The organism is Pseudomonas sp. MAG002Y (genome assembly GCF_019400845.1).
GTDB classification, from domain to species: domain Bacteria; phylum Pseudomonadota; class Gammaproteobacteria; order Pseudomonadales; family Pseudomonadaceae; genus Chryseomonas; species Chryseomonas luteola.
Map to the genome: position 1 here is coordinate 343,601 of NZ_WOEJ01000001.1, position 115,343 is coordinate 458,943.

96 protein-coding genes and 1 riboswitch (2 of these 97 running past the window's edge) are annotated in these 115,343 nt (G+C 57.0%); of the genes, 40 read left to right on the top strand and 56 right to left on the bottom strand.

The features are described 5' to 3' along the window. Positions 1-863, bottom strand: partial view of an ATP-dependent helicase HrpB gene (hrpB, locus tag GM154_RS01595; protein ID WP_219650735.1) — the beginning only. It extends 1,648 nt beyond the left edge of the window; 863 of the gene's 2,511 nt are visible here — the first part of the coding sequence; the start codon lies at positions 861-863; its stop codon lies off the left edge, out of view. 117 nt (positions 864-980) lie between these two features. Here hrpB and GM154_RS01600 point away from each other — a divergent pair, with 117 nt between their 5' ends. Both GM154_RS01600 and GM154_RS01605 read left to right on the top strand, forming a co-directional pair. Further along, positions 981-1,400 (top strand): polyribonucleotide nucleotidyltransferase, encoded by a 420-nt coding sequence (locus GM154_RS01600; RefSeq protein WP_074822957.1) that lies wholly within the window; start codon positions 981-983, stop codon positions 1,398-1,400. A gap of 6 nt (positions 1,401-1,406) precedes the next feature. Next, positions 1,407-2,318, top strand: coding sequence for a cation diffusion facilitator family transporter (locus GM154_RS01605; RefSeq protein WP_125887201.1), 912 nt, complete (start codon positions 1,407-1,409; stop codon positions 2,316-2,318). Positions 2,319-2,366: 48 nt separating this feature from the next. Here GM154_RS01605 and GM154_RS01610 read toward each other — a convergent pair whose 3' ends face one another. Then, a complete protein-coding gene (locus GM154_RS01610; protein ID WP_219650736.1) occupies positions 2,367-3,470 on the bottom strand; it encodes a DUF6515 family protein in 1,104 nt (367 codons plus the stop codon). Between the two features lie 448 nt (positions 3,471-3,918). On the opposite strand from GM154_RS01610, the gene GM154_RS01615 reads away from it, so the two are divergent. From GM154_RS01615 to GM154_RS01635, 5 genes are all read left to right on the top strand, one after another. Then, the gene (locus GM154_RS01615; RefSeq protein ID WP_010797133.1) at positions 3,919-4,398 is read left to right on the top strand and encodes an Lrp/AsnC family transcriptional regulator; all 480 of its coding nucleotides are present in this window, start codon (positions 3,919-3,921) and stop codon (positions 4,396-4,398) included. Positions 4,399-4,655: 257 nt separating this feature from the next. Then, complete coding sequence (locus tag GM154_RS01620; RefSeq protein WP_219650942.1) at positions 4,656-5,111, top strand: (2Fe-2S)-binding protein; 456 nt, start codon at positions 4,656-4,658, stop codon at positions 5,109-5,111. A gap of 14 nt (positions 5,112-5,125) precedes the next feature. Next, a complete protein-coding gene (locus tag GM154_RS01625; protein WP_074822969.1) occupies positions 5,126-7,327 on the top strand; it encodes a xanthine dehydrogenase family protein molybdopterin-binding subunit in 2,202 nt (733 codons plus the stop codon). A 9-nt stretch (positions 7,328-7,336) separates the two neighbouring features. Beyond that, positions 7,337-8,599: a c-type cytochrome gene (locus GM154_RS01630; protein WP_374940293.1), complete on the top strand. Its 1,263-nt coding sequence runs from the start codon at positions 7,337-7,339 to the stop codon at positions 8,597-8,599. A 168-nt stretch (positions 8,600-8,767) separates the two neighbouring features. Continuing rightward, positions 8,768-9,160 (top strand): globin, encoded by a 393-nt coding sequence (locus GM154_RS01635; protein ID WP_125887203.1) that lies wholly within the window; start codon positions 8,768-8,770, stop codon positions 9,158-9,160. A gap of 26 nt (positions 9,161-9,186) precedes the next feature. Here GM154_RS01635 and GM154_RS01640 read toward each other — a convergent pair whose 3' ends face one another. Then, on the bottom strand, positions 9,187-9,798 hold the full coding sequence (locus GM154_RS01640; protein WP_219650737.1) for a pseudouridine synthase: 612 nt from the start codon (positions 9,796-9,798) through the stop codon (positions 9,187-9,189). Between the two features lie 120 nt (positions 9,799-9,918). Here GM154_RS01640 and GM154_RS01645 point away from each other — a divergent pair, with 120 nt between their 5' ends. The 4 genes from GM154_RS01645 (at position 9,919) to nhaD (ending at position 15,625) form a co-directional block, all read left to right on the top strand. Beyond that, a complete protein-coding gene (locus GM154_RS01645; RefSeq protein WP_125887205.1) occupies positions 9,919-10,968 on the top strand; it encodes an MBL fold metallo-hydrolase in 1,050 nt (349 codons plus the stop codon). 140 nt (positions 10,969-11,108) lie between these two features. Next, a complete protein-coding gene (locus tag GM154_RS01650; RefSeq protein WP_219650738.1) occupies positions 11,109-12,203 on the top strand; it encodes a glycerol dehydrogenase in 1,095 nt (364 codons plus the stop codon). Between the two features lie 28 nt (positions 12,204-12,231). Beyond that, complete coding sequence (locus GM154_RS01655; protein ID WP_374940294.1) at positions 12,232-14,121, top strand: ABC transporter ATP-binding protein; 1,890 nt, start codon at positions 12,232-12,234, stop codon at positions 14,119-14,121. Positions 14,122-14,257: 136 nt separating this feature from the next. Then, on the top strand, positions 14,258-15,625 hold the full coding sequence (gene nhaD / locus GM154_RS01660) for a sodium:proton antiporter NhaD (RefSeq protein WP_197872193.1): 1,368 nt from the start codon (positions 14,258-14,260) through the stop codon (positions 15,623-15,625). A 41-nt stretch (positions 15,626-15,666) separates the two neighbouring features. On the opposite strand, the gene amn is transcribed toward nhaD, so the two are convergent. From amn to GM154_RS01680, 4 genes are all read right to left on the bottom strand, one after another. Continuing rightward, positions 15,667-17,142: an AMP nucleosidase gene (gene amn / locus GM154_RS01665; RefSeq protein ID WP_010797123.1), complete on the bottom strand. Its 1,476-nt coding sequence runs from the start codon at positions 17,140-17,142 to the stop codon at positions 15,667-15,669. 86 nt (positions 17,143-17,228) lie between these two features. Continuing rightward, a complete protein-coding gene (locus GM154_RS01670; RefSeq protein ID WP_219650740.1) occupies positions 17,229-19,007 on the bottom strand; it encodes an ABC transporter ATP-binding protein in 1,779 nt (592 codons plus the stop codon). Beyond that, positions 19,000-20,733 carry an ABC transporter ATP-binding protein gene (locus tag GM154_RS01675; protein ID WP_219650743.1) on the bottom strand — a complete coding sequence of 578 codons (1,734 nt, stop codon included), beginning with the start codon at positions 20,731-20,733 and terminating at the stop codon, positions 19,000-19,002. The genes GM154_RS01670 and GM154_RS01675 overlap by 8 nt, the downstream gene beginning before the upstream one ends. A 43-nt stretch (positions 20,734-20,776) precedes the next feature. Next, positions 20,777-23,176, bottom strand: coding sequence for a hybrid sensor histidine kinase/response regulator (locus GM154_RS01680; RefSeq protein WP_219650945.1), 2,400 nt, complete (start codon positions 23,174-23,176; stop codon positions 20,777-20,779). 173 nt (positions 23,177-23,349) lie between these two features. On the opposite strand from GM154_RS01680, the gene GM154_RS01685 reads away from it, so the two are divergent. The 4 genes from GM154_RS01685 to GM154_RS01700 all read left to right on the top strand — a co-directional run bounded on the left by GM154_RS01685 (position 23,350) and on the right by GM154_RS01700 (position 26,843). Next, complete coding sequence (locus GM154_RS01685; RefSeq protein ID WP_219650745.1) at positions 23,350-24,147, top strand: hydroxymethylpyrimidine/phosphomethylpyrimidine kinase; 798 nt, start codon at positions 23,350-23,352, stop codon at positions 24,145-24,147. Beyond that, positions 24,144-24,779, top strand: coding sequence for a thiamine phosphate synthase (thiE, locus tag GM154_RS01690; RefSeq protein WP_010797118.1), 636 nt, complete (start codon positions 24,144-24,146; stop codon positions 24,777-24,779). Before GM154_RS01685 ends, thiE begins: the two co-directional genes overlap by 4 nt. A 10-nt stretch (positions 24,780-24,789) precedes the next feature. Next, on the top strand, positions 24,790-26,076 hold the full coding sequence (gene hemL / locus GM154_RS01695; protein WP_219650747.1) for a glutamate-1-semialdehyde 2,1-aminomutase: 1,287 nt from the start codon (positions 24,790-24,792) through the stop codon (positions 26,074-26,076). Positions 26,077-26,300: 224 nt separating this feature from the next. Further along, a complete protein-coding gene (locus GM154_RS01700) occupies positions 26,301-26,843 on the top strand; it encodes a tetratricopeptide repeat protein (RefSeq protein ID WP_010797116.1) in 543 nt (180 codons plus the stop codon). Between the two features lie 48 nt (positions 26,844-26,891). On the opposite strand, the gene GM154_RS01705 is transcribed toward GM154_RS01700, so the two are convergent. After that, on the bottom strand, positions 26,892-27,212 hold the full coding sequence (locus tag GM154_RS01705) for a DUF1820 family protein (RefSeq protein WP_010797115.1): 321 nt from the start codon (positions 27,210-27,212) through the stop codon (positions 26,892-26,894). Between the two features lie 124 nt (positions 27,213-27,336). Between GM154_RS01705 and miaB the strand changes: the two genes are divergently transcribed. From miaB to lnt, 5 genes are all read left to right on the top strand, one after another. Then, a complete protein-coding gene (miaB, locus tag GM154_RS01710; RefSeq protein ID WP_074822997.1) occupies positions 27,337-28,710 on the top strand; it encodes a tRNA (N6-isopentenyl adenosine(37)-C2)-methylthiotransferase MiaB in 1,374 nt (457 codons plus the stop codon). 88 nt (positions 28,711-28,798) lie between these two features. Next, positions 28,799-29,806: a PhoH family protein gene (locus GM154_RS01715; protein ID WP_125887212.1), complete on the top strand. Its 1,008-nt coding sequence runs from the start codon at positions 28,799-28,801 to the stop codon at positions 29,804-29,806. Further along, the gene (gene ybeY, locus GM154_RS01720; RefSeq protein ID WP_019364056.1) at positions 29,796-30,260 is read left to right on the top strand and encodes an rRNA maturation RNase YbeY; all 465 of its coding nucleotides are present in this window, start codon (positions 29,796-29,798) and stop codon (positions 30,258-30,260) included. The genes GM154_RS01715 and ybeY overlap by 11 nt, the downstream gene beginning before the upstream one ends. 1 nt (position 30,261) lies before the next feature. Then, on the top strand, positions 30,262-31,101 hold the full coding sequence (locus tag GM154_RS01725; protein ID WP_019364055.1) for an HlyC/CorC family transporter: 840 nt from the start codon (positions 30,262-30,264) through the stop codon (positions 31,099-31,101). Positions 31,102-31,230: 129 nt separating this feature from the next. Next, positions 31,231-32,760 (top strand): apolipoprotein N-acyltransferase, encoded by a 1,530-nt coding sequence (gene lnt / locus GM154_RS01730; RefSeq protein WP_219650749.1) that lies wholly within the window; start codon positions 31,231-31,233, stop codon positions 32,758-32,760. Between the two features lie 42 nt (positions 32,761-32,802). Here lnt and GM154_RS01735 read toward each other — a convergent pair whose 3' ends face one another. Together GM154_RS01735 and GM154_RS01740 are read right to left on the bottom strand one after the other, a co-directional pair. Beyond that, complete coding sequence (locus GM154_RS01735) at positions 32,803-33,564, bottom strand: YdcF family protein (protein WP_219650750.1); 762 nt, start codon at positions 33,562-33,564, stop codon at positions 32,803-32,805. A gap of 106 nt (positions 33,565-33,670) precedes the next feature. Then, entirely contained in the window at positions 33,671-34,036 is a 366-nt protein-coding gene (locus GM154_RS01740) for a hypothetical protein (RefSeq protein WP_019364052.1), read from the bottom strand. A gap of 193 nt (positions 34,037-34,229) precedes the next feature. Here GM154_RS01740 and leuS point away from each other — a divergent pair, with 193 nt between their 5' ends. From leuS to GM154_RS01765, 5 genes are all read left to right on the top strand, one after another. After that, a complete protein-coding gene (gene leuS, locus GM154_RS01745) occupies positions 34,230-36,836 on the top strand; it encodes a leucine--tRNA ligase (RefSeq protein WP_219650751.1) in 2,607 nt (868 codons plus the stop codon). A gap of 23 nt (positions 36,837-36,859) precedes the next feature. After that, entirely contained in the window at positions 36,860-37,468 is a 609-nt protein-coding gene (lptE, locus tag GM154_RS01750; RefSeq protein WP_219650752.1) for an LPS assembly lipoprotein LptE, read from the top strand. A 36-nt stretch (positions 37,469-37,504) separates the two neighbouring features. Further along, positions 37,505-38,563: a DNA polymerase III subunit delta gene (gene holA / locus GM154_RS01755; RefSeq protein WP_074823486.1), complete on the top strand. Its 1,059-nt coding sequence runs from the start codon at positions 37,505-37,507 to the stop codon at positions 38,561-38,563. 50 nt (positions 38,564-38,613) lie between these two features. Beyond that, positions 38,614-38,772: an alternative ribosome rescue factor ArfA gene (gene arfA, locus GM154_RS01760; RefSeq protein WP_074823016.1), complete on the top strand. Its 159-nt coding sequence runs from the start codon at positions 38,614-38,616 to the stop codon at positions 38,770-38,772. An 88-nt stretch (positions 38,773-38,860) separates the two neighbouring features. Then, positions 38,861-40,180, top strand: a complete 1,320-nt coding sequence (locus GM154_RS01765; RefSeq protein WP_019364048.1) for a lytic murein transglycosylase — start codon at positions 38,861-38,863, stop codon at positions 40,178-40,180. Between the two features lie 47 nt (positions 40,181-40,227). On the opposite strand, the gene lipA is transcribed toward GM154_RS01765, so the two are convergent. From lipA to GM154_RS01825, 12 genes are all read right to left on the bottom strand, one after another. Further along, entirely contained in the window at positions 40,228-41,160 is a 933-nt protein-coding gene (lipA, locus tag GM154_RS01770) for a lipoyl synthase (protein ID WP_085985617.1), read from the bottom strand. Between the two features lie 73 nt (positions 41,161-41,233). Beyond that, positions 41,234-41,875, bottom strand: a complete 642-nt coding sequence (lipB, locus tag GM154_RS01775; RefSeq protein ID WP_010797101.1) for a lipoyl(octanoyl) transferase LipB — start codon at positions 41,873-41,875, stop codon at positions 41,234-41,236. Next, positions 41,875-42,153, bottom strand: a complete 279-nt coding sequence (locus GM154_RS01780) for a DUF493 domain-containing protein (RefSeq protein ID WP_010797100.1) — start codon at positions 42,151-42,153, stop codon at positions 41,875-41,877. Before GM154_RS01780 ends, lipB begins: the two co-directional genes overlap by 1 nt. A gap of 59 nt (positions 42,154-42,212) precedes the next feature. Next, on the bottom strand, positions 42,213-43,373 hold the full coding sequence (locus GM154_RS01785; protein ID WP_010797099.1) for a D-alanyl-D-alanine carboxypeptidase family protein: 1,161 nt from the start codon (positions 43,371-43,373) through the stop codon (positions 42,213-42,215). 70 nt (positions 43,374-43,443) lie between these two features. Continuing rightward, positions 43,444-44,445 carry a septal ring lytic transglycosylase RlpA family protein gene (locus GM154_RS01790; RefSeq protein ID WP_010797098.1) on the bottom strand — a complete coding sequence of 334 codons (1,002 nt, stop codon included), beginning with the start codon at positions 44,443-44,445 and terminating at the stop codon, positions 43,444-43,446. Continuing rightward, entirely contained in the window at positions 44,442-45,461 is a 1,020-nt protein-coding gene (gene mltB / locus GM154_RS01795; protein WP_374940295.1) for a lytic murein transglycosylase B, read from the bottom strand. Before mltB ends, GM154_RS01790 begins: the two co-directional genes overlap by 4 nt. Before the next feature lie 17 nt (positions 45,462-45,478). Continuing rightward, on the bottom strand, positions 45,479-46,582 hold the full coding sequence (gene rodA, locus GM154_RS01800; RefSeq protein WP_162493721.1) for a rod shape-determining protein RodA: 1,104 nt from the start codon (positions 46,580-46,582) through the stop codon (positions 45,479-45,481). Positions 46,583-46,620: 38 nt separating this feature from the next. Continuing rightward, positions 46,621-48,510 (bottom strand): penicillin-binding protein 2, encoded by a 1,890-nt coding sequence (mrdA, locus tag GM154_RS01805; protein ID WP_122043425.1) that lies wholly within the window; start codon positions 48,508-48,510, stop codon positions 46,621-46,623. Between the two features lie 18 nt (positions 48,511-48,528). Beyond that, positions 48,529-48,996, bottom strand: a complete 468-nt coding sequence (rlmH, locus tag GM154_RS01810; protein ID WP_010797094.1) for a 23S rRNA (pseudouridine(1915)-N(3))-methyltransferase RlmH — start codon at positions 48,994-48,996, stop codon at positions 48,529-48,531. An 8-nt stretch (positions 48,997-49,004) separates the two neighbouring features. After that, positions 49,005-49,355, bottom strand: coding sequence for a ribosome silencing factor (gene rsfS, locus GM154_RS01815; RefSeq protein WP_010797093.1), 351 nt, complete (start codon positions 49,353-49,355; stop codon positions 49,005-49,007). A 21-nt stretch (positions 49,356-49,376) separates the two neighbouring features. Continuing rightward, entirely contained in the window at positions 49,377-50,021 is a 645-nt protein-coding gene (gene nadD / locus GM154_RS01820; protein ID WP_010797092.1) for a nicotinate-nucleotide adenylyltransferase, read from the bottom strand. Beyond that, positions 50,021-51,280, bottom strand: coding sequence for a glutamate-5-semialdehyde dehydrogenase (locus GM154_RS01825; protein WP_122043427.1), 1,260 nt, complete (start codon positions 51,278-51,280; stop codon positions 50,021-50,023). The genes nadD and GM154_RS01825 overlap by 1 nt, the downstream gene beginning before the upstream one ends. A 241-nt stretch (positions 51,281-51,521) precedes the next feature. On the opposite strand from GM154_RS01825, the gene GM154_RS01830 reads away from it, so the two are divergent. Further along, complete coding sequence (locus tag GM154_RS01830; RefSeq protein WP_010797090.1) at positions 51,522-52,844, top strand: bifunctional DedA family/phosphatase PAP2 family protein; 1,323 nt, start codon at positions 51,522-51,524, stop codon at positions 52,842-52,844. Positions 52,845-52,853: 9 nt separating this feature from the next. On the opposite strand, the gene GM154_RS01835 is transcribed toward GM154_RS01830, so the two are convergent. The 10 genes from GM154_RS01835 to GM154_RS01880 all read right to left on the bottom strand — a co-directional run bounded on the left by GM154_RS01835 (position 52,854) and on the right by GM154_RS01880 (position 62,840). Continuing rightward, complete coding sequence (locus tag GM154_RS01835) at positions 52,854-53,432, bottom strand: LON peptidase substrate-binding domain-containing protein (protein WP_010797089.1); 579 nt, start codon at positions 53,430-53,432, stop codon at positions 52,854-52,856. Between the two features lie 84 nt (positions 53,433-53,516). Then, positions 53,517-54,224, bottom strand: a complete 708-nt coding sequence (locus GM154_RS01840; protein WP_219650753.1) for a membrane integrity-associated transporter subunit PqiC — start codon at positions 54,222-54,224, stop codon at positions 53,517-53,519. A 104-nt stretch (positions 54,225-54,328) separates the two neighbouring features. Next, complete coding sequence (gene parC / locus GM154_RS01845; protein ID WP_219650754.1) at positions 54,329-56,581, bottom strand: DNA topoisomerase IV subunit A; 2,253 nt, start codon at positions 56,579-56,581, stop codon at positions 54,329-54,331. 5 nt (positions 56,582-56,586) lie between these two features. Continuing rightward, positions 56,587-57,114, bottom strand: a complete 528-nt coding sequence (locus GM154_RS01850; RefSeq protein WP_037030000.1) for a TIGR02281 family clan AA aspartic protease — start codon at positions 57,112-57,114, stop codon at positions 56,587-56,589. Further along, a complete protein-coding gene (locus GM154_RS01855) occupies positions 57,111-58,100 on the bottom strand; it encodes an esterase-like activity of phytase family protein (protein WP_219650755.1) in 990 nt (329 codons plus the stop codon). Before GM154_RS01855 ends, GM154_RS01850 begins: the two co-directional genes overlap by 4 nt. Beyond that, entirely contained in the window at positions 58,097-59,995 is a 1,899-nt protein-coding gene (gene parE / locus GM154_RS01860) for a DNA topoisomerase IV subunit B (RefSeq protein WP_010797084.1), read from the bottom strand. The genes GM154_RS01855 and parE overlap by 4 nt, the downstream gene beginning before the upstream one ends. Positions 59,996-60,000: 5 nt before the next feature. Further along, positions 60,001-60,609, bottom strand: coding sequence for a YqiA/YcfP family alpha/beta fold hydrolase (locus GM154_RS01865; RefSeq protein ID WP_074823047.1), 609 nt, complete (start codon positions 60,607-60,609; stop codon positions 60,001-60,003). Positions 60,610-60,677: 68 nt separating this feature from the next. Beyond that, entirely contained in the window at positions 60,678-61,493 is an 816-nt protein-coding gene (cpdA, locus tag GM154_RS01870; protein ID WP_125887227.1) for a 3',5'-cyclic-AMP phosphodiesterase, read from the bottom strand. A gap of 280 nt (positions 61,494-61,773) precedes the next feature. Then, on the bottom strand, positions 61,774-62,229 hold the full coding sequence (locus GM154_RS01875) for a DUF1249 domain-containing protein (protein WP_010797081.1): 456 nt from the start codon (positions 62,227-62,229) through the stop codon (positions 61,774-61,776). Further along, complete coding sequence (locus GM154_RS01880) at positions 62,220-62,840, bottom strand: NUDIX domain-containing protein (protein ID WP_010797080.1); 621 nt, start codon at positions 62,838-62,840, stop codon at positions 62,220-62,222. Before GM154_RS01880 ends, GM154_RS01875 begins: the two co-directional genes overlap by 10 nt. Positions 62,841-63,035: 195 nt before the next feature. Here GM154_RS01880 and GM154_RS01885 point away from each other — a divergent pair, with 195 nt between their 5' ends. Continuing rightward, positions 63,036-63,785, top strand: coding sequence for an RsiV family protein (locus tag GM154_RS01885; protein WP_122043436.1), 750 nt, complete (start codon positions 63,036-63,038; stop codon positions 63,783-63,785). A gap of 41 nt (positions 63,786-63,826) precedes the next feature. Here the strand turns inward: GM154_RS01885 and cytX are convergent, their stop codons facing one another. Beyond that, a complete protein-coding gene (gene cytX / locus GM154_RS01890; protein WP_219650947.1) occupies positions 63,827-65,101 on the bottom strand; it encodes a putative hydroxymethylpyrimidine transporter CytX in 1,275 nt (424 codons plus the stop codon). Positions 65,102-65,214: 113 nt separating this feature from the next. Further along, the gene (thiC, locus tag GM154_RS01895) at positions 65,215-67,092 is read right to left on the bottom strand and encodes a phosphomethylpyrimidine synthase ThiC (RefSeq protein WP_219650756.1); all 1,878 of its coding nucleotides are present in this window, start codon (positions 67,090-67,092) and stop codon (positions 65,215-65,217) included. Positions 67,093-67,175: 83 nt separating this feature from the next. Continuing rightward, positions 67,176-67,303, bottom strand: a riboswitch (TPP riboswitch). A 116-nt stretch (positions 67,304-67,419) separates the two neighbouring features. Here thiC and GM154_RS01900 point away from each other — a divergent pair. After that, a complete protein-coding gene (locus tag GM154_RS01900; protein ID WP_219650757.1) occupies positions 67,420-68,880 on the top strand; it encodes a TolC family outer membrane protein in 1,461 nt (486 codons plus the stop codon). Here GM154_RS01900 and waaA read toward each other — a convergent pair. Both waaA and GM154_RS01910 read right to left on the bottom strand, forming a co-directional pair. Further along, a complete protein-coding gene (gene waaA, locus GM154_RS01905) occupies positions 68,869-70,146 on the bottom strand; it encodes a lipid IV(A) 3-deoxy-D-manno-octulosonic acid transferase (RefSeq protein WP_219650758.1) in 1,278 nt (425 codons plus the stop codon). The genes GM154_RS01900 and waaA overlap by 12 nt on opposite strands. A gap of 69 nt (positions 70,147-70,215) precedes the next feature. Next, positions 70,216-71,109, bottom strand: a complete 894-nt coding sequence (locus GM154_RS01910) for a LysR family transcriptional regulator (protein WP_219650760.1) — start codon at positions 71,107-71,109, stop codon at positions 70,216-70,218. A gap of 84 nt (positions 71,110-71,193) precedes the next feature. Between GM154_RS01910 and GM154_RS01915 the strand changes: the two genes are divergently transcribed. From GM154_RS01915 to GM154_RS01930, 4 genes are all read left to right on the top strand, one after another. Beyond that, a complete protein-coding gene (locus GM154_RS01915; RefSeq protein ID WP_219650762.1) occupies positions 71,194-71,526 on the top strand; it encodes a multidrug efflux SMR transporter in 333 nt (110 codons plus the stop codon). Positions 71,527-71,592: 66 nt separating this feature from the next. Continuing rightward, positions 71,593-72,768 (top strand): FAD-binding oxidoreductase, encoded by a 1,176-nt coding sequence (locus tag GM154_RS01920; RefSeq protein ID WP_219650763.1) that lies wholly within the window; start codon positions 71,593-71,595, stop codon positions 72,766-72,768. Then, positions 72,765-73,574: an aldo/keto reductase gene (locus GM154_RS01925; RefSeq protein ID WP_219650764.1), complete on the top strand. Its 810-nt coding sequence runs from the start codon at positions 72,765-72,767 to the stop codon at positions 73,572-73,574. The genes GM154_RS01920 and GM154_RS01925 overlap by 4 nt, the downstream gene beginning before the upstream one ends. Before the next feature lie 41 nt (positions 73,575-73,615). Beyond that, entirely contained in the window at positions 73,616-74,509 is an 894-nt protein-coding gene (locus GM154_RS01930) for a metal ABC transporter ATPase (protein ID WP_219650765.1), read from the top strand. 15 nt (positions 74,510-74,524) lie between these two features. On the opposite strand, the gene hldE is transcribed toward GM154_RS01930, so the two are convergent. The 4 genes from hldE to msbA are packed head-to-tail and all read right to left on the bottom strand — an operon-like array spanning position 74,525 to position 80,175. Further along, entirely contained in the window at positions 74,525-75,952 is a 1,428-nt protein-coding gene (gene hldE / locus GM154_RS01935) for a bifunctional D-glycero-beta-D-manno-heptose-7-phosphate kinase/D-glycero-beta-D-manno-heptose 1-phosphate adenylyltransferase HldE (protein ID WP_219650766.1), read from the bottom strand. Between the two features lie 49 nt (positions 75,953-76,001). Then, entirely contained in the window at positions 76,002-77,450 is a 1,449-nt protein-coding gene (locus GM154_RS01940) for a PIG-L deacetylase family protein (RefSeq protein ID WP_219650767.1), read from the bottom strand. Further along, positions 77,450-78,349: a GNAT family N-acetyltransferase gene (locus GM154_RS01945; protein WP_219650768.1), complete on the bottom strand. Its 900-nt coding sequence runs from the start codon at positions 78,347-78,349 to the stop codon at positions 77,450-77,452. The genes GM154_RS01940 and GM154_RS01945 overlap by 1 nt, the downstream gene beginning before the upstream one ends. Next, complete coding sequence (gene msbA, locus GM154_RS01950) at positions 78,346-80,175, bottom strand: lipid A export permease/ATP-binding protein MsbA (RefSeq protein WP_037029990.1); 1,830 nt, start codon at positions 80,173-80,175, stop codon at positions 78,346-78,348. Before msbA ends, GM154_RS01945 begins: the two co-directional genes overlap by 4 nt. A 246-nt stretch (positions 80,176-80,421) precedes the next feature. Between msbA and GM154_RS01955 the strand changes: the two genes are divergently transcribed. Beyond that, positions 80,422-81,081, top strand: coding sequence for a lipopolysaccharide kinase InaA family protein (locus tag GM154_RS01955; RefSeq protein ID WP_197872167.1), 660 nt, complete (start codon positions 80,422-80,424; stop codon positions 81,079-81,081). Continuing rightward, positions 81,078-82,289, top strand: coding sequence for an O-antigen ligase family protein (locus tag GM154_RS01960; protein ID WP_308460585.1), 1,212 nt, complete (start codon positions 81,078-81,080; stop codon positions 82,287-82,289). The genes GM154_RS01955 and GM154_RS01960 overlap by 4 nt, the downstream gene beginning before the upstream one ends. On the opposite strand, the gene GM154_RS01965 is transcribed toward GM154_RS01960, so the two are convergent. The 14 genes from GM154_RS01965 to glnE form a co-directional block, all read right to left on the bottom strand. Further along, positions 82,286-83,185, bottom strand: coding sequence for a glycosyltransferase (locus GM154_RS01965; RefSeq protein ID WP_219650769.1), 900 nt, complete (start codon positions 83,183-83,185; stop codon positions 82,286-82,288). The genes GM154_RS01960 and GM154_RS01965 overlap by 4 nt on opposite strands. A gap of 68 nt (positions 83,186-83,253) precedes the next feature. Next, complete coding sequence (locus GM154_RS01970; protein ID WP_219650770.1) at positions 83,254-84,333, bottom strand: hypothetical protein; 1,080 nt, start codon at positions 84,331-84,333, stop codon at positions 83,254-83,256. 48 nt (positions 84,334-84,381) lie between these two features. Beyond that, on the bottom strand, positions 84,382-85,338 hold the full coding sequence (locus GM154_RS01975; protein WP_219650771.1) for a glycosyltransferase: 957 nt from the start codon (positions 85,336-85,338) through the stop codon (positions 84,382-84,384). A 45-nt stretch (positions 85,339-85,383) separates the two neighbouring features. Beyond that, entirely contained in the window at positions 85,384-86,535 is a 1,152-nt protein-coding gene (locus GM154_RS01980) for a glycosyltransferase (protein ID WP_219650773.1), read from the bottom strand. Next, entirely contained in the window at positions 86,519-88,276 is a 1,758-nt protein-coding gene (locus GM154_RS01985; RefSeq protein ID WP_219650949.1) for a carbamoyltransferase, read from the bottom strand. The genes GM154_RS01980 and GM154_RS01985 overlap by 17 nt, the downstream gene beginning before the upstream one ends. A gap of 4 nt (positions 88,277-88,280) precedes the next feature. Then, complete coding sequence (locus tag GM154_RS01990; protein WP_219650774.1) at positions 88,281-89,732, bottom strand: lipopolysaccharide kinase InaA family protein; 1,452 nt, start codon at positions 89,730-89,732, stop codon at positions 88,281-88,283. After that, complete coding sequence (locus tag GM154_RS01995) at positions 89,729-90,484, bottom strand: lipopolysaccharide kinase InaA family protein (protein WP_010797057.1); 756 nt, start codon at positions 90,482-90,484, stop codon at positions 89,729-89,731. Before GM154_RS01995 ends, GM154_RS01990 begins: the two co-directional genes overlap by 4 nt. After that, positions 90,481-91,212, bottom strand: a complete 732-nt coding sequence (locus tag GM154_RS02000) for a lipopolysaccharide kinase InaA family protein (RefSeq protein ID WP_219650776.1) — start codon at positions 91,210-91,212, stop codon at positions 90,481-90,483. Before GM154_RS02000 ends, GM154_RS01995 begins: the two co-directional genes overlap by 4 nt. After that, on the bottom strand, positions 91,212-92,018 hold the full coding sequence (gene rfaP / locus GM154_RS02005; RefSeq protein WP_219650778.1) for a lipopolysaccharide core heptose(I) kinase RfaP: 807 nt from the start codon (positions 92,016-92,018) through the stop codon (positions 91,212-91,214). The genes GM154_RS02000 and rfaP overlap by 1 nt, the downstream gene beginning before the upstream one ends. After that, positions 92,015-93,136, bottom strand: coding sequence for a glycosyltransferase family 4 protein (locus GM154_RS02010; protein ID WP_219650779.1), 1,122 nt, complete (start codon positions 93,134-93,136; stop codon positions 92,015-92,017). Before GM154_RS02010 ends, rfaP begins: the two co-directional genes overlap by 4 nt. A 73-nt stretch (positions 93,137-93,209) precedes the next feature. After that, complete coding sequence (gene waaC, locus GM154_RS02015; RefSeq protein ID WP_219650780.1) at positions 93,210-94,277, bottom strand: lipopolysaccharide heptosyltransferase I; 1,068 nt, start codon at positions 94,275-94,277, stop codon at positions 93,210-93,212. Further along, positions 94,278-95,312, bottom strand: a complete 1,035-nt coding sequence (waaF, locus tag GM154_RS02020) for a lipopolysaccharide heptosyltransferase II (RefSeq protein WP_219650782.1) — start codon at positions 95,310-95,312, stop codon at positions 94,278-94,280. A 59-nt stretch (positions 95,313-95,371) separates the two neighbouring features. After that, positions 95,372-96,295: a branched-chain amino acid transaminase gene (locus GM154_RS02025; protein ID WP_010797051.1), complete on the bottom strand. Its 924-nt coding sequence runs from the start codon at positions 96,293-96,295 to the stop codon at positions 95,372-95,374. Between the two features lie 13 nt (positions 96,296-96,308). Further along, positions 96,309-99,278 carry a bifunctional [glutamate--ammonia ligase]-adenylyl-L-tyrosine phosphorylase/[glutamate--ammonia-ligase] adenylyltransferase gene (glnE, locus tag GM154_RS02030; RefSeq protein ID WP_219650783.1) on the bottom strand — a complete coding sequence of 990 codons (2,970 nt, stop codon included), beginning with the start codon at positions 99,276-99,278 and terminating at the stop codon, positions 96,309-96,311. Positions 99,279-99,510: 232 nt separating this feature from the next. On the opposite strand from glnE, the gene aceE reads away from it, so the two are divergent. From aceE to GM154_RS02045, 3 genes are all read left to right on the top strand, one after another. Continuing rightward, positions 99,511-102,156 (top strand): pyruvate dehydrogenase (acetyl-transferring), homodimeric type, encoded by a 2,646-nt coding sequence (gene aceE / locus GM154_RS02035; protein WP_122043458.1) that lies wholly within the window; start codon positions 99,511-99,513, stop codon positions 102,154-102,156. Between the two features lie 27 nt (positions 102,157-102,183). Then, positions 102,184-104,178: a dihydrolipoyllysine-residue acetyltransferase gene (gene aceF / locus GM154_RS02040; RefSeq protein WP_219650784.1), complete on the top strand. Its 1,995-nt coding sequence runs from the start codon at positions 102,184-102,186 to the stop codon at positions 104,176-104,178. Between the two features lie 349 nt (positions 104,179-104,527). After that, a complete protein-coding gene (locus GM154_RS02045) occupies positions 104,528-107,215 on the top strand; it encodes a bifunctional diguanylate cyclase/phosphodiesterase (RefSeq protein WP_150348038.1) in 2,688 nt (895 codons plus the stop codon). A 56-nt stretch (positions 107,216-107,271) separates the two neighbouring features. Here the strand turns inward: GM154_RS02045 and GM154_RS02050 are convergent, their stop codons facing one another. Continuing rightward, positions 107,272-108,117, bottom strand: coding sequence for a 23S rRNA (adenine(2030)-N(6))-methyltransferase RlmJ (locus GM154_RS02050; RefSeq protein WP_219650785.1), 846 nt, complete (start codon positions 108,115-108,117; stop codon positions 107,272-107,274). Between the two features lie 154 nt (positions 108,118-108,271). On the opposite strand from GM154_RS02050, the gene GM154_RS02055 reads away from it, so the two are divergent. The 3 genes from GM154_RS02055 to selO all read left to right on the top strand — a co-directional run bounded on the left by GM154_RS02055 (position 108,272) and on the right by selO (position 114,940). Then, positions 108,272-110,008 (top strand): potassium/proton antiporter, encoded by a 1,737-nt coding sequence (locus GM154_RS02055; RefSeq protein ID WP_010797045.1) that lies wholly within the window; start codon positions 108,272-108,274, stop codon positions 110,006-110,008. Between the two features lie 93 nt (positions 110,009-110,101). Beyond that, entirely contained in the window at positions 110,102-113,425 is a 3,324-nt protein-coding gene (gene mscK / locus GM154_RS02060) for a mechanosensitive channel MscK (RefSeq protein WP_219650786.1), read from the top strand. 54 nt (positions 113,426-113,479) lie between these two features. Further along, the gene (selO, locus tag GM154_RS02065) at positions 113,480-114,940 is read left to right on the top strand and encodes a protein adenylyltransferase SelO (protein ID WP_219650787.1); all 1,461 of its coding nucleotides are present in this window, start codon (positions 113,480-113,482) and stop codon (positions 114,938-114,940) included. On the opposite strand, the gene GM154_RS02070 is transcribed toward selO, so the two are convergent. Then, positions 114,924-115,343, bottom strand: the 3' portion of a protein-coding gene (locus GM154_RS02070) for a LysR family transcriptional regulator (RefSeq protein ID WP_010797042.1). Its footprint extends 486 nt past the window's final position; only the last 420 of its 906 coding nucleotides appear in the window; its start codon lies beyond the right edge, outside the window; its stop codon occupies positions 114,924-114,926. The two genes, selO and GM154_RS02070, sit on opposite strands and share 17 nt — an antisense overlap.

Genomic DNA, 115,343 nt, shown 5'->3' on the forward strand with positions numbered 1-115,343 from the left:
CCTTCGATGGTAAGACTGGTTTCGGCGATATTGGTCGCCAGCACAATCTTGCGAATACCGGCCGGTGCCGGCTCAATCGCTGCTCTCTGGGCAGCCAGATCAAGCTCACCGTAGAGCGGCGCGATCCGGATATCCACCCTGCCAGCCAGCGCATCATCCAGCAACTCATGAACCCGCCGGATTTCAGCCTGCCCCGGCAAAAAGACGAGCAGGCTTCCGTCCTGCTCATCCAGTGCCTGCTGGATGGTTTGAACAACCCTGGGCTCCAGGCGCTCGTCCGTCGAAGTGGGCCGCCCCCATTTGATCTCCACCGGAAACATGCGCCCCTCGCTGCGCACCACCGGAGCCCCTTGCAGCAAGGCCGAAAGCCGCTCACCCTCAAGGGTTGCGGACATGACCAGGACCTTGAGCGGAGTATCACGCAAGAGCTCACGCCCATTCAGAGTGAGTGCCAGCGCCAAATCGGCGTCCAGGCTTCGCTCGTGAAATTCGTCGAAAATGACCAGGCCAACGCCTTCGAGGGCAGGATCATCCTGCAGGCGACGCGCAAGAATACCTTCCGTAACGACCTCGATCCGTGTCCTGGGCCCTACCTTGCTCTCCAGGCGAATGCGGTATCCCACCGTCTCGCCCACCGGTTCGCCATACTCGGCTGCCAGCCGCTCCGCCGCTGCCCGAGCGGCCAAGCGCCGTGGTTCCAGCATGAGAATCCGCTGACCCGCTAGCCAGGGCTCATCCAGCAGCGCCAGCGGTACACGTGTGGTCTTGCCTGCACCTGGAGGTGCCTCCAGCACAGCTTCGTCGCGCTCGACCAGGGCGGCGCGCAGGGTAGGCAATACGGTATCGATGGGTAATGGCGTCATTCTGCTGTGCACGTGGTCATATATACGGTGGCTGCTGATTATAACGACTCCAGCGGCCCGCTTCCGGCCTCTCGCAACGCCGGTTATAGTGCGGTTTCCTGACCTATGGAGGTGTTTATGCCAATGCGCACTCGCCTGATCTGTGGCGCCCTTGCTGCAGCAGTGCTGACCCAGATTTCGGCCTGCGGTACGCTGTTTTATCCTGAGCGTCGCGGCCAAATTACTGGCCAGATCGACCCAGGCATTGCCATCCTGGATGCGGTAGGCCTGCTGTTTTACATCATTCCCGGCCTGATTGCGTTCGGTGTTGATTTTACGTCTGGAGCCATCTACCTGCCCAACGACCAGCACGCCTCGGTCGACCCGGAAAAGCTAAAAGACGCTATCGACGCGGATGGCAAGGTGGACAAGGCGCGCCTCAAGGCCATTATCGAACAGGAAACCGGCCGCTCCCTGCCACTGACCGATCCACGCCTGATTCAGCACAGCGGCAGCCCTGAGCAACTGGCCGCCTTTGGGTTGCGCCCTGCGGCATAACACCTGATGAAGAGCCGTACCGAACACGCCAGGCTGTTGCGCCTGGCCACCACCGCCTCACTCGCGGTGGCTGGCCTGCTCATTACCGTGAAGGCCATCGCCTGGTGGTTCAGCGGGTCGGTCAGTCTGCTGGCCGGGCTGACCGACTCCGTACTCGATGGCGCGGCCTCCCTGTTCAACCTGCTGGCGGTGCGCTATTCCTTAAAGCCTGCCGATGACGACCACCGTTATGGTCATGGCAAGGCGGAGTCGTTGGCGGGTATTACCCAGGCCCTGTTCATTGGCGCCAGTGGAATCCTGATCGGCATGCAGGCCATCGGACGTCTGAAAGAACCTGAACCCCTGGGAACGCCTCTGCTGGGCATTGCAGTCATGATCGTTTCATTGATTGTGACTGCGGGCCTGCTGATGCTACAGCGGCACGTCATTCAGATTACAGGGTCCGCAGTGATTCGCGCCGATTCCCTGCATTACCGCTCTGATCTTCTGCTCAACACCAGCATCCTGATTGCCCTGATTGCTGCCAGCTACGGCTGGGATCAGCTGGATGCCATCTTTGGCCTGGGTATTGCGCTGTATATCCTTTGGAGTGCCATTGGAATCGCACGCGACTCGCTAAGTGTGCTGATGGATCAGGAATTGCCCTATGAAGTCAGCGAGCACATGTTGACGCTGGCGTGCAGCGTGCCCCAAGTCTTGGGGGCTCATGATTTGCGCACGCGTATTTCGGGAAGCCACTGGTTCGTCCAACTGCATCTGGAGCTACCGGGAGAAATGACCCTGTCCGAAGCCCATCGCCTGTGCGACGAGGCCGAAGCGGCGATCATGGCGGAGTATCCGCAGGCCGAAGTGCTGGTACATGCCGACCCGCTGGATGCACCCGATGTCCCTCATCGGCATCCGCTGCCTCCGAGCTGAGGGCTCAAGGGCGTCTGACTTCATCAGATTACAGTCAGACGGCCCTCCTCAATAAGTCACGTTATACCCCCTGCCACTCAGACAGGCGCCCAGCGAACGTCGATAACGATCCGCCACATCAGCCGGTGGCGCAGTGGTTGCTCGGGATGGATCAAAACCTGACTCGCTGACCGCCCAACGCTGGCAGTCATAACGATCCTGCTCCATCTGGGCCTGTGTCTGACCATAGGCAGGGCTTATGGCGACATCAAAGGCATTGCTGCTAATGGCATAGCCACCGTTTTGCACAGGCGGCTCTACAACAATGTAGCGATTGTATTCCGGTTGCGGCTGGTAATAGGTACCAGCGGCAAAGTAGTAGGTCAGCCCGCCGATCACCAACGTCTGCGCATAGTTGGGCAAATTACTGACATACACGCCGCGCGGCGGGGTCACGATGACATAGCTCGACCCTTGTGGGCGGTACCAGTACCCGTCGGAATAGTAATACTCATAGCGTTGATGCCAGATACGGGTGTACCGAGGCGGCGGGCGCCGCAGCACATAGCCGGGACGCCAATCAGGATTTGGTCCCCAGCCACGACGATCGAAGTCGTTGTGCCTGTGCGGGCGATTCCAGTTGCCGTACGGCCCATAGTCAGGATGATCAATGACACGGGGCTGATTTTCCCAGCCTCGATTCAGATCATTCGGCCCGGATTGCTCCCAGCGCGCACGCTCATCGCCACGCCGAACGGCATCGGGTCGATTCCAGCCGTCTTCCCGTGAGTGGTTCGCCTGCCCTGTGACCTCTCGCGGAGGCGCGGTAATAAACCGTACACCGTTTTCATCGACCCGCTCGACAGGCCGCCGGGGAAAATCATAGCGTTGATGGGGAAGATCCTGGCCACTGCCGGTCTGCCAGCGCGAGCCATCCTGCCCGATAGGGCGACCCGCCCCCGGACGAGGCCCGGCATTAGGATCCATTCCCCGAGAGGGCGAGTAGTCCGGGTGATCTCCAACGCGACCCTGCCCCGCCTGAGGCTGAGGCGCAACGCCGCCGGACGGATTGCCCAACTGTGTCTGTCCGGTCTCGAAAGGCCCCGCCAGCACGTGGCCTGCGCTCAATGCGACTATCAGACCGATACCTGTCAAACGCCCGCGGCGCTTCATGACCCTATCTCCTGCTTACCGCCAGTCGCTCCGAAAATGGCGAGGCGGCGGTCGAATCCTCAATCTAAGCCAGGAGTATGCGCGAGGCGAGCATTGACGGATAGGCGGAGCACAGGCGTACACTTTTATCAGGCGCACAAAAAAGGAGGCTTTCGCCCCCTTCCGGAATTCTGTCCTCTGAGTCGCTTTTGGCGACTGCTGCGATCACACAGCCTTTTGGGCGGTGAGTGGCCCGGGAGCGGCACGACCTGATAGGTCGGCGGCATTATCGGCTTGCCCTCCTGGAGCTCACCGTTGGACTGTTCGTCCGGGCCATCGAAGTAATGAGTTCAGCTTAGCCCTGTTGCACCGACCAAAGTTTGCGTTTTTTGCTATATCCTCTACCGTTTAAGCAACAGAACACTAAAAAAACCTTTTAAACGCAATTTTCCAAAGGATTGGTTTCAAAATGGACAAACTAGACCGCTACGACTTACGTATTCTTGCCGAACTCCAGCGTGATGCACGCATCTCGAACCAGGAACTGGCAGAGCGCATCGGCCTGTCTCCTTCGCCCTGCTCACGACGGGTCAAGCAGCTGGAAGATGATGGTTACATTAATCGTCAGGTTGCCCTGCTCGACCGCAAGAAACTGGGCCTTAGCCTGACAGTTTTCGTACTGATCGGCATGGACCGGCATACCCCTGAACGCTTCGAGCATTTCCAGTCGATCATTCGGCAGTGCCCTGAGGTGCTGGAATGCAGCCTGGTGACCGGCATGGATGCGGACTATCAGCTCAAGGTGGTCGTTCCGGATATGGACCACTACCAGAAACTGCTGCTGGGCACCCTGACCCGTATAGAAGGCGTTTCGAGCGTGCGCTCAAGCTTCGTTCTCAACCAGGTCATCTCCAGTACCGAGCTGCCGCTTGAGCACCTGCGTGGCTGAGTATCGTCGCGATTTACATGGACCTGTCTGAGGCCGCGGATTTGCACGAATTCGATGCCGACGCTGGTGTTTCTTGCCAGAAGATGGATAAATCAGATTTATTTATCTAAATTTTTCCAAGGACACGGAATGAAGCACCGTTCATTCTGTCCTGAATAAACCAACGATCGACTCGCAGCCCTTCCCGTCGGCATGACCTTGCCTGACGGCGTTCCGGCATGACGAGTCGACTGTCCTACCGTGCTCATGAGGTTGCAATGCTTACGCTCAACATCAACGGGGCCGACCATCAGGTCGACGTCCCCGACGACATGCCCCTGCTTTGGGTTCTACGCGACGTGCTGGGAATGACCGGCACCAAGTACGGTTGCGGGATCGCACAGTGTGGCGCTTGCACGGTTCATCTGGACGATACGGCTGTTCGCGCCTGTGTCCTGCCTGTGAGCAACATTGCACAAGGCCAGAAGATCGTGACCATCGAAGCCGTGGGCGAGTCCGACCTGGGCAAGAAAGTGCAGGATGCCTGGCTTGAGCATGAAGTCGTGCAGTGCGGCTATTGCCAGTCCGGCCAGATCATGTCGGCCGTGGCGCTGCTGTCCCAGCACCCAAACGCAGGCGATGCTGAAATCGATGCGGGCATGTCCGGCAATATCTGCCGCTGCTGTACCTATACCCGTATCCGCGGCGCGATCAAAAGCGTTTCCCAGGCTTGAGCGGAGCACACTCCATGACCAAGAATGTATCGGCGCAGGCCATAAGCCTGTCGCGCCGCAAGCTGCTTCAGGCCAGTGGTATCGCCGCAGGTGGTTTGCTGTTGGCAACCGCACTGCCTTTTTCCCGCCGCAGCTATGCCGAACAGTATGTCAACAAAGGGCCAGAAGACGCACCGCTGGACACCCCTACGGCCTTGGGAGCGTTTCTTCGGATAGGCCACGATGGGCAGATCACGCTGATTTCGCCCAAGATCGAAATGGGCCAGGGTGTACAGACCGGTTTTGCCATGATGGTAGCCGAAGAGTTGAACGTTACTCTGGATCAGGTCAGGGTGCAGGAAGCACCGCCAGACGAAAAACTGTATGGGGACAAGCTTTTGGGCTTTCAGGCCACCGGCGGTTCCTCATCGACTCGCAGCAACTGGCAACCCCTGCGGGAAGCCGCTGCGGCGGCACGCGTAATGCTGATCCAGGCCGCGGCTAACCAATGGAAGGTGTCGCCGGATGAATGCCGCGCCGAAAATGGCAAGATCATCGGCCCTGGCAATCGCGAACTGGCCTACGGCGCGCTGGTGGATGCAGCTGCCAAACTGCCCGTTCCGGAAAACGTCCCGCTCAAAAAGCCGGAAGACTACAAGGTCATCGGCCAGCCGCTGCGTCGCCTTGATACGCCTGGCAAAGTAGACGGCTCAGCCAAGTTCACCATCGACCTGCACGTGCCAGGCATGAAGATCGCTACTGTCAGCGCCTGTCCGGTCGTAGGTGGCACGCTTGCCTCAGTGGACGACCGTCACGCTCGTGCGGTCCCCGGTGTCAGGGATGTGGTCAAGCTGGATAATGCCGTTGCCGTGATCGGCGACCACATGTGGGCAGCCCTTAAAGGCTTGAAAGCGCTGGAGATCCAATGGGATCTAGGCCCAAACGCCGGTATCGACTCCGCCCAGATCGAACGCGCCCTGCATGCAGCCTTTGATCGCGAAGGCGCCATTGCCGCCGAGGTTGGCGACATCAACAAGGCCATTGCCGGTGCGTCCAGCAAGATCGAGGCGGAATACGAGATGCCCTTCCTGGCTCACGCCACGCTGGAGCCCATGACCTGTGTGGCCCAGGTCCGCGAAGATGCCTGTGAACTATGGGTCGGCACCCAAGTGCCGGTTATGGCCCAACAGGCGGCTGCCAAGGCAACCGGCCTGCCGCCGGAAAAGATCATCGTCAACAACCAGCTCATCGGTGGAGGCTTTGGCCGTCGCCTGGAGGCGGACTTCATCGGTCAGGCCGCAGCCATAGCCAAGCAGGTCGACTACCCCATCAAGCTGGTCTGGACGCGTGAAGAAGACACCGCCCATGACCTGTACCGTCCTCATTATATCGACCGCTTCAGCGCAGGCCTGGATGCCAACGGCATGCCGGTGGGCTGGTCGCATACCATTGTCGGGGCCTCGGTCATGGCGCGGTTTGCGCCAGCCGCCGTACCACCCAATGGGCTGGATGCCGACGCAGTAGAGGTTTCCAACAAACCCGTCTACTCGCTTCCAAACCTCAGAGTCCGTTACGTCCCTGAAGCGCCCAAGGCCATTCTCAATTCCTGGTGGCGTGGGGTAGGCCCGCTGCATGGCGCCTATGTGATGGAAAGCTTTATCGATGAGCTGGCCTACGCAGCCAAGCAGGACCCGGTCGATTACCGGATGAAGCTGCTCGGCGAGCATCCCCGTGCGCAGGCGGTACTCAAGCTTGCCGCCGAAAAAGCCAACTGGAGCCAGAAACTGCCAGCGGGCCATGGTCGGGGAATTGCCGTACAGGAAGTCTTTGGCAGCTACCTCGCTACCGTAGTGGAAATGCAGGTCGATGCGCAGAACGGCATCCACATCACCCGCCTGATCTGTATTGCAGATTGCGGCGAGGTAACCAATCCGACCTCTGTTCACTCTCAGCTGGAGGGCGGCACACTGTTTGGCCTGTCTGCTGCGCTCTATAACGAGATTACCGTCAAGGATGGACATGTGGAACAGAGCAACTTCCACGACTACCGGCAGTTGCGCATGAGCGATGCCCCACCGGTCGAGACGCACATCATTCCAAGCCATGAAATACCTGGCGGGATTGGAGAGGCCGGTACCGCCATGATTGCACCGGCTCTGGTCAATGCTCTGTATGCGGCAACCGGCAAGCGCATTCGCCGTCTGCCGGTAGTTCGCGCCGGTTACCACGTGGCTTAAGGAGCTCCTATGAATCGTTTCACTTCTATCTGGGGCACCATGACGCGTACGGTGTTGAGCGGCGTGGCGCCTGTAGCGTTGGCCCTCACAATGCTGTCTGCCCAGGCTGCTGACGAGGCCACGGTCCAGCGCGGCGAATACCTGGCCCGTGCAGCTGACTGCGTGGCCTGTCACCTTGACGAGAACGGCGGTAAACCGTTCGCTGGCGGTCGTGGTTTCAAGCTGCCGTTCGGTATGCTGTATTCCCCCAACATCACGCCGGACAAGGAAACCGGGATCGGCACCTGGAGCGATGACGACTTTGTCAGCGCCATGCAGGAAGGCGTCGGCAAGGACGGCAAGCACTACTATCCAGCCTTTCCCTATACGTCTTACACGCTGATGTCGCGGGAAGATATTCTGGCGATCAAGGCGTATCTGTTCAGCCTGGAGCCCATCAGGCAGCCGAACAAGGGAAATGACATCAGCTTCCCCTTCAACCAACGCTGGGGAATGATGTTCTGGAACATGATGTTCAACCCGAACGAGCGCTTCGAGCCGGACCCGAGCCAGTCGGCTGAGTGGAACCGCGGCGCGTATCTGGTGGAAGGTGCGGGGCACTGTGGCGAATGTCATACCCCCCGTAATATCTTTCAGGCGCGTGACAGCTCGCGAAACCTGGGTGGCGCGGTGATTCAGGGCTGGAAGGCCTACAACATTAGCGGTGACCAGAAGACCGGCATCGGTGCCTGGCCGGACGAGACCCTGGCCTCTTACCTGTCTACAGGTCATGCCGAAGGGTATGGCGTTGCGGCTGGCCCCATGGCCGAAGCCGTCAATCACAGCCTGCGCTTCCTGACGCCTGAGGATATCCGCGCCATGGTGGTGTACTTGAAGTCGGTCCCCAGTCAGCCGTATGGATTGATGCGACCGGAGCCCAAGGCACTGTCATCTGACGCACCGGCCAAAGGAAACAACCCGCTGGGCCAGAAGGTGTTTGCCGACGCCTGCGTCAGCTGTCACCTGTGGAGTGGTTCGGGCCGGCAGAGCACCTTTGCCGCGCTTAGTGGCCTGCGCACGGTGAACGATCCAGAGGCAACCAATCTGGTGCAGGTCCTGCTGGGAGGAGACAAGCTGGAGAATCCCCACGGCGATCACTTCATGCCGGGCTTTGCCCGCGGGTATTCCAACCAGGAGCTGGCGGCGGTCACCAATTTTGTCTTGGAGCATTTCGGCCATGCCCAGGGCGAGATGACGGCTGACGAGATCGAGAAGCGTCGTCACCCCGAATAAGCCATTCACCTGCCGGCCGTGCCTCATACAGGGGCACGGCCAATAACCCTCCATATCAAAAGGCCTTTAAGACTATTGTCTTAACCTGATAGGCTTGCCGCCCGTTTACACTTCGCTCCCCATCCGCTGTACCCACAAACGTGGACGAAACACTCGCAAGGACTTGCCATGAAACCCGCCGACCAGGTGATGCAGAGCTACGGCCGCTGCTGCGCCAGCGCTGACTTTTTCGATGACTTCTATACCCGCTTTCTTGCCAGCTCGCCGCTGATCCGCGAGAAGTTCGTCAATACCAACATGCAGGCCCAAAAGCAGCTCTTGCGACAGGGCATCATGAACCTGGTCATGGTGGCGCGCGGAATGCCGGATACCAAGTTGCGCGCACTGGGCGAAACCCATTGCCGCCATCAGATGGATATTCGCCCGGAACTCTACGGCATCTGGGTCGATACCTTGCTCGCCACCATTTCAAGCCACGACCCGCAATGCACGGACGAGACGCTCAAAGCCTGGCGGGACGTGTTGAACGAAGGCATCGCGGTTATTACGTCACATTACTGATCGCTACAGCTGATCCGCTGGCGCGGTTACAGCCGCGCCGGCACCTCGCGCCATTCACCCGGCGCCATACCCTCCAACGCCCAAGGGCCAATGCGTACTCGCACCAGACGCAATGTAGGCAGGCCGACGGCTGCCGTCATGCGACGTACCTGCCGGTTGCGGCCTTCACGAATCACCAGCTCCAGCCAGGCCGTTGGAACACTCTTGCGAAAGCGTACGGGAGGGTTTCTCTCCCATAGTTCCGGCTCCTCCAACAGGCGCACCTCTGCGGGAAGCGTCGGTCCGTCATTCAGCTCGACGCCTGTTCGCAGCGTTTGTATCTGTTCTTCTGTAGGGGCGCCTTCCACCTGAACCCAATAAGTCTTGGGCAGTTTGTGCCTAGGGTCGGCAATGCGCGACTGCAAGCGCCCATCATTGGTCAGGAGGAGCAGCCCTTCGCTGTCGCGGTCCAGCCGTCCTGCCGGATAAATGCCTGGAATCGGAACGAAGTCCTTGAGCGTAGCCCGCCCGTCCCCATCGGAAAACTGGGTCAGCACATCGAATGGCTTGTTCAACAAGATCAGCCGCGGCTCGGCCGGCGGGGCCTTGGCAACACGACGAGGACGCGGGGTTTGAGGGGAGCGGTAGGAACGAGGCATGATGAAGACTGGCACTTGAGGCACGGGCACGTTAAAAACGCGGTGCAACGATAAAAGATACCCGCGAGTGTACCGAAAAACCGGCACTCGATTTTCACTTACCGGCAACGTGAGTCCTTCATGAGAATCTTTCGCTCCCTCTGGCTGGTCAACCTTCTCGCTCTTGCAGGCTGTGGCGGCCCGGAATACAAAGGCCCGCCCTCGGATCACTTCGACGGGCAGCAGTTTTACAACCAGGAGCCCTTTACCAAAAAGAGTTTCTGGACTCTGATCAAATGGCAGCTGACCCGCGAGCGTCCCGAGTGGGTTTGGCAGGCGCTTCCGCCGCGCCAGGAGGAGCTGCCCGAGCGCGTGACAGGCGATGACCTGCGCGTCACCTATATCAACCATGCCACCCTGCTCATTCAGTATCATGGCTTGAATATTCTGACCGACCCGGTCTGGTCCGAGCGGGTTAGCCCGTTCAGCTTCATAGGTCCCAAGCGCTACCATGACCCAGGCGTAGCATTGGAAAAGCTTCCACCTCTTGACCTGATCTTCGTCAGCCACAGCCATTACGATCATATGGACTTGGCGACGCTTCGCCGTCTCGCCGAGATCAACCCGCTCACGCCCGTCGTCACGCTGCTGGGAAACGCCGAGTTGATCCGCAAGGAGACCGGTTTTGGCAATGTCACCGAAATGGACTGGTGGCAGAGTCAGCCACTGAACCAGCAGGTAACCTTGCATATCGTGCCTTCACAGCACTGGTCGGCCCGCACCCGCTTCGATACCAACCGTACCTTATGGGGCGGCTTTGTACTTGAGTCCGCCAGCGGTCCTGTCTACTTCCCCGGCGATACCGCATGGGGCGGGCACTTCCAACGGATTCACGACCGTTTCGGTCCCATGCGCTTCTCGGCGTTGTCCATCGGGGCCTATGAGCCACGCTGGTTCATGGTGTCGAGCCACATGAATCCACAGGAGGCAGTAGCCGCACACAAGATTCTTCACTCCAGCACCAGCATGGGCATTCACTTCGGTACCTTCCCGCTCAGTGACGAAGCCCAGTTTGCGCCTCCCCAGGACCTTGCCAAGGAGCGCGAAGCCCAAGGACTGCCGGAAGAGGCCTTCCGCGCACCGCTGCCTGGCGAGAGCTGGGCAGTGCCCGTCATCACGGCTGGACACTGATAGTCCAGGGCGCGGCGGTAACTCCTCCGCGCCTTTCATCCAGCGATAGACGCTGATGCCAACAGCGTTGATTCAGGACAATAGCGCGCCCTCCCAAACGCTCCATAGTCAGGCTAATCCACTTCAGAGGAACCTGCCCCATGCTCACGACGGCAATTTTCCCTTCCCGCTATGTTCAAGGTAACGGAGCCTTTAACCACCTGGGTGAGGAGCTTGCACGCTTCGGTAAACGTACCCTGGCCCTTCTTGACCCCTTTGCCGACGACCATCTGGGGGCAGCGCTCGACAAGGCCTGTCAGCATCAGCTCGAATGCCAGCGTATCCGCTTCAACGGCGAGTGCAGCGACGAGGAAGTCGCACGGCTGGCTGGAGTGGCGCGTCAGCACCTGCCTGACTCTATCGTCGGGATCGGTGGTGGCAAATCACTCGACACCGCCAAGGCGCTGGCCCACGAACTGAACATACCTGTGGCCGTTGTGCCTACCCTGGCCTCTACCGATGCTCCATGCAGTGCGCTTTCAGTAATCTATACCGCAGAAGGTGCTTTCAAGCGCTACCTGTTTCTGCCGCGAAACCCGGATCTTGTACTGGTAGACACCGGTATCATTGCCCAGGCCCCTGCGCGCTTTCTGGTATCAGGAATGGGCGACGCCATGGCGACCTGGTTCGAGGCAGAAGACTGCCGTATCCGCGGCGCTGGCAACATGACAGGAAGACCCGGCCCTTTCACCGCCTATGCCCTGGCACGCCTGTGCTATGACACGCTTCTGGAATATGGCCCACTCGCACTGCATGCCTGTCAGCAACAGGTCGTCACGCCAGCCCTGGAGCATATCGTCGAAGCCAATACCCTTCTTTCCGGACTAGGCTTCGAAAGCGGCGGCCTGGCAGCTGCTCACGCGATTCACAATGGCTTCACCGCCCTGCCCCAGACCCACAGCTACTGGCACGGCGAGAAGGTTGCGTTTGGCGTATTGACCATGTTGATCCTGAGTGGCCGCAAGCCTGCCATCATTGATGAAGCCTTCACGTTCAGTCAGCGAATCGGCTTGCCGCTTACTCTGGCAGATATCGGTCTGGCCAATGCGTCTGATGCAGACCTGCTCAAGGCTGCGGAACTGGCCTGCGCGGAAGGGGAAACCATTCACAACGAGCCCTTCAGGGTCGATCCGCTTTCGGTAGTTGCCGCCATGAAGACAGCCGACGCCGAGGGGCGTTTTCGCAAGCAGGCCTGATGATTAACTGGCAGACGCCATAACGATCATGGCAGCATTCCTGACGGATTTCCCCGCCAGGAATGCACTCCAATACCCCATGACAGCCATACCCCCTGCGCCGCGCCAGCCTTGGCGACACCGGGCGCTCAGCCTTTTTCAATACAGCTCACGGGCATTGGGCCTCGTGTGGTCGACCTCTCCTGCCCTGACCCTGGGACTTGCCCTGGCTACCGTGGTAGCAGGTGTGTTGCCAGCGCTGGCCGCCTGGCTCGGCAAGCAGATCGTGGATTCGGTCGTGGCGGCCATGCAGTTGCATCAGACACAGGGGAACGTTGTGCTGTCGCCCGTGCTCTGGCTGTTGGTCATGGAAGCCGGCGTGGTCGCCTTGATCGCAGCGGCGCAGCGGGGCCTCTCCGTCCAGCAGTCTTTGCTGCGCGTCCTGCTGGGGCAAAAGGTCAACCTGATGATCCTGGAAAAGGCCCAGCAACTGTCACTGGTCCAATTTGAAGACTCGGAATTCTACGACAAGCTCACCCGCGCCCGCCGCGAGGCCTCGATCCGGCCGCTGTCCCTGGTCAACAAGCTGTTCAGCCTGATGCAGAACGGCCTTTCGTTGATCAGCTTTGCCATCCTGCTGATTCATTTTTCACCCTGGGCGCTGCTTATCCTGGTGGTCGGGGCATTGCCTGTCTTTTTTGCCGAAGCCAAGTTTTCGGGTGATGCCTTTCGCCTGTTTCGGCGGCGCTCCCCTGAGGCCCGCATGCAAGGTTATCTTGAAGCGGTCCTGGCGCGGGAAGATCATATCAAGGAGGTCAAACTCTTTGGCCTTGCGCCACGTCTACTCCAGCGCTACCGCGATATCTTCACTCAACTCTATGCCGAAGACCGCGCCCTGACGATCCGCCGGGATACCTGGGGCTTTCTGCTCGGTCTGCTCGGAACACTGGCATTTTATGCCGCATATGTCTGGATCGTGGTGGACACTGTACAAGGGCGCATCAGCCTGGGTGAAATGACCATGTATCTGCTGCTGTTCCGACAGGGCCAGGCGGCAGTGAGCAGCAGCCTGACCGCCATCAGCGGCATGTATGAAGACAACCTCTATCTTTCCAACCTGTATGAATATCTCGAACAGCCTGTGGCCGCTGAGCATGGCAGCTTGAAACAAGGCCAGACCCCAGGCGATGGCATCCGCTTCGAGCAGGTCAGCTTTCATTACCCAGGCGCCTCCCGGGCCGCCCTCGAGGGGATTACGCTGCACCTGCGGCATGGTGAAAGCCTGGCGCTGGTGGGCGAGAACGGCTCAGGCAAGACCACACTGATCAAACTGCTCACCCGGCTCTACACACCTAGCGAGGGCCGTATCCTGCTGGACGGCAGCGACCTTCAGGAGTGGAACACAGAAGCTTTGCGGCAACGTATCGGTGTGATTTTTCAGGACTTCATTCGCTATCAGTTCAGCGCTGGCGAAAACCTGGGCGTGGGCGATGTTGAGGCCTTTGACGACGAGCAGCGCTGGCAGGAAGCAGCCGAACGTGGACGCTCCAGCGACTTCATCGAGCGGCTCGACCAAGGCTATCAGACACAACTGGGTCGCTGGTTTAAAGGCGGGCAGGAACTGTCAGGCGGACAATGGCAAAAAATCGCACTGTCACGCTCTTACATGCGTACCCAGGCCGACATTCTCGTACTCGACGAACCTACGGCTGCCATGGATGCTGCCGCCGAGGCAGAGGTTTTCGAGCAGTTTCGTCAGCATGCCCAAGGCAAGATGACGATCCTGATCTCTCACCGATTCTCTACGGTTCGCTCGGCTGATCAGATTGTGGTCTTGGAGCATGGCCGTATCATCGAACAGGGACGCCACGACGCGCTGGTCGCCCAGGATGGCCGGTACGCTCATCTATTCCAGCTGCAGGCCCAGGGGTATCGATAGGCCGTTTGACGACCCGAGAAGCAATCCTTTTTGTGCCTTTTTCTTCATTTTTTGAAACATATAAGGCATCCTCGGCGCCCTCCCTGTAATGATTGGAAAAGGTTTCGACCTGACTCCCTGCCCTGGAAAGCCGCTCATGTATGTCTTCATGGCCTTAACCTTCGTGCTCGGATACCTCTGTATCGCCTGCGAGCACACCCTGAAAATCGATAAAGCCGCCTCGGCGCTGCTAACAGCCGTTGTCAGTTGGACGCTGCTGGTGCTGGGCGCAGATCAAATCCTGCCGCATCTGCAGCCCGGCAGCGACAACACTCATTTCGTGGTCGAGGAGCTGCGCCACCACCTGGGCGAGGTCTCGGAGATCCTGTTTTTCCTGATGGGCGCCATGACCATCGTCGAACTGATCGATGCCCACGAAGGCTTCACGGTCATTACCGACCGTATTCGTACCAACAAGCGCGTCAGCCTGCTATGGCTGGTAGGCCTGATCACGTTCTTCCTGTCTGCCGCGCTAGACAACCTGACGACTACCATCGTCATGGTTTCCCTGCTGCGCAAACTCATTGCCGATGCCAAGGAGCGCTGGTTCTACGCCGGGATTGTGGTCATTGCCGCGAATGCGGGTGGCGCCTGGTCACCTATTGGCGATGTAACGACTACCATGCTGTGGATTGGAAACCAGATCTCGGCCAGCGGTATCGTCATGAGTCTGTTCCTGCCCAGCCTGGTCTGCCTGCTTGTTCCCCTGGTGCTGCTCAGCTTCAGGCTCAAGGGCGAAGCCGAGCGACCGGCAATGGATGAGCATGAGAATAATGCGAATCCAACCACTCCGTTCGAGCGCAACCTTGTCTTTGCTCTGGGCATTGGCGCCCTGCTCTTTGTGCCGATCTTCAAGACCGTGACACACCTGCCGCCCTACATGGGTGTTCTGCTGGGCCTTGGCGTACTGTGGGTCGTGACTGAAATCATTCATCGCGGCAAGAACGATGAAGACAAGCACCCGCTGTCCGTGATTGGCGTACTGCGCCGGATCGATATGCCAAGCGTATTGTTTTTCCTGGGCATTCTGCTGGCAGTCTCCAGCCTGGCGACGGCAGGCCATCTTGTGCAGGTCGCCACTTGGCTGAAAGACGGCTTAGGCGATGTCTATGCCATCAATATCGCGATCGGTCTCCTGTCATCGGTGGTCGATAATGTACCGCTCGTAGCAGGCGCCATGAAAATGTATCCGCTGGTCTCCCCTGAAGCGCTGACGGCGGCCAGCTCAGCTGACGCCGGCTGGCTCACCCATTTCCTGGCCGATGGGCGATTCTGGGAAATGCTGGCCTATTGCGCCGGTACAGGCGGCAGCTGTCTGATCATCGGTTCGGCAGCTGGCGTAGCAGCAATGGGCATGGAGAAGATCGACTTCATGTGGTACCTGAAACGCATCAGCCTGCTGGCGCTATTGGGTTACCTAGGCGGTGCCGCCACTTACATCGGCCTGGCCAGTCTAGGCGTATAAGAAAAAGGCCAGCTTTACGCTGGCCTTTTTGTTTTCAGGTATCAACGGAAAGGCGGTTCGTCAAAGCTGCGCAGCTTGCGCGAGTGCAGCGAGTCCAGTTGCGCCCGGAGCAGGTCCAATGCCGCAATACCGATTGCCAGGTGCTGACTGACGGCTCGCTCGTAGAATGCATTGGCCGAGCCCGGCAGCTTGATCTCGCTGTGCAGGGGTTTGTCTGACACACAGAGCAAAGTGCCGTACGGGACGCGCAGTCGATACCCTTGAGCCGCAATAGTGCCGCTCTCCATATCCACCGCAATGGCGCGGGCCAGATTGATGACAGGCCGCTCCTGCGCCCATCTCAGCTCCCAGTTACGGTCGTCATAGGTCAGCACTGTGCCGGTTCGCAGCCGGCGCTTGAGCGCCTCGCCACGGTCGCCCGTCACCTGAGCTGCCGCTTCGGCCAGGGCCACCTGCACTTCGGCCAGGGCCGGGATTGGTATGTGAGGCGGCAATACACGGTCCAGAATGCCGTCACGACGCATATAGGCATGCGCGAGTACGTAATCGCCGATGTTCTGTGACTGCCGCAGTCCGCCACAATGGCCGATCATCAGCCAGCAGTGCGGACGTAAGACGGCCAGATGATCCGTAATGTTCTTGGCATTGGATGGCCCCACCCCGATGTTCACGAGGGTAACGCCATGACCATCCGCGGCGATCAGGTGATAGGCCGGCATCTGAAAGCGATGCCAGGCGATACCGCCAATGATGGACTGGGCCTCGCCATCATCCAGGCCGCGCTCGATGGTGACATTACCCGGCAGTACCATACGCACGAACCGAGGATCGTCCCGCAGCTGCTGTAGGCCATGACGAATGAATTGATCGACATAGCGGTGGTAATTGGTCAGGAGAATCCAGGGCTGCACATGGCGCCAGTCACTGCCGGTATAGTGCACGATACGACGCAGGGAAAAGTCCGTCCGGGCGGCATCGAACAGCGATAGGGGAAGAATGGTCTCCTGAGCCCAGTCATACAGGCCATCGGCGATATCGTCGTGGGCGGCGGACAGGTCGGTACTGGGAAAGACGCGCGCCAGCTCGGCGGCCGTCACGCCCGACCCGGCCAGTTCATCCCCCTGCTCCACCACATAGGGATAGGGGATATCCTGCTCGCTCGGCCCCACCTCGACCAGAATGTCGTATTCCGCCATGAGCGGTTCGAGCTGCTCAAGCAGGTATTTGCGAAAGGCAGCCGGGTGCGTAACGGTGGCCCGGTAAGTACCCGGAAGCTGCACCTTGGCATAGGCCCGCGTGGTAGTCGGCACCGCCTGGGAGGAGCGGTAGCACAGACGGATCTCGGGATACCGGAACAGCTGTCGCTCGGCCTCGGTCGGCTCGATACGATCCTTGAGGTAGCGCTTGAGCGCACTGCTCAAGGCTTGGGTTGCCTGCTGATGCAGCGCAGCCAGCCGATCCACCGCCTCGCTAGCCGAATGGGCTGCAACAAAACCATCTTCGAACGTCTGAGGCATGCACGATTTCCTTACTCAAGAATGAACGAGGCAATCTGGCTCCTGCGTCGACTCATCAGCAGGCCAGACAGCCCCTTTGCCAGCATTTAGTCAGAGAGTAGCTGAGTTGGATCACGGTTATCTGACAATTGCTCAGAATCCCGGCGCTGATTCCACAGGTGATGATAATGCCCTTCTGGATTGGACAGCAGCTGTGTGTGATTTCCTTCCTCCACCAGCCGGCCCTGCCGAAGCACAATGATGCGATCAGCATCACGGATCGTCGACAGCCGGTGCGCCACTACAATCATCGTCACCTTACCGCGCAAGTCATGCAGCGCTTCCTGCAAGAGCGTTTCGGTTTCACTGTCGATACTGGCCGTCGCCTCATCCAGCAGCAACACCTTGGGCTGGCGCAGCAGGGCTCGCGCCAGCGCCAGCAATTGCCGCTCACCCGTGGAAAGCGTAAAGCCACGCTCACCCAGACGGGTTTCCAGCCCCTCGGGCAACCGTGCAATTAGAGGAGACAGGTGAGCATCATCAAGGGCCTCCTGAAGACGCCACGGCTCTGCCTCACTGCCCAGCAGCAGGTTATCGCGCAGGGTGCTGGAACGGATGAATGGCTCCTGCGGTACGGTAGCAATGGCGGCCCCCAATGCCTCAGGTGTCAGTTTTGATAGCTCACGGCCATCCAGTAGGAGTTGGCCACCCGTTACCGGCTGCAAGCCGGCCAGAAGGTCAAGCAGGGTCGACTTCCCGCTGCCGGTCGGCCCGACGATCGCCAGGAACGTGCCGGGGGCAATCTCCAGATTGATATCGCTCAACGTGTCGTGATCTGCACCTTCATGCCGGAAGCGAACCTGTTTGAGCTCAAAGCAGGCCTTGTCCACCGGCCGGCTATCAGTACCCTGTAGTGCCTGGGCCTGATCGAGCAGATTAAGCAGTCGCGTACCGGCAACGCTCGCCTGCTGATAGAGGTTGAACCGCTGAGTGATTTCCATCAGTGGCTCGGTCACTCGCCCCAGGTAAGTCACAAAGGCGTACATCACCCCGATCTCGGCTCCTCCACCCAAGTGATTCAGACCATAGGTCAGGAGCAATACCGCCAGCACAATCACGCTCACCAGATCGAGCGCCGAACGCAAGAGCAGGCCCGAGAAACGTACCGTACTGATTCGTGCCTCGTACTGTTGCTGGTTGAGATCATGGAAGTGCTTGCGGAACGGCGCGGTCTGGTTGAAGGCCTGGATAATAGCCATTCCGCCAATCGCCTCATTGAGACGCGCGCTCTGCTCGGAGCGCAGCGCCCTCACCCGCATGGCAGCCGGCCCGCTCAAGCGTTGATACAGCCAGACGATAAAGGCGGCCGCCGGGATAAGCAGCATGGCGATCATCATGAGATGGACATTCATCAGCGCCATGGCCACCAGAATGCCGATCAGCAGCACAATATTGCCAACAATGGTGCCCAAAAACGCGACATAGAGTTCACGCAGGGCATCTGTGTCATTGGTTACCCGCGCAACCAGCTCCCCGGTTGCCGTACGGTCATGAAAGCTCTGCGGCAAGTGCAGAACATGGCGGAACAACCGCCGACGCAACAGCAGTACCGTATCCATGGCGATGCCGGCAAACCGCAGGCTTTGCAGGTAACGCCCGAGTGCGGCGAGCGCCTGGGTTACTACATAGATCAGGAACAGCACGATCAGGGGCTCAGCCCGCAGATCGCCAGGCACCAGGTAGGTATCCAGATAATGCTTGGTCAACCAGGGGCCCATCACGTCCATGACAGTTGCCCCAATCAGGATAGCCACAGCCGCCATCAGCCGGCGCGGATTGGCCAGCACCGGCCCCAGCAGCAATTTGATAACACGATGCTTAGGCATGTTCGCCTCCTGCCTGTTGCAGCTGCCAGAGTCGGGCGTAGACACCACCCTGCGCCAGCAACTGTTCATGCGAGCCTCGCTCGGCGATACGGCCCTCCTCCAACACAATCAGCTGATCAGCCTCCCGTACGGCGGACAGACGATGGCTCACAATGATGCGCGTCCGATTGCCCAGGCGATCCAGCGTCTCGAGCAGACGTGTTTCGGTCGCGGTATCAACGGCCGACAGCGTGTCATCCAGCAGCAGGATAGGCGCATCGGATAACAGTGCACGCGCCAGGGCTACCCGCTGTCGCTGACCTCCAGACAATGTTACACCGCGCTCACCCACCGGCGTTTCAAGCCCTTCGGGGAGCTGCTTGAGGTCTGTGGCAAAGGCCGCGTCGGTCAGAGCGCCCCGGATCTGCTCGGGTGTAGCCTCAGGTCGTCCGAGCGCAACGTTTTCAGCCAGACTGCGGGCAAACAGGAAAGGATCCTGAGGAACGTATGCAAACTGAGCCCGTAACGCTTCCAGTGAGTACGCCTCAAGAGGATGATCGCCCAGGCGAATCTCGCCGTCCGTCAAAGGGTACTGACGGAGCAGCAGCCGCAGCAAGGTACTCTTCCCGCTGCCTGTGGCGCCCACAATGCCCAGCGTACTTCCTGCCGGAAGCTCGAAGTGAATATCCTGCAACGCAGGCGTCTGGCCTTGAGGATAGACAAAGGAAGGAATATTCACGCTCAACGTCGATCCGGGCTCGGGCGTCAGTGTTCCCTCGTCTCGGATGCTTTCTACGGAAGCAAAAAATTCCCGCAGGCGACGCCCTCCCGCCTCTCCGCGCTGGAGGATATTGAGGCACCAGCCAATGGCAAACATTGGCCAGATCAGTTGTACAAGGTAAAGGCTAAAGCTGGTCAGCTGTCCTAGCGTAATGGCGCCCTGCATGTAGCGTCCGGTGCCCACGATCAATGTCAGCAGTGTGGCGCAGCTTAGCGCTACGAAGATAATGGGCTCGTACTTGGCTTCGGTTCGCTGAACAGCGTAATCAGCCTTAGCCGCCGCACGGGCGCGCTCGTCAAAATCATCCAGCTCCGCTTCGATCAGCGCGTTCTGTCGCAGCATACGCAGCCCGCTCAAAGCCTCCTGAGTGCGATCATTGAGGTCTGAGAAGCGCTGCAAGGTCTGCCCGAAGCGTTGCTGAACCCGCTTCGCCACGTGGTAGAACCCCCAGGCCATGAACGGAAACGGCAGCAGGGCCATGAGCGCCAACGGCGCATCGATACCGACCAGCATGACTGCCAGTACAAGCACCAGGGTCATGGCCCCATCAAAACTGGACAACACGCCCTCACCGGCAGCCATCTCTACTGCATCGATATCCTGGGTAGCCCGTGCCAGTAGATCGCCCGTACGACTCGCCTGAAAAAAGCCGGGATCCAGTCGGGTAAGCTTGGCGTAAAACGCATCGCGCAGCTCCACGCCTACCTTGTACGCAGTTCCGAACAACCGTACCCGCCAGTGATAACGAAGCACATAGAGCCCAAGACCAACCACCGCCAGCAGGGCGACACGCCCTAGCAGCTCCGTTTGCCCAAGCTCACCGGCTCGTAGTGCATCAATGGTTTTGCCTACCCACCAGGGCAGCGTCAGATTCAAGAGGCCTACGCCCAACAGGCAGGTGATTGCCCCGCAATAGGCCAGTCGATGGCGAAAGAGAAAATCGCGCAGTAACGTCCAAAGCGCCATGTAAAGAAATACCTGAACATAAGTAGCTGCCCAGTATAGCCCTCTATGACGTCTGAACCGGAGCCTGACAGAGCAGCCAATCCTGTAGAAGAGTTTGCAGTTCACCCAGCCTGACCGGCTTGGCCAGGTAATCGCTCATCCCGGCCGCCAGGCAACGTTCCCGATCACCGTGGTGTGGATGGGATGACAACGCCAGCACCGGCAACTCCTCGCAATCGGGCAATGCCCGAATGGCCCGACAGATGGCAAACCCATCCATGATCGGCATCTGGCAATCGAGCAGGACGGCATCCACCGTTACCTGATCCAGGAGTTCAAGTGCCTGAGAGCCTGAATCGGCAGTCCGCACCTGATAGCCCAGCCGGAGCAGCATGCCACGCAGGATCATCTCGTCATGAGCATTGCTCTCCACAATCAGAACCATGCAATTAGCGGGCTGCCGTGTCGTCAGCACACAGGCGCGGCGCGCAGGTGCCGGCAGCGCCACACGCCCCGGTAGCGGCAAGGTAATAGCCATGCGGAAGCGACTTCCAGTCCCCACCTGCGAGGAATGGCTGAGCGTTCCCCCCAGGAGATGGATCAGCTTGCGACACAGGGCCAGGCCAATTCCCAATCCGCCATAGCGGCGCGTCAGGGAACCATCGAGCTGATGGAAGCGCTGATAGAGCTGCTCGCTCTGCTCCGGTGTAAACCCGATACCCGTATCGACCACCTCAATCAGCAGCGGCTGGCGATAAGCATCTGCCTGCGCATCCGGATGCGCCTGTACGCGCACCGTTACCGATCCTTCATGCGTGAACTTAATGGCGTTTTCGATCAGATGCCCCAAGGCTCTGGCCAGCTTTGGTGCGTCACCTTCCAGGGTATCGGGCAATGCCGGGTCGATCTCCACCTGGAACGCCAGACGCTTGGCCTCGGCACTCGGGGTATAGCGCGTACGCAAACTGTCAAAGAGTCCATGCAGACTGAACGGCACCCGTCGAGCCACCTGCTTGCCGGCACGCAGTTCGGTGAGGGTCAGGATGTCATCCACCATGCGCATCATTGCTCGCGCGGACTCGCTGGCGGACTGGTGGTACTGCTCCAGCTCCACCGTCATGGGCTGCGTCTGGATCAGTTCCAGCGAGCCGATGACTCCATTCATAGGCGTTCGCAACTCATGGGTCACGGTAGCCAGAAACTCATCCTTCAAGCGATTACTGTTGGCCAGCTCTTCGTTCAACCGCTCCAGTGCACGGCGAGACTCTTCGAGAATCCGCGCCCGTTCCTCGCGCATGGCATTGATCCGGTCAGCCAGAGCCAACGAAAGCAAGGCTACCTCAAGCGCCGAGCCAATCTGGCTCGCATAGACCGTGAGGAAGTTATAAGGCAACAGACCGGCTACCATCAGAATATTGGCCAGCCCGCCAAGCAGGAAAATCGACCATGCGATGATGAAGTAACGCGCGGTACGCATACCGTCGAACCAGGCCCGGATACCGGCCGTGAACACAACAAAGATAAAGATCAGTGCCAGGAGCGTGGCCAACCGCATCGCCGTCGCGTAGTCACAGCTCAGTGACGTCAGGACGCACAGGTAGGCCAGCAGGATCAGGCCCTTCATGCAGAGGTCGATTCGACGACTGTACTGGCGGGTCTGCAGGAAATGTCGGGTGAACTGGCTACCAAAGATACCTGCCATGCCGACAAAGAATGGCGTTGCGATGTTGGCCCAGCGAGGACTGTCCGGCCACAGGTACTCGGAGCCGGTCCCGTTGATTGACAGCAGATAGCAGCCGAACGAGCCGACATAAAAGATGTGATACAGATAACTGGGATCGCGAACGCTGAGGAAAATGAGCAGGTTGTAGAGCATCATCACCAGCAGAACACCGTAGATGATACCTAGCAGATAAACACGTGCCGGCTCGGCCTCGATAAACGCCCTGGTGGTCCAGAGCACCAGCGGGGCCTGAACGGACCCCTGACTTTCAACCCGCAGATACAGCCGCTTGGTCTCTCCCGGTGCAAACGACAGCGGATACAGATAGCTGCTGTGCCGAATCAGACGACTGCTGAACGGCAGAGTATCCCCCATGCGCTGGGCCAATCGGTACACACCTTGCGCATCGGGTGCGTAAATATCATAGCGGTCGAGTGGTGGGTAGGAGAGTTCGAGCAGCCAGCTCTTGGGCCCAATGCCGGTCTTGGGTCGATACGCAAGGTCCAGGCGAATCCAGTAGGCCGAGCGTGAATAGCCGGCCCCAAAAACATCTTCGCCATGCCGGATAAAGCTGCCACTTAATGCCGGTGATGTGATGTCTTCGATAGTCGATGTGCCACGAACATCCTCGAATACCTCAAGTGACTGTCCGAGGGACAATCGTTCGATCGACTCATCGAACTCAACGGCCTGTACCCACCAGGGCCATGCGAGCAGAATGAAAAAGAACCAGTTGCGCATATAAAAGGCTTCGCCAGAAAAGCCCGCAGGCAGCATCATGCACAAACTGCCCTCTCGTGCGACGCATCCCTTCAAGCATTGAGTTAGGTGCGGCACTCTATCACAGGCCGGCCCAGCAGCTACACTGCCGACCGGAGCCTTTGTTCAGCCTGTTTAGTGATAAGCTTTTTGCCATGAATACACACAACGCTCGTCCCGTCGTCCTTTGCCTTTCCGGTCATGACCCCAGCGGCGGCGCTGGTCTGCAGGCAGACATCGAAGCCCTGATCGCCCAGGGCTGCCATGCGGCACCCGCCGTCACCGCGCTGACCGTTCAGGATACGATCAACGTGTCCGACTTTCGTGTACTGGACCGTGCCTGGGTGATGGCCCAGGCCAACGCCGTGCTGACGGATCTTCCTGTCGCAGCCGTCAAGCTGGGCATGCTTGGTTCTATCGAAATGGTTGAAACAGTACTGGATATCCTCGCGGATCATCCACAGTTGCCACTGGTGTGCGACCCGGTGCTACGCGCCGGTGGTGGTGGAGCCCTTGGCAAGGATGAGGTGGGTTATGCCATCCGCGAGCGGCTGTTGCCGCGCGCAACGATTGTCACGCCTAACCTCCCCGAGGCCCGCATCCTGGCCGAGCTGCCGGAAGGGACGGCAGACGCGTGTGCCGACAAACTTCTCCCCTACTGCGAGCATTTGCTCATCACCGGCGGTCATGGTGACGAGCAGGAAGTGCACAATCGCCTGTACACCCGTGACGGGCATCAGGAAACCGTTATCTGCCAGCGCCTTCCCGGTAGCTATCACGGTTCGGGCTGCACGCTGGCCAGCGCACTGGCCGGTCGGCTGGCTTTGGGAGAAGCTCTGCCCAGCGCAGTTCGCTCAGCTCTGGACTACACCTGGCGCACCCTGCGTGATGCCGAGCGTCCCGGCCGCGGCCAGTATATTCCCCGTCGCCTGCCACTGGACTTCTGCTCATGACTCCACTGCGTGGTCTGTACGCCATTACCGACAGCCAGCTCCTGGCCGACGACAAGCTTCTCCCCTATGTGGAAGCCGCATTGAAGGGCGGTGCTCGCCTGATTCAATATCGGGACAAATCCAGCGACCAGGTCCGCCGTCGGGACGAAGCTCAGGCACTGTCCGAGCTGTGTAGACGCCACGGCGCAGACCTCATCATCAATGACGACCTTGAGCTTGCACTCCAATTGGGTGTGGGCCTGCATCTGGGGCAGGAAGATGGATCCCTCGCCGAAGCACGCCAACAGTTAGGTCAGGCGGCAATTCTAGGAGGTACCTGCCATGCCCAGCTGGCCTTGGCGGAACGCGCTGTCCTGGAAGGCGCCAGCTACATCGCCTTTGGTCGCTTCTTCAACTCAAACACAAAACCCGGCGCACCGGCGGCCACGCCTGAACTGCTGATCGAGGCGCAACGCCGCTTCACCGTGCCGGTGTGCGCCATTGGAGGCGTTACCCTCGACAATGCCCCCTCACTGATCGAGCGTGGAGCCAGTCTGATTGCCGTCATTCATGCATTGTTTTCCGCGCCTTCTGCCGAAGAGGTAGAGCGCCGCGCCCGGGCATTCAGTGCACTGTTCAACCCCATTTCGTAGAGAATTCGCCATGTCACGCTCCGAAACACTGTTCGCCGATGCCCAGAGGCATATTCCAGGTGGCGTCAACTCCCCAGTTCGCGCCTTCAAAAGTGTGGGCGGCACGCCCCTTTTCTTCAAGCATGCCGCAGGCGCCTATGTCATCGACGAAGACGACAAGCGTTACGTTGACTATGTAGGCTCCTGGGGCCCGATGATTCTGGGGCATAGTCATCCCGACGTACTGGATGCTGTGCGCCGCCAGCTTGAACATGGTTTGTCCTATGGCGCACCAACTGCCATGGAAACCGAAATGGCCAATCTGATCTGCCAGCTGGTGCCCTCCATGAAAATGGTGCGCATGGTCAGCTCAGGCACCGAAGCCACCATGAGTGCCATTCGCCTGGCACGTGGATATACCGGTCGCGACACCATCATCAAGTTTGAAGGGTGCTATCACGGCCATTCGGACAGTCTTCTGGTAAAAGCGGGCTCTGGTGCCCTCACCTTGGGCGTTCCCAGCTCTCCTGGCGTACCCGCTGCGTTTGCCCAGCACACCCTGACCCTACCCTACAACGACCTGGACGCCGTCAAGGAAACCCTGCAGAAAGTAGGCGCGGATATCGCCTGTATCATTGTCGAGCCCGTGGCCGGCAACATGAACTGCGTACCGCCTGCCCCCGGCTTCCTGCAGGGCTTGCGTACCCTGTGCGATGAACATGGCGTGGTGCTGATTTTTGACGAGGTCATGACTGGCTTCCGCGTTGCCTTGGGTGGTGCCCAGGCTCATTACGAAATCACACCGGACCTCACCACGTTTGGCAAGATCGTGGGTGGAGGCATGCCTGTCGGGTGCTTTGGCGGTAAGCGCGCCATCATGGAAAAGATTGCACCGCTTGGCCCGGTCTATCAGGCCGGCACGCTGTCCGGTAACCCACTCGCCATGGCAGCTGGCCTGACGACGCTTAAGCTCATCAGCCGTCCCGGCTTCCACGACGAGCTGACCGCCCTGACAACCCGTCTGCTGATCGGGTTGCGCGAACGTGCCCAGGCAGCAGGCGTTCCGTTCGTTACCACCCAGGCAGGCGGCATGTTCGGCCTTTATTTCAGCACGGCAGACGACATCGTGACCTTCAATGACGTCATGGCCAGCGATGTCGAGCGCTTCAAGCGCTTCTTCCACCTGATGCTGGAAGGTGGCGTCTATCTCGCACCCAGCGCTTTCGAAGCCGGCTTCACCTCCATTGCACATGGCGAAGCGGAACTCGACATCACGTTCAAGGCAGCCGAACGTGCTTTTGCCGCGCTGAAAAACTGAGTACCGCCTATCGATGGTTTCGCTTGTAGGCAAACGGAGCGGAACCATCGTTTGCAATGAGCCTCTCAGTTTGAAACAGCCGATATCAGGCAATTACAAAAAAAGTTCATCGTAACTGCGTAAATTTTTTGTAAGGTGGTATCGGCTTCACTCATAATGTGCGAGCCGGCGCGTTTCGCCGGTCGGGTTTCCAGAAAAACCTGCCTCGATCCTGGAGGCGTTCCATGCACCGCGCCGGCCGTTTCATCATTACCAGCTTGCTCCTGTTCCCGCTGCTCGCCTTTGCGGGCGGTAATTCCCTGCTCATTCCCAGCACCAGCCGCTGCAACCTCAATGCAGCCCCGGAAGAGCTTCCGCAAGCTCTCTCCAAGTGCCAGCAGACTGCCCGCGCCGGTGATGCGCAGGCGCAATATGAGCTAGGCAGCTTTTACTACGATGGCAAACAGACCCCAAAGGATTTGAATCAGGCTCGTATCTGGTTCGAGCAGGCTTCGCTGAAGGGCCATGCTGATGCGCAGTACCGATTGGGCACCATGTTTTTCCGTGGCGAAGGTGTTCAGGCCAATACCGTGCAGGCCTATATCGTACTCAAGATGGCCGCCATCAACGGCTCGGAAGACGCCATGGACACCGCGGATCTGGTAGCTGAGCAGATGAGAAGGGATGAGCTGGAAATTGCAACCCAAGTGCTGGGTCAGATTTTCAGAGACTACCTGCAGGATTTGCAGACGGCAGGCACCGGAAATCCTTTCGCGCCACTTCCCTGACAAACCGGTAGACGCAGCCGCATGGTATGACGGCTGCGTTTTGCGGCATTATTTCTCCGGCATTGGTACCGGAAATGGCATGACGTTCGTTCCGCCCTTGGCTTCGCTGATCTTGGCCTGGCCAAGACGCTCCACTTCGTCGATCCGGATGACCGAGTGCAAGGGAACGAAGCTGCGGATAACGCCTTCGAACTGGGACTTCAGTTTTTCTTCACTGGGGTCTACGACGACTTGCGTACGCTCGCCAAAGACGAATTCTTCGACTTCGAGAAAGCCCCACAGATCACTTTGATAGATCTGCTTGGCATACATCTCGTAAACCTGTCCCTGGTTATGAAAAATCACCTTATAGATCGCTGGTTTGCTCATGATGATGGGTAACAGGAATGAAAACGGGGACGGATAATAGCAGTGAGGAGACGATCAGTGCTAGGAAGCAAGGACTCTCATCCTTATAATATGCGGTCCTCAATTTTTCCCCGACGAAGCGCGCATGACCAAGAAGCTTTTCATCGAAACTCACGGCTGCCAGATGAACGAGTATGACTCGTCCCGCATGGTCGACCTCCTCGGTGAGCATCAGGCGCTGGAGCTGACCGCAAATCCGGCCGAAGCCGATGTGATCCTGCTCAATACCTGCTCCATTCGTGAAAAGGCTCAGGAAAAGGTCTTTTCACAACTGGGCCGCTGGCGCGAACTGAAGTTACAGAACCCCGAGCTGGTGATCGGCGTGGGCGGCTGCGTGGCCAGCCAGGAAGGCGCCGCGATTCGTGATCGTGCGCCCTACGTCGACGTGGTGTTCGGCCCTCAGACACTGCATCGCCTGCCTGAAATGATCGACGCGGCCCGGGCTACTCGCGCGCCACAGGTCGACATTTCATTCCCGGAAATCGAGAAATTCGATCGCCTGCCCGAACCTCGTGTCGATGGTCCCAGCGCATTCGTCTCGATCATGGAAGGCTGCAGCAAGTACTGCACGTTCTGCGTTGTGCCTTATACCCGTGGTGAAGAGGTCAGTCGACCCTTTGATGACGTCCTGGCCGAAGTGATTCACCTGGCCGAGAATGGCGTTCGCGAAGTCACTCTGCTCGGACAGAACGTCAATGGCTATCGCGGCCTGACCCATGATGGCCGGATCGCCGACTTTGCCGAGCTGCTGCGCGTGGTGGCGGCCGTTGATGGTATCGACCGGATTCGCTACACCACCTCGCATCCGCTGGAGTTTTCCGACGCCCTGATCCAGGCACACGCCGAGATCCCGGAGCTGGCCAAATTCGTGCATCTGCCGGTGCAGTCGGGTTCTGACCGAATCCTGGCAGCCATGAAGCGCAACCACATGGCCATCGAGTACAAATCACGTATTCGCAAACTCAAGGCGGCGGTTCCTGATATCTGCATCAGCTCTGACTTCATTGTTGGCTTTCCGGGCGAAACCGAGAAAGACTTCGAGCAGACCATGAAGCTGATCGAGGATGTCGGCTTCGACTTCTCCTATTCCTTCGTCTACAGCGCACGCCCCGGCACACCGGCAGCGGACTTGGTGGACGACACCCCGGAAGAGGTCAAGAAACAGCGTCTGCAGATCCTGCAAGCCCGCATCAACCAGCAGGGCTTCGAGATCAGTCGTCGCATGGTTGGCACGGTCCAGACCATCCTGGTCAGCGACTTTTCCAAGAAGGACCCAGGCATGCTCCAGGGTCGTACGGAAAACAACCGTATCGTCAATTTCCGCTCTAGCAATGCCCTGCTGATTGGCCAGTTCGTCCAGGTTCATATCGATGACGCACTGCCCCACTCCCTGCGAGGCACCCTTCTGGCAGAAATTGCGCAGCCGCATGCAACTTCCGGTGCCATAGTCACTGTCTGACTATTGGTAGAGTGCGCACTTTGCCAAGTGCGCACAACCGATTACTCTTCAAGTAAACATCATCAGCTATAGGGCGATTACTCCTTCCTTGAATACACCTCAAGAACCTCGGCGCTTTACTCTCGAACCGTTTGATGCTCAACGCTTTGCCAAGCTTTGCGGCCAGCTCGACGAAAACCTTCGGCAGATCGAAAAACGGCTCGATATCGAAATCCGCAACCGCGGCAACCAGTTCGAACTGGTCGGCCCGCCGGAGCGTATCCAGTCGGCTGAAAATCTGCTGCGACGCTTGTATCGCGAGACCAAGACCGAAGATGACCTGACGCCTGACATGGTTCATCTGTTTCTGCAGGAGTCCGGCCTTGAGGGGCTTTCCGAGCCTCAGAGCGATCTGAATGTCTCGCTGCGCACCCGCAAAGGCATGATTCGTCCTCGCGGCGCCAATCAGCAGCGGTATGTCAAGTCGATCCTCGACCATGACATCAACTTCGGCATTGGCCCGGCGGGCACCGGCAAGACCTACCTCGCCGTAGCCTGTGCCGTCGATGCTCTCGAACGAGAGCAGATCCGCCGTATCCTGCTGGTTCGCCCCGCAGTTGAAGCGGGCGAGAAGCTCGGCTTCCTACCGGGTGATCTGGCTCAGAAGATCGACCCGTACCTGCGTCCTTTGTATGACGCCTTGTACGAGATGCTTGGCTTTGAGACCGTAGCCAAACTGATCGAACGGCAGGTCATCGAAGTGGCTCCACTGGCTTACATGCGGGGTCGAACGCTCAACAACAGCTTCATCATTCTTGACGAGAGCCAGAACACTACCGTCGAGCAGATGAAAATGTTCCTGACGCGTATCGGCTTCGGCTCTACAGCCGTTATCACCGGTGATATTACCCAGGTCGACCTGCCCCGCGGCACGCGCTCGGGCCTGGCCCATGTCATCAACGTTCTGAAAGACGTGCCGGGCATTGGATTTACGCACTTCCTGGCAAAGGACGTGGTACGTCATCCTCTGGTACAGCGCATTGTCGAAGCTTATGATCGCTTCGAACAACAGCAGACTGACAAACGTCAGTCGCGGGAAAACACGAATGACGATTGAGCTTGATGTACAAATCGCCAGCGAAGCGCCCGATCTACCTGAGGAACCTGAGTTACGTCGCTGGTGTGAGGTCGCCCTCCGCCAGCGCACCGCTGATTCAGAACTGACCATCCGCCTGGTGGATGAGCCGGAAGGTCGCGAACTCAATCGCACCTACCGGCACAAGGACTATGCCACCAACGTACTTACTTTCCCGGCCGATGTACCCGACGAGCTGCTGGATATTCCGCTGCTGGGTGACGTCATCATCTGCGCACCAGTCATCGCGCGCGAGGCTGCCGAGCAGGGTAAGCTTCTCAAGGCCCATTGGGCTCATATGGTTATTCATGGCTGCCTGCACCTGCTTGGCTATGACCATATCGAAGACGAAGAAGCGGAAGAAATGGAAAGCCTGGAACGAGAATTGCTGGCAGAACTAGGTCATCCCGACCCCTATGGCGACGAACAAAACTGACATGAACGAAGATCGATCGAGTAACGGGCACAGGTCCTGGCTGGAACGGATTGTCCAGGCTTTTGCCCACGAGCCCAAGAGCCGCCAGGAACTTCTGGAGTTGCTCCGTGAAGCTCACGAAAACAAGGTGCTCGACAGTGAAGCCTTATCCATTGTCGAGGGCGCTATCTCTGTTGCCGACCTGCAAGTACGCGACATCATGGTGCCGCGCTCACAGATCATTAGCGTCAAGGCCCACCAGACGCCGCAGGAGTTCCTGCCTGCTGTCATTGAGGCCGCTCACTCCCGCTATCCGGTCATTGGCGAGACGCCTGACGATATCCTCGGCGTCCTGCTCGCCAAGGATCTGCTGCCCCTGATCATTCACGGGGACCAGGCCTTCGATCTTAAGACTATTCTGCGCCCGGCCACCTTTGTTCCAGAATCCAAGCGGCTCAATGTGCTTCTGCGTGAGTTTCGTACCACGCACAACCATATGGCCATTGTGGTGGATGAGTATGGTGGTGTGGCAGGTCTTGTCACCATTGAAGATGTGCTTGAGCAGATTGTAGGTGACATCGAAGATGAACACGATGTTGAGGAAGAAAGCTTTATCAAACCGCTACCCAGCGGGGACTTCATCGTCAAGGCTCTGACACCTGTCCAGGCCATCAATGATTTCTTCGACACGGAATACCCCGATCAGGATGTGGATACGGTGGGCGGCCTTGTCATGAGCGCCTTCGGTCATCTTCCTCGCCGAAACGAGGAAGTGGTCATCGACGACTTCCGCTTTCGTGTACTCAACGCAGACGGTCGTCGCATCCATCTGCTGCGCATGACCCCGCTCACCGAGCGATAAACTGCAGCGGCCTGTCTGCTCGCCTGAGCAGGCAAGCCGCTGAATAGCCCTGTATATACCTCTCTTAGTAGCTAGCAGCACCTGGCATCCATTAAGCTTGCGCACCGCTGCATAGACCAAGGATTTCCGATGCGCTGGATGATTACCCCCGGCTGGAAAGGCAATTTGCTGGCACTGGTTGCTGGCGCACTGACGCCGCTCGCACTGGCGCCGTTCAACTTCTGGCCGCTGGAAATAGTATCGATTGCCCTCTTCTATCTTTCGCTACGCGAATTGCGCGCCGGATGGGCCTTTCTGCGAGGCTGGTGCTATGGCCTGGGGGCCTTTCTGGCGGGTACGAGCTGGGTATATGTCAGCATCCACGACTACGGTGCGGCATCCATGCCATTGGCGGCGGGTCTCACGTTTGGGTTCTGTGCCGGTATTGCCCTGTTTTTCGCGCTGCCAGCCTGGTTATGGGTGCTTTGTTTGCGCCGCAATCATGCACCCGCCAGTGACGCCCTGGCCTTCGCAGCGCTTTGGTTTGGCCTGGAACTGTTCCGCAGCTGGTTCCTGACCGGCTTTCCCTGGCTGTTTGCAGGCTATAGCCAAATGGATGGCCCGCTGGCCAGCCTTGCTCCAGTGGGTGGCGTCTGGCTTCTGTCATTCAGCGTGGCGTTGATCGCCGCTCTGCTCGTCAATATTCCCTGGCTGATTCGCAGACCCGTCAGCCTGGTTGCAGGTATCGTCCTGCTGATTGCACCCTGGTTCGGCGCCATTGCCTTCAAAGGACAAGTCTGGACTCAGCCAGCCGGCGAGCCGCTCAAGGTAGCCGCCATGCAAGGCAATATTGCCCAGGAACTCAAGTGGGATCCGGGCCATGTGCAGGATACGCTGGCCCTGTATCGCCAGATGACTATTCGGGAAGGCAAGACCGACCTGATTGTCTGGCCGGAAAATGCCATTCCAGTGCTCAAGGAATATGCTGACGGCTATTTACAAGACGTTACGGCTATCGCCAACCAGCGCGGCGCAACGCTTATCACGGGCATTCCGGTACGTGAGCGTGACGACAAGGGCCAGGATCGTTTTTATAACGCGCTAACGGTCAATGGCGACAATACAAACACGTATTACAAACAGAAGCTGGTGCCGTTTGGCGAGTATGTTCCCTTGCAGGAGCAGCTGCGCGGACTGATCACCTTCTTCAACCTACCGATGTCCGATTTCGTCCCGGGCCCAGAAGGGCAGCCGTTATTAACAGCCAAGGGATACCAGATCGCCCCGTTCATCTGTTATGAAGTGGTCTATCCGGAATTCGTGGCAGACATGGCCACCCGTAGCGATCTTCTGCTGACGGTAAGTAACGACACATGGTTCGGTAAATCATTCGGTCCTCAGCAGCATCTGCAAATGGCCCGGATGCGTGCATTGGAAAGTGGTCGCTGGATGATCCGGGGCACCAACAATGGCGTCACGGCCCTGATTGATCCCTTTGGCCGCATCACCACCCAGATCCCATCATTCCAGTTGGCTACGCTGCACGGGTCGGTCGTACCGATGAAGGGAGCTACACCCTACCTGACCTGGCGCCTCTGGCCGCTGGCCATTCTGTGTGGCCTGCTGACGCTTTGGGCGCTGGCTCGTAGAGGCCTTGAGCGCTCCCGTCCTATCGTCTAATGGAAGACAGTGGCAGGCCAGATATGACTGGCCTGCCCTTCTTCAGCGGTAGGCCAGCGGATAGGCTATGAGCCCTATCGCTTCGTTCATCAGAATCATGCTCTGGGCAATTGCCTTGGCCTCGGGCATCCATCCTCCCAGCGGCTTGCCGTTAGGCGTGCTCATGAATCCCATTGGCGCAGCGATCACCTCGAACCCCTGGCGCTCGAAGCACCACCGGGCACGCGCCATATGAAACGCCTGTGTAACCAGCACGATTCGCTTAACACCTGCTGGTTTGAGAATAGCCGCGCTGAGCGTCGCATTTTCCCACGTAGTACGGCTGTCTTTCTCCTGCCACCGCACCGATACGCCCAGGTCTTTTTCCATGACCTCGGTCATCAATTCCGCTTCGCTGGGAGGCGAAGACAAAGGTGAGCCTCCGGAAATAAGAATTGGCAGCTGAGAGACCTTGGCGATACGTGCCGCATAGCGAACACGCTCAATGCCCATCGCGCTGGAGACATCGCCTTCCCACGCCGGATCGTTACGCTCCCGGGAAGCGCCCAGAATAACAATGGCATCTGCCTGCTGCGCCAGAGACGACCAATCAGCCTGAGCCAGAGGCGGATCACGCTCGATCAGGCGCGCTTCCCATTCAACCGCAATCGGCAGACTGATCAGCCAGAAACCACCTGCGCCCATGATCAGGCAGGCAACCGAAATTCCTGGCCAACGCTTGCGAAGCACGATACCGGCCCATAACAGCAGCAAAAACAGGCCCGGCGGCATCAACAGCTGCTTGCAAACGTAGCGAATTAACATCGAGACATCCATGACGTCAGGCACATCCCTGGTCTAGCTGGAAAAACGAGACGTGATAATAACGCGCAGGAAACGGATTACCGAGGTGCAGGCATCCGAAGCGGAGTCAGATGGCGCAAGTATCCGTGCTGCAGACCTTGTGAGTCATGCACAGGGGGCACCGCTCGATTTGTTGTCCAGCGTTAACTTGCAGCCCGCAACGCAGGCAGCGCACTGCCACTGACGACTTTCCCAGACGGGAAGGCCTCGGATAAATCAGCTCCTGACAGGCATGAACCCATTGATCATTTCTGACCAGCCACGCCCTGATGATGTCCAGATCCTCCTGATGAAGGCCGGAAATTTCTATCTCCTGCTGCGCCTTGCGGTGCAAACGCTCCGCCGTGGCAGCCTCGTCCAGAGCACGCTCCAGACGCCGTTGCAAACGCTCCAGTGGAAGTCTCGCCAGGCGCTGCGCTGTGTCATGACTCATAGATAGCCTCCGGAAAGTCCTATCCTGCTGTTACCCAAGCGTAGTGCGCGATTGGCGAAACCGCGAGCCGATAAAATGACGAATTTCACTTTTATGAAATAAAACGCTTTCTGGCTAAAGGTTCCTTGCGTGGAGACGGTTCATGTATGCTTAACGGCTTATCTAATTGCTTTTCGTAGCCGCAGATCACGCCATGCACGAACATTACCAACCCCGTGAGATAGAAGCCGCCGCCCAATCCTGGTGGGAACAGAACAATGCCTTCTCTGTGACGGAGCAGCCGGGAAAGGAGAAGTACTACTGCTTGTCCATGTTCCCCTACCCAAGCGGCAAGCTGCACATGGGGCACGTCCGCAACTACACCATCGGTGATGTGATTGCCCGCTATCACCGCATGCAGGGCAAGAATGTCCTGCAACCCATGGGTTGGGATGCCTTCGGTATGCCGGCGGAAAACGCCGCGATGAAAAATAACGTCGCCCCTGCCAAGTGGACGTACGAAAACATCGAATACATGAAGAACCAGCTCAAGAGCCTAGGCCTTGCCATCGACTGGTCGCGCGAAGTCACGACGTGCAAGCCCGACTACTATCGCTGGGAGCAGTGGCTGTTCACCCGCCTGTTCGAGAAAGGCATCATCTACCGCAAGAACGGCACCGTAAACTGGGACCCGGTCGACCAGACTGTACTGGCGAACGAGCAGGTCATCGACGGTCGCGGTTGGCGCTCCGGCGCGCTGATCGAGAAACGTGAGATCCCGATGTACTACTTCCGCATTACCGACTATGCGGAAGAACTGCTGGCCTCCCTGGATGACCTCCCCGGCTGGCCCGAGCAGGTCAAGACCATGCAGCGCAACTGGATTGGCAAGTCCCGCGGCATGGAAGTTCAGTTCCCCTATGACCAAGCCTCTATTGGTCATGCGGGTGCACTAAAAGTTTTCACGACTCGCGCTGATACGCTGATGGGTGCTACCTATGTCGCTGTTGCGGCCGAGCATCCATTAGCCACCCAGGCGGCGCAAAACAATCCCGAATTGCAGGCGTTTATTGACGAATGCAAGCGCGGCGGCGTGGCAGAAGCAGACATTGCCACTCAGGAAAAGAAAGGCATGCCGACACCTCTGTTTGTCGAGCATCCACTCACTGGCGAAAAGCTGCCAGTGTGGGTCGCCAACTATGTCCTGATGCATTATGGCGAAGGCGCAGTCATGGCCGTACCAGCACATGATGAACGCGACTTTGAATTCGCAACCAAATACAGCTTGCCGATCAAGCCAGTCGTACGCACCAGTGCAGGTGACGAAACGCCTGCGCCTTGGCAAGCCGCTTATGGTGAGCACGGCACGCTGATCAACTCCGGTGAATACAACGGTCTTGATTTCAGCGCGGCGTTTGAGGCCATCGGCGCAACCTTGAAGAACAAGGGTATGGGTGAAGCTCGTACTCAGTTCCGCCTGCGTGACTGGGGTATCAGCCGCCAGCGCTACTGGGGCTGCCCAATCCCGATCATCCATTGCGATAGTTGTGGCGATGTTCCTGTTCCCGAGGATCAGCTCCCCGTCGTTCTGCCAGAAGACGTAATCCCGGACGGCGCAGGTTCTCCTCTGGCTAAAATGCCCGAGTTCTACGAGTGCACCTGTCCCAAGTGCGGCGCCGCAGCCAAGCGCGAAACCGACACCATGGATACATTTGTCGAGTCATCCTGGTACTTTGCTCGCTATGCCTCCCCCCAGTTCGAAGGTGGCATGGTCGACAAAAATGCGGCCAACTACTGGCTGTCTGCTGATCAGTACATTGGCGGTATCGAGCACGCTATTCTCCACCTGCTCTATGCACGTTTTTTCCACAAGCTGATGCGTGACGAAGGCCTGCTCTCCTCCAACGAGCCCTTCAAGAATCTGCTGACCCAGGGCATGGTGATCGCTGAAACCTATTACCGCATGAATGAAAAAGGCGGTAAGGACTGGTTCAATCCGGCTGATGTAGAAGTCGAACGTGATGCCAAGGCCAAAGTTATCGGTGCCAGGCTGAAGTCGGACGGCCTGCCGGTAGAAATTGGCGGCACTGAGAAGATGTCCAAGTCCAAGAATAACGGAGTAGACCCGCAGGCCATGATTGATCAGTACGGTGCTGATACGTGCCGTCTATTCATGATGTTTGCTTCTCCGCCAGACATGAGTCTTGAATGGTCTGACTCTGGCGTAGAGGGCGGCAGTCGCTTCCTGCGCCGTGTATGGCGTCTAGCCCAAGCTCACGTCAGCCAGGGGCTTCCCACTGCACTGGATGTGGCGACCCTGACCAACGAGCAGAAGGACGTCCGTCGCGCCATTCACCTTGCGATCAAACAGGCCAGCCAGGACATTGGTCAGAATCACAAGTTTAATACAGCCATCGCAGCGGTCATGACCCTGATGAACGTACTGGAAAAGGCACCTCAGGCCAGCGATCAGGATCGTGCCTTGATGCAGGAAGGCTTGGAAGCCGTAGCATTGCTGCTGGCGCCTATTACGCCACATATCTGTCATGCCTTGTGGGCTGAGTTAGGCCATACCGATGCGGTTATCGACGCCCGCTGGCCAAGCGTAGATGAAAGCGCTCTGGTACAGGACACTCTGCAGATCGTAATTCAGGTCAACGGCAAGCTGCGCGGCCACATAGAGGTTGCGGCCCAAGCCAGTCGTGAAGACATCGAGGCTGCTGCCCGTACGAACGAAAATGTTCTGCGCTTTACCGAGGGACTGACAATTCGCAAAGTGATTGTTGTTCCTGGCAAGCTGGTCAATATCGTCGCCAATTGAGGCTGAACGGAGTGAAAAAGATCATGATGAAACGGAGCTTTCCCTGCCTTGCGGCGATTGGAATGACCGTGTTGTTAAGTGCTTGTGGTTTTCAGCTGCGAGGTACAGGCGACACCGAACTGTCGCTGCGTGAGCTGAGTCTTTCCGCCCGTGACAGCTACGGCGAAACGGTCAAGCAGGTAAGAACCATGCTTGAAAGCAATCATGTAAACGTCAACCCGGGCGCGACCTATACGTTGTACCTGGCAGGTGAGCAGCAGACGCAACGCACTGCGAGCTATACCGCGGGCGCACGTAGTGCTGAAATCGAGCTGACGACCAAGCTGCCCTATGAAATTCGTGGCCGCAACGATGCCGTGCTGCTGCATGATGACCTGGAAACGCAGCGTTACTACGTGACGGATGAAAATAACATCATCGGCTCCGAGCAACAGGCTCAGCAGCTGCGTCGGGAAATGCGTGCAGAACTGGTCCGCCAGCTGGCTTCGCGCCTGCAGACCATTACGCCCCAGCGGCTCGACAAGTTGCAAAGCGAGGCTGATGCACGAGCGCGTGCCGAGGCCGAGGCCGCACGCGCAGCGCAGCAGAACATGTCGCCACAACAATCTCCGATCGAAATACCCACCCGCTAACGACTACGGGGCCTTATGGCCCCGTATTTTTATCCTATGAAACTGAACCCTGCTCAACTCGCCAAGCACCTGCAAGGACAGCTGGCGCCAATTTATATAGTCAGCGGCGACGAGCCCCTGCTTTGCCAGGAGGCAACCGATGCCATTCGAGCCTCGGCGAAAAGCCAGGGGTTTGATGAACGTCAGGTGTTCAACGTAGAAAATAACTTTGACTGGAGCCTGCTTTACGAAGCAGGGGCAAGCCTGTCTCTGTTTGCCCAGAAGCGTCTGATCGAATTACGCATTCCAAACGGCAAGCCTGGTGATAAAGGTGCCGAAGCGCTACTACGCTATCTATCGCGCCCTGCTGAAGATACATTGCTGCTCATCAGCCTGCCCAAGCTGGATGGCAGTGCCCAAAAGACCAAATGGGCCAAGGCCCTGATTGAACATGCTGACGTTCAGTTCATTCAGATCTGGCCCATCGATGTTCATCAACTGCCTCAATGGATCCGCCAACGCCTTTCCCAGGCAGGTCTGGCCGCCTCGCAGGAAGCGGTCGAACTGATTGCCGTCCGGGTAGAAGGCAACCTGCTTGCAGCCGCCCAGGAAATTGAAAAACTCAAGCTCTTGGCCGAAGGCAACCAAATTGATGTCGCCACTGTACAGGCAAGCGTTGGTGATAGTGCCCGCTTCGACGTTTTTGGCCTCATTGATGCGGTTCTAGCAGGGGAGGCCAATCACGCGTTACGTATTCTGGAGGGCCTTCGCGGCGAGGGTGTCGAGCCGCCAGTGATCCTGTGGGCACTGGCCCGAGAGCTGCGGCAACTGGCCAACCTTGCGCAACAGCAGGAACAGGGTATACCACTTGACCGCGCGTTTGCGCAGGCAAAGCCCCCGGTCTGGGAGAAAAGACGTCCACTCATAAGCCGCGCCCTGCAACGACACTCCACGGCCAAACTGAGTCGCCTATTGCTGGATGCCCAGCTTGTGGATGCGCAGATCAAGGGCCAGGCCCCGGGTGATACTTGGACAACCCTGCGCCAGTTGACCTTGCTGTTGGCGGGTCAACGCTTCTCCTTGCCTTCTGCCGCTCTGGATACATTCTCACGATAATCGTAAGATGCCGGTCTTCGCGCAACCGCGCATTCAGACCGAGTACTCTCATGACTAAAAAACAGCGAAGGCCCAACAAGGCCAAATCCACCATTGCCCAGCCCCTGTTTCGCTGTCGACAGGAAAAGCCCAAGAAAGGCAAAGGTAGTTATCGCCGTGAAGCCTTCCCAACTGATGATGGGAAGGCTTTTTTATTGGTAGCCGCATAATTCCATCCGTACTCCCTTCTCCAAACGAAGACGCCTCGATTCAGGCATGTTATGGTGACGAGTCTGTTGACGCACCCGGTGGAGATTCATGCAACACGGGAAAAAACGCAGGCTGAAACACGGCAGCCTTATCGCAGGCACTCTGGCGACATTGATCACAGGGGTCATTGCTGCCTGTGCACAAACACAGACGCAGAGCGAAACGGCCACGCCAGCCGCTACGAACGCACCTACCTCTGCCTCACAAAGCCGCTCCGCCAATACGACGCCTGAGCCTGCTCCTCAGGAAAGCTTCGAGCAATGGCGAGACCGCTTCCGGCAGGACGCTCAAGCGGCCGGTATTACTACCGCAACCTTCAATCAGGCTTTCGCAGGCGTGACTCCTGACGATGCCGTGATTACAGCGGACCGCAGCCAACCCGAATTTACCCGTCCTGTGTGGGAATACCTGTCGTCTGCAGTTTCCCAGCAGCGCATTGCAAACGGCCAGAAGCTACTAACCCAATATTCGAGCCTTCTGGCGCAACTCGAGGCACGTTACGGCATCGAGCCAGAACGTCTTGTGGCCTTCTGGGGTATCGAAAGCAACTATGGCAACAACATGGGCACCAAGAGCGTTATTCGTTCTTTGGCAACCCTGGCTTATGAGGGACGGCGCCCCGCCTTCGCGCAGGCGCAACTGCTGGCCGCACTGACCATCATCCAAAATGGCGATATTACGCCTGAGCGCATGATTGGCTCCTGGGCGGGTGCCATGGGTCAAACGCAGTTCATTCCAACGACCTACAATGAACATGCCGTCGACTTTGATGGTGACGGTCGTCGGGATATCTGGGGCTCCAATGCTGATGCATTGGCCTCAACGGCCAACTATCTGAAAGCCTCCGGTTGGCAGGACGGAAAGCCATGGGGTTTTGAAGTTCGCCTGCCGCAGGGCTTCGATTATGCTCAAGCAGACATGGACATCCGTAAGCCCTTGTCAGATTGGCAGGCCATGGGTGTTCAAGGCGCAACGACGCCCCTCTCCCCTGCGTACTCCATGGAGCAGGCTTCTCTACTGCTTCCAGCGGGACATCGAGGGCCAGCCTTTTTGGTCTTCAACAATTTCCGGACCATTCTTCGATATAACAACTCATCATCCTATGCGCTAGCCGTGGGACTTCTATCGGATAGCTATAAGGGCGCCGGGAAAGTCAGCGCAGCTTGGCCGCTTGAGGACGTTCCACTCAGCCGCAGCGAGCGAGTCGAACTTCAGCAGCGCCTGGCAGACCGAGGTTTTACGCCTGGTGCTGCTGACGGCATCATAGGTGCCAATACCCGCAAAGCCATACGAGCGTTCCAGCAGACACTTGGCTGGCCAGCAGACGGCTACCCTACCCCATCCCTGCTGGCTCGTTTACGTTCCTGACAGGCAATAAAAAAGGCGCTTAAAGCGCCTTTTTTATTGCCGTTCGATCAGGAGATCTTGCTGCCATGAGCTTGCTGGTCGGCATGATAGGAGGAGCGAACCAGCGGGCCGGATGCCACATTCTTGAAGCCCATCTTTTCGCCTTCCTCGGCAAACCAGGCGAAGGTATCCGGATGAACAAAGCGCTGTACCGGCAAGTGATTACGAGAAGGCTGTAAATACTGGCCCAGGGTCAGCATGTCGATGTCATGCTCGCGCATGCGCTTCATGACTTCAATGACCTCATCATCTGTCTCGCCAAGCCCCAGCATCAGGCCTGATTTGGTGGGGACGTGTGGTACACGCTGCTTGAACTTCTGCAGCAGGTCCAGCGACCACTCGAAATCGGAGCCCGGACGAGATGACTTGTACAGGCGCGGCACCGTTTCCAGGTTGTGGTTGAAGACATCCGGCGGCTCGGTAGCGGTGATATCCAGCGCGATATCCATACGGCCACGGTAGTCAGGTACCAATGTTTCCAGCTGGATGCCGGGAGACAGCTGGCGGATCTCCCGCAGACAGTCGGCAAAATGCTGAGCGCCGCCGTCTCGCAGGTCATCACGATCTACCGATGTAATGACGACATACTTCAGACGAAGGTCGGCAATCGCGACAGCCAGATTTCGTGGCTCATCGACATCCAGAGGCTTCGGACGGCCATGCCCCACGTCACAAAAGGGGCAACGACGTGTACAGATGTCGCCCATGATCATGAATGTGGCTGTACCGCCAGAAAAGCATTCACCCAGGTTGGGGCAAGAGGCCTCTTCACAGACGCTATGCAGCTTATGCTTGCGAAGCAGCTGCTTGATGCGCTCCACTTCTGGCGTCACTGGAATTCGTACGCGAATCCAGTCAGGTTTACGTGGCAGCTCTTCGGTCGGAATGATTTTGACCGGGATGCGGGCAACCTTTTCTGCACCACGCAGTTTGACGCCCATTTCAACCTTCTTGCGCGCAGGCGCTTCAGCGATGGGCGTCTCGACGTTCACACTGTCTTGCACTGTTGTCATGTCAGCTCTTTTCCAGGGTGATCTGGTCAGCATAGCCAAGCTGTGACACGAGCTGCTCACGCAGCCGCTGGGTCACCTCGGCAAATTCGATCGGCCCGGCATGATCGCGTAGCTGGGTCATGGCCAGGCCGGCATAACCGCAGGGGTTGATTCGACGGAACGGCGCCAAGTCCATGTCGACATTCAAGGCCAGACCATGGAAGGAGCGTCCGTTACGGATACGCAAGCCAAGGGATGCGATCTTTGCACCCTTAACATAAACACCAGGGGCATCAGGCTTTGCATACGACTCGACCCCGTAGCTGGCCAGCACGCCAACCAGGCTTTGCTCGATTCGGGATACAAGCTCACGAACCCCCAACCCTAATCGCCTGACATCCAGAAGCAGATAGGCAATCAGTTGTCCCGGCCCATGGTACGTTACTTGGCCGCCTCTATCGACCTGTATGACAGGAATTTCACCGGCATTGAGCAGATGCTCGGCCTTGCCTGCCTGTCCCTGGGTGAATACGGCGGGATGCTGTAGCAACCAGACCTCGTCCAGCGCCGAAGGATTGCGCTCGTCAGTAAAACGCCGCATGGCCTGCCAGGTCGGCTCATAGGAGACCAGGCCCAGCTCTCGGAAGCCGAGCGTCTTATCCATTACAGCACCATATGGACGCGGCCGGTGGTGCGCAGGTCCGAATGGATCGATTGCAACTGCTCGACACCGGTAGCACGGATCAGGACCTGTACTGACAGAAAGCGGCCGTTACGGCTATCACGCGTTACCAGCGTCGTAACGTCCAGATCTGGTGCGTGGCGCTGAATGATTTCAACTACCAGATCAGTAAAACCGTCTCCGGCATCACCGATCACCTTGATCGGATAGTTATCGCAAGGAAATTCAATTTTTGGAGCTTGAGTGTCGGTATCAGTCATGGCATTCGCGGGTCTGGGGCCCGAAGGTAGAGACGCCCGCTAAAGCGGGCGTCTTGAGATCAGTTGAACAGTCCGTAGAAGAATAGACGAATGCTATCCCACAACTTACGGAAGAAACCACCTTCTTCGACCGGCTGCAAGGCTACCAGGTCAGCAGTGTGCATGACCTTGTCATCCAGCTTCACTTCCACCTTGCCGATAGGCTGACCTTTGGCAATCGGTGCAGTGATCTGTGGGTTCATAACAATTTCAGCTTTCAGCTTTTTCAGCTGACCGCGGGGCAGCGTCATGGTCAGGTCGTCTGCCAGACCCGCTGAAACCTCATGCTCGGTGCCTTTCCAGACCGGCGCACGCGCAAGCTCTACACCCTTCTTGTAGAAGGACTGGGTTTCGAAGAAGCGGAAACCATAGGTTAGAAGCTTCTGGGTTTCGGCTGCACGGGCCTGCTCACTGTTCGTACCGAATACCACCGCGATCAAGCGCATACCGTCACGGACAGCAGAGGCGGCCAGGCAATAGCCTGCTTCATCAGTGTGGCCGGTCTTCAGACCGTCAACGGTCTTGTCACGCCATAGCAGCAGATTGCGGTTAGGCTGCTTGATGTTATTCCAGAAGAACTCCTTCTGGGAGTAAATGGCATAGTGAGTCGGCTCTTCATAGATGATTGCACGAGACAGTTTGGCAATGTCATGGGCAGAAGAGTAATGGTCCGGGTTAGGCAGACCCGTAGCATTCATGTAATGGGTATTGCTCATTCCCAGGCGCTGCGCCGTGGTGTTCATCATGTCGGCGAACGCGTCTTCACTGCCAGCAATATGCTCAGACATGGCCACGCTCGCGTCGTTGCCTGACTGGATAATGATGCCGTGGAGCAAATCGCTAACCGAAACCTGATTGCCCACCTGAATGAACATCCGGGAACCACCGGTACGCCAGGCATGCTCGCTCACATTGACCATATCGCTTTCCTTGATACGGCCACGCTGGATCTCCAAGGTCGCGATGTAGGCAGTCATCAACTTGGTCAGACTGGCTGGAGGCAGGCGCTGGTCGGAATTATATTCCGTGATGATCTGGCCACTGCTCGCATCCATGAGAACCCAGGACTTGGCAGCAAGCTGCGGGGGCGAAGGAATCATCGGCTCGGCCGCCCAGGCGGCTGGCGCAGCGATGAGCAGAACGAGCAAAAAGACGCGTTGAGCTAAGGTGGTGATGTTCATCCGACTCTCTAATGGTTAAGCAGACTAATTAAACAAGCCCAGAGGGCATATACACAGAGCGTCCTTGCTCCTAATCCGGACGTACCAGCGAGGCTTGCCCCAGATTGGCAAGACGCACGGTATTTTGCAGCTGACTGGCCTCACCCTGCGTGCCGATCGGCCCGAGTCTCACGCGGTGCAGAGTCTGCTGGTTGCGCACGACCGAGCTGATAAAGACCGGGGCAGCTGTCAGCTCGCTGAGTTTGTCCTTCAGGAGCTCCGCAGCGTCCGGGTTGGCGAAGGCGCCCACCTGGAGATACAGCCCACCGGCTTGTGCAGAAGCGTTTTTTTTTGAGTCGATCTCAAGCGGCACAACCGGCGCGGCATGCTGTTGCGGAGGCGGATTATAGGTTTCAACCGTAGCCACTGTCTGTGGTTTTACAGGTGTCGGAGCGGCAGGCGCACGTTGCGGCTGCGCCAGCACCATTGGCATCGGGCGGCCTTGCTGAGCCCACCATTGTGCCGGATCGATACCCTCGACACGCACATGGGCCGTTCCTGTCTCGGCATAACCAAGCTTCTTGGCAGCCGCAAAAGACAGGTCAATCACACGATCTGAATAGAACGGACCACGATCATTGACCCGAACGATAACGCTTTTGCCATTATCCAGGTTGGTTACACGAACGTAGCTGGGTAGCGGCAGGGTCTTGTGAGCGGCAGTCATTCCATAGAGGTCATAGGTCTCGCCGTTCGCCGTGGCCTGACCATGAAACTTGGTGCCATACCAGGAGGCAGTCCCGGTGACACGATAGCTCGTAGCATCGTTCAGCGGGAAATAGGTCTTGCCCAGCACCGTGTAGGGGTTGTTCTTGATAGGCCCGTAGTTGGGCATCGGAACGGCATCAGGAATACGTGAAACATCCACATCCCACCAAGGAGCACCGTCCTTATGCGGGCGTGAGTAACTACCAGCACTTGCATTGGCCCCATAGGTGGTCGGACTTTTTGGGGATGGGCTTGAGCAACTTGCCACTAGCCCTGCCAGGGCAAGACAGGTTGCGGCGGTCAAACCGCGATTAAAATAACTCATTGCGACGCCCCATGCGTATGACGCTCAGCAATAGCCTCCGCCAGCTGATTTACAGCCATGGCATACATGACGCTACGGTTGTAGCGTGTGATTGCATAGAAATTGGGCAGTCCCATCCAGTATTCAGGACCTGCCTCACCGTCCAGCCGGAATGAGGTGACACGCAGGTCATCCCTTAACGGCTCGGATGGATTCCAGCCCAGCGCACGCAACTCTGCCACGCTTTTAACCGGTTCGATACCCTGAATGACACCCTGTTCCACTTTATCGCCACGTACCTGAGCGCGCACCGCCACGTTGCCACCCGCAGTCCAGCCGTGGCGTTTGAAATAGCTGGCGACGCTGCCAATGGCGTCGGCCTTGTCGTTCCAGATATCGATATGGCCACTATTATCGAAATCTACAGCGTAGGCACGGAAACTGCCTGGCATGAACTGCGGAAGGCCCATGGCACCGGCATAGGAGCCGGTCAAGCTGAGCGGATCGAACTGTTGCTCACGACTCAAAAGCAGGAATTCACGCAGCTGATCTCTGAAGAATGGCGCTCGCTGAGGGTAATCAAAGGCCAGCGTCGACAGCGCATCCAGCACCCGGTAGTTGCCCTTGTTTCGACCATAGAAGGTTTCGACGCCAATGATGGCAACGATGAATTGAGGCGGAACGCCATATTCCCGCTCAGCCTTCGCCAGCGACTCGGCATTTTCGTTCCAGAACGTGACGCCCTGATCGATGCGCTTGTCGGTTACGAAAATAGGGCGGTACTCGCTCCAAGGCTTTACTCGCTCCGCAGGACGAGAAATGGCGTCGAGAATACTCTGCTTGCGCTCGACTTCACCGAACAGCTCCTTTAGCTGCTGTCCGGCAAAGCCATAGTTGCGCGTCATCTCGTTGATGAAGCTGGCAACCTGAGGCGAATCATCATAGTCGCCGGCCGTTGCGGCGCCCGTAATCCCTATCGCTCCCAGCAGACCGAAGCACTGAAGGCAGCGGCCCATCCATCCAAACGGTGTCAGCATTGCGTCCTTCACTTAAATCACGATTGGGCGATCCACTTCCGATGTGTGTGGATCGCCATCAAAACTCCAAAACCGCACAGCAACGTCACAACGGACGTACCGCCATAGCTGATAAACGGTAACGGCACCCCAACCACGGGCAGCAAACCGCTGACCATGCCAATATTGATGAAGACATAAACGAAAAATGTCATCGTCACGCTACCAGCCAATAGCTTGCCAAACAATGTTTGCGCCTGGATGGTAATCGTCAGCCCTCGCCCTATCAGCAGCAGATACAAGCACAGCAGCAGACATACGCCGACCATGCCGAACTCTTCTCCGAGGACGGCAATGATAAAGTCCGTATGGCTTTCGGGCAAAAAATCCAGATGAGATTGCGTTCCCAGAAGCCAACCTTTGCCAAATACGCCACCTGATCCAATGGCCGCTTTCGACTGAATGATGTTCCATCCAGACCCTAGGGGGTCCATTTCAGGATCCAGAAACGTTAGTACTCGCCGCTTCTGATAATCGTGCATGACGAAAAACCACATGGCTACCGCAACCGGTGCCGCCGCCGCCACTGCACCGATAAGCCAGCGCCACTGCATACCTCCGACGAACAGGACGAAGCCACCCGAAGCGAGAATGAGCATGGCGGTCCCAAGGTCCGGTTGATCAAGGATCAACACAAAGGGGATGCCGATTGTGATCAGGCTGACAACAATATGCTTGAAGCTGGGGGGAAGGCTGCGCTTGGACAGATACCAGGCCACCATCATGGGCATGAGCAGCTTCATGAATTCGGATGGCTGAAAACGGATGACTCCCGGAATATTGATCCAGCGGGTAGCCCCCATGGCGTTATGACCCATGACATCCACGACCACCAGCAGTGCCACCCCAATGAGATAACCCAACGGCACCCAGCGAGCCATGAAGCGGGGCTCGAATTGTGCAATCACGATCATGGCCACCAGACCCAGCCCGAACGATGTGCCCTGTTTGATCACCAAGTCCCAGCTTTTACCGCTTGCTGAGTAGAGTACAAACAGGCCGACAGCCCCGAGCATGAGCAATATCAACAGCAATGGGCCATCAATGTGCATCCGCTGCAGCAGGGTGGAGCGGCGGCGCATGACGTCGCCTTCGGGTATCGTCCGGTCGAAGTTAGTGTTCATGGCTTGGTTGACTCCGCAACAACCGGTCTGGCGTATTCAGCCTTGAGCTTACCGTTTTCATCCAGCAGCCAGGCATCAGCCACTTCCTTAAGTACGGGAGCAGCAATCCCGCTGCCCGATTCTCCGTTTTCAACCATGACGGAGATGGCTATCTGTGGGTTGTCAGCTGGCGCAAATCCTACGAACAGCGCATGGTCACGGTGGCGTTCCTTGAGCGCGGCGGAATTGTAACGCTCGTTCTGGCGAATCGCGACCACCTGTGCAGTACCGCTCTTGCCTGCAATTCTGTAAGCGGCAGTAGCGCCCATCTTGTGCGCTGTACCACGTGCGGCATGAACTACCGCCTCCATGCCCTGAGTGACGCGCTCCCAGTTCGCAGGGTCCTTGAGCAGGATATCCGGCATCGGGTTTGGATCAACGGGCTTTTGATTTTCAATGGTTTTGGCCAAATGCGGGCGAATCCACTTACCGTGGGTGGCAATGAGGCTGGTGACCTGAGCCAATTGCAAAGGCGTTGTCTGCATATAGCCCTGGCCAATTCCCAGGATCAGTGTCTCACCGGGGAACCACACCTGACGGCGCGTGACACGTTTCCACTCCCGAGAGGGCATCAGGCCCGAGGCCTCCTCGAACATATCCAGCGAGACCCGCTGCCCAACGCCAAAACGGCTCAGGTAATCATGCAGCCGATCTATGCCGATCTTGTGGGCAAGATCATAGAAATAAGTGTCATTGGAACGCATGATGGCGGTTTCGAGATCCACCCATCCATCACCACTGTGGTTCCAGTTGCGATATTTGTGATCGTAATTGGGCAGCTGGTAATAGCCCGGGTCAAATACCCGGGTACTGGGTGTCACCACACCGGCATCCAACCCAGACAGTGCTACAGCAGGCTTGATGGTGGAGCCTGGCGGATATAAACCGCGCAAGACGCGGTTATACAGTGGCCGGTCAATGGAGTCACGAAGCTCTGCATAGTCCTTGAAACTGATGCCGGCCACGAACAGATTGGGGTCATAGCTGGGCTGACTGACCATGGCCAGCACTTCCCCAGTACGTGGCTGGATAGCGACTATGGCTCCACGTCGTCCTCCCAGAGCCTTCTCCGCAGCGGCCTGCAGGTTGGCATCCAGCGTCAGAACGATATCCTTTCCAGGCTTTGGATCGGTACGATTCAGAACACGCAGCACGCGCCCCCGCGCATTGGTTTCGACTTCTTCATACCCTACTTGTCCATGAAGCTCGCTTTCATAGAACCGTTCGATGCCGGTCTTGCCGATATGGTGGGTACCGCTGTAGTTGACCGGATCCAGCTTTTTCAGCTCTTGCTCGTTGATACGGCCGACATATCCAACCGAATGCGCAAAGTGCTCACCCAGAGGATAATGCCGTACCAATTGGGCAGCGACATCGACGCCCGGCAATCTGAACTGGTTGACTGCAATACGGGCAATCTGGTCTTCAGTCAGCTCAAACAGGATGGGAACCGGCTCGAAAGGCCGCCGCCCCTGCTTCATTCGCTTTTCGAAAAGCTCCTTGTCCTCGGGTTGCAGCCCCAGCACCTCAACAACCGTGTCGAGGGTCTTCTTCCAGTCACCTGCCCGCTCCCGTGTCACGGTCAGGCTAAAGCTGGGTCTGTTATCCGCCAGAATGACCCCGTTTCGGTCATAGATCAGCCCCCGCGTCGGCGGAATCGGCTGAACATGCACGCGGTTGTTTTCAGAAAGCGTAGAGTGATAGTCGTACTGCATAACCTGCAGGTAGTACATACGCGCTACCAGCAGGCACGACAAAAACGCAATCACGGCCATGCCGATGAACACGCGCGAACGGACCTGGCGAGCGTCTTTTTCGTGGTCCTTGAGACGAATCGGTTGCGGCATCGACGAGTGGAAACGAGATTACTTGTGGTAAGGGTGCCCAGCCAAAAGCGTCCAGGCTCGATAAATCTGCTCGCCGACCAGAATACGTACAAGCGGGTGAGGCAAGGTCAAGGGTGACAATGACCAACGCTGCTCACTGCGCGCCATGACCTCCGGCGCGAGCCCTTCCGGGCCACCGACCATGAGATTGACGTTACGGGCATCAAGTCGCCAGCGGGAAAGTGTTTCGGCCAGTTGCTCCGTGCTCCACGGTCGACCGCCCACCTCCAGCGTTACTATACGCTCTCCAGGCTGAACCTTTGCCAACATGGCTTCACCTTCCTGACGGATAAGTCTGGCCACATCAGCATTCTTGCCTCGGGTATTAAGTGGAATTTCCACCAGCTCCAGAGGCAGTTCAGGCGGGAGACGTTTGACGTACTCTTGCCAGCCTTCTTCGACCCAACGCGGCATGCGCGAGCCGACAGCAATCAATCGCACACGCACGATATCACTTACTCGCCATGGGCTGCGCGACTTTGCTCTGCACCGCGCCAGAGGCGCTCCAGATCATAAAATTCACGGGTAGCCGGCAACATGACGTGCACCACAACGTCACCCAAATCCAGCAGTGCCCATTCACCTGCTTCCAACCCTTCACTACCCAAGGGCTGGACGCCGTTCTTCTTGACCTTTTCCACAACGTTATCCGCCAGTGATTTCACATGACGGCTCGAGGTGCCGCTGGCAATAACCATGACATCTGTGACGCTGGTCTTGTCGCGCACATCCAGCACGGTAATGTCTTGGGCTTTCATGTCTTCCAGCGCGTCAACCGCGAGCTGAACGAGTTGTTCACTTTGCATAACTACGTATAAACCTCATATTCAAGTCGTAGCACGGTACAGGCCGTGCGTTTCGATATAGTTCATTACCGCGTCTGGCACGAGGAAACGTACCGACTTTCCTGCAGCAAGCAGGCCCCGTATTTGAGTGGCAGATACCGCCAGGGGCGTCTGCCAGATGTAGGTGATCTGCCCCGCTGGACCAGAAAGCGCCTGCGGGTCGGACTGCGTACGCGCAGCGATCAGATCACAGAGTGCCTGGGGTGGCTCGCTGTCCGCATCGGGACGCTGCAGGACCAGAATGTGGCAATGATCCAGGAGTTCAGTCCATCGATGCCATCCTGGCAATCCACAGAAGGCGTCCCAGCCCAACATCAGTAAAAGCTGTACATGTGGCCCCATATCCCGGCGCAGCGCTTCAAGCGTTTCGATCGTATAGGAGGGGCGTTCACGTCGAAACTCAATATCATCCACACGCAAATACTCGACACCTTCAACGGCCAACCTGACCATTTCTAACCGCTGCTGAGCCGAAACCTGCGGAGCGTTACGATGAGGTGGACGCGCCCCGGGAATCAGCCGCAACTCATCAAGCCCGAGCTGTTCGGCCACTTCCAGCGCACTGCGCAAATGGCCGATGTGAATCGGATCGAAAGTGCCGCCGAACAATCCGATACGTGTGACCATCAAGAACGAACTTGCCCGTCACCAAGGACGATATACTTTTCGCTGGTAAGACCTTCCAGCCCTACCGGTCCGCGGGCATGCAGCTTGTCGGTCGAAATTCCGATTTCTGCGCCGAGTCCATATTCAAACCCGTCGGCAAAGCATGTGGGCGCATTGACCATCACGGAACTTGAATCCACTTCCGCCAGGAACTGCCGCGAACGACCCAAGTGCTCCGTTACAATGGCATCGGTGTGATGCGAGCCATAATGGTTAATATGTGTAATAGCCTCTTCGATGTCGGCCACTACCTTGATTGACAGCACAGGAGCCAGATATTCAGTACTCCAGTCCGCATCATGGGCAGGAACGGCATCGATGATATCACGCGTGCGCTCACATCCCCTGAGTTCCACCCCCTTTTCCCGCAACGAGGCAGCCATGTTCGGCAAAAAGGCATTGGCAACTGCGGCTTGCACCAGAAGAGTTTCCATCGCCCCGCAGATACCATAGCGATAGCACTTGGCATTGAGTGCAATGCGATGCGCCTTTTCCAGATCGGCATGCTCGTCCACATAAACATGGCAGATACCATCCAGGTGCTTGATCACAGGCACCCGAGCATCCTGACTGATTCGCTCGATCAGCCCTTTACCGCCCCGGGGAACGATCACATCTACATATTCGGGCATGGTGATCAGGGCACCAACCGCAGCACGATCCGTTGTTTCGACAACCTGAACCGCTGCTGCCGGCAGTCCTGCCGAAGCAAGCCCTTCCTGGATGCACAGCGCAATGGCCCGATTGGAGTGAATGGCTTCGGAGCCACCTCGCAGAATTGTGGCATTACCGGACTTCAGACACAGGCTGGCCGCATCGATGGTCACATTGGGACGTGACTCGTAAATGATGCCAATGACACCCAACGGGACACGCATCTTACCGATCTGGATACCTGAAGGGCGATAGCTCATATCACGGATAGCACCCACAGGATCCGGCAAGGCGGCGACCTGACGTAATCCAGCGATCATGCCATCGATACGCGCTGGGGTCAGCGCCAGACGATCCAGCAGTGCTGAGTCGAGTCCTGCTACGCGACCTGCAGCCAGATCTCTCTCATTGGCCTCAACCAGTAACGGTCGCGCACGATCCAGCGCATCTGCAACAGATAGAAGCGCATTGTTCTTCTGTGCAGTCGAAGCTCTGGCCAAAAGGCGCGAAGCTTCACGGGCCGCACGGCCCAAGCGGGTCATATAGTCGTGCACGGACTCGGTCATGGCAAAAATGAGTTTGGCTGAAAATTAAACAATTATACCGGGGTAAACCCAAGACGGACAGTCATGACATGCAGCCGTCATAGATTGAAAAGCTTTAACGCTTCAGCCCTGGACCCGAAACGGAAGCGCCTGGGTATTATCGAGACGGCGAACCGGTTCCTATTCCACATAACGCCTACTGAACCGCTCATCGCCAGATTAGTCGAAAACGCGTTATAGCAAAGGACCTACCCTCTCTCTCATGACAGCCTTTCTTGCCGACCTGAATGCCTGGTTAAGTGCGCATCCCCATTGGTTGGGAGCTGCCGTATTCATCACGGCCTTTCTCGAGTGCCTCGCACTGGCAGGCCTACTGGTGCCTGGCACCTTTGCCCTGTTTGGCATCAGCGTACTGGCAGGCAGCGGTGTGCTGGGTCTTAGCGAGACTCTTATCCTGGGCTACCTGGGTGGTCTGCTGGGGGATGCCGCCTCGTATTATCTGGGCAGACGATTCCATCAGAATATCCGGAGCCTTCCCGGGCTGCGCACCCATCCAGAATGGATTTCGTCAGCGGAGACCTTTTTCCAGCGCAACGGCATTACCAGCTTGTTGATAGGCCGCTTCATTGGGCCGCTGAGGCCCATGCTGCCCATGATTGCCGGAATGCTGGACATGCCTGTCATCCGCTTTACGGTCGTCAGCCTCATCGCCGCGGCAGGCTGGTCGGTTGTATACCTGCTCCCGGGCTGGATGACCGGTGCGGCCTTTCGCCTTCCTCTGCCGCCTGACTTCTGGCCCCAAGCCGGAATCATAGCCGGCAGTGCAGCCGTTTTGCTTGTATTCATCATGCATGCCACCTTGCGCGAGCGCAGCGGCTCGACCCTCATGATTGCTGTGCTGACCTTTGTGCTTCTGCTTGCCTTGTTACTGGGCTGGCAGCATTTGCGTTCGCTGGATGAAGGCATCATGACCCTCGTTCAGGAGCACCGGCAGCCCTACCTGAACAGTGTTGCGGTCATCATTACCCGCCTGGGCGACTTCCGAACCCAATTGGTTGCGGCAATCATTCTGATCGCGCTGCTGGGAGCGATGCGCCAGTGGCGCGGTATGTTCTTTTCCCTGGGCTCATTGCTGGGAACTGCGGTAGCCAACGGCACACTGAAAAACCTGCTGGCGCGAGCGCGTCCAGACATCCTGGCCGAACCACTGACAACCTATAGTTTGCCTAGCGGACATAGCTCGGCATCGTTTGCCTTCTTCCTGACCCTGGGTATTCTTGTCTCGCGCGGCCAATCCCCGCGAGTGAGACTGACATGGCTAGCCGTAGCCGCCCTGCCCGCTCTCACGATTGCCACAACGCGTGTCTACCTAGGCGTGCATTGGCCCACCGATGTCCTGGCAGGAGCACTGTTGGCGGGCAGTTTCTGCGCCCTGAGTCTGGCTGTCATGCAACGGCAGGCAAGGCTTCAGCCGCTGACGCTTCGCTTCTGGTGGATATTCATTCCAATCATACTCGCGGTCTTCACCTTTGCAGCCGCCTGGGCCTTGCCGGTTGCCATAGAACGCTATATGCCTGCTACGTAATAGCCCACCTCACTCCTGCAGGCTGGACAGCAGTTCATGAAGGCGATCCAGGCGCTCACCTGGATCGTCGAGCGAAAGCAGCTCGTTTTTCTGATCAGGCGTAAAAGGCAGCAGGTATCCTAGCTGGTAACCCAATTCGCGCTGCCCACTGGCCGTCCCATCCAGGTCCAGCGCAGCCACCATAGGATGCTCGGCCAATGCCTGCAACAGGGCCGCCAAGTCATCATGCTGATCGCTCAAAGGGCGCTCGGCCGGCTCGTCCAACCATTCAACCATACCTATAGTCAGCTGATCATCCTGAACTTCGGTATCCAACAGTCGAAACCGCCGTACACCCTCGACCCTGACGCCCAGCAACCCATTGGACTGCTGCTGCCAGTCCCTGACTACCGCTTCACAACCGAAGCCTCCTAGACGGGTTGGTGCAGCACCCACTTCCTCTCCTTCAAGGATAGTCACCACACCAAAACCGATGTTCTGCTTGAGACAGCGACTGATCATGTCGAGGTAGCGAGGCTCGAACAGCTGCAGATCCAAGGGGCAGCCTGGAAAAAGTGTGGTCGACAGGGGAAACAAGGGAAGCTTCATAAGGCATCTCGATCTATCGTCAGGATTGCCTATTGACGCCTTTAAGTCCGCCACGTGCAATGGCGGACCCGAAAAACGTCACATTTAGAAGCGATAAACTTCCGCACCCGTACGAATGGGAATGATCTTGGGAAGCTTTGCAGGTGCCTCAACTTCTTGAGCCACTTGTGTCCTGGACTGCCTGGAAGATGACTTGGCGGCCTTCCTGGAAGCCTGCTCAGCCGCAGTGACCGCACCGGATAGCTGCTTGGCCAGCTGCTGCAACAGAAGGCTCTGGGCTCTGACCTGATCTGCTTCTGTTCCGTTGTGATTCTCCTCAAGGTGAACCATCCGACTGTCCCTGAGCTTTTCATTACTATCCAGCAGATGCCAGCGTGCATCGAGCACAGCAGACTGCTTCGGGCCGGAGTCCAGGCGAGAAATCTCCAGTTCAACCATGATCTCAGGTTTGTACCCTTCGGGGGCATCTCCTATCACGATCCTGTTACTGTTGAGACGCCACGCCATCTGACGGAGCAGTACATGCTGCATATCATCAGTGAGAGAGCCTGCCCAGCGCGCCTTGCTGTCCGATAAGGAACCATCGGGGTGCCGCTGCAGCAGGGTGTCGTGCTGCAGATAATTGGCAATGTTCAGGCTGCGAATTTGCACGGCGGTGCCGGCCCTGGTTTTGGGGACCGAAGCCGTCCCGCTGTCCAGCTGATAATAATGAGCCGGATATAGGCTAGCGCAGCCGCCCAGACCCAAGGTCATGGTAGCTGCAAGCAATGCCATCAAACACGTTCGCTTCATTGAGTACCTACTGTCGAGCCACGTCCTGGCTGAAACCGATTACGTCGGACGAAAACAGACGGCGAATCATCCTAGAATTTTACGCCGTCTTCCAGCCAATCCGATCAAATCTCGACACCCAAGGCATCAACACGCTGGAAACCGCGTGGCAGTTTGTTGCCGCGACGCCCGCGCTCACCTCTGTAATGCTCAAGGTCATCGCCCTTGAGGGACAGGGTCCGCTTGCCTGCCTGCAACACCAGCTGACCACCTGGCGGTACGATGGCAAAGCCCACCATGTACTCCTCACGACTGGCGACCTTATCACCGGGAATCCCAATGATCTTGTTGCCTTTACCCTTGGCCAGCTGAGGCAGATCAGACACATTGAAGACCAGCAGACGCCCTTCAGTCGTAACTGCTGCAAGCAGATCCTGCTCAGCATTGCGAACCACCTTAGGCACCATGACCTGCGCCCCCGCCGGCAAGTTAATCAAGGCCTTGCCCGCCTTGTTCTTGGCCTGCAGATCTTCGCCTTTGACAACGAACCCATATCCTGCATCGGATGCCATGACATACAGCTGCCCGTCATCCGGCAGAAGTACCGTTTCGAACGTAGCGCCCGGCGGCGGCGTAAGACGCCCCGTCAAGGGCTCACCTTGTCCCCGCGCAGAAGGCAGCGAATGTGCAGCCAGTGAATAGCTTCGCCCTGTGGAGTCGATAAAGACGGCAAACTGATTGGATCGCCCTGGCGCCGCGGCCTTGAATCCATCTCCCGCCTTGTAGGAAAGGCCGGTGGCATCGATGTCGTGCCCTTTGGCGCTGCGAACCCATCCCTTTTCAGACAGGACAACCGTTACCGGCTCAGTAGGCATAAGTTCGGTTTCAGACAACGCGCGCGCTTCCGCACGCTCGACAATCGGCGAACGCCGCTCATCGCCATACGCCTCGGCATCCTGGATCAGCTCATCGCGCACCAGCTTGCGTAGCTTCTTGTCGCTGCCTAATAGCCCTTGAAGTCGCTTCTGCTCTTTGAGGAGTTCGTCCTGCTCGCTCTTGATCTTCATTTCCTCCAGGCGCGCCAGCTGACGCAGCCGGGTATCGAGGATGTAGTCAGCCTGGGTCTCGCTCAACCCGAAACGAGCCATCAGTACAGCCTTGGGCTGCTCCTCGGTACGGATGATATGAATCACTTCGTCCAGATTGAGGAAGGCGATCATCAAACCTTCGAGCAGATGCAAGCGGCGCTCGACCTTGTCCAGACGGAACTGCAGGCGACGGCGTACAGTGCCGATACGGTACGTCAACCACTCACCCAATACCTGCCGAAGGTTCTTGACCTGCGGCTTGCCATCCAACCCGATCACGTTGAGGTTTACGCGATAGCTGGACTCCAGATCGGTTGTGGCAAACAGATGCTGCATCAGCTCGTCGAGGTCGACCCGATTGGAGCGTGGCACCACAACAATACGGGTCGGGTTTTCATGGTCGGATTCGTCACGCAGGTCAGCGACCATCGGCAACTTTTTGGCTTGCATCTGGGCAGCGATCTGCTCCAGCACCTTGGCGCCCGACACCTGATGCGGCAGCGCTGTGATGACAACCTCGCCATCTTCCTTGCGGTATACGGCACGCATGCGTACGGAGCCGCGACCTGTCTCGTAAAGCTTCAGAAGATCCGCACGTGGGGTGACGATCTCTGCCTCGGTCGGAAAATCCGGACCTGGTACATGCTCGGTCAACTGATTAACCGTTGACTGCGGCTCATCCAGCAGACGGATACACGCGGCGGCGACTTCCCGAAGGTTATGGGGAGGAATATCGGTAGCCATCCCTACGGCGATACCGGTCGTGCCGTTGAGCAACAGATTGGGCAGCCGAGCAGGCAATACCGCGGGCTCATCCATGGTGCCGTCGAAATTGGGCACCCAATCCACAGTACCCTGCCCCAGCTCAGTCAGCAGGACTTCGGAATAGCGGGACAGCCGCGCCTCGGTATAACGCATGGCGGCAAACGACTTGGGATCGTCAGGGGCGCCCCAGTTGCCTTGGCCATCAACCAGTGGATACCGGTAGGAGAATGGCTGCGCCATGAGCACCATGGCCTCGTAGCAGGCACTGTCGCCATGCGGATGGTACTTACCCAGCACATCACCTACGGTACGGGCTGACTTTTTGTGCTTGGCATCGGCGCTCAGGCCAAGCTCGCTCATCGCATAAATGATGCGCCGCTGCACAGGCTTCAAACCGTCGCCGATATGAGGAAGGGCTCGGTCCATGATGACGTACATGGAATAATTCAGGTACGCCTGCTCGGTAAAATCGGCCAGCGAACGGCGTTCTACACCGTCCATACTCAGATCGAGAGAGTCGCTCATGCGGTTTACTCTTGTTTCGTATACTGGCGCAGCAGCAAGGTGCCGCCGCGCTGGGTGAATTCAAGTTGGCGCAGGGCGCTCATACCAAGCAGCACCTGATCACCATCGATATTGGGCGCAACCAGCGCACGTACGTCGTGCAGCACGATATCGCCCAATCGAAGCTCATTGATACGGGTACGCCAGCCTTCGGCCCGACCATTGGCTGTGCTCAACAGAACAGGGCCGCCATGGGGCAGTTTCAGCGTGGCCGCCAGCTCAGCTGACAGGGCAACATCAGTTGCGCCCGTATCGACTACAAAGGTGACGTCCTTGCCATTCAGCGATCCGTTGGCCAGAAAGTGTCCTGCACCATTACCGGCCAGACTAACCTCGATATAGCCATCGCCGTGCTGGGAAACAGGCACCTGATTAGGGTTCTGCCGCTGCAGCTCAAGGCCGCCAAACCAGTGCGCCAAGAGCCATAGCCCTGCCCCCCACGCAAGAAAGAGCATGACGCGTCCGGCACGCTGGCCTGCCGTCTGATGACTCACGGTGCGTCCCAGCCCGCGGCGGGTGCAGCGTAATGCAGAACGTAAGGCCGCTTGTCACCATCCTCGCGCGCCAGATCACCGGTATCCAGGCCAATCCAGGCGCCTCGCTCGTCTATCCATAGCGCCTCGGCCAATCCCCAGTTCTGCCGGTAATGCCGAACAGGGGCCAGCAGTGTTTTAGCTAATGACCAACAGCGTTCGGCAATACCCGACTCAGCGCTACGACGACAGAGTTGATGAGCCGCACGCTCCAGGGTAAAGAGCTTTCCGTGGTAATAGACCATGTCGGAAAAGTCGACAGGTAACGGGCCGCGCTTACCCAACGCAGGCGGAATCGGTGTGGTCCCCCCCTCGGCAAACATGACGCAGCTACCATGGCAGACCCACTTATCGCCCTGCTTGAACAGCGTCAGGATTCCGCGGCGCTGCCGCTCTGCTGCCAGCCAGATCTGCTGGCCATCCGGGCTTACAGAGACACCTTCATAAATGGAATTGAAGTGTGTAAGAAGACCATGACGGTTTGCCTGTGACATCAGGTTCCAAGGCAGCTTCAGCCAGGACTGACCACCCTGCACAGGATCGAGCAATACTGCCGCGTATCCTTCGCTGACCAGATAACGGTTACCCGCCTCATCACAGGTGATGCCCTCAAGATCGACCGTCCCGCCTCGCTTGTACTCCGCTAGGCGGACAAACAGGCGAAGGTTCCAAGGCAGCCCTGCTGAAGGCGGAGGGCCCGCCGAAATCGGATGAGCTTCGGCCTTCCAGATCTCGCCGCTCGAGTCCAGACGATAATATTGGTCATCGTCGCGATCCGATACCGTCCAGAATTCACCCTTGCACAGTGCCAGACCGGACAGATTGCCGCCTCGCATCCCTTCCACAGGATATTCTGCTTCCAGGCGCAGCTCTTCCGCTGCCCTGGCCTGCTGCAAACCGAGACCTAGCAGTATTAATAGAGCCCACAGGCGCCAATGCTTACTCAAACAAGCACCTCAGCCAGGTTCCCCTTGCTCTCCAGCCAGCTTTTGCGATCCCCAGAGCGTTTTTTTGCCAACAGCATATCCATGATTTCGAGCGTCCCAGGGGTGTCCTCGAGGGTAAGCTGCACCAGCCGTCGCGTATTGGGATCCATCGTGGTCTCACGCAACTGAAGCGGGTTCATCTCACCCAGTCCCTTGAATCGGGTCACCTGTGGCTTGCCACGCTTCTTCTCGGCCGCAAGGCGATCAAGGATACCGTCTCGCTCGGCCTCATCCAGCGCATAGTAGACCTCCTTACCCAGGTCAATCCGATACAGGGGAGGCATGGCGACATAGACATGCCCGGCCTCCACCAACGGTCGGAAGTGGCGCACAAACAGTGCACACAGCAGCGTGGCGATATGCAGACCGTCAGAGTCGGCATCCGCCAGGATGCAGATTTTACCGTACCGTAGCTGGGAAAGGTCCGCAGCACCGGGGTCCACGCCAATCGCAACCGCGATGTCATGAACCTCCTGGCTACCCAGAACCTCACCACCGTCGACTTCCCAGGTGTTCAGGATCTTGCCGCGCAACGGCATGATCGCCTGAAACTCCTTATTGCGAGCCTGCTTGGCGCTACCGCCTGCTGAGTCCCCTTCAACCAGGAACAGCTCACAGCGCAGCGGCTCCTGCCCTACGCAGTCCGCGAGCTTACCGGGCAGTGCGGGGCCTTGAGTGATCTTCTTACGCTCAACCTTCTTGCCAGCCTTCAGACGACGCCCGGCATTATTAATGGCCAGCTCAGCGACTTGCAGACCCAGCTCCGGATTGGCATTGAGCCAAAGGCTGAAGGCATCCTTAACGACGCCCGAGACGAACGCCGAAGCCTCACGCGAGGAGAGACGCTCCTTGGTCTGACCAGAGAACTGAGGCTCCTGCATCTTCATCGACAGGACGAAGGCGATGCGCTCCCAGATATCCTCGGGCGCAAGCTTGAGACCACGCGGCAAAAGATTGCGAAACTCGCAGAACTCACGAATGGCGTCGAGCAGCCCCTGACGCAGACCATTGACGTGCGTTCCGCCCTGGGCTGTAGGAATCAGGTTGACGTAGCTTTCCTGAACCGACTCGCCGCCTTCGGGCAGCCACAAAAGCGCCCAATCGACGGCTTCCTTGTCTGACGCCAGGCTGCCGAAGAACGGAGCCTCCGGCAGGCGTAAGGCGTCACCTACCGCATCAACCAGATAGGAGCGCAGGCCATCTTCATAATGCCACTCGATGCGCTCACCGCTGGCCTTGTCCTCGAAACTGACCGCAAGGCCAGGGCAGAGCACGGCCTTTGCCTTGAGAATATGCTTCAACCGGCTGACAGAAAACTTTGGCGAGTCAAAGTATTTGGGGTCAGGCCAGAAATGAACGCTGGTGCCGGTGTTGCGCTTGCCGACACTGCCCACTACGGCCAGCTCACTCGCCTTGAAGCCATCGGCAAATGCCATGGCATACTCGCTGCCATCACGCTTGACCTTGATCTCGACACGGGTGGACAGCGCATTCACTACAGAAATACCCACCCCGTGCAAGCCACCGGAGAACTGGTAGTTCTTGTTGGAAAACTTACCGCCGGCGTGCAGCTTGGTCAGAATCAATTCGACGCCTGAAACGCCTTCTTCCGGATGGATGTCGACCGGCATACCACGGCCGTCATCGAGCACTTCCAGGGAGTTATCCTCATGAAGGATGACCTGCACACTACGGGCATGACCGGCCAGCGCCTCGTCGACACTGTTGTCGATCACTTCCTGCGCCAGGTGATTGGGACGAGTCGTGTCGGTGTACATGCCCGGGCGCTTGCGCACCGGATCCAGTCCGGACAGGACCTCGATAGCTTCTGCGGTATAGGCGTTTTGCTGGGCCATAATCTCTATTTGAAAGTCGAAAAATCGATGCCATGCCACAAGACAGGCGAGAAACCGGCAAAGGACAATAGCGAAGGCAGCTTTTCAGCGAAGTTCTGGAAACCATGGTCTCCACCCGCTTCGATGCGCAATGCACATCCTTGATAAAGCGCCTGGGCGTCGCGATAGTCGAGCGTCTCGTCAGCCGTCTGCAGCCACACCTGGTAGCGGGAAGGATCCTGAGGCGCGCCCACATCGAGCGCCGCCAGCGCGTCAACGTGAGCGTCCGTCAATACCCACTCCTCACCGCTGTAATAGTTTTTCTGCGGCCCCCGATAAGCATCGATCAAACGCCAGGGGCGCACTGCCGGATTAACCAGTAGGGCCTTCAGGCCATAACGCTCGGCAAGAACGGTGGCATAGTAGCCGCCTAATGAACTGCCGACCAGTAAAGGCTGGTCCAAAGCAGCCAGAGATGTCTCAAGCTGAGACATGGCAATGACAGGGTCATAATGAAGATCAGGCACGCGAACGCACCCCTGCAGGCCGAGCCGCTGCATGCAGGCATGGAGCTGGCGGGCTTTGAGGGAAGCCGACGAGCTATTGAAGCCGTGGATATACAGTACAGAAGGCACTGGTTAATCCTGTATAAATAACCAGTGCTATATTAACCTTTTTTTGCCTCCTCTTGAAGGCCTATCGGCTAATAACCACTGCCCTGGAAATCCACATTAAAATCCACACCCTCTACCCGCGAGATGCCGGTTTCAATCGTACCGTCCGGTAATAGCCTGAGCCAGCGGTAGCCCGGGGCTTGCATGCCCACTTTGAAATCAATGCTGTTCGGCTCAAACTGCAGCCCTGTTGACGGTGATGCCAACAGGCGTACGCCGTTACGTATCTGATCGAATTCCTGATGGATATGGCCCCAGAGAATGACGCGCACCTGCGAATACCGATCCAGCACTTCAAAAAGCGCCTCAGGATTGAGAACCCCTAACGGCTCCATCCACTGGCAGCCCACCTGAACAGGGTGGTGATGGAAAGACACCAGCACGTGTCGATCCGGTGCTTCGCTCAGTGCCTTTTCGAGCAGCTCGAGCTGCTCCTGGTCGAACCGCCCGGGCACGGCACCATTAATAGTCGAATCCAGCATGATCAGCCGCCACTGCCCCATATCGAGCACGGGGTCCATGAGGTCTGTTCCGGCACAGAAGGTTTGCATTACCTTGACCTTGTCATGGTTGCCCGGCAACCAGCGGGCAGGCGCATCAAGGCAAGCCGTAAGCTCCTTGAAGGACTGGTAGGCCTCGGGCGTACTTTCCTGTGCCAGGTCTCCGCTGGCCAGTATCAGGTCTATCGTCGGCTGCTCGGCTCGTACGCGCTCTACAACCTGTTCCAGGCTATAGCGGGTATCCAACCCCAACAGGCGCCCCTCGGGAGAGGAAAACAGGTGACTATCGGTAAGCTGGACCACAAGCGGTGCAGCGAGGAAATCTGGCGACGTAGCCAAAGCCATCTCCTTGAATCGCGGCGTCTACAACAAATCAAAGTGTAGAGAGTGCATGTAAGCGCACCTAACAGATGGTGCACAGTTCACACTTGTAACCGATGAACTGTATGCCGACCCCTGTTTGACAAGGTATTACATCACGCAGCGACAAAAGGTCGTTTTACGGCAGCAGGCGACGGTAGCAGCATCAAATTAAATGCTAGCACAAAGCCATTATTTACGTATCGATCCGTGGCTGGGAGTTTCTATGGCGGCGAGACACGCGCGCCGGAGGACAAAGCAGTAATCAGCGTTGCAGGACAGGTTCGGACTCGTGTCCGCATGCCATGCAGTGGCTCAACCATTCGCCTAGAAACAAATTCAGCTGGGTCTTTTCGTCAGGATGGTTCATCAGCTCGTTCGGATACGGATAGATTGCCTGTAACCGGCGGGTCGGCCCCGCGCTGATGACCTCTGCCATGCGTGCATCATGGTAAACACGCACTTCAAGCCTGGGCACAGGCAACCAGGGAAGCCCAAGCTCCTGGCTGACCTGCAGTGTTGTTGTATATGGACACGCCTCGGTCACTTCCAAGGCCAGTATGCCCAACAGCTTTTCTCCCTGCGAAAGCGCCACACGACGGGAAATCAGTGCCTCGCGCATCTTGGGAAGAAGCTGCATCAGTCGCAGATAGTTGGACTCGCACGTGGCCTGCAGCCCCGGCAAGTCAACTCGGTAGCGATCCCGCCCTTTCAAACCCATAAACCACGTACCTCGGCGCGATTGAGCGCCAGCCATTGCAAGGCAATCATTGCCGCTGCGTTATTGATTTTTCCATTCTTGACGGCGTCCAGCGCATCCTCGAAAGGCATGACGTGAACACGAATATCTTCCCCTTCTTCAGGCAAGCCGTGCACACCGCCAGCCTCGTCGCTGTCCACACGGGCCAGGAAGAGATGCACCAGCTCGTCACTGCCACCTGGAGAGGGGAAGTAAGTGGAGATGGGCCATAGCGATTGCAAGGCCAGACCAGCCTCTTCTTGCGCTTCGCGATGAGCGACCTCTTCGGGCACCTCATGGCTCTTGTCGATCAGCCCGGCTATCGGCTCAAGCAGCCACGGATTATCACTTTTATCGATGGCCCCAACCCTGAACTGCTCTACCAGCACTACCTTATCCCGCTTGGGATCGTAGGGCAGTACGCAGACCGCATCGTGCCGAACAAAAAGCTCCCGATCCAACCGGCGACCCATTTCGCCGGAAAACAACCGATGCCGTAAATATAGACGGTCTACGCGATAAAACCCTTTGAAACACTCTTCGCGGCGCTCAATTTCGAAGTCGCCTGGGGCTGACTTTACGTTTTCGCTCATCTAAGCCTCTCCGGACTTCAGTCGTGACAATCGCGCCATCCTAGCGTGACCGCTTGAAGGATGCAGCCCCTTGGCAGTACCGCCCGGAAGACAGGAAGATATGCGGATGACTGAACGGTTTGATGCCGAACTCATTGCACCGGATGCACTCGAAGCACATCCTGAGCACAGCCCCTCTACCTACCAAGGAGCCCCATGCGACTGTCCAAACTACTCGTTATCGCCAGCACGGCCGTTTTATTGAGTGCCTGCCAAAGCTTTTTCAAGCCTGACCTGAACGAACCGCTCAAGCCCAAGCGTGTGGCGTGGGAGCACCGTCCGGCGGGCTGCGCCAATGCTGACTGCCCCTTCGTCAATGTCGATACGCTGAAGTTCGACGATGAACACCTTAATGCGATCATCGAGCAAGCCTTGCTTGAGGAAACCCGACCGGAACCGGGAGCCCCGGTAGCACAGTCGCTGGACGCTTACGAGCAGGACTTCCTGCGCAATGCGCAGCCGCGCTGGAGCAGTTACCTGCAGGCCAACATACGCGAGCAGCATGACGGGCTGGTGATTGTCGAGCTGTCATCCTATCTGGACACAGGCGGTGCCCACGGCCAGCCGGGCCGCAGCATCATCAATTATGATCGTCAGCAAAAGAAAGTCCTGACGCTTCAGGACATCCTGGTGCCAGGACAGGAACAGGCTTTCTGGGATGTAGCCAAAACCGCCCACCAGGCATGGCTGATAGCCAACGGACTCAAGGACGACGGTGCCTTCGAGAAAGAATGGCCCTTCGTCAAGACATCCAACATTGCACTGGATTTCGGTGCCGTCACGCTGAAGTATGATGTCACCAGCATTGCGCCCTACTCCATGGGCCATCCGCTTATCAAGATTCCCTATCCCAAGCTGAACGGCATCGTGCGCCCTGAATACTTTCCAGGCCGCCGCGCGCTGTAAGCCTGCTAGCCTGGCGATGCGAATCGCCAGGCTACCGACTCCTACCGTGCAATCAGTCTCCCCAGCACCAACTGAAGTAGACCCGCCAGGATCAGCGCCGGCAGGGTTGCCCCCAGTACGGGCCAGAAAGCAGCAAGCAGATGATAGATCGCTACACCGCAGCCCCAGGCGATGAGGGTGTCCCAGCGCAGCGTCGTCATGGCTACATGATCGGCGTGCTGGGTACGAAGGATAAAATGGTCGACCAGTACCACGCCAAAAAGTGGGGCGAATACCGACCCGATGAGCAGTAGAAAGTGCTCGTATTCAGCCAGGGCAACCTGCCACGCGATGAGTGTACACAGCACGCCGAAAGCCAGTGACAGATGCTCGACCTTGAGCCGAACCAAAATGCCGGAAGACACGGCAGCTGAATGAATAGCCGCAAATGTATTTTCCGACTCATCCAGCAGGATCAGCAGCAGGGGTATGCCTACGCCTGCGCCCGCCAGGGCCAGTAACAGAGCATTGGTCTGGCTTGCATCAGCGAAAGCCAGGGTATAGGCCACACCCAGTCCCATCAGCCAGAAGTTGCCCAGGCAGTAACCAATGGCCGTGCCGCCAAACACGCCAGCCTGCCCGCGGCCAAACCGAGCATAGTCGGCAATCAGTGGTAACCAGGACAGCGGCATGGCAATAGCGATATCGAATCCGGCTGCAAAATTCAGCGATCCATCACCAGGACGCGCCCACAGCGCAGCCAGATCTGCCTTGGAGAAAAAATTCCAGGTCAGCCAAATGCAGGCGGCCAGGAGCAGCCAAATACCCCAGCGGCGCAGAATGCGGCGAACGAAGGTAAGCGGACCGGCGACCGCCAGAATCGTGACCAGTACGCCGAATGTCAGCGTCCAGAAGACCGGATTGGCCAGCCAGCCACCCGCCCCCAGGTAACGGTCCGTTAGGAGAAGGGCTGCATCTCTCATAACCACCAGCTCGAAGCTGCCCCATCCTACCAGCTGCAGGATGTTCAGTACGGCAGGAACTACCGCACCGTAACGCCCAAGGCTCAGCTTGAGCGCCGACATGGCTGAAAGGCCGGTGCGGCTCCCGATGGTCCCAACAACGGCCAGGAGCAGTGAGCCGGCAACCGAACCACATAGAATCGTAAGCCAGCCCTGGGCAAGGCCAAGTCCGGGAGCCAGAAGCGCCCCGGTCTGAACCACCATGAGCCCGACGCTGAGCGAAAACCACAGGGAAAAGAAATCACGCCCGCCTAATACACGGCGTGCGTCAGGCACCACTATGTCGGGTGAATAGGTGCTAGTCGTACTCACGATAAACGATATCTCGGGTAATCAACGGGGACAGGCGCGCTTTTGAGTCGCCCGGAACATAACAAGAAGCCGCGCCCAGGGACGCGGCTTGGCACTACACAACAACGACCCGCGCGTTAAACCTGCTTGTAAATCACACTGCCCTCTTCCTTGAACCGTGCTGCCTGCTCCTGAAACCCGGCTTCGATGGCTCTTTGTTCATCGGTCAATCCATTCTCCTTGGCGTAATCACGCACTTCCTGAGTGATCTTCATGGAACAGAACTTGGGCCCGCACATCGAGCAGAAGTGCGCCACCTTGGCAGAGTCCTTGGGCAGGGTCTCGTCGTGGAAAGCACGCGCTGTGTCCGGGTCCAGGCCCAGGTTGAACTGGTCTTCCCAGCGAAATTCGAAGCGTGCCTTGCTTAGTGCGTTATCTCGGATCTGGGCGCCAGGATGACCCTTGGCGAGGTCAGCGGCGTGGGCAGCGATCTTATAAGTGATGATGCCGGTTTTGACGTCGTCCTTGTTGGGCAAGCCCAGGTGTTCCTTGGGCGTGACATAGCACAACATGGCACAGCCGAACCAACCGATCATGGCGGCGCCGATACCAGAAGTAATGTGGTCATAGCCGGGGGCGATGTCGGTGGTCAGGGGGCCAAGTGTGTAGAACGGCGCCTCGTCGCAGCATTCGAGCTGCTTGTCCATGTTTTCCTTGATCAGCTGCATCGGCACATGGCCCGGACCTTCGATCATGCACTGGACGTCATGCTTCCAGGCCAGCTTGGTCAGCTCGCCCAACGTTTCCAGCTCACCAAACTGGGCGGCATCATTGGCATCCGCAATAGAGCCAGGCCGCAGGCCATCCCCCAGGGAGAAGCTGACGTCATAAGCCTTCATGATTTCGCAGATTTCTTCGAAATGCGTATACAGGAAGTTCTCCTGGTGATGCGCCAGACACCACTTGGCCATGATGGAACCGCCGCGCGAAACGATACCGGTCACGCGCTTGGCCGTCAGCGGCACGTAGCGCAACAGTACCCCCGCATGAATGGTGAAGTAGTCCACGCCCTGTTCGGCCTGCTCGATAAGCGTGTCGCGGAAGATCTCCCAAGTCAGGTCCTCGGCTACACCACCGACTTTTTCCAGCGCCTGATAGATCGGAACCGTCCCGATCGGGACCGGACTGTTACGCAGGATCCACTCACGCGTCTCGTGAATATGCTTACCGGTAGACAGGTCCATCACCGTATCAGCGCCCCAGCGGATGCCCCAGGTCAGTTTTTCCACCTCTTCCTCGATTGAGGACCCCAGCGCACTGTTACCGATGTTGCCGTTGATCTTCACCAGGAAGTTGCGGCCGATAATCATCGGCTCCAGTTCAATATGGTTGATGTTTGCAGGGATGATGGCGCGGCCACGGGCCACTTCGTCCCGGACGAACTCCGCGGTAATTTCTTTCGGGATGGCAGCACCAAAGCTTTGCCCGCCGTGTTGCTGCGTCAAAAGACCCGCCTCCCGAGCCACCTGAAGCTTCATGTTCTCGCGAAGGGCAATGTATTCCATTTCCGGCGTGATGATGCCTTTCCTGGCGTAATGCATCTGACTGACGTTGTGCCCTGCCTTGGCCCGGCGCGGGGTCCGGACATGGGCGAACCGCAGGGCGTCAAGGGCCGGATCATCCAGGCGAGCACGCCCGAACTCGGAGGAAAGCCCCGGTAGAATCTCGGTATCACCACGCTCATCGATCCAGCGCGAGCGAACATCCGGCAGCCCCTTGTGTAGATCGATGCGTACGTCAGGGTCCGTATACGGGCCTGATGTGTCGTAAACAAATACCGGCGTATTCTTCTCGCCGCCGAACGCGGTTGGCGTGTCAGCCAGACGGATCTCACGAACCGGCACGCGGATATCCGACCGGGAGCCGGTCAGGTAGACCTTTCGGGAATTGGGAAACGGCTGGGTGGACTGGCGATCGACCTGAGTGAAATCGGTGACATTGTTCTGCTTGTTCATCGAGGCTCTCCTGGTAGGCACGGTGCCGGGGAAGAACCTGATACACAGGAACAGGCGGATGCCTGCAAGGTGGTCTGTTCGAGCGAACACGACCTCTTGTTCCCTACGCGGGTTGGCACGTCGCACGCGACGAGTCTAGCCCGATCAGGTTCAACGGGATCCGGGACTACCCGATCTCAGCGCTTCGTATGACGCACCCCGACAAGAACGTCTGCAGTGTAAACACAGAATGCGTTACCCGCCAGGAAACTTCACAGCATATTTTCTCTCGTATGGCCGATACGGCTACACTCGCCTACAACATGGAAAGCTATGCCAGGACCTCACATGCTGCGTATCGTTCTCTTTTCAACCCTGAGCTGTGCCTGCAGCCTGGTTATGGCTCAGCCAGCAGAGTCGGCTACTACACAGAACGGACTGGTCGCGGTTTACCAGGAAGCCCTCAACAATAACTCCGATCTGGCAGCCGAGCGTGCCGGCCTTGCCGCGCAGCGGGAAGCCATTCCGCAAGCCCGCGCAGGCCTGCTACCGCAGCTCAGCTTGGGCGCTCAAGTCAATGACACCCATATGAGTCTGGGACTGAAGCAGAACGACACCTTAGGGATTGCAGAAGGTCGCTATAAGAGTGATCGCAGCAGTCAGATGATCCAGGCCAACCTCAGCCAGCCGCTGTTCCGGGCAGATCGTTGGTTTCAACTCCAGGCAGCCAAGGCCGGTACGGAACAGGCCGAGTACCAGTTTTCAGCCGCCCAGCAGAACCTGATCCTGCAAACGGCGGAAGGCTACTTCAGCGCCTTGCGTGCCCAGGATGCCCTGGCGACTGCCAGGGCTGAGGAGGCAGCCCTCTTCCGCCAACTCGACCAGACCCGGGAGCGGTTCAAGGTGGGGCTGACGGACGAAACTGATGTACTCCAGGCCCAGGCCAGTTATGACACAGCCAAGGCCAACAGCTCTCTGGCTTCGCGTAATGTCCAGGATGCCTTTCAGGGGCTGGTCCGTCTGACCAACCGGGAGTACAACGCGCTCGAAGGTATTCGCCACGATCTGCCGATCCTGCCGCCCATGCCCAACGACGCCAAGGCCTGGGTCGATCGCGCCGTGGCGCAGAACCTCCAGCTGCTGGCCTCCAACTCAGCCGTAGACACGGCGCAGGAAACCTTGCGCCAGCGCAAGGCCGGACACCTACCCACCGTGGATGCGGTGGCGCGCTACCAGCGCGGCGACAATGACGCTTTCAACCTGCCCAACCCGGGTGTCGATATTTTCGACAGCCCCGTCAGCCAGCGCAGCATAGGCGTGCAGATAAACGTACCTATTTATACCGGCGGACTGACCAGCTCCCAGGTACGCGAAGCCTATCAGCGGCTGGACCAGAGCGAGCAGCAGCGCGAGAGCATGCGCCGTGAAGTGGTGCAAAATACGCGCAATTATCATCGTGCCATCAACACCGATGTCGAACAGATCGCGGCACGCAAGCAGAACATTGCGTCCAGCCAGCGCGCTCTCGAAGCGACCCAGATCGCTTATCAAGTAGGCACACGCAGTATCGTTGATGTACTCGACATACAGCGCCAGCTCTATAACGCCGTTCGTGAATACAACAATGCTCGCTATGACTATATCCTGGATAACCTGCGCCTGAAGCAGTCAGCCGGCCTTCTGAGCCCGAACGACCTGCTTGAGCTGTCGCGCTATTTGAAACCTGACTACGATCCGGACCGTGACTTCCTGCCTCCGGATCTGGCCAAACCCATCAGTATGACGCAGCGGCCCTCGTTAAGACCCTGACGAATGCCTGATCAACCGATCCAGCCCATCCAGCAGGCGCTGCAAGGCGCCCTGGTTGGCTTTGAGTACAGCCAGTCCGCCCTGCCGCATCTGGTCGGCTGCATGCTCATCCGTCAGCAGCAGCTGGAGCGCCTCAGCAATATCCTCGGCGCTCCTTACATCACGCAAGGCCTGCGCATCGCGCAGTTGCGCCGCGATGTCCAGAAAGTTAAATACATGCGGTCCGGAAAGAACCGGCTTACCCAGGGCTGCCGGCTCCAGAAGATTATGCCCGCCCCGCTCGATCAGGCTACCTCCTACAAAAGCGACATCCGCTGCGGCATATAAGAAGAGCAACTCGCCCATTGTATCGCCCAGGTAAACGGCCGTGTCGTGAGCAACCGGCTCGTCCTTCGAGCGGCGCGCAGTGCTCAACTGGCTTTGCTGACAATGCTTGAAAACATCATCGAAGCGCTCTGGATGACGCGGCACCAGTATCATCAGCGCGTCAGGCAAGTGCTGGCGTAACCGCGTATGGGCCGCCAGAAGAATCTCGTCCTCGCCGGCATGGGTACTGGCTGCAATCCAGACAGGGCGATGTCCCCAGGCTTCTCGCAACACCTCTGCACGACTAATCAGCGCCGGATCGATACTCAGGTCGAATTTGATGGATCCTGTCACAGTGACACACTCAGGCCGGGCCCCAAGCGAGGTAAACCGCCCGGCCTCCGCCGGTGTCTGGACCGCGATCCAGTCCATGGATGACAGCATGGGGCGCGTGACACCCTCCAGACGACCATATCCTTTTGCCGATCGTGCAGACAGGCGGGCATTGGCCAGTGCTACCGGAATCCCTCGACAGGAGCACTGATGGATATAGTTGGGCCAGAGCTCGGTCTCCATGATGACAGCTAGCGTCGGTCGTACATGATCCAGAAACCGTGCGACTGCACAGGGCACATCATAAGGTAGATAACAATGCTGCACCTGGTCACCAAACAGCGCCCGAATTCGCTCTGAACCGGTAGGCGTCATACAAGTTACCGTGACGGGCAAATCGGGATGCCGTTCGATCAGAGCCCGTACCATTGGCGCAGCGGCAATACTTTCTCCCACTGAAACCGCATGTATCCAAAGACCACCAGGCCGCATGGGCGGAAGGCCAAGGGAAAACCGCTCCCCCATGCGCTGACGATAGAGCGGCGCCTTACGCGAGCGGAGCACTAAGCGCACGGCAATGAAAGGAAGGGCAATATAGAAAAGCAGGCTATAGAGAATTCTGTTCATGGCGGCGGAGCTTAGCCCGCTTTGCATGGAAAGGCGATGACAAAGCCCTCTGTTGATCCTAGGACGGCCTTAACCAATGGCTTGCAGCTGCTCGGCAAAGTGCTCACCCAGCCAGCGCGCTGCTGGCCCCTGGGGCTCGTCACGCCGCCAGACCAGCTCAACCACCAGCGGGGGCGGCGTCCAGTCACTGGCCAACTCCACCAGATGATTAAGATAAGTAGGGTAGCGGGCCACATGACGAGGCAACCAGGCCCAACCGATGTCACGCATGACCAACTCTGCTGTCACATAGAAACTGTCGGCTCGCCAGACATGCGGACTGATCGGCTCCCCGCCCGGGTAACCGCTCTGATAAGGCGCAATGAGAATCTGCCGGTGCTGAGCCAGTTGCTGACGCGTGATGCGAGCATGGCGAGCATGGCGAGCCAAAGGATGACCTGCCCCACATACCGTGACCATCTCCACCAGACTAAGCCGCCTGCGCTCCAGGGCATCAGGCATGTGCTCATGATGAAACATGAGCCCAAGGTCAGCTCGGCGATCAAGCAGCTTTCGCGCAACCTCTCCTTGGGCGCCACTGGCAAGCTGCACATCCAGAAAAGGATAGGCCGCTGCCAAGGTCTCAAGGCTGTTGACAATAGGCTGATACGGCATCGCTTCGTCATGGGCCAAGCGCAAGCGAGTTTCCTCGCCTTGGGTCAGCCCCAGCGCCCGACTTTCGAGGCGCTCACAATGCCTCAGAATTTCCCGCGCCTCATCAAGCAGCGCCCGTCCCGATTCGGTCAGACGAGGCTGTCGTCCGCTGCTGCGCTCGAACAGCAGAACGCCAAGGTCCGCTTCCAATAAAGCGATTGCGCTACTGATAGCTGACTGGGCGCGCCCTAATCGACGGGCCGCCGCAGAGAACGAACACGTCTCGGCCACACTCACAAACAGACGGACCTGATCCAGGCTCCACTGCATTACCTATCTCCTTTGCAGATAGGTAATCACTTTATCCCATCACAAGAAAAACTAGACTGGGCGTTTTCAATCAGAGTACTTCTTATGATCGGCTACATTTATCTGGCTATTGCTATCGCCGCTGAAATCGTTGCGACAACCGCAATGAAGGCTTTGGATGGCTTCAACAAACCGCTCCCGCTGGTGCTGGTTATCGTTGGCTACGCCATTGCCATTGGTTTTCTTTCTCAGGTGGTCAAAATCATTCCAGTCGGTATTGCTTACGCCATCTGGTCAGGCATGGGAATCGTGTTGGTCAGCATAGCGGCTGCCGTCATCTACAAGCAGACACTTGATCTGGCCGCCATACTGGGCATGGGTCTTATCATCCTGGGCGTTATCGTCATTCAACTGTTTTCAAAGAGTACAGGACATTGACCTGAGACCTACGCCTGCAATCGCCTCACGTTATACTGCACGCCTGTCTTTGAAAGAGTCCTGCACATGAGCCCAGCACTGAGCACCGATATTCTGATCGTCGGCGGAGGCATTGCCGGCCTGTGGCTGAACGCCCGTCTACGCCGAGCGGGTTTTGCCACAATCCTGATCGAGTCGGGCACCCTGGGGGGCGGGCAAAGCATGAAGTCCCAGGGCATTATCCATGGCGGTGCCAAATATGCCCTGCACGGCGCGCTGACAGGTGCTTCGGAGGCCATTGCCGAAATGCCTCGCCGCTGGCGCGACAGTCTGGCTGGGACAGGGGAACTGGATCTGCAGGGTGTCCGTATCCTTTCGGAAGCACATTATCTCTGGTCGCCCGGCACGCTCGCCGGCAACCTCACCAGCTTTTTTGCAAGCAAGGCCGTTCGCGGTCGAGTCGAGCCCGTCAAGGGATCAGACCTGCCTCCTGCCCTGCAGGATCGTACCTTCAAGGGCAAGGCCTATCGCTTGGCAGAGCTGGTATTGGATGTGCCGAGTCTCATTGCGCGTCTGGCAGAGCTGGCAGGTGACAGCGTGATGAAAGGACAACGCCTTGACCCCATCCTTGAGGATGGGCAACTGGTGGGGCTGATCGTGGACGGCCAGCCTATCCGCGCTCAGCGAGTAGTACTGAGCTCAGGCGGAGGCACCGAAGCCCTGCTACGTGACCTGGGCCTTGAGCAACCGGCCATGCAGCGCCGCCCATTGCATATGGTGCTGGTCAAGGCGCCTACACTCAAACCACTCTATGCCCACTGCCTGGGCGGCGGTTCGAAGCCCCGTATTACAGTGACCACACACCCCTCAGCTGACGGGCAATGGGTCTGGTACTTGGGAGGTGAACTGGCTGAAGCCGAAGGTGTAGCACGTTCAGAAGACGAGCAGATTGCAGTGGCTCGTCATGAGCTGGAAAAGCTGCTGCCCTGGATAGACCTCTCCCAGGCGCGGTGGGCCACCTTGCGGGTAGACCGTGCAGAGCCGGCGCAATCCAGCATGGCCCGTCCAGATAATGCCTTTGTGGCGGAACACGGCCATCTGCTGGTCGGCTGGCCAACCAAACTGGCCCTGGCGCCCGATTTTTCTGATCGAGTCTTTGCGGTCCTTGAGCGAGAAGGTATTCGCCCCGGTACGCACCCCGCTCTTCCTCCGCACCCTATGCCACCGATGGGTATCCCAGTTTGGGAGACGCTGTTGCCATGAAAACCTTGCACGATTACTACCGCCCCCTGGGCGCGGCCGGACTCATGGTTTCACCACTGGGGCTTGGTACCGTGAAGCTGGGCCGTGATCAGGGTGTGAAATATCCCAATGGCTTCACGATTCCTGATGACCGTGAAGCTGCTGACCTGCTGGCCCTTGCCCATGAGCTGGGTATCAACCTTATCGATACCGCACCCGCCTATGGCCATAGCGAGGAGCGCCTGGGCAAGCTGCTCAAGGGGCAGCGCGACAATTGGGTTATCGTCAGCAAAGTGGGAGAAGAGTTCGAGTCCGGCCAATCACGACACGACTTCAGTGCTCAGCATACTCGGTTTTCCGTCGAGCGCAGCCTGAGGCGATTGGGGACCGACTGCATTGATTTGGTACTCGTACACTCCAACGGACACGATCTCGATATTCTGGAGCACTCAGATGTCTACACGACCCTGGAGACGCTCAAGCGCGAGGGCTCCGTTCGCGCTTTCGGCCTTTCCGGCAAGACAGTAGAGGGTGGCCTGCTGGCGCTCGACAAAGGCGATTGCGCCATGGTGACGTACAACCTCAACGAGCAGAGCGAGCGGCCGGTCATCGACCATGCGACCGCTATTGGCAAGGCGATTCTCATCAAAAAGGCGCTGGCCAGCGGACATGTCTGTCTTGGGAGTGGCGTGGACCCCGTCCAGGCCAGTTTTGAACTGGTACTTGGTCATCCAGGAGTGGCCAGCGCTATCATCGGAACCATCAATCCGTTGCACCTGTCGCATAATGTCCGTGTCGCTGCTAGCGTGATCGAGTCCAGACGTTAACGCGCACGGGGCATCCATGATAACAATTTCAGGAGTCTGCCATGCCTCAACTCATTGCGCGTCAGAACCCCAAGGCATTCAAGACCCTGCCGCTGCTGGTTGAAGGCAGCCCGGAAAAGCTGGTTTACCAGGCCTTGGGCCAACCCCTGAATTTCAACGAGGTGCTGGAGCGCCGCCGTCCGATTGTCGTCGAAGATGAACAACGCTTTTCACTTGAGCTGGCAAACCTGGGCGTTTCGGTCAGGATCACGCTGAACTGGCAAGGGCATGATCATTGGCTATTGGTCCGTCAGAAGCGGGTCGATCGTGGCGATACCGTACTGAAACTGATATCCGGTTACGTACCTGCCCATGAGCTTAACCTTCCACTGCTTACGGCCGTTCAAGAAGTGGCTGAAGAATGCCTATTTGAAACCCCCGACGGCTGGCTACAGGGCCGTTTTACCGAAACCTGGTTGCCTACGCCTTACGAGGGAGCACTGAAGTACCGGGAAAACGGCCATTTCACCCTCACCCCTCGTACCGGGGCCGCACGTCCTGTCCAGTGCGGCAGTCTAGCGCTGATCGAGCGGCCACGCGCTTACGTGCATACGCCTACCGCATCGCTGCAGCTGGTCTATGACATGCAGATGGAGCTACCCAAGGATATCCGCACGCCCAGTCTTTTCCATGTGGATGACAAGGTGGAGGATGGACAGCTCATCGCACGCCTGGACAGGCGCCGCCCGGATATTTATCTGCTGGCAGTGGATCAGGGTCGTCCTACCGGCGAGCTGTTTACCTTACACGAGGGGCAACGCCAGCCTGTAAGCACCCGAGGCCTCTGGCTCTCGGAAAGCTTTGCCGAACAGCGCGGCTGGCTCGTGCATGAAGAACGGGTACGCTGGCAGGATTGGCTGAGCCGCCTGGGCACAGTCAAGGAGAAGGCGTCCTGACGGACGCCGTTTGTATCAGGAGCTTCCGCGAATTCGCTCAACAATTGCGGTGGTTGAACTGTTTTCGACGACGCCCAGTACCTTTACTTCACCACCATAGGCTTGAACTAGGGGTGCTCCTACTACCTCATCGACGCTCTTGTAATCTCCGCCCTTTACCAGCACATCGGGCTTTACCTGCTTGAGCAGCTCCTCGGGTGTGCTTTCGCTGAAAGGAATGACCCAATCCACTGCGCCCAGGCCGGCCAACACCGCCATTCGACGATCGACGGTATTGATAGGGCGGCCCGGCCCCTTCAGGCGGGTAACGGATGCATCATCATTCACCGCTACAATCAGGCGGTCACCCAGTGCACGTGCCTGCTCAAGATAAGCCACATGACCAGCATGGAGGATATCGAAACAGCCATTGGTGAAAACGATTTTCTCGCCATGGGCACGTGCATCCTCAATAGCAACCTGCAACTGCTCCAGAGCCAATACCCCTCGCTCCGAGCCTTCCTCTCGTTGCACAGCACGGCGAAGCTCCGGAGCGCTGATTGCAGCAGTGCCCAGCTTACCCACTACAATACCTGCAGCAAGGTTCGCCAGAGCGACCGCGTTGTGCAGTTCCTCGCCTGCAGCCAGCGCGGCCGCCAGAGTCGAAATAACGGTATCGCCCGCGCCGGTTACATCGAAGACTTCCCGAGCACGAGCAGGTAGATGGAACGGCTGCTGGTCAGGCCGCAACAGCGTCATCCCGTTTTCACCACGGGTTACCAGCAGTGCCCCCAGCTCCAGGTCAGCGATCAGTTTGCAGCCTTTGGCGACCAGGTCAGCTTCGTCGGCGCAAGGTCCTACAATCGCCTCGAATTCGCTCAGGTTGGGCGTAATCAGGCTAGCGCCCCGGTAGATCGAAAAATCCTTGCCCTTGGGATCTGCCAGTACCGGAATATTGCGAGCACGGGCCAGCTGGATCAGGTCCTGATGGTTTCTGAGCGCGCCTTTGCCGTAGTCGGAAAGGACCAGCACCTTTACACCTGCCAGCATGGAGCGCGTATCTGCTGCCAACGCCTGGGTATCGGTCTTGAATGATTCTTCAAAATCGACACGCAGTAGTTGCTGGTGACGGCTCATGATCCGCAGCTTGACGATGGTCGGCTGTCCGGCGATACGCTGAAAACGCGCCTCGACCTTGGCGGCCTTCAGGCTGTCAGCCAAGGCGTCGGCGGCCTCGTCCTGGCCTGTTACACCGACCAGATAAGCCGGTGCCCCCAAGGCAGCAATATTGAGCGCCACGTTGGCAGCACCACCGGGGCGATCCTCATTCTGATCAACCCGTACGACAGGCACAGGCGCCTCGGGCGAGATTCGCGACGTTGCACCATGCCAATAACGATCGAGCATGACATCGCCGACCACGAGCACGGGGGCTTGATCAAAACGGGGCATGGTCAGCTTCATGGAAAGACTCCAAACGTCAAAACGGCGGCGATGATACCACAGGGTTAAATCAGTCCCCGAGCGGCCCATGCCTCAGATCTTTTACGAAAAACAGCTCATGACGGCGAACAGCTTTACGAAAGAATTCATCCTCCCCCGTCACTGGCCATCGACGCCCTGTCAAAACAGACTGAAACAGTCGGCGCAAACGCTTCTTGAGTGGTGGCGGAACAAGCAGATCATGCTGCATGCCCAACGCCATGGCCTTATCGAGCTGAGTCTGCGCACTCAACACTGGACTCCAGACAGGTAGCATCGGCAAAGGCTCGATGGCCGGCGGCAATGCGATACCGTTACTCGACGGTCCCATCGGCCAGCGGTCGTTGTCGTGCAGGTGGTTCGCATAAAGCAACGCCGTATCTGGCTTCCAGCTACTGAACTGGACGGCCTCCTCTACCGCCTGGGCTGCCTGAACATGGTCCGCATGAGGGTCCAGCTGGGGATGGGGAAACACCATCACTTCCGGCTGAAAATGTTCGATGAGCGCAACCAGGTCGGCAACCAGGTTATTCCAGGAGGGCTGTCCGTCCGTGTCACCAGGAAGACGCAACGGATTAAAGCGCCGCACCGGACGGATATCCACATCACCGGAATCGCGTGAGCCAAACCCCTGCTCTGGCGCAGCATGCATGGCCGGTAGCTGAAGGCAAAAATAGCCTAGCTGAACGCAACGCGTCATGGGCACACCGCCCCATAGCGGTACAGCCAGGCTGTCCCATGTCCGTAAGCGTCCTTTGAGCCTGGCTGCTTCAGCAGTACTGAGGCCAAGTCGCTCATAATACTCGGCCTCAATCTCTCCTTGCGTCAAGGTAACAATCGAAGCTTCGGCGCAACCACTATAGAGGCCGAACGCAGCCAATTCCGCATCGTCCGCATGGGGCGCAATTACCATTACACGTTTGGAGGCATAATCTGGATTGGAAAACCCATGCAGTGTTACAGGACCAACGACCCGGCAAAAATGGCCCTGAACAGATACTCGCCCTTCATGCAAGGCCTCGGAAAAGCCTGACAGGTTAAGGTAGCGGCGACCTTGTACGCCCCGCTCGAAATCCTGACGATCCTCCTGGCTACCGGCACGAATCACAACGTAAGGGTCGAACAAGCGGCCTAAAAAGCCTGCCTTGATTTCGCATTCCAATACCAGGGATTGCAACTCATCTGAAAGCTCATGTCCTTTCAACGTCAAGACGTTGTCCGTGATCTCGATCGGCAGGCGTACACTGCTCTCAGGAAAGTCATACCGGTAATCATCATGTGGCGCATAGAACAGATGATCCGCGAACCAGGCCTCATGAACAATCCAGACAGCCACTATCGCAAGAGGTACCAGCCACCAAGGCAGCACCTGTACAAACGCAGCACCGAGCAGAGCAAGCAGAAACAACGCAATGATACCTAGTGCGATCCGCTTATGGCGCCGGTGCCGCTTGAGTAACCTTTGTTTACGCCCACTCATCACTTCACCTCGTGGACCGGCACTCGGTTGCACCAGCGATCCTTGTACTCACGATCCGCACGGCCAAACGAAAAGCGCAAGTCCTTACCTAGTGCACGCGCCTCCTCCCAGGCCGCCTGGGTATTAAGAAAGCTCAGTACACTGCCCGGACTGAAATCCCGGCTCTCCGGCGCTACACCACCATTGACGTATTCGACACTGATCCACCGAGGGGATGCGACCCTATAAAGCACCTGAATGGCAGCCGGGGTACCGTCCAGAAAGATAACGGAACCCATCATGAATTCGCGTAATAAGGAGAAGACGTCAGCCAGATGAGCTCTGGCAGGTACCTCGAAGGCCCAACGGCGCTCGAACAGATCGGCATAGAACGCTGCCAGTTCTGCTGGTGTGAAGTCACTGACAGGCCGAACCTGCCCACCCGCCTCTTCCAGCAGACGCAACTCGCGGCGCTGGTTGTAACGAAACTTCTTTGAAAGCTCCTCCGGCGCACGTGCAATTGCCAGACATTCTTTTTGCTGACGTGCAGTCGAGATATGCGCGGCACTTAGCGAAGATAAATACCGGGCCTTCTGGCGCAGCGGAGCCTGAGCATTCTCCTGAGCTGGCAGAATGATTTCTGCGTTCCCCAGGTCGAAGTAATCACGTTTACCCTTGCGCTTGAGCACATCGCGAGACAGCGCAATGTGCCCATCCCAGCACGCTACCGCCATCTGCAGCTCGCCGCTGGCTGGCCATCCCAGATAGCGGACCGGAAGCCCAACCAGATCAGACAGGCGTGCAACGATCTCTGGATGGGTGGCAACACTGCCTCCCCATGTTTGCCACGCCCGGGCATAGGCTGGCGCATCAATCTCAACCCAGCCCCGCTCACGCCACGCCCTAAACAACCCCATCATGAAACGTGTGTGCCTTCTTCATCGAGTGTCGTTGCGCCTTTTTCAACCTGACTGTTATGCAGGCGGGCATAATAGCCATTCTGCGCCAATAGCTCGGCATGCGTACCACGTTCCACGATACGCCCCTGATCCATGACTAGAATCAGATCGGCCTTTTCAATGGTGCTCAGCCGGTGCGCAATCACCAATGTGGTTCGGCCAGTCATAACCCTGTCCAGCGCCGCCTGGATATGCCGCTCGGATTCGGTATCCAATGCAGAGGTGGCTTCATCCAGGATCAGCAGGGGCGCATTCTTCAAAAGCGCCCGTGCAATGGCCAGACGCTGACGCTGACCGCCCGAAAGCAGTACACCGTTCTCACCGACCAGTGTTTCATAACCCTCAGGCAAACGCTGGATGAATTCGTCGGCATAGGCGGCCTTGGCAGCTTCGAGCACCTGCTCGAATGGCGCACCAGCCAGATCACCATAAGCAATATTATTGGTGACCGTGTCGTTGAATAGCGTGACCTGCTGTGTCACTAGAGCAATATGCCGACGCAGATTGGGCAACCGATAACGCTGGATGTCCAGATCATCCAGCAGAATCTGGCCCTGCGTGTGCTGATAGAAACGGGGAATCAAGTTGGCCAGTGTCGACTTTCCGCTGCCCGAGCGTCCTACCAGCGCCACCATCTGTCCAGGTTCCGCCACGAACGAGATATCGTCCAGAACCGGCTTTTCGGTACCGGGATAGGTGAAGTTCAGATTCCTGACTTCCAGACGCCCTTGCGCTCGAGCTCGCTCTTCAGTTCCTTCGTCCACTTCCGGGACTTCATCCAACTGCTCGAAAATGCTTTCAGCACCTGCGACGCCACGCTGGATCGTCGAGCTCACCTCGGATAACTGGCGAATGGGTTTAGGCAACAATCCCGCCATGGTGATGTAGGCGACCAGATCACCGGCCGATGAATCACCACGAAGATAAAGCACCAGGAACATCAAGGCAGCCATAGCGGTATAGATCAGCAGCTGCAACATCGGCGTATAAACCGCACCGGTTCTGTTCATGGTCAGCTGCTTTTGAGTATTGCTTTCGCTGGCCTCGAAGAACCGCTTACGCTCGTACGCCTCACCACCAAAGCTGCGAACCACGCGGTAGCCCTGAATGGCCTCGGACGTTACATGGGTGACATCTCCCATGGCCGACTGGATTTTCTTGCTCTGCTTGCGAAACTTGCGACTGGCGGATGTCACCATCATGGCGATAATAGGCAGGATAGCCAGCATCACGAGGGTCAATTTCCAGTTCATCCATAGCAGAGATGCGAACAGGAACACCACCGTCATTCCCTCTCGGATCACCACCTTGATCGCATCAGTCGCTGCGCCAGTCACCATGGTGACGTTAAAGGTGATACGAGAGATCAGGTGACCAGAGTTGTTCGCGTCGAAATACCGGTTGGGCAGTATCAACAGATGATTGAACAGTGCTACGCGGAGATCGTGAACCAACCCCAGCGAAACCTTTGCAATAAAATAGTTGCCCAGAAACGAGCCGATGCCCTGCCAGGCAGCAATCAGGATAATGAGAAGCGGAACAGCCTGCAGCAGATGCAGCTCGCCGATAACAGGCCAGCCAGGAAACATCGACGCGTTCGGGTTGTTCAGGCCATCGACGAAATATTTGAGAATGCCGGCCAGCATGGGCTGAGTCGAGGCAAAGATCAGAAAGCCTACGATACTGAGGGCAAACTGTCCGATGTAGGGACGCACATAGCCTAAGAGGCGTAGATAGATTTTGAGACTTGAATGCTCTGCACGCGGGGACGTAGGAGTCGTCTGCATGATTGAAATAACTGTCTTGAGTAAACGGCCGATATTATCACGTCCAACTCTGCATATCAGAAACGAACATGGTAGTACTCCAAATAGGAGCATCGGTACGTAATAAGATCGATAGTATTGGCATGAGATACCAATACCTTACATGGCACAGCTTCTTGGACTTCTTGCGATTTCCTTACCTTCATTGCGGCTAGGCATCACTAGAAGATGAGTTAAGATGCACGTCCCAGACTTGACGGAAGCAACATGCAACAGCTTGAAAAGACAGACTACCTGAAACTCCGCGAGGCGGCGCACGTCATAGAAGCGGACCAGTACGGTGACAAGGTGTTGCAATTGACCGATGGCAGCTTCCTTAAGCTATTCAGGCGCAAGCGGTTACTGACTTCAGCTGCGTTTTATCCCTACGCACAACGGTTTGCAGACAATGCCAGCCAGTTGCAGCGACGTCATATTCAAACGCCTACTATTATCGAGGTATATCGCGTCGCCGCGATCGAGCGGGATATCGTTCACTATTCACCATTACCTGGACAAACGATCCGACAGCTATTCAATAATGATGAGCCAGAAAAGCTCAAAACCGAACTGGGTCGCTTTGTAGCCTTGTTACATGAGCAAGGTGTTTATTTCCGCTCGCTCCACCTAGGCAACATTGTTCAGACGCCAGCATATGAATTGGGCCTGATTGATATAGCAGACCTGCGCTGCCAGTCACGCCCATTGTCACAGCGTCTGCGACTACGCAATTTCAATCATCTGTTGCGTTATGAAAACGACAGAATTTGGTTGATGACTGATGATGGCCGAGCCTTTTTTAATGCCTATCTAACTCATTCATCTATCGCCTTTACACGCAAGACCCTCAGACATCAGTTAAACCTGCCCAGAGGGTTCTTTCAGTGACTTCTCATGTATCAGGAACCGTAGCGCCACCACCTCGTACTGAGAAACTTTTTCTCTGGATTGTCCGCTTCGTACTGCCCGTGGGCTGGCTAGCACTTTTGACAGGCATGTTCTGGATTGGCGATCGCTCGCTTTATCACAAGTTGTTCTATGTTTTTCTGGCTTTCCCGACATTGGTAGCCGTTTCGTTGACTCCCTCTCAGTTGCGTCAACTATTCCAAAGTCCATTGCTACGGGCGTATGTGCTTTTTGCACTCTATGTGTCGCTCAGTCTGGCCTGGTCTCCTGACAGCGGTGAGCTGTCGTTGATCAAGTACCCGCTCTATGTGCTCATGATGCTTCTCGCCACAGCCCTGATGGCAAGGCATTACCCAGACCTTATGATAAAAACCACGCTCCTGGGCGCCGTACTGGCTTCGCTTAGCGCCCTAGTGACATTACTTTGGTACGTTAAAGAGGGCGCGCATGGCCGTCTTGAAGGTTATGGAGCGCTTTATAATCCGCTACTGACAACTCACATTTATGGCTTCTACGCAGCCTTCTGGCTGGCCACTTGGTGCTCCAAGATACGCATAAGCTCCTGGATCACGCTGCCCGCCCTTGCAGTGGTACTTTTGTTGATTCTTTGTACGGGCTCGCGGACTCCCTTGTTTGCGCTTGCGATAAGTATGCTCTGGCTCACTTTCGCACATCCCAACCGGCGAACGATTTTTATCGTCGGCAGCGTCATTATAGGATTTGTTGGACTGATATTGATTGACCCAAGCCTAGTCACCCAGCGCGGAGCCTCTTTCCGGCCCGCCATATGGGCTGATGCCTGGCGGCAAATTCAGCAGGACTTCTGGCTCGGGCACGGCTTCGACGCAGCCATGCGTATTGACTTGCCAGAAGTAGGTCATATGTTGGCGGATCCACATAACCTGAGCCTTGGCGTCATGTATCAAACTGGCCTGACCGGCCTTGCGTTGTGGGTGGTGCTTTATCTAACTGCGCTGGTACAAGGCTGGCGTTTACGCCGTGAGCCTGCCGTACTCATCACCGGCACGCTTGTAGTATTTGGCTTGGCGGCAGGTATGACAGAGGGAAGCTCTTTTCTTTCTCGCCCCAAGGAGCACTGGTTTCTAGTATGGATCCCTCTGGCTTTACTTAACGTAGCCGTTATTTATCACCTCACTGCCCGAAAGCCTCAGGCAGTGAATGAAGTCTAGTGAGTGGGAACCATCAGCCGCAAAAGGCCACGCACCGTCTTGCGTGTCCAGGCCTGAATGGGAATGTCTCGTAGCAGCGCCCTGGCCAATGGCTTGTTTCGGTTGGATGCCTTGAGAAACATGGAATTCAGGAATCGCGTTTTAACCTGCCCATAAGCAGGATGATCACTGAATCGCTCATAAGTTTTCAGTACATTCTCGACCATGAACGGCAAATTCTTGTATGTATTGCTTTCATGCTTTCGATAAAGCGCAAGCACCTCATCCAGAATATCAATGTAATATCCCGCCTGCGTAATTTTGAGCGTGATATAGAGATCTTCAAGACGGATGCTAGGGTCGAAACAGCCCACTTTCAATAATGCTTCCCGGCGAAACATGAGCGTAGCAGCCATTGGGCCTGGCTTGAGATCCAAAAAAAGGTCTTCGAAATTAAGCCTTCTGAACGGTAAATATCGATGCTTCTGCTGCTTTTCTGGATAGCGTTGCCCCTGCGCGTCAATCAGGTCGATATTAGCGGCACAGATTCCCACCTCGGGCTTATCTTTGATGTACGCAACCTGTCGCTCGATGCGCTGAGGCAGCATGATATCATCCGATCCAAAAGGAACAATCAAACTACCAGAAGCCCGTTCAATCGCATCGTTTAGCGTACGGCTAAGTCCGATGTTTTGCTGCTGCCTGAAATCGAATCCGTACTCTTTTTGCAGACGCAAAATTCTTTGAACGCTATCGTCCGTAGAGCCGTCATCAATCACCAAGAGCTCAATATGAGGATAGCTCTGCTTGAGGACGCTAAGAATACTTGCCTCTATATATGGGGCATGGTTGTAGGATGCGATAATGACTGTCACTAACGGACAGTTTTCCTCTGATAGCCCTTCCTGACTGCTCATAGCTAATAGCTCCGTATTCAAAGCGCCTTGTTTCTTGAGCCTCCCTCAAAGCCAAGAAAGCGCATTGTTTATTTATTCACCCTACTCAGATGCTTTTTGATCTTCGATAGGTTTTTTTCGCCAATAGCCTTGCATAAGGCCGGCTCATCAAGCCACTTCCAAAGGATGTCCTGCGGTACTTCTATTCGAGAGCGCTCACATGCGTTTTCAAATGCCTTTTCCCACCAGGCAGGTCCGCAAGCACGGTCAAATTCATTGGAGTAAGGATAGCAGCCGTAAAGCAATTCACGTGCGAACTGCCGTTGCTCAGGCTTCAGATATGAGGTTCGGATTTTATAGAGCAATCGCTGCAAACCAGGCGGGCGCGGTAATTTATCCGAGACATTATCGATATCTGCTAGCGCAGCCTGGCCAAGCGGATCACTCCTGTGTTTGGCATACCAAGCGCAAACCTTAGCGCGAAAAAGCCGCTTGCGGCTCCAGTAGTGATGAATGATGTCGGTACACTCAGCCAGTCGGAGCTGCTTCTTACGCGCGGCCACTGCCAGCATGAACTCCTCTAGCGTGTATGCCTTAGGAGACTGGGCTCGGTAATGGTCCATTAGAAAAATCGAATGATCCAGCAAGTCAGCGTCGGAACGGCATAATCCTATAACGCCCGAGTTGGTCATAGGCATGTCATCATCGGCCAGCCCCTCCTGCTGCAGTGGACTTGCCAATGTCTGGTAAAGCAACCCTGACCGATCCTCGCCAAAGCAGGGACCAATGGCGTTACAGAGCAACGCTCCTGGCGCAACACGATCAAACAATGCCTGTGGAGATTGCCGAAAAAAGGTGTCTGTATCGATTAAGATGGCTTTCTCGCTTGTATCCAGCACTTGTCTCAGCAATACATGTTTGGCACGGAAGTGATAATCGATAGGACGCGCCCACTCAGCCAACTGCTCTGCTGAAATAATATGGACGGTAACAGGCAGCTCGTCATAGATGAATTCACGATCACTGTATACATGAATTGCCAGCTTCGACAGGTTCGTTTTATCAAGGCGAGACAATGCACTGACGATGCTGAAAAAGGCTTCCTGATGATAGGTTTCTGAGCCGAACGCCAGGTATACCAAGCAGTTGGGCTCGAAGAATGAGGACATAGAGGGCTCCAATTACTGTACCCGCAAATCTAGAAGCAGAACGCCGGTTCAGCGTTGAAACCAAGGTAGCCAGCGATCGCGCCAGTTAGCTGGCTGCCGTTCACGCAACGGAGCTTCCAAAGCTTTGACAATATGCCTGCCTAAGGCCTGAAAACTGTAATGGGTTTGTGCGAGAGCCTGACCCTCTTGAGCAATACGCTCGGCAAGCTCGGCGTTTTGTCTAAGCAAGGCAAGCTTTTGTCTGAGCTCATCAACGGATGAATACAGCACAACATTCTGCATGTCGACGAAACCAAGCGCATTGTTTTCTACGCTCCCCTGATCGTAAGCGAACAGAACACAGCCACACGCCATGGCTTCGAAGTTCTTGATCATGTATTCACCCATACCTACATCAGCACTGACGAAGAACCGGATGCGATTCAGCATTTCTCGGTATTCATCACCTGACTCAGTACGCGTAACGGTAAGCGGTTCAACCTTACCCAGCTCTTCCAAAAGCTGTTTACGTCCACTATAGGCAACGCTTTTAAAACTTCCGACAAAACCGAGCTCAATGTCCCTGGGCACACCCATATTCCAGAGTCCTGCTGCGTCATAGCCTTTGGGAGCAAAGACAGCATCTACATTTTCCTGTTGCAAGCGTTGGGTCACGCCAGCACCCGAGCAAAGTACCCGGACCCAGGGCATCCGCCGGTAATACGCGCTGAACTTGCCGGTGTACTTACAGCGAATATAGTTCTGGTAGGCGTCATGCTCCAGTTCGACAAGGTTGGGCAAAGTCCGGATAAAACCGACTTGCTTGAGTTGTTTTTTGAAGCGCAGAAAAAGAACTACCCGCTCATAGCGCGCCAGATCGACATGCTCACGGAAGTAGCGCTTGAGGTTGGCTTGCTCCTCACTGTCCAACCACCGTAGATCACAGTCGCACTGCTCGGCTATAGCCTGGTATAGCGCATCCAGGATGACACGCTGCTCTTTCTGTACAAGCATCAATACTTTCATACGAGAGCGCCGGTCAATGACTGTTGGCGATAAACAGAAAACACATCATGAGTGTATTGCAGCCAGTTCTATATCTTTTGAAAGCTGCCTAATCATAGGCAAACGCCAGAAAGCAGCCCTGCCCGCTTCGTCACTAAAACGATCCTCCAACCGCTCCCGCATATGCTGAACACATGCACTCTGCTGACTTGGGCTTAGACGGGACAAATGTATCAACCCGCCACTCAGCGCTTCGGTATCCCGCAGAGGGAATAGCAAACCGACACCATCGATGATTTCACGTGCGCCGCCACAAGCGGTTGCAATAATGGGTACGCCTGCCGCCATGGCTTCCAGCAGTACCATCCCAAAGGGTTCGTGATCGGAGCTCAATGCAAACGCATCGAAGGCCTTGAAATAGCATCGCGCATCGGCTACCTGCCCTAAAAACACTACACGATCAGCAATAGCAAGTTCACGAGCCAGGTCTTTGAGTTCTTCCTCCAGTCGGCCCTTCCCCACAATAGCCAGCAGAGCGTGTGCGGGGAGAGAAGGAAGCGCTTGGGCAAAGCCTTTTAGTAGAGTGGCTTGATCCTTGTCCGGATGCAGCCGCCCTACGTTTCCTACAATCCAGGCATCCTGAGGTAGCTTCAAAGCCTCTCGCGCCTGCTCGCCATGCAGTAATTGGCTCTGTATCGCAGCAACATCAATACGGTTGTATAACGTTTCAATATAGTCGGCCGGCCATTTGGTCAAGCGCTGTCGGATCTCGTCACGAACGGCATCAGAAACGGCTAAGAGTCTTAGTCGTTTGCTCATAGTATTAGCGAAGAGCCTACGCCCTAGGCGATCGTAATCCCCAAAGGCATGATGCACACCAATGATAGGTAGTTTGGTAGCCAGGCAGGCAATCCAGATCGGCTTGAAGCGATGGGCAATGATGAACCGTATGCCTCTGGAGCGAACAATCTCTCGCAGTGCACGGATAGCACCAAGCTTCAATCCACGAATATCCTTGGAGCTGTACTCCATGAACAGCACCTCATCCGAGGCGCACTGGGTGGCAACCTCGGCATCGGCAGCGCCGGTCAAAAAGACTGTCGTAACCCGATAGCCTGTTCCCTTGAACAGGCTTGCGTATTGCCGGGCACAATCCAGAAAGGGACCATCATAGCCATGGCAAAATTGTAAAACCCTTGGTTCAGCTGATCGAGTCATAGGCATCCGCACCGTCTTTGACTACGAGGATGTCTTCCATGATCAGGTATTGCAAATCCGATCCGTAGAACATATCGAGCGCATCAGTCGGTGAGCAGATCATCGGCTCACCACGACGATTCAATGAGGTGTTCAACGAAACGCCGTTGCCCGTCAGGTTTTCCAGCTCCTTCATCAGGTCATACCAGCGTGGATTGTGTCGACGCTCCAGCACCTGGGCGCGGGAAGTACCGTCCTCATGGACAACCTCGCCTACACGGTTTTTCCACTCTTCGTTGACCTCAAAGGTAAACGTCATGAAGGGTGAAGGATGGTCGACTTTGAGCATCTCATGTGCCACGGTGTCGAGCATCGAAGGGCAGAAAGGTCTCCACCGTTCGCGAAACTTGATCTGCTCATTGATACGGTCGGCCACACCCGGAACGCTCGGGCAGCCAATGATGGAACGGCCGCCCAGCGCACGCGGGCCGAACTCCATGCGGCCCTGGAACCAGGCCACCGGATTGCCGTCCACCATGATTTTAGCGATACGCTGGGGGACGTCGTCGAGCTTGCGCCACTTGGGTGCATTAGGGTGACGGGCACAGGCGGCAATTACGTCCTCGTTACTATAGGACGGACCGAGGTAGACGTGTTCCATTTTCTCGACCGGCACACCGCGCTGGTGCGATACGTAGGCTGCCGCACCGACTGCCGTTCCTGCATCACCAGACGCCGGCTGAACGAACAGCTCCTTGACCTCTGGACGCGCAATAATCTTCTGGTTGAGCTTGACGTTCAAGGCGCAGCCGCCAGCAAAGGCAATCTTGCCGGTTTCCTTGATGATATCGCCCAGGTAGTAATCCATCATCTCCAGCGCCAGCTTTTCGAAGAGTGCCTGCATGCTGGCTGCATAATGAATATAGGGATCATCGGCGATATCCCCTTCCCGCTTCGGGCCAAGCCACTCGATCAGCTTGGGCGAGAAGTAGTAGCCCTTGCCCTTTTCCTTATAGCGACGGAAGCCGATGACGTTAGCGTAATCGGTATTGATGATCAGCTCGCCGTTCTCGAATTTCGCCAGCCTGGAGAAATCATACTTGCTTGCGTCGCCATAGGGTGCCATCCCCATGACCTTGAATTCGCCATCAAGCATTTCAAAGCCGAGGAATTCAGTAATCGCACCGTAGAGCCCACCCAGGGAGTCCGGATCATAGAACTCCTTGATTTTGTGGATCCTGCCGTTCTCACCATAGCCAAAAAAGGTAGTCGCGTACTCACCCTTGCCATCAATGCCTAGAATGGCGGTCTTTTCAGTAAAACCGGAGCAATGGTAGGCACTGGAGGCATGGGCCAGGTGATGCTCGACAGGCTCAATCTTGATTTTTTTCAAATCAAAGCCCAACTGCTGCAGGCACCACTGGATACGCTTGTGGTAGCGCTTGTAGCGGCGATTACCAAAGAGAATGGCATCCAGCGCGCGGTCAGGAGCATAGGCATAGCGCTTGGCATAATGCCAGCGAGCCTCGCCAAACAGGCTGATCGGCGCAAATGGAATAGCTACGACATCCACATCCTTTGGCTTGATACCGGCCTGCTCCAGGCAGAATTTGGCCGACTCATAGGGCATGCGGTTCTTGGCATGCTTGTCACGCACGAAGCGCTCTTCTTCAGCCGCCGCGATCAACTTGCCGTCGATATAAAGTGCAGCGGAAGGATCATGGCTCAGGGCGCCGGACAGGCCCAGAATCGTCAATGCCACAGGTTCAACCTCTAGAGTAATCATCCCCGCGCCCAGGCAGGGATGGAATGCGTTCATCAAGCAGCCGGTACAGGGCACTGTTCTTGGGCCAGTTTCGCAGAAAGCGCTCACGGTCTCGTGCAAAGGCTTTCTCGAATTGCTGTTGGCTAGTGTGCTGAGTCATGGCATCCAGGTCGATCAATGACCAGTGATCGCCATTCCAGAGCACATTATTCCCTTTTAAATCACCGTGACTGATTCGCTCGCGAACCAGTCCTTCAAACAGAACATCCAGCGCGGCCAAGTCTTGCTCAGGTGGGGCGCTATCCCGGTACGGCTCAAAGCGCGCCAGTATATCCTGCCCTGATGCATAATCGGTAATCAGGTAGGCACGCCGGCGCAAACCTAGCCAGCGCTTTTCCATCACGCCCAAGGGTTTAGGCGTGTCGATGCCCAGAAAGCGCAGGCGATTCCCCTCGATCCAGCTATGCCAGGCGCGGCTGGGTCGCCAAAAGCGCGTTAACCAATGCCCAAAGCCCTTGATGTTGTAGCGCTTCAGAATATAGGTATTTCCAGCATGCTCCACGCGCGCTACCGTGGCGGCGCCGCCATCCTTATAGCGGTGCCCCTGGGCAATGAAACAGTCTGGATCGGCCAACAGCGGTTCCACCACCGCCTCGCTGTCCCGGCGCATGGCCAGGATACCTTCCCTGGATCGGCTCATCTTAAACAGACTGCAATCTCGTCCGGCTTTTTCCAGAAAGTCTTTTAGGCGCCATGTGCGAATACGGACCGCTTCCTGCTGGATCGCTTCCGGTCTCAGGGCATGCTCGCCATTCACCAGCAGGTAATGCACCAGCAACTCTTCGATATAGGCGTCAAACCGGGCAGGCAGCTGTCCGAAAAAGACGCCTAGGTTTTGCATAACCTGCTTTTGAGAAAGGGGCTTTCCCTGGGACTCGGCGTGGATGTCAGCCCCATCTATAACGTAGATGTTCCCGTCCTGTTGAAGAAGGTTGTCCAGATGCAAGTCGTCCTGCCAGAGACCCTTGGCATGTAACTCGCCAATGGTAGCCAGCGACATTCCCAAGACGTCCTGCTGACTATCAGAAAGAGGAGGTTCCTGATCGACCCTTCGCCACAAGGCATCCAGGCTCACTGCGTTCTCCAGAAACTCAAACAGCAACCATCCGCCCTTGTCGGCCTCGAAGCCTTCAGCCACAACAGCCGGCGTTGTCAGCTGGTTGTCGATCAGTAAACGGCAACCTTCACGCTCACGCGTATAGTGTCGCTCCGAGCGAGCGCCTACAAACAGCTTGGCCAGCACCGAGCGGCCCTGCCACCGAGCCTCACCTACATAGCGTTGTCCAGGTAACACGCGCAGGAGTGATATCAGAGTCAGCGAGCCCTCAGGCAATTCAATCTGAACAGGCAGCGCTGGGGCTCGCCCAGACCGGGCTAGCTCATCCAGTTTCATGGACGCGTTTCCTTGCTGCGACGGCGCACGCTGAGCTTGCGTAACCAAGTATCGACTTCACGGCTATCAGGCGCCATCTGTAGATAAGCCGCCAGGAACAGCCGGACTTCCGCCTCGCTCCAGACCGGTGCGCGCCTTAGTAACGGCTCCAGATCCTTAACCCTGTCCTTACGCCCTAATAGCAACAGGCGTGTTTTTTCAAGGTCAATTAGGCGCGTTAGAAACCCGCTTTCCTGCTCCTGAAGAAAGATGTGCTTGGGATAAAAACAGCCATGAATACGCCCCGCTGCATGCAGGGTTCTGGCAAGTACGCCTATAGCCGCCAGGAGCGTATGGCGTGTCCGCTCGGGTAGCTCGGGCCATTCGGCCAGCCAGCTATCCAGATCCCGCCATCCATCCAATGCTCGCGTCAGCAGAATGGCCTGGCGTTCATTCCCTACCTTGCGCTCGCCAAAGAACGAAGCTTCCAGTGCCGGAATACCGAGCGTGCTGTAACGCTGGATGTTACGAAACTCCCGAGCAAAGGTGGGCTCTCCCAGGGGGTGAAGCAGGTCATGCGTCAGGTAATTGCTTTGACGCTTGAGGAAATAGGACGCCTCGTCGAGATCGAGCCGGTAGACCGTGCTCCAGCCGCCACGCCTGGCGTTAGGCTCGTCGACCGCCTCCAGCTGAAGCGACCAGAGCGCTTCGAACGTTGAGAGCCCGTGCCGCTCTAGTATGGCGGCATCTTTGGCAGACAGGAAATCGCTCATTCGCGCCCCTTGAAATAACTCAGCACTTGTACGATTCGCTCCTTGTCGGAGTCTCTTAACCGCTGTCGCCCCTTGTAACGCAAGTAGAAGCGCAGCCGCTGCGTACGTGAAAGCTTGTATTTAGCGACCTTATCCAGGCAGGCCAAATCCTTGATGATGCGTCGCCTGAGCCAGGAACCAAACCAGAAGGCCCCTGCCGGACAATCGATGAGGTACAGCGTACCGGCTTGATCAACCAGCAGATTGCGCCACTTCAAATCATTATGAGCGAAGTGATGGTCATGCATGGTGCGAGTAGCACGTGCTAACTGCAGGCTCAACTGATCGACCCAGGCCGGATCACTCAAGCGCGGATCATCGTGATGGGCCATGACAGCCAGGTCATCGGTCTGGGGAATTTCACGAGTTATCATGGCGCCGCGGGTAAATTGTCCGCCTGAGCGCTCAAGCCCCCAGGCCACGACAGGCGCTGTTGGAATACCCCATCTGGCAAAGCGTTTAAGATTTTGCCACTCAGACTTGACGCGAGGACGGCCCATATACCGACGCAGGCCCTTGCCTGCGCCGGTATAGCGCTTGACGTAATAACGAATCCCCTCATAAGTGACACGTATCACTTCAGACAGAGGGTCACTGGTCAAATGCTCGCCTTGCAAGGTGAATACCCGCTCAAGACTGGCAAACTCCGCTATATGCTCCACAGAGGGATCAATACGCCACTGGGCCATCAGAGCCTGTCTCCGTAACGCTGCTTGCGTTCGTAGAGCCGTTCGGCCTTGCGCTGCAATCGCTGCAGGAGCGCGGCCTCTTCTCGCAGAATCTGCCGCAATGGCCGCTGAAAATACACACGAAGAAACCTCAGGAAATCCCGCTGAGTCAGCCCGATACCCAGTGCAGAGAAATACAGACCAGCCAGGTCCTTGTCGCGCCAGCGTCTAGGCACCTGGTCTCGCGTATGAGCGCGATGCAGGTCGATAAGTGACAGCCTCAATGTACCCGGCTCAACGGGCCGATCGGTATGCAATAGAAAGTGACAGATGTAGCAGTCTCGATGGTTGACCCCTGCACGGTGCATCGTGCCTGTCATCCTGGCCACCTCATCGATCAGGGCCCATTTGGTACTCGCTTTGGGACGCTGAACGGGCCAAGCCAGCGTGTAGTCTTCCAGGCTGATGGTAGGTGCCAACTCCTCCGTGATAATGAAAGAGTGCTGCTCGGCCGGGTTACTGCCTCGCTCACCAAAAGCCACGGCGTTCATGGTAGGCACACCAGCCTCATACAGACGTTGCAAAGCCTGCCACTCCTGCCCTGCACCCAGTACCGGCTGTTTCAGCTGTAACAGGTTTTTGGCAATTTCGCCCCATCCGATCCCTCGATGGATTTTGACGAAATACCCCTTGCCATTGACTTCGGTACGCAGGGTACGTCGCCCTTCCAACTCCCGAAAAACTTCTCCCTGAAGCGCTTCTACCGCTTCAAAGGCATCGCGCCCCACCCACAGGGAGCGGAAAGGCTCTTCAAGCACAAGCTTCACAAGCGCGGCTCCAGAATGACATCAGCCGCCCGCTTGGGCATGCTGTACAGATCGGCAGTCTCGGCATAAGCGAGGGCATTACGGGACCATGCAGTGCGCTGCGAATCATCGCTGAGCATGTCGGCCAACAGAGTATTGAGCTGCTCCTGCTCAAATGGGCTAGGCACTACCTGGCCGCAGTTGGCGTCCGTGATGTAATGAGCATAGCCACAGACATCGGTTACCAGTACAGGCAAACCGGCCACCAAAGCCTCCAGCAGTACCGTTCCCGTATTCTCGTTATAAGCTGGGTGAATCAACAGATCCGCCCCAAGAAGAAAACGCGGGATATCGCTCCGTCCCTTGAGAATATCCACTTGATCGGAAATGCCCAGCGCCTTGGTCTGCAACAGAAACGGCTTGGGATCGTCCTGCCCGATAACAATCAGGCGCACCCGTTTCTTGAGTGCCTTGGGGAGCGAAGCGACTGCTCGCAGAGAGCGATCCAGCCCCTTGGTCTTAAAGCCCGAACCGATCTGCACAACCAGCAGTGACGTATCGTCCAGACCGAACTCCTGGCGAAACGCCTTGCGTATTTCTTCGGCATTGGCCGGTGCGCGGCGGTCTGCTGCGATACCAGGCGGAAGCAGATGAAAACGCTCGGCCGGCGTCCCGTAGTGCTTGACGAAGAACGGCTGCTGGACCTCCGAGATCATCAAGACCTGGGTCTTGGACTCGGGCTCAAACACGGCCCGCTCGTACTCGGCAAAATGACGATAGCGGCTCCACTTTCGGTACAGGGGGTTACGCAGTGTCTGCGCCTTTTCTTCAAAGCAGGGATCGGCCGCGTAATACACGTCCAGGCCAGGCATCTTGTTGAAGCCAACAATGCGATCCACTGGATCACTAGCCAGATCGCGCTGGAACCAGGCCGTAAACTTTTCGTTGCGTTTATGATTGAACAACGCCTTGGCTGATCCAACGCGCACGTCGAATCCTTCAGGTACTGGGCCTTCCCAGATCAGCGTATAGACACGAATAGAGTGACCACGACGCTGGCACTCCTGGGCAATACGCATGAAGTCACGCTGTAGCCCCCCGAAGGGAAAGTACTTGTAGAGAACAAAAGCCAGACGCATCAGCATATGCCCATAAAAAATAGCGGATCACCATAGCAGGTGATGACGTTCAAACCTGTCGAACCATGATAACTCAGCACAAACGCTGTCCTTTGCTGGACAGCATCGCTTCCAGTGAGGCGAAAACCCGTGCCGGATTGACACGCGAGAAGCACAAGGGCTGCTCTTGGGAAACATCAAACAGTCTCCGGTCCTCCTCAGAGGGAGCGTAGGTACACTGCTTCTGCAGGCAAGGCGCACAGACCCAGTCGCTGGTGAGGTGCACCTGGGAACGACCATAGGCACCCGTCAGTCTGGCATCGGTCGGCCCGAACAGTGACAGTGTCGGCACATCCAGCGCAGCAGCCAGATGCCCCAGTCCTGTATCGACTGCCACGCAAGCGCTGGCGCCAGCCAGTACGCGGGACACCCCAGCCAATGACATCTTGGGGAGAACTGACACATGTTCAAGTCCCGAGGCGATACGTTCTGCTCTTTCTCGCTCGACATCATTTCCCCACGGTAAGCGTACCAGCACTCCGAGCTGCCGAGCCGCTTCAGCCAGCTCACGCCAATAGCGCTCCGGCCAGTGCTTGGTCGCCCAGGTCGTTCCATGCAGAAACAATACATAAGGTCCGCTTGCCTGGGGCTCGGCAAGACGTGTGCGATCCAGTCCGTAATCGCCAGTGGACTCTGGCAAGGGATAGCTCAGGGCTTGAGCAAACAATTGCCTGAGTCGTTCGACAGCATGCTGTCCCCAAGCAACCTGGCAGGTTCGGTCATAAAACCGGCTTGCCAGTGGCTCGCGGATCGACTCGCGCGAAAGCCCTACTACCGGCGCCTTGACGTATCGAGTCAACCATGCACTTTTCAGAAGCCCCTGGGCATCGATCACCACATCGTAATGAGTATCTCGCAAACGCTCCTTGAAGCGCGACCACTCCCCGCTTTTCAGCGTCTTGAAGAGGTTTTTACGCCACCGGCGAATCGCTATAGGAATGACTTGGGACACTGCTGGGTGCCAGGATGGAATCTCGGCAAAGCCTTCTTCAACAACCCAGTCGAAGCGGATTCCCGGAAACGCGCGACTGGCATCCGTCAGAGCCGGCAACGTATGAATCACATCGCCCAATGACGATGTCTTGATCAAAAGCACCCGCACTTATTCCACCTCGACAGGATCAGCAACCAGTTGATCCAGTGCACGCAGCACGGCAGCAGGCTCCAGAAGACGCATGCAGTTGTAGTGTCCGAATCGACAGGTCCGATCAAAACACGGGCTGCACTCAATACCCAACCGTACGACCTCAACCTCTTCGGCCAGAGGTGGCGTAAAGCCTGGGGACGTCGATCCATAGACCGCCACCAACGGGCGATCCAGTGCGGCGGCGACATGCATGAGGCCAGAATCGTTGCTGACTACTGCCGACGCGCAGGACATAAGGTCGATAGCCTCGGCCAGTGCCGTCTGACCCGCCAGGTTCGTGACCTCTTCGCGCAGGCCTGGAATCAAACGCTCGCGGATTTCCTCGCAGCCCGCATTATCCTTTTGCGAGCCGAACAGCCAGACCTGCCACCCTGCCCTGATCTTTACATTGGCCACCTCAGCGTAGTGAGCCGCTGGCCAGCGCTTGGATTCACCAAACTCGGCACCTGGACATAACGCCAACACCGGCCTGTCCAGCTCCAGGCCAAACTTGCCAAGTGCCGCGTCGCGGCTGGCAGACTCGATTCGCAGTTGGGGACGTGGATAAGGCTTGGGCAACTCAGCCCCAGGCGGATAGGCCAGTGCGATAAAGCGCTCAATCATCAGCGGGTAGCGCGCCTTATCGAGTGTTCGTATGTCATTGAGCAGGCCGAAACGCATCTCGCCGCGCCAGCCGGTGCGCTTGGGAATGCCCGCAAAATAGGGAACCAGGGCCGACTTGAGCGAATTTGGCAGCAGAATGGCCTGATCGTACTGACCGCGCAGACTACGACCGATACGCCGACGCGTTGCCAGCTCAAAAGCACCATGCCCAAGCGGAAAACTCAGCGCCGAGCGTACTTCGGGCATCCGCTCAAGCAGAGGACGGCTCCAATCAGGCGCCAGCACATCAATGGCACAACCGGGATGAAGCGCCTGCAGACTCTTGAACAGCGTCTGCGCCATCACCATGTCGCCGACCCAGGAAGGACCGATTATCAGAATTCTCATAGGCTCACGCTACAACGTACAAGGCTCATAGTATCTACCATGAGCCTTGTACGTGCGGCTTATTTCACTGCGGTACGCCACTCGGCATGGCTATCAGTCTTGCCGGTGACCAGATCGAAGTAGGCCTTTTGCAGCGTTTCGGTCACCGGACCACGGCGGCCGGCTCCGATGGTGCGTCCATCGACCTCACGGATGGGGGTCACTTCAGCGGCAGTACCAGTAAAGAATGCTTCATCCGCAATATAGACTTCGTCACGCGTAATACGCTTTTCAACCAATGCGTAGCCATGCTCCTTGGCCAGTGTCAGCACGGTGTTACGGGTGATGCCGTTGAGGCATGCCGTTACTTCAGGCGTGTAGATGACATTGTCCTTGATGATGAAGATATTCTCACCGGAGCCTTCAGCCACATAACCTTCCGGATCCAGCAGCAGGGCTTCGTCTGCACCGCCGGAAATGGCTTCCTGCAGCGCCAGCATCGAGTTGATGTAGTGTCCGTTGGCCTTTGCACGGGTCATGGAGATGTTCACGTGGTGACGGGTATAGGAGCTGGTACGCACCTTGATACCCTGCTCCAGCGCCTCTTCACCCATGTAGGCGCCCCAGTGCCAGGCAGCCACGATCACATGCACCTTCAGGCCGGTCGCACGTAGCCCCATGCCTTCCGATCCGTAGAACACCATCGGACGCAGATAGGCGCTTTCAAGGTTGTTATCACGAATCACCGCGCGATGCGCTTCGTTGATCTCATCCTTGGTGAAAGGCATCTTCATACCCATGATGTGGGCGGAGTCGAACAGACGATCCGTGTGCGCCTGAAGACGGAAGATTGCTGTGCCCTGAGGGGTGTTATAAGCACGAACGCCTTCGAACACACCCATTCCATAATGCAGCGTATGGGTCAGAACATGGGTGGTCGCATCGCGCCACGGCACCATTTCACCGTCATACCAGATCACACCGTCACGATCGGACATCGACATAATTTGCAGCTCCTCAAGAATTCGATTCGTACTGCTGCGCAGCGAGTGGGTCGAGCGCAAGCGACTTCCAGATCCGCATGACGCCGTGTCGCTCGTCATGGAAGAGGCTGCCATCCACTACGCCTGCCTGCTTCTGCAGAGCCTGGCGGTGTGCGGCAGCACGGTAGGCTTTGTAAGCCTCTTGCAACAGATGGACATCTGGACCCGCGATCAATCCAGCCCGCTCCAGTTCTTCCAGAATGCGGATATTGTCGGTGAAGCGCAGCAGATCAGGATGCTGCCAGGACCAGACAAGAACCGCATATTGCACCATAAATTCAATATCGACGATACCGCCTGCATCCTGCTTGAGGTCAAATGCCCTGCCCGCCTCGAAGGCAATCGGCGACGATCCCCCGGAGGTAGCCTTGGTTCCCAGGTTTTCCCGCATCTTCATCCGCATCTCGCCGACCTCACGACGCAGTGTAGCCTCATCGCGACGCCGGCTCAGGACAGCAGCCCGTACAGCCTCGAACCGTGCCGTGACGACCGGACAACCGGCCAGCACCCGCGCCCGCACCAATGCCTGGTGCTCCCAGGTCCAGGCCTCGTTCTGCTGGTAGTGCTCGAATGCCTTGATCGTACTGACCAGAAGCCCGGCAGCCCCGGAAGGCCTTAGGCGCATGTCGACCTCATACAGCGTTCCGGCGGTGGTCGATGTGGTCAGGAAGTGGATGATGCGCTGTCCGAGACGCGTGTAGAACTGAGCACCATCGATAGGCTTGCCGCCATCCGTCTCGGCTAACGGATCACCATCGTGAACAAAGACAAGATCGAGGTCGGAACCGTGCCCCAACTCAATACCGCCCACCTTGCCGTAACCTATGATCACGAAGTCCGGATCACATGGCGACCCATCGGCACGTTGCGGACGGCCATGGCGCTGAACCATCTGTCGCCAGGCCAGCTCAAGCACTTGATCAAGAATCGCCTCCGCCATCCAGGTCAGGTAATCACTGACCTTCATCAAGGCTAGCGTACCTGCAATTTCAGACGCTGCCACTCGCAGTCCATGGGCGCGCTTGAAATGCCGGAGCATTTCCATCTGCTGCTCCAGATCATCTTCAGGGATGCGCGCCATCCGCTCCCGCAGCTCGGCGACCAGCTCAGGCTTTTGAGGTGGGCGATACAAGCGGCCCTCGTTAAGCAACTCATCCAGCAAGGCGGGGAAACGCGTGATTTGCTCTGCAATCCACACACTTGCACTGCAGAGCTGGAGCAGACGCTCCAGTGCTCCGGGGTTTTCCGTGAGCAGCACTAAGTATGCCGAACGCCTGGCGACGGCCTCGATCAATGGTAGAACGCGATCCAGGGCTTGGTCGGGCTCGTCATGAGAAACAATCTGAGTCAACAGCCGAGGCATAAAGGCATCCAACCGCTCCCGCCCCATTCGCTGCATGGTCCGAACCTGACTGCTGCTGCGTAGCGCACACAACCGTGACCAGGCTGACTCAGGACTGCTCAAGCCTGCTTCCTTCAACTGCTGGATAGCTGCTGCATCCTCAAGGCTGCCTTCCCAGAGGGGTAGCCACTCCTGCCCAATTTCTGACTGACTGTCCGCTCCCTCGTCCGGGTCAGCAATAACCTGCTGAAAATGCCAGTTGATACGGGTGCGCCAATGGCTCAGCCGGCTTAAAAAAGCAGTCCAGCTATCGAAGCCCATCATGAAAGCTACCCGCTCACGATCCAGCTCGCTGTCAGGCAATTTCTGTGTTTGTCGGTCTCCAATCGCCTGTAGCGCATGTTCCACGTAGCGGAGAAAGCAGTATGCCTCTCGCATCTCCTCGGCTGCCTCGGCGGGAAGATAGCCCAGATCCTTCAGTACGCTCAGGATTACCAGCAATGGGCGCTGCTGCAGGCTTAGCTCCCGTCCGCCATGAATCAGCTGATAGGCCTGTGCAATAAATTCCACCTCTCGAATGCCGCCTGCGCCCAGCTTGATGTTGTCATCCATCCCACGGCGCCTGACCTCCTGCTGGATCAGCTGCTTCATGTTGCGCAGCGCTTCAATCGCCGAGAAGTCCAGGTAACGCCGGTAGACGAAGGGGCGCAACATGCTGAGCAGTTGTGCTCCGGCCTGCTGATCGCCTCCCACAACGCGCGCCTTGATCATGGCGTAACGTTCCCAGTCCCGACCTTGGTCCTGGTAATACTGCTCCATGGCCGAAAAGCTCAGCGCCAGCGCGCCTGACGAGCCATAGGGACGCAAGCGCATATCCACCCTGAAGACAAAGCCATCTACGGTAATCGTATCAAGGGCCTTGATAAGCCGTTGGCCTAAGCGAATGAAGAACTGTTGATTGTCCAGTGCACGACGCGCCCCTACTGTCTCGCCACCTTCGGGGTAAGCAAAAATGAGATCAATATCGGACGAAAGGTTAAGCTCGCCCGCTCCCAGCTTGCCCATCCCCAAGATAACCATATGCTGCGGCTCTCCAGTCCGATGCCCCGTCGGGACCCCGGATTGACGGCATTGGTCCTTGTACAGCCATTGGTAGGCCTCATCGATACAGGCATCGGCCAGCTCGGTCAGGTCACGGCACGTCTCGAGCAGGTCGGCCTGACGTGTCAGATCGCGCCAGATAATGCGAACCTGGTGCCGCAGCCGAAAGCGGCGTAAGCGCTGTCCGAGTTGGTTTTCATCCGAACATCCGGCTAGACAGTCGGTCAGTTGTTGGTGAATAGTGCCGGCTGGCAGTGATCGCTCGAATAGGCCCTCGTCTGCCAGATCCAGCATTAATGCCGGATCGCGCTGAATCTGCTCAGCGACAAACTCGCTGGCTGCTATCACCCGTGACAGGTCGCTGCGCCGCGCTGGCGGCCATGCTGAAAAATATTGCAAACGTTCAGGCTGTGCGTTCAATGCCTCCATGAGGCGTGCCTGCGCACACCTTACAGGTTCGGCAAGTGAATCAGGAATAGCAGTGAGAGAAGGCAGGCTCATGGTCTATCCTGTGGAGTCAACGGCTGAGGAGAAGGTCAAACCGCACGACAATTTGTCGTTGTTTTATAACGGACATTGACCTGAGCAGCTGAAACGACCGTCGTTTTGTAGTAAAACTACACGCCGGCCGGGAACCACCCGGTCATAATCCAAGAATTCACGCTGCCCCCAAGAGGATGGCGGCGATACCGAGGCAACCGATTCTGGAAGCCTTTCCGCCCTGGAGCAAGCCATGCAAGACCTTGATCCCGTCGAAACCCAGGAATGGCTGGACGCCCTGGAGTCCGTACTAGACTGCGAAGGTGAAGACCGAGCTCATTATCTGCTGACCCGTATGGGTGAGCTGGCCACTCGGACAGGTACACAGCTTCCCTACGCGATCACCACCCCGTATCGCAACACGATCCCGGTTACCAAAGAAGTCCAAATGCCGGGCGACCTCTTCATGGAGCGGCGGATTCGCTCGCTGGTACGCTGGAATGCGTTGGCCATGGTGGTTCGTACCAACCTCCGCGACCCGGACCTTGGCGGCCACATTTCTACCTTTGCTTCGTCCGCTACGCTATACGACATTGGTTTTAACTACTTCTTCAAAGCGCCAACCGAAGAGCATGGCGGCGACCTGGTGTATTACCAGGGCCACGCTTCTCCTGGCGTTTACGCACGTGCCTTCCTTGAGGGCCGCCTGACCGAAGACCAGATGAACAACTTCCGCCAGGAAGTGGATGGCAACGGTCTGTCGAGCTACCCACACCCGCACCTGATGCCCGATTTCTGGCAATTCCCGACCGTATCCATGGGTCTGGGTCCGATCACAGCGATCTATCAGGCACGCTTCATGAAGTACCTGGAAGACCGCGGCTTCATCCCGGCCGGCAAGCAGAAGGTCTGGTGCTTTATCGGTGACGGCGAGACTGACGAGCCGGAAACCCTGGGCGCCATCTCTCTGGCAGGTCGCGAGAAGCTGGACAACCTGATCTTCGTGATCAACTGCAACCTGCAGCGTCTGGACGGTCCGGTTCGTGGTAACGCGAAGATCATCCAGGAACTGGAAGGCGTCTTCCGTGGCGCCCAGTGGAACGTGAACAAGGTTATCTGGGGTCGCCTCTGGGATCCCCTGTTCGCCCGTGACGAAAACGGCCTCATGCAGCAGCGCATGGATGAAGCCATCGACGGTGAATACCAGAACTACAAGGCTAAGGACGGCGCGTTCGTTCGTAAGCACTTCTTCGGCGCCAACCCTGAGCTGCTGAAGATGGTTGAGGACATGTCCGATGAGGACATCTGGAAGCTCAACCGCGGCGGTCATGATCCGTACAAGGTGTATGCAGCCTACCATCAGGCGGTCAACCACAAGGGTCAGCCGACGGTCATTCTTGCCAAGACCATCAAGGGTTATGGCACCGGTGCGGGTGAAGCGAAGAACATCGCCCACAACACCAAGAAGATCGATGTGGAGAGCCTGAAGAAATTCCGCGACCGCTTCGACATTCCGTTGAACGATGATCAGCTGGCCGACCTGCCCTTCTTCCGTCCTGCCGAAGACAGCCCGGAAATGAAGTACCTGCGCAAGCGTCGCGAAGCGCTGGGCGGCTCGGTACCGCAGCGTCGCACCACCAGCATCAGCATTCCGACACCACCGCTGGAAACGCTAAAAGCTATCCTGGACGGCTCTGGCGATCGCGAGATCTCCACCACCATGGCCTTCGTGCGCATCCTGTCCCAGCTGGTCAAGGACAAGGATCTGGGCAGCCGCATCGTCCCGATCATCCCGGACGAAGCCCGTACCTTTGGTATGGAAGGCATGTTCCGTCAGCTTGGCATTTACTCCTCCGTCGGTCAGCTCTACGAGCCTGTCGACAAGGATCAGGTGATGTTCTACCGCGAGGACAAGAAAGGCCAGATCCTCGAGGAAGGCATCAACGAAGCAGGCGCCATGAGCTCCTTCATTGCAGCCGGTACGTCCTACAGCACTTACAACCAGCCGATGCTGCCGTTCTACATCTACTATTCGATGTTCGGCTTCCAGCGTATCGGCGATTTAGCCTGGGCCGCTGGTGATAGCCAGGTGCGTGGTTTCCTGATTGGCGGTACTGCCGGCCGTACCACATTGAACGGCGAAGGCCTGCAGCACGAAGATGGTCACAGCCATATTCTGGCAGCAACCATTCCGAACTGCCGCACGTACGACCCCACCTATGCCTACGAGCTGGCGGTTATCATTCGCGAAGGCATTCGCCAGATGACCGAAGAGCAGAAGAACGTGTTCTTCTACATCACGGTCATGAACGAGAACTACCAGCAGCCCGCGCTGCCTGAAGGTGCCGAGGAAGGCATCATCAAGGGTATGTATCTCCTGGAAGAAGAAACCGGTGACTTCAAGCATCGCGTTCAGCTCCTGGGCTCGGGCACTATCCTGCGCGAAGTTCGCGAAGCGAAGGCCCTTCTGCGCGAACTGGGTATCGGTGCAGACATCTGGAGCGTCACCAGCTTCAACGAGCTGCGCCGTGATGGCCTGGCAGTTGACCACTGGAACCGCTTGCATCCGCTAGAGGAGCCCCGCAAGGCCTATATCCAGCAGTGCCTGGAAGGTCGTGAAGGCCCGGTCATTGCTTCTACCGACTACATGAAGCTGTTCGCCGACCAGGTTCGCCAGTGGGTTCCATCCAAGGAATACCAGGTGCTGGGCACTGACGGTTTCGGCCGCAGCGACTCGCGCAAGAAACTGCGTCACTTCTTTGAAGTGGATCGCCACTGGGTCGCCCTGGCTGCTCTGCAAGCCTTGGCCGATCGTGGCGCTATCGAGCGTCAGGTCGTAGCGGATGCCATCACCAAGTTCGGTATCGATCCGCTCAAGCGCAACCCGCTTGATTGCTGATGCCGACGGTGAAAAGGAGAAATTATTGTGAGTGAAACCATTCGCGTACCTGATATCGGCAGTGGCGAAGGCGAGATCATCGAAATTCTGGTCAAGGTGGGCGACACCGTCGAGGCTGAGCAAAGCCTCGTCGTGCTTGAGTCCGACAAGGCCAGCATGGAGATTCCCGCGCCCAAGGCCGGCAAGATCGCTGCGCTGCACGTCAAGCTGGGCGATACGCTGAAAACCGGCGACCTGTTGCTGGACATGGAAGATGGCGCATCGGGTGAAACCGATGCAGCCGAGCCCATGGCTGTTGCTGCAGGCGCTGCTGACGATGAAGTCGAAATGCCAACGCCTCCAGGTGACGAGGATCCATCCGCGTCTGCCAAGGAAGACGATCAGGCAGGTACCGGCGCCGCCCAGGAAATCCATGTGCCGGATATCGGCACTAGTGGCAAGGCCAACATTATCGAGCTTCCGGTCAAGGTTGGCGACCGGATCGAAGCCGAACAAACCTTGATTACGCTGGAATCCGACAAGGCCAGCATGGAGATCCCTTCCCCTGCCGCCGGCGTAATTGAAAGTATCGCCGTCAAGGTGGGTGATGAAGTAGGTACAGGTGACCTGATTCTGGTACTCAAGGGAAGCGGCAACGCTTCCTCTGCACCGGCTCAATCCACCAGTGACAAGCCTGCCGTGCAGGCAGCCGAGCCTGAATTGCACGAGACGGCCGACGAAGAGCCTGCTGGCGAGAGCACTGAAGAGATCAAGGTGCCTGACATCGGCTCGACCGGTAGCGCCAATGTGATCGAAGTGATGGTCAAAGCGGGTGACACGGTAGAAGCGGACCAGTCGCTGATTACCCTGGAATCCGACAAGGCCAGCATGGAAATCCCGGCGCCCAAGGCGGGCGTGGTGGAAAGCGTTTCCATCAAGGTAGGTGACCAGGCCAAAACTGGCGATCTGATCCTGACCTTGAAGGTTCAAGGCGCAGCACCGAAGAAAAAGGCTGAGAAGCCTGCACCGGCTCAGCAAAACGCAGCTCCGGCACAAAAGCAGGCGAGTCCAAGCCCAGCGCCGGCCAAGGCACCGCAAGCGCCCACGCCCACCGGCCAGCCTGGCAAGAAAGTGCATGCTGGCCCGGCTGTACGGATGCTGGCACGCGAGTTTGGCGTCGAGCTGAGCGAAGTGACGCCAACCGGTCCGAAGGGACGTATTCTCAAGGAAGACGTCCAGTCGTACGTAAAGGATCAGCTGCAAAAGAGCAAATCTGCTCCGGCCGCAGCGGCAGCTACCGGTGGCGCCGGAATTCCTCCGGTCCCGACCGTGGACTTCAGCAAGTTTGGCGAAATCGAAGAAGTTCCAATGACACGCCTGATGCAGGTAGGTGCTGCCAATCTGCATCGCAGCTGGCTGAACGTGCCTCACGTAACGCAGTTCGATCAGTCTGATGTCACTGATCTTGAAGCCTTCCGTGTGGGTCAGAAGGCTGTGGCAGAAAAAGCGGGCGTCAAGCTGACCATCCTGCCGTTCCTGCTCAAGGCCTGCGCCCATGTGCTCAAAGAGCTGCCGGACTTCAATGCCTCGCTCGCACCCAGTGGCAAGGCCATTATCCGCAAGAAATACGTGCACATTGGCTTTGCCGTGGACACGCCGGATGGGCTGCTGGTACCTGTCATTCGCAACGTCGATCAGAAGAGTCTTCTGCAGCTGGCTGCCGAAGCCGCTCAACTGGCTGAGAAAGCACGCAACAAGAAGCTTTCCGGCGATGACATGCAAGGGGCCTGCTTCACGATCTCCAGCCTCGGTCATATTGGCGGCACCGGCTTCACGCCGATCGTCAATGCACCGGAAGTGGCGATCCTGGGCGTATCCAAGGCCACCATGCAGCCGGTATGGGACGGCAAGGCCTTCCAGCCGCGCCTGATGCTGCCGCTTTCGCTCTCCTATGATCACCGCGTGATCAATGGCGCTGCTGCGGCCCGCTTCACCAAGCGCCTGGGCGATCTGCTGGCTGAGATTCGCGGCCTGCTGCTGTAAAGAGACGATGCCGGCCTCTGCCGGCAACCGTCTGGCCGATGAAATGCTCGGTCATCTGAAACCCTGCCACCCCGGCAGGGTTTTTTTTAAAGAATTTGACTTGCTGGATCGATAAAGCTTCTAAGTAGAAAGCTGCTGTCTGTTTTATCGAGACGCTTGTCAGTGTGGTTGGCTTGATGCACCCTTGCTCCCTGAAAGGACTTATGGATGCCTCGTTCTGGCGGAATCCAGAAGACAGTCACTGCAAATAAAACCGGATTGGCTTACTGTACGCCCTTTCGTTAAGTCGACTTGGCATAACCCATAAGTACGCGCCCCTTATCAAGGGCCGTTGGAAGCGAACCGCCGCATGAAGATTCATCCTGATGCTGCCAGTCTCTCAGTGGCCGAGGTTGCTACGCAGCCGCCTGTGCCCGCACAGCTGGGGATGTTGCGCTTCGAGCGGCTCAATGAGCCCAGCTGGGCGCTGCTGGATCTAGACCAGGCATGTGAAAAAAGTCTGGGGCTGCCTGCCTATGAGCTTTGCTCGCTTCTCGAGTCGCCTTACGCCAGCCTCATGGAGCCTGCGGCACGCTATCACCTGCACGATGCCATACAGCAGCAATTACTCAAGCGCCGCCATTACGTCATTCGCTATACCCTGCACGCACCGGCAGGCGCGACGTCAATGGTTGAAATTGGCGAGGCAATCTCCCGCCATGGTCGTGAAATCCTGCACGGCTACCTGATTCCTGTGGAGCTGGCTTCAGAGGCCGAGCGACTGACTACTACGCTGATGGCGCAAAACAGGGATCTTAAAGCCTCGCTGGATCTTCTTGAGCAGTCCTGCGTACAGGAACAAGCTCGTGTTGATCGGGTAAGAGCACACCGCAATCTTTTGCTTGAATTGACACAACACGCCTACAGCTCCAGCGACCCGCGTCAGGAAGCGGCCCAACTGATCACTCGTGCGGCCAGTGAAACCTGTAGCGTGAAACGAGCCAGTGTGTGGCAGGTGGGCGAAAACCATTTACGCCCTGTCTACACTCATGGCGAATCTCCTAATACGTTGTCTGTCTCCTCTTGGTCATTGGATGACTTTCCAGCGTATGTGGAGGCGCTTCATAAGGCCCGATCAATCGATGCGCAGGATGCTCAACATGATCCTCGTACACGCGAATGGACCAAGCCATATCTGCTCGCTCATGACATTCGCTCGCTTCTGGATATCTGCATACGTGTAGATGGCCGGGTATTAGGCATCCTTCGCCTTGAGCAAACCGGCCAGCCCAGAATCTGGCAGAATGATGAAATTGCGTTTGCCTGCGAACTGGCCGATCAGTACGCCAAAGTGCTTGATAGCCAGGAGCGCCGCAGTGCCACCCATGCCCTGCATCTGTTCCAACGGGCGGTTGAGCAGAGCGCCAATGCTTTTCTGCTGGTCAATCGCAAAGGGGAGATCGAATACATCAACCCCAGCTTTACAACCATTACCCAGTACACTGCCGAAGAAGTCTGCGGTCAGCCCATCAGTGAGCTACCGGCATTGACCAACTGGTCAGAACTCCTGCCCGACGCCTATGCAGCTCTGGAAAAACAGAACAGCTGGCAAGGCGAGCTTCGCTGCCAGCGCAAGGACCAGATCTCCTACTGGGGTCATCTTTCGCTCTCCAAAGTCTACTCAGATAACGGTGAGCTGACCCACTACATTGGTATCTTCGAGGACATCACGCAGGCAAAGCTGACCCAGCAAAACATGGAAAAGCTGGCTTATCGTGACAGCCTGACAGGGCTGGCCAATCGTCACTATTTCATTGATCGCCTGGAAAAACGGCTGGCAGGACGGGAGGATATCCATAACTGCCTGATGCTGATCGACATTGATCACTTCAAACGAATCAATGACAGCCTGGGCCATGAAGCTGGCGATAACCTGCTGGTTAGCCTGGCCAGACGCCTGCAAAGCTCACTGGGGCAAAGTACGCTGATCGCACGGATCGCCAGCAATGAGTTTGCCGTGCTGCTTGAGCAGATGGATGCCCAGGAAGGTCTGGATGTCGCGAGCGCGCTGCTAAGCATGCTCGAAAAGCCCATCTATGTTGAAAGCCAACCGACGCTGGTCAGTTGCTCGATTGGCCTGACCGTCACCCCTGATCACGGCAAGGACTCGCAGACACTCATGAAGCATGCCGGCCTGGCGTTGCACAAGGCCAAGGCCAGCGGCGGAAACCGGGTACAGGTCTATACACAATCGCTGGTGACCGAAGCCAGTCACAAGCTGTTCATGCAGAATAACCTTCGTCGAGCCCTCGAACTCAACGAACTGGAGGTTCATTACCAGCCAAAGATCTGCCTCAAAAGCGCCCAACTGCTGGGGCTTGAAGCGCTGTTACGCTGGAATCACCCCGAACGAGGCATGATACGACCCGATCAGTTCATCAGCGTGGCGGAAGAGACCGGTCTGATCATCCCGATTGGTAAATGGGTCATTCGGGAAGCCTGCAGGCAAATCAAAGCGCTGGATGCCGCTGGCCTGGGCCATTTGCAGATGGCGATCAACCTTTCTCCCAAGCAGTTCACTGATCAGGAGCTTGTCAGCTCAATCAGAAGCATTCTGATTGAAGAGCGCCTCCCTCCTCATCGCCTTGAACTTGAACTGACCGAAAGCCTGCTCCTGGATGCAACCGATGAGACACGCCAGCAGCTAGAGGAAATGAAGCAAATCGGGCTCAGTCTGGCCATGGACGATTTCGGCACAGGCTATTCTTCACTCAGCTACCTCAAGAAATTCCCGATCGATGTCATCAAGATCGACCGAAGCTTTATCAAGGATATTCCAGCCAATCAGGACGATATGGAGATCACGTCGGCCGTAGTGGCCATGGCCCACAACCTGCGACTCAAGGTTGTGGCTGAAGGTATCGAAACGACACAACAGCTGAGCTTTCTACGTCGCCATCATTGCGACGTAGGCCAGGGTTATCTGTTTGACCGTCCCATTCCTGGTAACGAGCTGCTTGATAGCCTTCGTCGCTATCTGAACCTTAACAAGATCTAGTCGCGCCGCCTGTTGTAAGGCCTTGGAATCGAGGAAGGTAGCCAACCCCGGCTACATCAGGTGCTTTTTTCCTCGATCAACCAGTCCAGCTTCCAGCTAGGCTGGCTTTGTCCCAGTTGTTTGGCAAGCCAGGGCAAAACGCTTCTGAGTTCGTCTTCCAGACCCCACGGGGGGTTGGAAATCACCATACCAGAGCCATTGAGCCCCACAGGATTGTCGGCGGGATGTACCCAGAGTTCGGCACGTAGAAGTTTGGGTGCATTACTCTTTTGCAGATCCTGATAAAACCGCTTGAGCTGACGCTGATCCTTGATGGGATACCAGATAGCGGTCACGATCTGCCGCATACGGGCAATGCTTTCCTTTAATGCCATTGAACACCGCTCAAACTCGTCCACCTTTTCAAAAGGCGGATCGATCAAGAGCACAGCGCGTTTCTCCTGCACGGGCAGCAGTGCTTTGGGTAACAGCCAGCCGTCCCGATGATGAACAGCGATCCGTCTTTCTTGCCCCATGTTTTCCTTGAGCAGCAGAGCATCTTCAGGATGCAGTTCATTCAAGTGCAAACGATCCTGAGACCGGGAAAAGCGCCGAGCGATTTCGGGTGACCCCGGGTAGAAGCGCAACGCCCCATCACTATTAAGAGCAGCGACAGCCTCCTTGTAAGCGACAAGCGGATCAGGGAGGTCTTTCGCCTCCCAGAGTCGGCCTATCCCATCTTGCCATTCACCGGTACGGCTAGCCTGATCTCCCAGCAGATCGTAAAGCCCTATGCCCGAATGTGTGTCCAGATAGGCGTAGGGTGTTTCCTTGCGCCCCAGCAACATCAATACGCGAGACAGTACAAAGTGCTTCAGCACATCGGCATGGTTTCCGGCATGGAAGGCGTGTCGGTAATTCATGATTCGCTCCTGTGAAGGCGCGCAGTGTACTGGAAGTCCCCTGTTCGTCGCATGGCTCAAAAGAATCTGGCATTAATTTTGACAGCTTGCCGAATCAACAGGTTAAATCAAGAATCCAGCGCATCGCGCCTACCCACTATGCAGGAGTTTCGATTTGGATGCCGTCACAATCAATAGCCTATTTTTGATTGGCGCGGTCCTGGTCGGTCTCTCCATTCTGGTCAGCTCGCTTTCCTCACGCCTGGGCATTCCCATTCTTGTGATTTTTCTTGCAGTCGGGATGCTGGCAGGCGTAGACGGCCCTGGTCATATCAATTTCAACAACTACCCCCTCGCCTACCTGGTAGGTAACCTTGCCCTGGCGATCATTCTGCTGGACGGTGGTATGCGTACACGCGTATCCAGTTTCCGGGTGGCGCTCTGGCCAGCATTGTCCCTGGCAACCGTGGGTGTAATGATCACTGCCGGGTTAACGGGCGCCATGGCGGCGTGGCTTCTTGACCTGAGCCTGCTGCAAGGGCTGCTGATCGGCGCTATTGTCGGCTCAACCGATGCTGCCGCGGTGTTTTCACTACTGGGCGGACGCGGGCTCAATGAGCGTGTCACCGCAACCCTTGAAATCGAGTCAGGCAGCAATGATCCCATGGCGGTTTTTCTCACCGTCACGCTGATTGAGCTTCTGGCCAGCGGTCAAACGGGCTTCAGCTGGGGGCTCGTCTGGAACTTCGTTCGCGAATTTGCCATTGGCAGCCTGCTCGGACTGGGTGGCGGCTGGTTGCTGCTTCAACTTATCAACCGTATGCAGCTGGCAGATGGGCTCTATCCGCTACTGGCAGTCAGTGGTGGTCTATTCATTTTCGCCATTACCAACGCAGCCCATGGCAGTGGCATCCTGGCGGTGTATCTGGCGGGTCTGGTCATGGGCAATCGACCAATTCGGAGCCGCCACGGCATGTTACATATGCTGGATGGTATGGCCTGGCTGGCGCAAATCGGTATGTTCCTGGTGCTGGGACTTCTAGTAGAGCCGCACAACCTGCTACCCATTGCCCTACCTGCCCTGGGTCTGGCTCTCTGGATGATCGTGATCGCACGTCCCCTTTCAGTCTTCGTGGGTCTGCTTCCCTTCAAGGCTTTCCATGGCCGCGAAAAGTTATTCATTTCATGGGTAGGTTTACGCGGAGCGGTACCCATCATTCTGGCTGTCTTCCCTATGATGGCAGGGCTGCCCCAGGCTCAACTGTTCTTTAACGTAGCCTTCTTTATCGTTCTGGTTTCGCTGCTGCTACAAGGTTCAAGCCTCCCACTCGCGGCAAAGTGGCTACGCGTCACTGTACCGCCCGAACCCGCCCCGTTCTCGCGCTCTGGCCTGCAGGTGCATCCCACCAGTGAGTGGGAGCTTTTCGTCTACCGCCTGGGCAAGGAGAAATGGTGTATTGGCGCGGCGCTTCGCGAGTTGAAAATGCCGCCTAATACACGTATCGCGGCGCTGTTTCGCGGGGAGCAACTCCTGCATCCTTCCGGCAGTACCAAGCTGGAGGCAGGCGATATCCTATGTGTCATTGGTCATGAACATGATCTCCCCGCCCTGGGCAAGCTGTTCAGTCAGGCGCCGGAGCGAGGCCAACGCTTCTTTGGTGATTTCGTACTGGAAGCCAACGCAGAGCTTAAGGCGGTGGCCTCGCTGTATGGTCTTAACCTTGGCGAGCTGGATGGGGAGCAGACGTTGGGAAGCTTTATTACCCAGCGCATTGGTGGCGAGCCAGTCATTGGCGACCAGATCGAATGGAGCGGTCTGACCTGGACAGTCGCTTCGCTTGAAGGCAATCGTGTGAGAAAGATTGGGGTCAAGTTCCCAGAGGGCCGTTCAGGGCCTGCTCTTTTCCTCTGATTCGTGCGGTAGTCGGCTCGACCGACAAGAGCAGTTGCGTCAGCAAAGACGGGGATTTAACCTCCTCGCCTTTCCTGCTGCCAAGATGTGATCATGCTCGCCTTGCGTATTCTGCTCAAGATCGTGTTGTTGGGCTTTTGTCTCAACTTTCCGCTCGCTTATTCACAAGAATCCAACCTGCCTGATGCCAAGCAGATTCAGCATAGCCTGGACACGTTGGCGGACCGGAAGCTTTCTGCCTCCGATCAGCAGACCGTTCAGGACATTCTGAAAAATACGCTGCAGCTATTGGACCAGAGGGATCAGCATGAGCAGGACCTAGCGGATGTAAAACGCAAGATCACACAAGCACCGCAGCTGATCAAGGATGCTCAGAAGGACCTGGCCAAGCTCCAGACCGAGCAGGACAAGCCCCCGGTTACCCAACGCTATGCCAACGCCAGTCCCCAGGAGTTGGAGAATCTTCAAAGCCAGCGCAACTCACAGCTCAACGACTGGCAGAACGCCCTGAATGATGCCAATACACTGGTCATCACATCGCAAACACGACCCGAGCGTGCCCAGGTCGAAATCAGCAATGCGCAAATGCGGGTACAGACCATTGCCGACATTCTCAAGAGTGGCAAGGAAAGCGGTAAGCCCATTACGCCTGAACGTCGCAATCAGCTATTAGCCGAACAGGCGGAACGCAACGCACTGATTCAACTGCGCAAGCAGGAACTTTCGGGCAACAGCACGCTGCAAGATCTTGGCACCATTCAACGTGAACTCTACACGGAGCGTGTCAAACTGATCGAGAAAGAAAGCCTTGATCTGCAAGCCCTCATCAGCAGCAAACGTCGCCAGCAGTCAGAGGAAACCTTTGCCGCCCTGTCTCGTGAATCGCAGAAGACAGCAGGTAGTAACGATGTCCTGACCAGCGAAACAAATCTTAACCTAAAGCTTTCCGACTACCTCTTGCGTGCGACGGATCGCCTGAATGAGCTCACTCGAAACAATCTTGAAATCAAGCAGCGACTTGATCAGCTCAAGCAGACCGGCGAGACCATGCAGCAGCAGATCAATGTCCTGAAAGGCAGCCTGCTGCTGTCCAAACTGCTCTATCAACAGCGGGCCTCCCTGCCAACGGTTGAGGCAACCAAGGGACTGACGGACGAGATTGCCGATATACGTCTATACCAGTTCGACTTGAACCAGCAGCGCACGCAAATCGCCAACCCTTGGGATTACTTGGACAAGGTCATGGCTCAGATGCCACCCGAGCAGACGACACCTGAGCTTCGCAAGAAGCTACTGGAGCTGATCAGAACTCGAGCGGACCTGCAGGATCGCCTAAGTACCGAACTAAGTGCGTTGTTAAGTGAGTCAATCACGCTTCAGCTAAACCAGCAGCAGCTATTAGCAACCAGCGAAAGTCTCCGCTCAACGCTTGATGAGCAGATGTTCTGGATTCCCAGCAATCGCCCGCTGGATTGGGGCTGGCTCAAGGATGCGCCCAAGTCGCTGGTCGAACAGATTGCAAATGTGCCCTGGCGCGCCAGTGCAGGCGAATTGTCAGCCGGTCTGGCCGAACGCCCCTGGCTGTTTCTGCCTCTCATTCTTGCTATTGCAACGCTGCTGTGGAAGCGTCGGTATCTTTACGAAAAACTCAATGCCTTGAACAAGGACATTGGGCACTTCCAACGTGACAGCCAGCTACACACGCCGCTCGCGATCCTTCTGACCGTGCTGCTGACTCTTCCTGTCAGCCTGTCGCTAGGTTTGATCGGCGTCGCCCTTGAGGGCGACAAACGGGGCGTGAACGCATCCATTGGCGCAGCGCTTATAGAGATGGCCGCCGGCTGGCTGGTGTTCTATACCGTTTACCGCCTACTGGAGGGTGGAGGTGTTGCAGAGACCCATTTCCGCTGGTCACGCGCGCAAGTGGATTCCATGCGCCGCCTGGTCAGGCGTCTAGGCCTTTTGGCCTTGGCATTAATGGCCGTAGCAGCCATTGCCCAACGTCAGCTGACAAGCCTGTCTGAAGACGTACTGGGTATTCTTATTGTTCTGATCTGCTATGCCAGCATGTCTTGGATGCTGGGTCGCTCCTTGCTTAACACGGCGGCTCGAGAACGTCTGCCCTTCTTCCGGCTGATGTTTGGACTAATCATTACCGCCATTCCGGCCGGACTGTTCCTGGCTGTTTGCCTAGGCTACTACTACACCTCACTGAAACTGACCGACCGGCTTATCGATACGCTGTATCTGCTGCTCTGCTGGGTCATTCTCGAAGCCGCCTTCTCGCGGGGCTTAAGCGTGGCCGCAAGGCGCCTCGCCTATCATCGCGCCCTGGCCAAGCGACAGAGCATGCAGGAGGCAGGTGAAACCGGTGAAGCCATAGAAGAGCCTGCACTGGATATGGAGCAGGTCAACCAGCAGTCCTTACGTCTAATTCGCCTTGCCCTATGGTTAGGCTTCCTGGGAGTGCTGTATTGGGTCTGGGTGGATGTGGTGGCAGTCTTCTCATACCTGGATAACGTCACGCTTTACCAGTACAGCAGCGGTACGGGTGAGTCGGCAACCATGATGCCAATTACCCTGCGAGACGTCATCAAAGCGGTCATCTTTGCAGGCCTCACCTTTGCACTGGCACGCAACCTGCCCGGCCTGCTTGAGGTTGTGGTACTTTCCCGCCTGAGCCTGGCTCAAGGGACCGCGTATGCAACCACGACGCTATTGTCCTATGTCATCATCAGCGTGGGTGTTATCAGCTCGCTCTCCACGCTGGGCGTTAGCTGGGACAAACTCCAGTGGCTGGCAGCGGCCCTTTCGGTTGGTTTGGGTTTTGGCCTTCAGGAGATATTCGGTAACTTCATTTCCGGCCTGATCATCCTGTTCGAACGCCCTGTTCGAATCGGCGACCTGATTACCATCGGTAATGTTACAGGCACAGTCAAACGCATTCAGATTCGGGCGACCCATATCACTGATGCTGACAACAAATCCGTCATTGTGCCTAACAAGACGTTCGTGACGAGTCAGCTCATCAACTGGACGCTGACAGACACCATGACGCGTATCACGCTGCTGGTTAATGTGGCCAACGGCTCCGATCTGGAAAAAGTACGCGAGCTGCTCTATAAGGCCGCCTACGACAATCCCAGGGTTTTGCATGATCCAGAACCAATGGTCCTGCTACAGGCGTTTGGTGAGAACACACTGAATCATGAGTTACGCGTTCACGTGCGGGAGTTGGGCGATCGCGGCTTTGCTACTGATGAAATCAACCGCAGCATCGAGCGACTGTTCAGGGAGAACAATATAGAGATCGCCTTTCGCCAGCTGGAAGTGTCTGTAAAGAATAGGGAAGGATCTGAGCGCACCTTGAGCAAGGATGAAGTGCCTTCTCCGACCTACTCTGGACAGAAGGAATGATCAGGGCACGTTTTACGCTGTCTAGATAAATACATTTGCAGTCCGGAGAGTGCCGTGAAAACCCTTGAAGCGCTTGAGTTCGATAACCGCTTTGCCCGTCTGGGCGATGATTTTTCGACGGCCATCCAACCCAAGCCTATTGAAAATCCAAAGTTGGTGGTCGTCTCGGAGGCCGCCATGGCACTGCTGGATCTGGATGTTGCCGAGGCGCAACGACCGGAATTCACGGAAATCTTTTCCGGGCACAAGCTCTGGGATACAGCCGACTCACGCGCAATGGTTTATTCGGGGCATCAGTTCGGCTCCTATAATCCTCGCCTGGGTGATGGCCGCGGCCTTTTGCTTGGCGAGGTCATAAACGACAAGGGAGAGCACTGGGATCTTCACCTCAAGGGTGCCGGCATGACACCCTACTCAAGAATGGGAGACGGACGTGCAGTCTTACGCTCGTCCATTCGAGAGTTTCTGGCCTCAGAAGCACTTTATGCACTGGGTATCCCTTCAAGCCGCGCGCTGTGTGTGACCGGCTCCACTACAGAGGTCATACGCGAACGAGTCGAAACCGGCGCCATGCTGCTACGGCTTGCCCAAAGCCATATACGCTTCGGGCATTTCGAATACTTCTACTATACGCAGCGCAGTGATTTGTTGGAAAAGCTTGGCCAGCATGTGCTTGAGGCGCACTACCCACAGTGCCTGGAGCAACCTGATCCTTATGCGGCTTTTTTCCGTGAAGTCGTCGAGCGCAACGCCGAGCTGATCGCCTACTGGCAGGCTTACGGCTTTTGCCACGGCGTGATGAACACAGACAACATGTCTATTCTCGGCATTACATTCGATTTCGGCCCTTATGCCTTCCTGGATGACTTTGACGCGCATTTTATCTGCAACCACTCTGACTACAGTGGCCGATACTCCTACAGCAATCAGGTCCCCATTGCGCACTGGAACCTGGCGGCACTGGCGCAGGCGTTGACGCCGAGGGTGCCTGTCGAAACGCTGAAAGGAATACTCGAATTATTTTTGCCGCTTTATGAGGCGCATTACCAGGCATTGATGCGACGTCGACTCGGCCTTATGACAGAGCAAGCGGCGGATAAGGAGCTGATTGAGCGGCTGCTCAGCCTGATGCAAGGCAGCGCCGTTGACTACTCACTCTTCTTCCGACGTCTGGGCGATGAGGTTCCGGAGCAGGCGATTGCGGCTCTTCGAAACGACTTTGTAGATTTGGCTGGATTTGATGAGTGGAGTCGCCAGTACCTGAACCGCACCGAGCAGGAAGGCGGCGATCAACCGGCACGCCAGGAGCGCATGCACGCAGTCAATCCACTCTATGTACTGCGTAACTATCTGACCCAACAGGCGATCGAGCAGGCTGAGGCGGGTAATTATGAAGAAGTTCGCCAGCTTCATAAGGTTCTGACCCGGCCCTTTGAAGAGCAACCGGGCAACGACCGATTCGCTCAACGCCCACCGGATTGGGGCAAACACCTGGAAATCAGCTGCTCTTCATAATACCGGCGCCTTGCGTCAACAACTCAATGAACGCACGTGCAAGTGATGAGCGCTCGTCACGACGATGAATAAGCCACAATGCGGAGGTGGCGCCCTCGTCCACCAGGGTTCTGTAGACAACACCTTCGATATGCATTCGCCGGTAGGTTGCTGGCAAAACCGAAACACCCAATCCGGCCGCCACCAGTCCAATAATGATCGTAGTTTCTCGAGCTTCCTGAACGATTCGTGGGCTGAATCCAGCTTGTTGAGACAAGCTGATCAATTGGTCATATAGACCTGTACCGTAGGTACGAGGAAAGTAAACAAAGGGTTCCTCGGCCAACTGTTTGATAGCAATGCTTTCGTGGGTTTGTAGAGCCAAGGGATGGTCCGCCCGCATCACAGCGACGAGGGGCTCTCG

Excerpts from the sequence above, each read along its gene's own strand:
- GM154_RS01600 (WP_074822957.1), top strand. The coding sequence starts at position 981 with ATGCCAATGCGCACTCGCCTGATCTGTGGCGCCCTTGCTGCAGCAGTG.
- GM154_RS01605 (WP_125887201.1), top strand. The coding sequence starts at position 1,407 with ATGAAGAGCCGTACCGAACACGCCAGGCTGTTGCGCCTGGCCACCACC.
- GM154_RS01610 (WP_219650736.1), bottom strand. The coding sequence starts at position 3,470 with ATGAAGCGCCGCGGGCGTTTGACAGGTATCGGTCTGATAGTCGCATTG.
- GM154_RS01615 (WP_010797133.1), top strand. The coding sequence starts at position 3,919 with ATGGACAAACTAGACCGCTACGACTTACGTATTCTTGCCGAACTCCAG.
- GM154_RS01620 (WP_219650942.1), top strand. The coding sequence starts at position 4,656 with ATGCTTACGCTCAACATCAACGGGGCCGACCATCAGGTCGACGTCCCC.
- GM154_RS01625 (WP_074822969.1), top strand. The coding sequence starts at position 5,126 with ATGACCAAGAATGTATCGGCGCAGGCCATAAGCCTGTCGCGCCGCAAG.
- GM154_RS01630 (WP_374940293.1), top strand. The coding sequence starts at position 7,337 with ATGAATCGTTTCACTTCTATCTGGGGCACCATGACGCGTACGGTGTTG.
- GM154_RS01635 (WP_125887203.1), top strand. The coding sequence starts at position 8,768 with ATGAAACCCGCCGACCAGGTGATGCAGAGCTACGGCCGCTGCTGCGCC.
- GM154_RS01640 (WP_219650737.1), bottom strand. The coding sequence starts at position 9,798 with ATGCCTCGTTCCTACCGCTCCCCTCAAACCCCGCGTCCTCGTCGTGTT.
- GM154_RS01645 (WP_125887205.1), top strand. The coding sequence starts at position 9,919 with ATGAGAATCTTTCGCTCCCTCTGGCTGGTCAACCTTCTCGCTCTTGCA.
- GM154_RS01650 (WP_219650738.1), top strand. The coding sequence starts at position 11,109 with ATGCTCACGACGGCAATTTTCCCTTCCCGCTATGTTCAAGGTAACGGA.
- GM154_RS01655 (WP_374940294.1), top strand. The coding sequence starts at position 12,232 with ATGGCAGCATTCCTGACGGATTTCCCCGCCAGGAATGCACTCCAATAC.
- nhaD (WP_197872193.1), top strand. The coding sequence starts at position 14,258 with ATGTATGTCTTCATGGCCTTAACCTTCGTGCTCGGATACCTCTGTATC.
- amn (WP_010797123.1), bottom strand. The coding sequence starts at position 17,142 with ATGCCTCAGACGTTCGAAGATGGTTTTGTTGCAGCCCATTCGGCTAGC.
- GM154_RS01670 (WP_219650740.1), bottom strand. The coding sequence starts at position 19,007 with ATGCCTAAGCATCGTGTTATCAAATTGCTGCTGGGGCCGGTGCTGGCC.
- GM154_RS01675 (WP_219650743.1), bottom strand. The coding sequence starts at position 20,733 with ATGGCGCTTTGGACGTTACTGCGCGATTTTCTCTTTCGCCATCGACTG.
- GM154_RS01680 (WP_219650945.1), bottom strand. The coding sequence starts at position 23,176 with ATGCGCAACTGGTTCTTTTTCATTCTGCTCGCATGGCCCTGGTGGGTA.
- GM154_RS01685 (WP_219650745.1), top strand. The coding sequence starts at position 23,350 with ATGAATACACACAACGCTCGTCCCGTCGTCCTTTGCCTTTCCGGTCAT.
- thiE (WP_010797118.1), top strand. The coding sequence starts at position 24,144 with ATGACTCCACTGCGTGGTCTGTACGCCATTACCGACAGCCAGCTCCTG.
- hemL (WP_219650747.1), top strand. The coding sequence starts at position 24,790 with ATGTCACGCTCCGAAACACTGTTCGCCGATGCCCAGAGGCATATTCCA.
- GM154_RS01700 (WP_010797116.1), top strand. The coding sequence starts at position 26,301 with ATGCACCGCGCCGGCCGTTTCATCATTACCAGCTTGCTCCTGTTCCCG.
- GM154_RS01705 (WP_010797115.1), bottom strand. The coding sequence starts at position 27,212 with ATGAGCAAACCAGCGATCTATAAGGTGATTTTTCATAACCAGGGACAG.
- miaB (WP_074822997.1), top strand. The coding sequence starts at position 27,337 with ATGACCAAGAAGCTTTTCATCGAAACTCACGGCTGCCAGATGAACGAG.
- ybeY (WP_019364056.1), top strand. The coding sequence starts at position 29,796 with ATGACGATTGAGCTTGATGTACAAATCGCCAGCGAAGCGCCCGATCTA.
- GM154_RS01725 (WP_019364055.1), top strand. The coding sequence starts at position 30,262 with ATGAACGAAGATCGATCGAGTAACGGGCACAGGTCCTGGCTGGAACGG.
- lnt (WP_219650749.1), top strand. The coding sequence starts at position 31,231 with ATGCGCTGGATGATTACCCCCGGCTGGAAAGGCAATTTGCTGGCACTG.
- GM154_RS01735 (WP_219650750.1), bottom strand. The coding sequence starts at position 33,564 with ATGTTAATTCGCTACGTTTGCAAGCAGCTGTTGATGCCGCCGGGCCTG.
- GM154_RS01740 (WP_019364052.1), bottom strand. The coding sequence starts at position 34,036 with ATGAGTCATGACACAGCGCAGCGCCTGGCGAGACTTCCACTGGAGCGT.
- leuS (WP_219650751.1), top strand. The coding sequence starts at position 34,230 with ATGCACGAACATTACCAACCCCGTGAGATAGAAGCCGCCGCCCAATCC.
- lptE (WP_219650752.1), top strand. The coding sequence starts at position 36,860 with ATGATGAAACGGAGCTTTCCCTGCCTTGCGGCGATTGGAATGACCGTG.
- holA (WP_074823486.1), top strand. The coding sequence starts at position 37,505 with ATGAAACTGAACCCTGCTCAACTCGCCAAGCACCTGCAAGGACAGCTG.
- arfA (WP_074823016.1), top strand. The coding sequence starts at position 38,614 with ATGACTAAAAAACAGCGAAGGCCCAACAAGGCCAAATCCACCATTGCC.
- GM154_RS01765 (WP_019364048.1), top strand. The coding sequence starts at position 38,861 with ATGCAACACGGGAAAAAACGCAGGCTGAAACACGGCAGCCTTATCGCA.
- lipA (WP_085985617.1), bottom strand. The coding sequence starts at position 41,160 with ATGGGCGTCAAACTGCGTGGTGCAGAAAAGGTTGCCCGCATCCCGGTC.
- lipB (WP_010797101.1), bottom strand. The coding sequence starts at position 41,875 with ATGGATAAGACGCTCGGCTTCCGAGAGCTGGGCCTGGTCTCCTATGAG.
- GM154_RS01780 (WP_010797100.1), bottom strand. The coding sequence starts at position 42,153 with ATGACTGATACCGACACTCAAGCTCCAAAAATTGAATTTCCTTGCGAT.
- GM154_RS01785 (WP_010797099.1), bottom strand. The coding sequence starts at position 43,373 with ATGAACATCACCACCTTAGCTCAACGCGTCTTTTTGCTCGTTCTGCTC.
- GM154_RS01790 (WP_010797098.1), bottom strand. The coding sequence starts at position 44,445 with ATGAGTTATTTTAATCGCGGTTTGACCGCCGCAACCTGTCTTGCCCTG.
- mltB (WP_374940295.1), bottom strand. The coding sequence starts at position 45,461 with ATGCTGACACCGTTTGGATGGATGGGCCGCTGCCTTCAGTGCTTCGGT.
- rodA (WP_162493721.1), bottom strand. The coding sequence starts at position 46,582 with ATGCGCCGCCGCTCCACCCTGCTGCAGCGGATGCACATTGATGGCCCA.
- mrdA (WP_122043425.1), bottom strand. The coding sequence starts at position 48,510 with ATGCCGCAACCGATTCGTCTCAAGGACCACGAAAAAGACGCTCGCCAG.
- rsfS (WP_010797093.1), bottom strand. The coding sequence starts at position 49,355 with ATGCAAAGTGAACAACTCGTTCAGCTCGCGGTTGACGCGCTGGAAGAC.
- nadD (WP_010797092.1), bottom strand. The coding sequence starts at position 50,021 with ATGGTCACACGTATCGGATTGTTCGGCGGCACTTTCGATCCGATTCAC.
- GM154_RS01825 (WP_122043427.1), bottom strand. The coding sequence starts at position 51,280 with ATGACCGAGTCCGTGCACGACTATATGACCCGCTTGGGCCGTGCGGCC.
- GM154_RS01830 (WP_010797090.1), top strand. The coding sequence starts at position 51,522 with ATGACAGCCTTTCTTGCCGACCTGAATGCCTGGTTAAGTGCGCATCCC.
- GM154_RS01835 (WP_010797089.1), bottom strand. The coding sequence starts at position 53,432 with ATGAAGCTTCCCTTGTTTCCCCTGTCGACCACACTTTTTCCAGGCTGC.
- GM154_RS01840 (WP_219650753.1), bottom strand. The coding sequence starts at position 54,224 with ATGAAGCGAACGTGTTTGATGGCATTGCTTGCAGCTACCATGACCTTG.
- parC (WP_219650754.1), bottom strand. The coding sequence starts at position 56,581 with ATGAGCGACTCTCTCGATCTGAGTATGGACGGTGTAGAACGCCGTTCG.
- parE (WP_010797084.1), bottom strand. The coding sequence starts at position 59,995 with ATGGCCCAGCAAAACGCCTATACCGCAGAAGCTATCGAGGTCCTGTCC.
- cpdA (WP_125887227.1), bottom strand. The coding sequence starts at position 61,493 with ATGGCTTTGGCTACGTCGCCAGATTTCCTCGCTGCACCGCTTGTGGTC.
- GM154_RS01875 (WP_010797081.1), bottom strand. The coding sequence starts at position 62,229 with ATGGGTTTGAAAGGGCGGGATCGCTACCGAGTTGACTTGCCGGGGCTG.
- GM154_RS01880 (WP_010797080.1), bottom strand. The coding sequence starts at position 62,840 with ATGAGCGAAAACGTAAAGTCAGCCCCAGGCGACTTCGAAATTGAGCGC.
- GM154_RS01885 (WP_122043436.1), top strand. The coding sequence starts at position 63,036 with ATGCGACTGTCCAAACTACTCGTTATCGCCAGCACGGCCGTTTTATTG.
- thiC (WP_219650756.1), bottom strand. The coding sequence starts at position 67,092 with ATGAACAAGCAGAACAATGTCACCGATTTCACTCAGGTCGATCGCCAG.
- GM154_RS01900 (WP_219650757.1), top strand. The coding sequence starts at position 67,420 with ATGCTGCGTATCGTTCTCTTTTCAACCCTGAGCTGTGCCTGCAGCCTG.
- waaA (WP_219650758.1), bottom strand. The coding sequence starts at position 70,146 with ATGAACAGAATTCTCTATAGCCTGCTTTTCTATATTGCCCTTCCTTTC.
- GM154_RS01910 (WP_219650760.1), bottom strand. The coding sequence starts at position 71,109 with ATGCAGTGGAGCCTGGATCAGGTCCGTCTGTTTGTGAGTGTGGCCGAG.
- GM154_RS01915 (WP_219650762.1), top strand. The coding sequence starts at position 71,194 with ATGATCGGCTACATTTATCTGGCTATTGCTATCGCCGCTGAAATCGTT.
- GM154_RS01920 (WP_219650763.1), top strand. The coding sequence starts at position 71,593 with ATGAGCCCAGCACTGAGCACCGATATTCTGATCGTCGGCGGAGGCATT.
- GM154_RS01925 (WP_219650764.1), top strand. The coding sequence starts at position 72,765 with ATGAAAACCTTGCACGATTACTACCGCCCCCTGGGCGCGGCCGGACTC.
- GM154_RS01930 (WP_219650765.1), top strand. The coding sequence starts at position 73,616 with ATGCCTCAACTCATTGCGCGTCAGAACCCCAAGGCATTCAAGACCCTG.
- hldE (WP_219650766.1), bottom strand. The coding sequence starts at position 75,952 with ATGAAGCTGACCATGCCCCGTTTTGATCAAGCCCCCGTGCTCGTGGTC.
- GM154_RS01940 (WP_219650767.1), bottom strand. The coding sequence starts at position 77,450 with ATGAGTGGGCGTAAACAAAGGTTACTCAAGCGGCACCGGCGCCATAAG.
- GM154_RS01945 (WP_219650768.1), bottom strand. The coding sequence starts at position 78,349 with ATGATGGGGTTGTTTAGGGCGTGGCGTGAGCGGGGCTGGGTTGAGATT.
- msbA (WP_037029990.1), bottom strand. The coding sequence starts at position 80,175 with ATGCAGACGACTCCTACGTCCCCGCGTGCAGAGCATTCAAGTCTCAAA.
- GM154_RS01955 (WP_197872167.1), top strand. The coding sequence starts at position 80,422 with ATGCAACAGCTTGAAAAGACAGACTACCTGAAACTCCGCGAGGCGGCG.
- GM154_RS01965 (WP_219650769.1), bottom strand. The coding sequence starts at position 83,185 with ATGAGCAGTCAGGAAGGGCTATCAGAGGAAAACTGTCCGTTAGTGACA.
- GM154_RS01970 (WP_219650770.1), bottom strand. The coding sequence starts at position 84,333 with ATGTCCTCATTCTTCGAGCCCAACTGCTTGGTATACCTGGCGTTCGGC.
- GM154_RS01975 (WP_219650771.1), bottom strand. The coding sequence starts at position 85,338 with ATGAAAGTATTGATGCTTGTACAGAAAGAGCAGCGTGTCATCCTGGAT.
- GM154_RS01980 (WP_219650773.1), bottom strand. The coding sequence starts at position 86,535 with ATGACTCGATCAGCTGAACCAAGGGTTTTACAATTTTGCCATGGCTAT.
- GM154_RS01990 (WP_219650774.1), bottom strand. The coding sequence starts at position 89,732 with ATGAAACTGGATGAGCTAGCCCGGTCTGGGCGAGCCCCAGCGCTGCCT.
- GM154_RS01995 (WP_010797057.1), bottom strand. The coding sequence starts at position 90,484 with ATGAGCGATTTCCTGTCTGCCAAAGATGCCGCCATACTAGAGCGGCAC.
- GM154_RS02000 (WP_219650776.1), bottom strand. The coding sequence starts at position 91,212 with ATGGCCCAGTGGCGTATTGATCCCTCTGTGGAGCATATAGCGGAGTTT.
- GM154_RS02010 (WP_219650779.1), bottom strand. The coding sequence starts at position 93,136 with ATGCGTCTGGCTTTTGTTCTCTACAAGTACTTTCCCTTCGGGGGGCTA.
- waaF (WP_219650782.1), bottom strand. The coding sequence starts at position 95,312 with ATGAGAATTCTGATAATCGGTCCTTCCTGGGTCGGCGACATGGTGATG.
- GM154_RS02025 (WP_010797051.1), bottom strand. The coding sequence starts at position 96,295 with ATGTCGATGTCCGATCGTGACGGTGTGATCTGGTATGACGGTGAAATG.
- glnE (WP_219650783.1), bottom strand. The coding sequence starts at position 99,278 with ATGAGCCTGCCTTCTCTCACTGCTATTCCTGATTCACTTGCCGAACCT.
- aceE (WP_122043458.1), top strand. The coding sequence starts at position 99,511 with ATGCAAGACCTTGATCCCGTCGAAACCCAGGAATGGCTGGACGCCCTG.
- GM154_RS02045 (WP_150348038.1), top strand. The coding sequence starts at position 104,528 with ATGAAGATTCATCCTGATGCTGCCAGTCTCTCAGTGGCCGAGGTTGCT.
- GM154_RS02050 (WP_219650785.1), bottom strand. The coding sequence starts at position 108,117 with ATGAATTACCGACACGCCTTCCATGCCGGAAACCATGCCGATGTGCTG.
- mscK (WP_219650786.1), top strand. The coding sequence starts at position 110,102 with ATGCTCGCCTTGCGTATTCTGCTCAAGATCGTGTTGTTGGGCTTTTGT.